This window comes from Microbacterium sp. MDV22-iso44 (genome assembly GCF_058629135.1).
The window spans coordinates 56142-166848 of the sequence record NZ_JBZVWS010000002.1 but is presented as its reverse complement, the minus strand read 5'-3'; the positions used below and the strand labels follow the sequence as shown (position 1 = coordinate 166848).

The following is a 110707-nucleotide window of genomic DNA, read 5'->3' as shown; positions in this document are numbered from 1 at the left end:
TCAGAACCCTCCGAGGATGCCGGACGGGAGGGGCATCCCGAGGGCCATGTCGAAACCGATGTAGGCGAGCGAACTGAGCGTGAAGCCCACGATCAGACTGTGGATGGGCCGGGTCGCTCCGAACGCCTTCGCGACGCACCAGAAGAGCAGGCCCGCCGCGATGATCCACCCGAGGAATTCGAGCAGGAAGGCGAAGGCGAGGAACGGGAGGACCACCCAGGCGAACGAGCGGATGTCGACGCGCACCGGTGTCGCCGCGGGCTCTTCACCCGCCGCTTCGGCCCGCGCCGCTTCGATCTCGGCCGTCAGGGCGTCGGGCGTCGCTCGGATCTCGCGGACCGCTCCGACCGCGAGCACGGCGGCGAAGGCGTAGAGGCCCCCCGCGATGATGCCGGGGAAGAACTGCGGACCGGGGAAGTCGGTGCCTTCCGGCACCCGCATCGTCAGGATGCCGACGACGAGGTACGTCGCGAATGCGGCGAGGATGAGGGGCATCGTGAGCCCCTTCAGCAGGGCGGCGGCTCCGGGGCCCGAGACCAGACGCAGGCGCTGGCCGACGACGGCGGATGCCGAGGTGGGGTTGGCGGGGAAGGTCACAGGCCCATCTCCTCGTAGAGACCGCGGATGCGCGTCTCCTCGTCTTTCAGGAACGCGTCGAGCTCGTCGCCCGTGATGATGCGTTCGTTCCAGTGGTAGCGCTCCATCGCGTCGGCCCATTCGGGGGTCGCGACGCTCTCGAGGACGAGTTCGGTCAGGGCTTCGCGCTCGCTGTCCTCGAGGCCGGACGGTGCCGAGAGGGACCGCCAGTTCGTGAGCGAGACGTCGTACCCCTGCTCGATGGCCGTGGGGATGTCGATCCCCTCGACGGGCTCGTTCGCGACGAGGGCGAGGGCGCGCAGGCGCCCGGCCTCGATCTGATCGATGTTGTCGGGGTAGCCGCCGGCGGCCGCCTTCGCGGTGCCGTTCAGGAGGGCCTGGATCGCCTCGCCGCCGCCGTCGGACGAGATGTACGTGGTGTCGACGGGGTCGATACCGGCCGAGAGTGCGAGATCGGTCACGACCAGCTGGTCGAACGATCCGCCGCCGGTCCAGGGGAGGGCCTTCGGGTCCTCCTTCCAGCCCTGCACCAGGTCGTCGAGGGTCTCGTACGGGGAGTCGGCGGGGACGACGATGACGTCGTACTCCTCGACGACCACGGCGAGAGGCGTGACGTCGTCGAGCGTCGCGGACGAGTTGAACTGGATCGTCGCGGCCAGCAGGCCCGTGCCGCCCACGAGCATGTTGTTCGGCTGACCCTCGAGGACCGAGACGTTGCCGAGGGCGATCGTGCCGCCGGCGCCCGGCATGTTGACGACCTGCACGTTGTTGACCAGGCCGTTCGCCTTCTGCGCCTGCTGCAGTTCGCGGGCGACGCCGTCCCAGCCGCCACCGGCGGCGGCCGGGGCGACGATCGTCATCGACGCGTTGATGTCGTTGCCGGTGCTCGCCGAGGCGATCGAACCGGCGGCCGCCGTGCCGATGGCCGCGGCCGCGATCACACCGCCCACGACGCGGCCGATCACGGTCCTGCGCCGGTTCGGCGGAGCCTGCGGGCTGTCTGTCTGGGTCATCATCGCTCCCTTTCGCGCGGACGTCGTCGTCTCCGCGAGATCGAAATAGGATGACAGCGCGCGGTGCGGCGGCGGCATCCTCCGGCACTTGTTCTCTTAAACGCTCACGCATCGCGCACGGACGGGAATGGTGAACGATGGCGTCTCCGCGGCGGCCCCGCGCGCTCCGGCTCGTGCTGCTCGTCCTGCCCTCGGTCGTCACCCTCGCGGCACTGTCGGCGACGCTCGCGGTCGCGATGACCGTGCAGGAACGCACGATCCGGGACGCGACCGCCGAGCGGGTCATGGGCGTCGCCCAGAGTCTCGCCGATCTCGCCGACGTTCGGACGACGCTTGCGACGGTGACGGATGCCGGGACCCCGGCCGACCTCGCCGACGCCGGCGACCTCGCCGCGGCGACGACGGCGCTGCAACCGATCGCCGAGCTCGTGGGGGAGTCCGCGGGCGTCTACTACGTCGTCATCACCGATGACGAGGGCGTCCGGATCACGCATCCGCTGGCGTCGGAGCGCGGGGTGCAGGTCGAGACGACGAACTCCTCGGTCCTCGGGGGCGAGACCTTCCTCGGCACCGAGCGCGGCGCCTCGGGACCGTCGCTGCGCGCGAAGGTGCCGGTGCTCGCGAGCGATGGGACGGTCGTGGGCATGGTCGCCGTCGGTGTGCTCGAGTCGAGCATCGCCGCCGACCGTGACGCTGCCCTCGCCGCGCTGCTGCCGTGGGGGATCGGCGCGCTCATCGTGGCCTCCCTCGCCAGCTCTGCGCTGACGGCGATGGTCGAGCGCCGCTTCCGGCGAGCGGATGCCGTCGCCGCCGAGAACGCGCAGATGCGTCGCACGACGGTGGCCCTGCGCGAACAGGCGCACGAGTTCGACACGCGGCTCCACGTGATCCACGGGCTCGTCTCGCGCGGAGACGCGGCGGAGGCCCTCGGGTACATCGAGGAGGTGACGCCGGTCCGGACGTCCGGCTCGCCTGACGGCGGCGAGCCGGTTGCGGCGGCGACGATGCATGCGGTGCGCGCGGAGCTCCTCGATCTCGGGGCGCAGGCCGAGTTCGACGTCACCCTCGATCGTGACCTGGACGACGGCGCGGTCTCGGTCGTCACGAACCTGTGTCGGAACGCCGGCGAGGCGGGGGCGCGGCGGGTGCGTTGCGTGCTCCGCGATGCGGACGGGCGCCTGTTCGGCGCCGTCGAGGACGATGGTCCCGGCATCGACCCGAAGGCGGCGGCGCGGATCTTCGCTCAGGGGTTCACCACGAAGGACGACGCGTCGGGCTTCGGTCGCGGCTACGGACTCGACACGGTGCGACGGACCGTGTCGTCGCGGGGCGGCACGATCGAGGTGGGTGCCTCCGCCCTCGGCGGCGCGCGATTCGCCTTCGAGATGGAGCGCGTGTGAGCGAGCGACCGATCCGGGTGCTGGTCGTCGACGACGACCAGGGTGCGCGCGCCCTGCACTGCCGGTTCGTCGATGCGGTGCCGGGGTTCACCGTCGCGGGCGCCGCCGGAACGGGGCGCGACGCGCTCGCGCAGAGCACGGCCGGAATCGACCTCGTCCTGCTCGACATGCGTCTTCCCGACATCAGCGGTATCGAGGTGCTGCACCGGTTGCGCACCTTCGGTGACGCCGGTCCCGACGTGCTCGTCATCAGCTCGTCGCAGGATCAGACCACGGTGCGCCAAGCGCTCGCCGCCCGGGTGGCCGGCTACCTCGTGAAGCCGTTCACGGAGGCCGCGCTCCGCGAACGGTTGGAGCGGTATCGCGAGGAGCGGCAGGCACGCACGGATGCCGGGCGTGAGCGCCCCCTTGCGCAGAGCGACATCGATCGACTGCTGGCGACCGGAGGCATCCGCACCGTGTCTGCGTCGTCGAGCGGGCCGCGTGCGCTCCCGAAGGGCCTGGCGGTGCCGACGTTGGAACGGGTCCTCACGGCGCTGGACCCCGGGACGGGCCGTTCGGTCGTCGAGGTCGCGGAGGCGTGCGAGATGTCGCGCGCGACCGCTCACCGCTATCTGACGCACCTCGCCGAGACGGGCGCGATCGTCGTGTCGCACCGGTACGGCAAACGCGGTCGGCCCGAGGTGCTGTACCGGCTCGCGCCGGGGTGAGGCGGGGAGTCGCCACGGCGAGGGGCGGGTGACACCACGACACCCGCCCCTCGCTGTTCCGTCGCGTCAGCGGATCTCGAACGAGACCGCCCGCAGCACCTCGTCGCGGGACGACGGCCCGATGAGGAGTTCGAACTCCCCGGGTTCCACGATGCGGCGGCCGGCCGCATCCACGATCGTGCAATCCGACGCCGGCAGGTCGATCTCGACCGTGGCGCTCGCACCCGCGGCGAGGTCGACGTGCCGGTAGGTCTTCAGTTCCTTGTCGGCCCAGCTCACCGAGGTCACCGTGTCGCGGACGTACACCTGGACGATCTCGTGCGCGGGGCGCTCGCCGGTGTTGCGCAGCGTGACCCGCGCGCGGACGGTCTCGCCGGCAGAGACGACGGGCGTCAGGACCTCCGCGTCGCCGTACTCGACGGTCGTGTACGACAGGCCGTCGCCGAACGCGAACGCCGGCTGCTGCGTCAGGTCGGCGTAGCGGTCGCCGTGCTGGCCGCGGATCTGGTTGTAGTACGTCGGCTGCTGGCCGGCGTGCCGTGCGAACGAGATCGGCAGGCGTCCAGCGGGTTCGATCTCGCCGAGCAGGAGCTCTGCGATCGCGCGCCCGCCCTGCATGCCGGGGTTCGCGACCCAGACGACGGATGCCTCGCGCACCGACTCCGGCAGGATCAGCGGCTTCGACGCCATCAGCACGACGACGAGCGGCGTGCCCGTCGCGGCCAGGGCGTCGAGCAGGGCGCGTTGCCCGCCGATGAGGTCGAGCGTCGCGGTGGACCGGCCCTCGCCGACGAGCTCGATGCGGTCGCCGACGACCGCGACGACGACATCGGAGCGTTCCGCGAGCGCAACGGCCTCGGCGATCTCGGCGGCGTCGGGCTCCTGCGGTGCGACGATCGGCGGCCGGGGCTGCCCGTCGGGGAAGACACCCGCGGGATCGTCGGTGAGGTTCAGGATGCCGGCGCCCCGGGCGTGCTCGACGGTGCCGCCGCTGAGCTCGCGGAGCCCGTCGAGGACCGTCGTGATCTGGGCGCGAGGGTGGCCGTCCGGCATCCAATCGACCTGCCCGGATGACCCCGCCCAGTCACCGAGCTGCGTCTGCGCGTCGTCGGCGAGCGGACCGACGACGGCGATCCGGCGTGCGGTGGGAGTCAGGGGGAGTGTGCCGTCGTTGCGGAGCAGGACCAGGGAGCGCCGCGCGACCTCGAGGTTGAGGTCGGCGTGGGCGCCCTGCGCGATGACCGTGGCGATGCGTTCCCGGTCGGGCAGGCGGGGGTTCTCGAACAGCCCGAAGCGGAATTTGAGCGACAGGATGCGCGAGACCGCCTGGTCGATGTCGGCCTCGGCCAGCATCCCGCGCTCGACGGCCTCGAGGGCGCCGGCGAAGAACCCGGGCGTCGTCATGACCATGTCGTTGCCGGCCTTCACGGCGGCGGCCGCGGCGCTGGCGTAGTCGGGCTGCACCTTCTGCTCCCACACCATGCGGCCGACGTTGTCCCAGTCGGTGATCAGCGTGCCGGTGTATCCCCACTCGCCCCGCAGTACGTCGCTGAGCAGCCATTCGTTGACCGTGATCGGCACCCCGTCGGTGGTCTGGTAGCCGAGCATGAAGGTGCGGCATCCCTCCCGCGCGACGCGCTCGAACGGCGGCAGGAACCAGGAGCGGAGCTTTCGCCGCGAGATGTCAGCCTCGCTCGCATCGCGGCCGCCCTGCGTCTCGGAGTACCCGGCGAAGTGCTTCGCGGTCGCGAGGATCGCGTCGGGGTCGTCGAGGCCGTCGCCCTGGTAGCCGCGCACCATCGCCGAGGCGAGCTCGCCGATGAGGAACGGGTCCTCACCGAACGTCTCGCCGATGCGCCCCCAGCGGAGGTCGCGCGCGATGCAGAGGACGGGGGAGAACGTCCAGTGGATGCCGGTGGCCGCCACTTCGGCGGCCGTCGCCTTCGCGACGCCCTCGATGAGGTCCGCATCCCACGACGCGGCCATCCCGAGCTGCGTCGGGAAGATCGTCGCGCCCTCCCAGAACGAATGGCCGTGGATGCAGTCCTCGGCGACGAGCAGCGGGATTTGCAGGCGCGTCTGCGAGGTCAGCTCCGCGGCGCGGAGCACCTTCTCGGGGGACGTGTGCAGGATCGAGCCGGCGTGACGCGCGAGCACGATGTGCTCGAGCTCCTCGCGGGCGTCGAACTGCATCATCTGCCCGACCTTCTCGGGCAGCGTCATGCGCTCGAGAAGGTCGGCTACGCGCTCCTCGACCGGCAGGGAGGCATCCAGGTACGCGGCGGAAGCAGTGTCGACGGTCGTCATTCGCGGGCCTCCCGGCGGCTGGTGGGGACCTCGACGGCGCGGACGGCGGTGACGGCGTCGTTGACGTTCAGGCCCTTCTTCTTCATCGCGCGGGCCCGCTCGCCGGCCGAGCGCAGGCGCGGGTTCACGTACTCGTCGATGCCGAAGTTGATGAGCGACAGCGCCACGCCGATGGCGGCGATGCAGAGGCCCGGGGGCAGATACCACCACCACTGGTTCTGGCGGAACGCGCCCTGCGCGCTCGCCCAGTTGAGGATGGTGCCCCAGTTGTAGGTGTTCACCGGGATGACGCCGATGTACGACAGGGTCGTGAGGCCGAGGATCGCGGCCGTCACGGTGCCGACGAAGCTCGCGGCGATGAGCGCCATGAGGTTCGGCAGCATCTCGACGGTGATGATGCGCCGCAGCGGCTCGCCGTTGGCGCGCGCGGCCTGGACGAAGTCGCGGTTGCGGAGCGACATCGTCTGCGCGCGCAGGACGCGCGCGCCCCAGGCCCAGCCGGTGATGCCGAGGACGGCGGCGATGAGGACGAGCGGCGGCTCCTCGAACATCGACGCGACGATGATGATGAGCGGCAGCCCCGGGATGACGAGGAAGACGTTCGTCAGCGCCGAGAGGCCCTCGCTCTTCCACCCCCGGACGTACCCCGAGACGACGCCCACGACGATCGCGATGACCGTCGCGAGGATGGCGGCGAGGAAGCCGACGACGATGACTCCGCGGGTGCCGTGGATGACCTGGCTGAGGACGTCCTCGCCGATGTGGGTGGTCCCGAGCCAGTGCTCGGGGGAGGGCGGCTGGAAGCGCGCGGTGTTGTCGACCTGCGTGGGCGAGAACGGTGCGAGCACGTCCGCGAAGATAGCGACGAGGACGAAGAAGCCGAGGATCACGAGTCCCGTGATGGACTTGGCGTTGCGGAACATCGCGAACGCCGATCCGAGGCGGGCCCAGAACGTGTTCGGCGTCGGGTCCTCGGTGCGGGCCATGCGGATGGTGGCGGTGGTGGTCATGGTCAGGCCTCCGTCTGGCGGGTGCGCGGGTCGAGGAACGCGTAGGCGATGTCGGCGAGGATGTTCGCCACCAGCACCGACAGCGTGATGACCAGGAAGACGCCCTGCATGAGTGCGTAGTCCTTGCCGTTGGTGGCATCCAGCAGCAGCTTCCCGACGCCGGGGTAGCTGAAGACCATCTCCATGACGATCGTTCCGCCGACGATGAAGCCGATCGACAGTGCGAAGCTCTGGATCTGGGGGAGGACCGCGTTGCGGGCGGCGTAGCGCCACAGCACGCGGGAGTTCGGCATGCCCTTGGCCTGCGCGACCGTGATGTAGTCCTCGTCGAGGACGGTGAGCATCATGTTGCGCATGCCGAGCATCCAGCCACCGAGGGAGGCGATGATGATCGTCACCGCGGGAAGTGTCCCGTGGTGGATCACCTGCCCGATGAACTCCGGAGTGAACTCGGGCGAGTAGCCGACGCCGTACGCCTTGCCGATCGGGAACCACTTGAGGTTGACCGAGAAGAGGGCGATGGCGAGCAGCCCCAGCCAGAAGTACGGGATGGTGCTGAGGAAGGTCGTGATCGGGATCATGATCTCGGAGCGGCTGCCGCGGCGCCACCCGATGACGGCGCCGCCGATCGTACCGACGAGGAACGAGATGATCGTGGCGAAGCCGACGAGTCCCACCGTCCACGGCAGGGCCTGGCTGATGACCTCGCCGACGGGACGGAGACCGTGCAGGAGCGAGACGCCGAGGTCGCCGCGGAGCATGAGGCCCCAGTAGTCGATGTACTGCTGCCACATCGACTTGTCGGTGTCGATGCCGAGCAGGGCGCGGAGCGCGTCGGCCGCCTCGGGCGTCACGTTGCGGTTGCGGGCCAGGTACTGGTCGACCGCGTCGCCCTTCATGAGGCGGGGCAGGAAGAAGTTGATCGTGATCGCGGCCCACAACGTGAAGAGGTAGAACAGGGCGCGACTGCCGAGGAAGCGCCACGGGATGCGGGAGCGTCCCTTGACGGTCGTGGTCGCGGTCGTGCCGACCTCGAGCGCGTCGGGCGTCTCGACGGGGAGCTGGGGTTCGACGGCGGTCATCGGGTACCTCCGGAGAGTCCCGGAGCCGACGCGAAGTGGCTCTCGGGGTCGGGGGACGCAGCGCGGAGCTCCTGCGTGTACGGGTTCTGGGGACGCAGGATCACGTCGTCGGCGGTGCCGCTCTCGACGACCTTGCCCTGGTTGAGCACGAGGATCTCGTCGCTGAAGTGGCGCGCGGTCGCGAGGTCGTGGGTGATGTAGAGCACCCCGAGTCCCTCTTCACGCTGCAGGTCGGCGAGGAGGTTGAGGACGCCCATGCGGATCGACACGTCGAGCATCGACACCGGTTCGTCGGCCACGAGCAGGCGAGGGCGGGATGCCAGGGCCCGGGCGATCGCGACGCGTTGCCGCTGCCCGCCCGAGAGCTCGTGAGGGCGTCGATCGATGACGGAGTCGGGCTCGAGGCGAACGCGGTCGAGGAGGCGACGCACCTCGTCTTCGACCTCCCTCTTCGGGACGACGTCGTCCAGGCGCAGGGGTCGCTCGATGTGGTGACGGATCGAGTGGTACGGGTTCAGGGACGCGAACGGGTCCTGGAACACCATCCGCAGCTGCTGCCGGTAGTCGCGCAGGCCCTTGCCGCGGCGGGGGATGGGCTTTCCGTCGAGGCGGATCTCGCCGCTCGTGGGCGTCTCGAGCTGGGTGAGGATCTTGGCGATCGTGGACTTGCCGCTGCCGGACTGGCCGACGAGGCCGATCGTCTGGCCGGAGGAGAGGGTGAACGAGACGTCGTCGAGGGCCTTCATCTGGCCGGCTCCCCGGACGTGGTACACCTTCGTGACGCTGTCGAACTCGAGTGTGGTCATCGGACGACGACCCCCCTTTCACCGGTCAGTCGCGGGAACGAGGACAACAGCGTGCGCGTGTACTCGTGCTGCGGGGCGGTCCAGATGCGCTCGGCGGTGTCGATCTCGACGATCTCGCCCTTGCGCATGATGGCGATGCGGTCGCTGATCTCCAGCAGCAGCGGCAGGTCGTGGGTGATGAAGATGACGGAGAAGCCGAACTCGTGTCGCAACTGCGAGATCTGCTTGAGGATCTCGCGCTGGACGAGGACGTCGAGCGCCGTGGTGGGCTCGTCCATGATCATCAGCTGCGGTCGGAGGGCGAGCGCCATGGCGATCATGACGCGCTGGCGCATGCCGCCGGAGAGTTCGTGCGGGTACGAACGGCTGCGGGCGGCGCCGACCTTGACGATCTCGAGCAGTTCGTTGACCGCGTCGCGTCGTGCGGCCCGGTTCATGTCGGGGCGGTGCACCTCGAAGACGTCGGCGAGCTGCGAGCCGATCGTGGCGACGGGGTTGAGGGCGTTCATCGCGCCCTGGAAGACCATCGAGATCTTGTCCCAGCGGAAGCGGCGCATCTCTTCCGGATCGAGTGAGTTGACGTCGATGTCTTCGCCGGAGACGTCGCGGAAGGTGACGGATCCGCTCGAGATGACGGCGGGCGCCTTGAGCAGGCGCTGCACACCGTAGGCGAGGGTGGTCTTTCCGCAGCCGCTCTCGCCGGCGAGGCCGAGGATCTCGCCGCGGCGCAGTTCGAGGCTGACGTGGGTGACGGCTTCGACCGGCGGGTCGACGTCGTAGACGACGGAGAAGTCGTCGACGGACAGTAACGAATCGCGCATCAGTGCGTGCTCGCTTTCGTGGAGGTGAGCAGGGGTGGTGGGACGGATGCCGCGGGCCATGCGGCATCCGTCCCACCGTCGGTCGGATTACTCTTTGGGCTTCAGCTTCGTCAGGATCTGAACGACGCCGACCTGGGTCGGGTCACCCGCGGCGTACTGGTCGTCCTCCGACGGCCAGCCGACGTAGTTGCGCGTGTTGAACTCGCCGAGCAGCGGGTGCGCACCCAGCGGGATGGCGGGGACGTTCTCGACGAACGCCTTCTGCAGGACGGCGCCGGCCTCGGTCCGCTCGTCGTCGGATGCCGCATTGGCGTACGTGTTCAGCGCCTCGGTGACCTTCGGGTCGTCGAAACGGCCGAAGTTGAAGGATGCCTTGCCGTCGACCACCCACTTCGGGTCCATCGTCGACGTGTACAGGCCGTACGCGTTGCCGGTGTCCTCGAGCCAGTGGATGATCGCGTCGAAGTTGCCTTCCTGCTTGCCCGCGTCCCAGCCGCCGAAGTCGGGCTGGTCGACGTTCACCTTGATGCCCAGGGCCTTGTCGAGCTCTTCGGAGATGAGCTGCTGCTCGGTGTTCCAGTCGCTCCAGCCGGCGGGGACCGACACCGAGAACTCGACGGCCTCACCGTCGGGGTCGGTCAGCTTTCCGCTGTTCCAGGTGTAACCGGCGTCGGTGAGGATCTCCTTGGCCTTGTCGACGTCGACGGAGTAGTTGTCGTCCTTATACTCGTCGATGATCTCGTTCTCGAGCACGGAGCTGAGACCGGTCTTGTTCCAGATCGCCTCACTCGCGCCTTCGCGGGCGATGTCGACGTAGGCCTCGCGGTCGATCGTCCACGCGAGCGCCTCGCGGAGGGCGGGGTCGTTGAACGGCTTCTTCTGCAGGTTCATGAACAGCGTGCCCGCGCCCGGGGTGGGCGAGACGAGGAACACGTTGTCGGGGTCTGCGTCGAGGTAGCTCTGCTGGACCTGCGGGATGAAGGCCTGGGCCCAGTCCGCATCGCCTGTCGCGAGGGCCGTCGTGAGCGCGGCGTTGTCGCCGTACGAGACGTAGTTCAGCTGCGGGACGGCGAGGTCGCCACCCCAGTAGTCGGGGTTCGCCTTCAGGGAGACGGACTCGGTCGACCAGTTCGACATGACGTACGGGCCGGTGCCGACGAGCTTGCCCTCGTCGGTGAGGGGGTCGGTGTTCGGGTCCTCGATGTCCTTCCAGATGTGCTCCGGGACGATCGGGGTGTGCAGGACGCGGCCCTGCGAGGTGAACTTCGAGCTCGAGAAGGTCAGGACGACCGTGTCGCCGTCGGCGGTGACGTCGGTGACGCCGAGGGCGCCGGTGTCGGTCAGCTTGCCGGTGAGGTACTGGTTGAAGGTGAAGACGACGTCGTCGGCGGTGAAGTCCTCACCGTCGCTCCACTTCACGCCGCTGCGAGGCGTGACGGTGAGCTGCGTGTAGTCGTCGTTCCATTCCACCTTCTCGGCGAGCCACGGGGTCGTCTTGAGGTCGCCCGTCGGGTTGACGAGGGCGAGCGGCTCGAAGATGACCTTGGCGTAGCCGTATCGCTGGCCGGCCGAGTCGCCGAGGTAGGGGTTGTGGGATTCGGTGGTGATCGCGCCGTCGGGCTTCGCGATCGTCAGGGCGGCCCCGGAGCCCTGGCTCCCGGAGTCGTTGTTTCCTCCGCCGGCGGCGCAGCCGGTGAGGATGAGTGCCGCGGTGAGACCGGCGGCGGCGAGGGAGGTCTTCAGCCTCATTGCTTCTCCTTCATCTGTGGTCCCGGCGCCGCGAAAAGACCTCCGAAGGAGTGCCACTCGGCGCTGAGTGTGATTGCATGGAAAACTTACAATCAAGTAAGTAAGTTCACAACCCTCCGATGATGCGGGCCGCGCGACCTGCGTAAGATCTGATCCGCATCCGGGGAAGAAGGCAGATCATGGTCGATAGTCGACACCAGACGAAGTCGCGCCCGGCGACTCTCGTCCGACGCCGGGAAATCCTCGACGCGGCGCAGGAGATCTTCGGCTCGAAGGGCTTCGCGAACGGCACCCTGCAGGACATCGCCGAGCAGGTCGGGATGACGCATGCCGGCATCCTCCATCACTTCGGGTCGAAGGATCAGCTGCTGCTGGACGTCCTCGAGCATCGTGATCAGACGGACGTCGTCGATCTGGACGGGGGGCGCATCCCGGGCGGGATGGAGCTGTTCCGCCACCTGGTCCACACAGCGATCATGAACATGCAGCGGGCCGGGATCGTGCAGGCGTACGCCGTGCTGTCGGCGGAGTCGGTCACCGACGACCACCCGGGGCGGGCGTACTTCGAGCACCGGTACACCGTGCTCCGGAAGGACCTGCGCGAGGCGTTCGAGCGCGTCTGCCAGGAGCGCGGGATCACCGATCCCGGGTCGATCGCGCACGGCTCGGCGGCGATCCTCGCCGTGATGGACGGGCTGCAGGTGCAGTGGCTCCTCGATCCGACGGCCGTCGACCTCGGGAGGGCGTCGGAGTTCGCGATCGAGGCGATCGTGGCCGCCGTCATCGAGCCGCGTCCGTCGGTCCTGGCGGAACCCGCCTGAGTTCTTCTGCATCGACGTCGTTGCCCGTCGCGCCCGTTCGGCGCGATAGTGGGAGGGACGGGAAACGTCCCCCGGAACTCAGGAGATGACCATGAAGCACATGCTGATCATGCGGAGCACCCCGGCCTCGGCCGAGGCCTTCGTTGAGACCGATGTCGAGGCGGTGATCAACGCCATGGGCGCGTACAACGAGTCGATGATCACCGCCGGTGTGCTGGTGGGTGGCGACGGTCTCGCGCCCGAGCCCGGGTACGTCGTGGATTTCGACGGCGAGACGCCGGTGGTCAGCGACGGACCCTACGGCGAGGTTCACGAGCTGTTCAACGGGTTCTGGATCGTCCAGACGGCGACCGCCGAAGAGGCGCTCGAGTGGGCGAAGCGCGCACCGCTGACGCCGGGCAGCAAGCTGGAGGTGCGGCGGGTGACCGACGAGACCGACTTCGCGGACTTCGCCGACAACGAGTACATCGAAAAGGAGAAGGGCTGGCGCGCAGAGTAGAGCGCGTGAGCGCGCGACCTGGTCACCTGTCCGCGGATGCGATCCGGGCGCGGCGGAGCGGTTCAGAAGGGTGCGGGGTCTCCGGGCGTTGTGGTGGCAGGGGTGAAGGCGACGGCCGGGGTGGGTGCGTCTTCGCGGTAGATCCTGCCGAGGGGTGAGGTCCATTCCAGGACTCCACCCTTCAGTTGTCGGACCCGCCAGGCGGTGAACTGCTTCATCGAATGATGCCGTTGGCACAGGTGGGCGAGATTGGACAGTTCCGTCCGCCCGCCGAGCGCATGATCGTGCGTGTGGTCGACCTCACACCGGATGGCGGCGACGCGGCATCCGGGGAATCGGCAATGCTGATCCCGGGCTTGCAGAAACCTGCGCATCCCGGACGGGACACGGTACGAGTCGGTGGCGACGGTGACTCCGGTGGTGGGGTCGTGAAACAGGCGCTCCCACACGTGCGTCGCGCCGGCGAGTGTGCGGGCGGTTGCGGGATCGATGGGGGAACGGCCCGCAAGGTCGCACGGTCCGTCATCAGTACCTGTGAGAGTCGCGGCAGGAACCAGAATCTGCACGCGTGCCCGGATCGCACCGAGCGGTCCGGCGGTGGTGTCGCGGGTGTCGTCGAGCGTCGGCGTGCCGGCGAGGAGCAGGTCGGCGAACACATCAGCCCGCACTTGATCGGTCGATCGCGCATCGGTCGCGACGGCGTCGGCGTTCTCGCCCGTGCTGCGTTCGTCCCGGGTGTCGATGATCGCCCGAGCCTGCTGGGTGAGCCGGTCCTGGATTCCCTCGGCGATCACGGTGGGGAGGGTCGCGATGAGATCGCTCATCCCATCCCGCCCGGGCATCAACCGCACGCACCGCCCCGCCGCGGCCTCTTCATGTCGTTCGGCGAACGATCGCGGGTGCATCCGGTGGGCGAGGATCTCGAGCTCACCTCGAACCCGGTTCGGTGTGTCGCCTTCGCACCGTTCGATCGCGACCTTCTCGAACTCCGCCCACATCTCTGCGGGCAGGTTCAGCCCGGTCTCGACGATCGCCTTCACATGCCCGCGCACGATCCGGCCGGCCTCCCACGCGGCCACGGCCGCCGGGAACCCTTCGATCGTCACCCGGGCTTCCCCGATGCGGCGTTGCACCGTCCGGTCGGTGATGCGCATCGCCCCAGCGACCTCGGCTGAAATGGACCGCAGCACCATGTCGTGCAGGGTGACTTTCGCGTTCGGGGGCGCGCCCTGCTCCTCCGCCAACCGGCCCGCGGCAGCGAGCACACGCAACTCCCGAATCTGTGCGCGAGCGAGCTCGAAGGCGACGTCCTCGACGTCCGCAACGATGCCCGCGATGGCCGCGAGATACGCCTCGCCACCGGGGGTTTCCGCCGCATCCGTCATACCTGAACTCTCGCACCAACCTCCGACATCGAGACCCCGAAAACCACCGAGATCACACGTCGCGAACAAGCCTGCAGATGAGAAACCTCTCACCCGCCGGAGGTCCCTAGATCCACCCCGCTCGCTCCAGCACCTCACGCGCGATCTCGGCCACCGCTCGCCCCTCCGTCGCGACCCGTACGGCATCCGGAGCCCCCTCGTCCAAGCGCCGAGCGGCCGCGACGCTTCGGGTCACGTGCTCCTCGAGCGCCGTCCCGATCTCGCGCTTCGCAAGGCGCTCCGCGGCGACGGCATCCGTCGACGTCAGCAGCACCGCCATCGACCGCACCTCGCCGCCCAGAGCCGCCGCGAGTTCGGCGACCTGCAGCACGCCGACCGTGTTGGTGAAGATGAGTCGCGAGTACCCGGCCTCGCGATAGTTGGCCCACATCGCGGCGAGGTTCCGCTCCGCGAGCGGGATGCCGCTGCGCCACGGCGGCGGATGCGCCTGGTCCAGGTTGTCGCCCTCGATCACGGCGTGCTGAACGTCAGCGAGCCCGAGCAGGTGAGAGGCCTCGGCCGCGACGGAGGACTTCCCCACCCCGGAGCGCCCGCCGATGAAGATCACGTCGGTGTGCATCCCCTCATCCTCGCGACCTAACCGCCTCGGCCGCATCCCGCAACCCCGAGCCATGTCGCGGCACCCCGACATACCGTGGCCGAAACGATGCGAACGGAGCGTGTGATGCGGACGTACGACTATCTGATCGTCGGTGGCGGAATGGTGGCGGATGCGGCGGCCCGCGGCATCCGGGAACTGGATCCCGACGGCACGATCGGCATCCTCAGCGCAGACGTCGACCCGCCGTACACGCGTCCGGCGCTGTCGAAGAAGCTGTGGACCGACCCGGACTTTACGTGGGATCAGGTTCCGCTGGGTACCGAGGAGACGGGCGCGGAGATCCGGCTCGAGACCTTCGTGACGGGTATCGACCGCGAGGCGAAGACGGTTTCGATCGGCGAGGGCAACGACCTCGGCTACCGCCGGCTGCTGCTCGCGACCGGCTCCCGGCCGCGCGAGATCCCCGTGCCCGAGGACGACCGCATCCTGTTCTTCCGCTCGGCAGACGACTATCGGCGCCTCCGGGACCTCGCTGCCGACGGCGGTCGCGCGGTCGTCATCGGCGGGGGCTACATCGGCGCCGAGATCGCCGCGGCGCTCGTGCAGAACGGTGTCGAGACCGAGCTCGTGTTCCCGTCCGACGTCCTCGGCGACGGTACGTTCCCGCCCGAGCTCGCGACGCGCTACGAGCAGCTCTTCCGTGACGCCGGCGTCGAGTTGGTTCCGGGTGCCCGCGTGGAGGAGGTCCGTACTGCCGGCAACCGCCTGCACGTCGCCCTCGAGGGCGGCGAGGAGCGCCCCGCCGACATCGTCGTGCTCGGACTCGGCGTCGACCCTGTGACCGACCTCGCCGAACAGGCGGGGCTGGAGGTCGACGAGGGTGTCGTCGTCGACGAGCACCTCGTCACGAGCGACGACGCGATCTGGGCAGCGGGCGACATCGCGTCCTACCCCGACCCGATCCTCGGACGCACGCGCGTCGAGCACGTCGACAACGCGAACGAGCAGGGCGCGGCCGTTGGCCGGTCGATGGCGGGGGAGCGGCTGCCGTACACCCACACGCCGTACTTCTACTCGGCTGTCTTCGGCGTGCGATGGGAGGCGGTCGGTTCGCTCGATCCCGAGAAGAATCCGCTCGTCGTGGACCTCGACGAGGATCGCACCGTCGTCTACTACCGCGATGAGTCCGGCGCGCCCGTCGGCGTGCTGCTGTGGAACGTCGAGGATGCCCGTGACCTCGCGCGCGCCGTCCTCGTCGACGGTGAGACGGATGCCGAGGTCCTCCGCACCCGCATCGGCTGACCCTGTGCCAGGGTGGGCGCATGACGCACCGTCGCCTCGTCGTTCCTGCGCTGCTCCTACTCGTCCTCGGTCTGTCGGCCTGCGCGGGTGGGCCGCCGCTTTCGCTGGGCGGGGGATACGAGTCCTGCAGCTCCGAAATCGATGAGCCGGTGACGTTCGGTGACGTGGCGCGGGCATCCGCAGCCGGCACGGTCGTCATGGAGTCCATCGAGCTGGAGGGCGCCGAGGGGCTCGCGTTGCGCGAGGTCTACCTCGTGCCGATTCAGAACCAGGTCAGCCTGGGTGCGGACGCCTTCCCGCCGGCGGCGGAATTCTGGGATCGGCGAGTCGCCGTCCCCGGGACCGCAATCTCGCCCGGAGAGGAGGTGACCGTGCTGGTCGTCGTCGAGGCCGTCGGTGGGGGCGACACCCATGGCTCCGAGGGATACACCGCGCGGTATTCGATCGACGGACGGCCCTACGAGACGACGAGTTCAGCCCGGTTCCGGCTCGCCCCGGACTGTGGGGCGGAGGATGAGGAGGGGCCCTAGCCTGCCAGCGGAAGCGTGATGGTGATGGTCGTCCCGACGCCTATGGCGCTGTCGATCTCGAGTGCGCCGTGGTGCTCGGCGACGGCGGCCGCGACGCTGGCGAGCCCGAGCCCGGTGCCGCCGTCCTCGGGCTCAGCGAGACGTCCGCGTTCGCCGGGCGCCGCGATGGTGTCGATGTCATCCGGGTGGATGCCGCGGCCCGCATCCCGCACCGTCACGGAGACCGTGTCGTCGCCGCGGACGACCTCGACGTGGATGTCCTCGTCGGAGTATCGGGCCGCGTTCTCGAGGACGTTCGCGAACGCGCGGCGCAGAGCGAGGACGTCGCCGCGCACTGTCGCCGTGTCCAGTCGGTCGAAGTGGATGCGCTCCTCCGCGCCGGCGCGGAGGACGACGGTCGCCGATCCGCGCACGACGAGCGACACGTCGAACGTGCGCTCGTCGTCGCGCATGCCGCTTACGGCATCCGCCATCAAAGCGCCCGCCATCGCCGCAAGGTGCTCACTGGTCTCGAGGGCGAGTCGCAGGTAGCGGTTGTCCGTACCGATCTCGTCCTCGAGCAGGTCGAGGTAGCCGCGGAGGGCGGTGACGGGGGAGATGAGGTCGTGGGCGAAGGTGCGCTGCAGGGACACCTGCTCGTCCTGGGCCTGCTTCTCCGCTGTAATGTCGCGCACGATCTTCACGAACCCGCCGACGCCCGTGTCGTCGTGGATCGCGGTGATCGTCACGTGAGCCCAGAACTGCGAGCCGTCCTTGCGCACCCGCCACCCGTGATCCTCGACGCTCCCATCCGAACGCGCCCTGTCGAGCAGCGTGTCGGGGAGCCGGTTCTCGCGGTCGACGGCGCGGTAGAACAGCGAGAAGTGCTGTCCGATGATCTCGTCGGCGGAGTAGCCCTTCAGGTCCTCGGCCCCGACGTTCCATCCCCGCACGAAGCCGCTCGAGTCCAGCTTCACGATCGCGAACAGGGCTACGTGCTGCTCCCACGCCTCGATCGCGTCTGTTCGCACCTTCATGGTCCCCCGCCGGTCGGTGTCAGTCGTATCCGTCAGCATAGAAGCATTCCCGAGGCCCGCCCCGCGCTCCGGTGTGCCCTGACGCCCGTCAGAAGGCGCGGACCTCGCCCGGGCTCGCCGGCGGCAGCGGGGCGTGGGTGTCGAGATCCTCCATGAGGTGGATCGACGCATACGGATGAGGGGTGATGCGACCCGCGTCGTCGAAGACGCGGAGCGCGCGCCGCAGGAGGCCACCGGGAAGAAGCGGATGCCGGAACGTCACCTCGACACGGGTGTCGGGCCATTCCCCCACGATGTCGATGCGGGGCTCGCTCAGCCCCGGAGTCAGCGGTTGACGTTCCCCATCCGGTCCCCGCCAGTACTGGGCGAGGTCGCCGAACTCGTCGACGAGCGCGGTGATCGCGGCATCCCGTCGCTCCATCGGCAGATGGATGCGCCGCCAGGGCACGTCCGGCGTGGTGTCGACGACCTCGTCGGGCTGTCTCCAGTGGAGGATGTCCATGAACTCCTCTTCGGACAGCGGTACCGCATCGCTCATCGGTAAGAGTCGTTCCGGGAGCGGACCGGTGGGCAGCAGAGCGGTCGCGTACCGGTAGTGGTAGGAGGTTCCGCCGTGTTCCGCGCGCACATCGGGCGCGTCGGGCGAGAAGACCATGCGCGGCGCGTCGCCAGCGTCCTCGACGATGAGGACGCGTCGATCGATCGTGTGCGTCGTCCGCGTACCGTCAGCGATCACGATGAGCTCCGTGTCCGTCGACCACGCTGCTCGGTCGTCGGGATCCGGGTCGTGGCGCTCGCGCAGCCAGAGCCCGTGGCGGGTCGCTCCGACGGCGTACCTGCTGGCGTCCGCGTGCGTCTGGGCGACCGCGCCGGCCCAGCGAACTTGGACGGCGGTGATCGGCCGGTGCAGATCGCCCTCATCGTTCTCGCTGGGCGCGTACACGACCCACGCACCGTCCGGAGCGGCGTACACGGTCACACCGACCGCGACGTCGCCGACGTCCAGATCCGGCCAGGCGACGACCCGGTCATCCTCGCCGGCCGCCCGGATCACCGCGACCGGCTGCGTCATGCTGACGAGGATCTCAGCGTCCTGACCCACGGCGACGCGCCGGGCGCGGGAATCGGTGCTCACGTGGTGATTCTGCCCCACGGTGGATCAGTCCGCCTGAGCTCGGCGCGCCGCCCGATCCGATGCGCGGTCGGCGACGAACACCCTCCGTGACGATCACCTGGCAACCCGAATCCGCGCACGCTCGGACGCGACTGGAGACGGATGCCGCAGCCCTCGGCCTGCGTCGGGTCGAGATCCCGACGACCATCGGCACGGTCGTCGCACGCGTGGGGGTCGCCGCCAGCCCCGTGGCGACCGTCCTGCTGCACGGCGCCGCCGGATCGTGGACGAGCTGGACCCCGCTGCTGCGAGCCGCTGCTCGATGCGACGATCCGGTGGGCAACGTCGTCGCGCTCGACCTGCCCGGCTGGGGCGAGAGCCCCTTCCCGTCCGACGGGATCGACATCGGGCGTTTCAGCGAGGCGATCCGCGAGGTCGTCATGGGCCTGGGATACGAGCGATGGGATGTCGTCGGTCACTCGCTCGGCGGCGCGTTGGCCCTCGACCTGGCTGCCCGTTTTCCCGAGAGGACTGATTCCGTCTTCCTCGTCTCGCCGTCGGGACCGGCCGTGTTCGACGCCGTGCGACGGCCGCTCCGAGGCGGGCTCGGGCTGCCCGCCTTCGCGGGGATGCTCCTGGCCATGCGCATCCTCCGCGGTTTCGGCGACGCGTCCGCTCCGCTGCTCCGCACCCTCGACCGCGGCGGTCTCCTGCGACCCCTGAGCGCACCCCTCTTCGCGCTGTCCCGCCGGATCGACCCCTCCGTCGTGCACGCGCTCGCCGACGAGATCCGGCCGCGGGCTTTCGTCGCCGCGTCCCGTGCCGCCGCAGCCTACGACGAGTCGTCGTGGCGCGGCATCCGCTGCTCGGTGAGGTCGGTCCGCGGTGCCCGTGACGTGTTCGTGGGCACGGATGACGGTGCCGGGCTCGCGGCGCTGATCGAGGACTTCGACGAGGTGGTGCTGCCGGACGCCGGCCACTTCGCAGCGGTCGAGCATCCGGCCGAGGTCCTTCGGCTGATGCGCCGCGCGACGAACTAGGAGTCGATGCGGACGGCGTGGCCGGTGACGACGATGCCGCCCGATGCCGGGATGTCCACGATCAGCTCGCCGGCCCGGCCGACGTGCGCGCCCTGCTCGATGACGATCTGCGCGGGTGGAGCCACGGCAGCGAGTGACCGCAAGTAGGCGCCGAACGATGCCGCGGCCGATCCGGTGGCAGGGTCCTCGGTGATGCGCCCGACGGGGAAGAGATTGCGCGCGGCGAAGCGGTCCGGCCCGAGACGGTGGGCGACCGTGATCGTCGCGGGCCATGCGCGGTCGTCCATGAGAGAGCGCACGCGCGCCGCATCGAACGTGAAGCCGTCGAACGCCGCACGGTCGGCGATGACGAGGACCGGATGCGGGTTGCCGGCGTGCGCGATCCGCGGTGGGAAATCCGCATCGAGGTCCGACGCCTCTAGCCCGATCTCGTCGAGGACCGCCGTGAGATCGTCTGCGGTGATCGGCGACACCGACGGTTCGACGCTCGTGAACGAGGCGCGTGTGCCCGCGGCATCCGTGCTCACCCGGATCTCGACGGCACCCACCGGCGTCGCGAACCGGATCGCGCCCGCCCCCACGCGGTCGGCATCGGCGAGAGCGACGGCGGTGGCGACGGTCGCGTGACCGCAGAACGGCACCTCGGCGATGGGGGAGAAGTAGCGGATCGTCAGGGCGCCGTCGCTGTCGGTCCCTGTGACGAACGCCGTCTCGGAGAAGTCGATGTCCGCAGCGATGCGCTGCATCGACGCCTCGTCGAGGGCGGACGCGTCGAGCACGACGCCGGCGGGGTTGCCTCCATCGGAGTGCGTGGTGAAGGCGGCGTATCGGAGGATCTCGAGGTCGGGCACCGTTCGAGGCTATGCCCGTCCGCAGGGTCAGCGGCGGACGAGGTCGGCGACGATGGGGCGGTGGTCCGTCGCGATGCCGGCGACATCGAGTGTGGCGACCCGCGCGGCATCCCACTCTGGCGTCGCGAGGACGTTATCGATCGCGGCGCCGAACAACGGTGGAACCATCGAGGGCCATGACGGAGCGAAGGCGCCGACGGTGCGGCACGAGCCGAGTCGTCTTCCGGGCATGTTCGCGGGGACGGCGTTGAGGTCGCCCGCGACGATCGTGTCGGGGGAGCCGCAGTGCGACGAGATCCAGTCGAGGCCGAAGTCGCGTCCCGACGAATCGCCACGGAAGCTGAGGGCGACGAGGTGCGCGGCGACGATGCGCGGCGCAGCACCGTCGACCTCGGGAGCGAGGACGAAACCGGACGTGCGGCCAGATTCGTCCGCGTCCACGACCCGGTAGCGCGGCAGGTCGTCCGCGACGAGCACGGTCACCGCGATGCCGCGCACGCCATAGCTCACGTACCCCGCCGGTACATCACCGTCCCGGAGGAGGTTGCCCTGATAAAGCTCGCTGAGGACGACGATGTCGGGTTGGAGCGCGCCGATGAGAGCGGCGCGGGATGCCGCATCCTCCGCGCCCTGCAGGACGTTCCAGCCCAGGACTCGCAGCTGACCGTCCTGACGAGCCGGGACGGCGTCGGGGGTGACGGTGGCGGGCATCGCGAACGCCGTCACGAGCAGGGCGACGAGCAGGCCGGTGCTCACGACACCGGTGCCGAGCAGCGCGATCTTCCTGTTTCGCCGGAGGATCAGTGCGAGGAAGGTCAGGATGAGGGATCCGGCGAGCATCCCGGCGAACACGAAGCCGGGGAAGGCGAGCGCTCCGCTGAACAACCACCATCGCGCGAGCAGGCCGAACTCCCGGCCTGCGAGATAGACGATGGCGACGACAGCGATCATCGCCGCCCCGACGAGGAGGAGCGGCGTGAACCGATCCTTACGGACACGCCGTGCGCCTGTGTTCATGTCCTACGCCCCCCGCGCGGTACCGGTCGGCGAGTTCGCCGCGGCCCACGCTACCCGTGCCGGTCAGCCGCTCGCTGTGCCATGGCCCAATCGCACCGATGGTCAAGAGGTGCTTGACCTCGCCCCTGGGGCCGGGTCGATGCTGAACTCGTGACTGCACAAGACGAAGAGTGGATGACCGCCGGCCGGTTCGGCGCGTCGACCCTGCTGTCGGCGAAGGCGCTCCGGATCTACGCGGATCGCGGACTGCTCGTACCGCGCCGGGTGGATGCCGAGACCGGGTACCGCTACTACTCGGCCGATCAGGTGCCGACGGGTTGGCTCATCGCGCTCCTGCGCTCGGCCGACCTCTCACTGGATCAGATCGCGTCGATCGTCGACCTGTCCGACACGGATCCGGATGCCGCTGTCGCCCTGCTCGATGAAGCGACAACAGCGATGGACCGTCGAACGCAGGCTCACCATGTCGTGCTCGCTCGAGCGCGGCTTCATCTCACGAAGGAGACCCTGATGTCCGCTGTCGAAACCGCGATCGAGGGCGATCGCCCCGTCCTGAGCGTCATGCGCCGCATGGCGCCGCACGAGATGGACCAGATCATCCACGACGAGGTCCACCACCTGCGACAGATCGCAGAGGGCGCGGGACTGGAAGTGACCGGGGACGCCTTCGGGGTCTTCCATGCGCCGGTCACCGATGATTCCGACGGCCCGCTCGAGATCGTCGTGCCCGTCGACGGCCTGATCGACGGCGTCGACGAGGTGCGCAGCTACCGGATGACCGGCGGCCAGGTCGCCCTCCGTCACGCGGAAGGACACGAGACGGACTTCCCCGAGATCCTCGCGCTGTATGACGAGGTGCACGCCTGGATCACGGATGCCGGTCGCACCCCCATCGGCCCGCCGCGGGAGATCTGGCACAACTCGCCGCGCGACGACGAGCCGCTACGGCTGACGGTGGCGTGGCCGTTCGCGGGGTGAGCTGACCGATCCGCCCCGCATCCGCAAGAGGGAGATTCCACCCCCGCCATGCGCCAGAGTGGGACACGCAAGCCCGTCACGCATGTCATCGCCGCAGCCTCGGTGCATCCGATTCGGTGTTCGCTACGAACAAGCTCGGAAGGGATGACATGAGCACTCACACCACAGGCAAGCGGTTCTTCTTCTGGGCGGCCGTCTCGGGCCTGGTCGGGGGCGCCGTCTTCCTCGCGATCGCCGAGCTGGCTGCGCTGCTGTTTTCGAGCACTTCGAGTCCGATCCTCGCGGTCGGGTCGTTCGTGATCGACATCGTCCCGCGTCCGCTGAAGGAATTCGCGATCAGCACGTTCGGCGAGTACGACAAGATCGCGCTCCTCGCCGGTCTCGGTCTCGCTGTCGTCATCGCGTCGGCGATCGCCGGCATCCTCGAGTACATCCGGCCGCCCCTGGGCGTCATCGCGCTGGTGCTCGCCGGCATCCTGTCGGGTGCGGCGATCCTCACGCGCGCCGAAGCAACGGCGCTCGCGTTCCTGCCGCCGCTCCTCGGCACACTGGCCGGCGCGGCGATTCTCTTCTTCCTCGGTCGCCGGCTGCGGGCCTGGCGCGACGCGCACCTCTCAGACGCCGACGCGCGCGAGGACGGCCTCGACCGTAGACGCTTCCTGCTGATGACGGGCATCGCGGGCGTCTCCGCTCTCGTCGTGGGGGTCGCAGCGCGCACGGTCAGCGCGGCAACCGCCTCCGCCGACGCGATCCGCCGTGCACTCAAGCTGCCCGCTCCGAAGTCGAAGGTCACGATCCCCTCGGGCGCGGAGCTCGACGTGAAGGGCATCAGCCCGCTCATCACACCGAATGCCGACTTCTACCGGGTCGACACCGCTCTCACCGTTCCGAACATCGACCCGTCGACCTGGCGCCTGGTCATCGACGGCATGGTCGACAAGCGCGTCGAACTGTCGTTCCAGGACTTGCTCGACATGGGCCTCGACGAGTACGCCATCACGCTCACCTGCGTCTCGAACGAGGTCGGCGGCAACCTCGTCGGCAATGCGATCTGGCAGGGCGTGCCGCTGCGCGACGTCCTCAAGATGGCAGGGCCGAAGGCGGGCGCCGACATGATCCTCTCGACCAGCATCGACGGTTACACCGCGAGCACGCCCCTCTCGGCGGGCACCGACGAGAACATCGATGCGATCCTCGCCGTCGCGATGAACGGCGAGCCCCTCCCTCCCGAGCACGGCTTCCCCGTCCGCATGGTCATCCCGGGTCTCTACGGGTACGTCTCGGCGACCAAATGGGTCACCGAGCTGAAGATCACGACGTTCGCCGACGACCAGGCCTACTGGACGCCGCGTGGCTACAGCGCCGAGGCGCCGATCAAGTTCTCGTCGCGCGTCGACACCCCCAAGAGCGGCTCGCCCGTCAAGGCGGGCACCGTCCCCATCGCCGGAGTGGCGTGGGCGCAGACCGTGGGCATCGAGCGCGTCGAGGTCAGTATCGACAACGGCGAGTGGATGCCGGCGAAGCTGTCCAACCCCATCAACAAGGACACCTGGGTGCAGTGGGTCCTCGAATGGGATGCCACGCCCGGCACCCACTACGTGGCGGTCCGCGCGATCAACAAGAACGGCGACATGCAGGTCGAGGAGCGCGCCGCGATCGCCCCGAACGGTTCGTCGGGCTGGCAGCGTTCCCTCGTCACCGTTTCGTGACGCACGGCCTAGGGTGAGCACGTGACATCCCTTCGCGCTGTCGTGATCACGGTCTCCGACCGCTCCGCCTCGGGCGAGCGCGAGGACCGCGGCGGTCCGCTCGCGGTGCAGCTGCTCGAAGACGCGGGCATCGAGGTCATCGGACTCGAGGTCGTTCCCGACGGCGCAGACTCCGTCGAATCGGCGCTGCGCCGTGCCCTCGCGACCGGCGCCGGTCTCGTCGTCACGACAGGTGGCACCGGTGTCGGCCCTCGCGATCAGACGCCGGAGGGTACCGAGCGCGTCGTGACCCGGCCGCTGGCGGGCATCGCCGAGGAGCTCCGCCGCGTCGGCCTCGCCGACACCCCGCTGTCGGTCATCTCCCGCGGCGTCGCGGGTGTCGCCGATCCCGAGGGAGCTCTGATCGTCAATCTGCCGGGGTCACCGCGTGCGGTGAGCTCCGGCATCCCTGTGATCGTGTCGGTCGCCGCACACGTGGTCGACCAGGTGAGAGGCGGAGACCACTCGTGAACGCTGTTCGGATCGCCCGGCTCGAAGAGACCGCCCTCGACCTCGACGCGCACCTGCGCGCGGTGGAGGACCCGAAATACGGTGCGGTGACCACGTTCGTCGGTCGGGTGCGCGACAACGATCCGGATGCCGCGACCACCGTCGTCGGCCTCGAGTACAGCGCTCACCCCGACGCAGAGTCGACCCTGCACCGGATCGCCGCCGAAGCGGGTGATGCGTCGGGCGCCGTCGTGGCCGTCAGCCACCGTGTCGGCAATCTCGCCGTCGGCGATGCCGCGGTCGTCATCGCCGTCGCGTCGGAGCACCGGGCCGAGGCGTTCGAGGTCTGCCGCGCCATCATCGAGACGATCAAGACCGACCTGCCGGTGTGGAAGCGTCAGCTCGAAGTCGACGGCACGACGGCGTGGAAGGGCATCGGCGGCTGAGGCTCAGCCTCGGATCAGCCGCCGGCGAAGGGCGGCAGCACGTCGATCATGCGTGCATCTGCGAGGGGGGTGTCGCCGTCGGTACGCACGCCGTCGACGAGCACGGCGCAGTCCGGCAGCACGAACCACAGCTGGGGATGCTCGTCGAGGATCGCTGTGCGGAGCTCGGCGAGGGTCGCCTCGGGGCGTTCCTCGCTCTCGGTCCCGGCCGCCTCGGCAGCGGCTGCGAAGTAGCGGACGAGTGTCATGAGCGGTCCTCTTCTCCGGGACGTACCCAGTCGCCCGAGCGTCCGCCCGACTTCGCGACGATGCGGACGTTCTCGATCACCACGGCCCGGTCGAGGCCCTTGATCATGTCGACGACGGCGAGTGCGGTGACCGACACCGCGGTGATCGCCTCCATCTCGACGCCGGTGCGGTCCGCGGTTCCCACGGTGGCCTCGATCTCGACGCCGTCATCGGTGATGTCGAGCTCGACGGATGCCCGGTGCACACCGATCACGTGGGCGAGCGGCAGGAGCGTCGCCGTCGACTTCGCCGCCTGGATGCCGGCGATGCGCGCGACAGCCAGCACGTCACCCTTCGGGGCGGTGCCGTCGCGGAGTGCGGCGACGACCTCGGCGCTGCACCGGACGAAGCCCCGTGCGGTGGCCGTGCGGACCGTCGGGGCCTTCGCCGTGACGTCGACCATGTGCGCCCGGCCGGCCGAGTCGAGGTGGGGGAAGCTCATCAGACCAGCATGACATCTACGACGTCGCCGACGGCCACGCTCGCGACCTCGCCCGGCACGATCGCGAACGCGGATGCCTGTGCGAGCCCGCCGGCCAGATGCGAGCCCGAGCCGCCCGCCGTCGCGGGGCGCACGGTCCCCGCGGCGAGGTCGACGACGGCCGGCAGGTATTGCCGTCGTCCGGGCGGAGTGGTCCACGCCTCCGCCGCGGTCATGGTCACGTGGGCGCGGTGGATGACCGACCGGCCCTGCAGGGCGAGAAGAGCGGGGCGCACGAACACCTCGAACGATACGGCGACGCTGACCGGGTTGCCGGGGAGGCCGAAGACGAGGCATCCGTCACCCACGGTGCCGAAGGCCTGCGGCTTGCCGGGCTGCATCGAGACCTTGGCGAACTCGACCTCGCCGTGGCCGTCGAAGGCGGCGCGCACGGGCTCGTAGGCTCCGGCGCTGACACCGCCGGTGAAGATGATGACGTCCGCCCCTGCGGCGCGCGCAGCGGCGGTGGCCTCTGCGACCCTGTCGCCGTCGTCCGGGACGCGGGCGACCATCACGACCTCGGCATCGGACGCGGGGACGAGATGCTCGAGGAGCGGTCCGTTCGAGTCGGGGATGAGTCCGCGGCGCACGGGCTCGCCCGGGCCGGTCAGCTCGCTGCCGGTCGAGACGATCGCGACGCGAGGCGCGCGGACGACCGTCACCTGGTCGATGCCGGCGGCGACGGCGGCAGCGACCTGGAACGGTCCCATGCGCTCGCCGGCGGTGATGACGACGTCACCGGCGTGCAGGTCTGCGCCGCGGCGACGGATGAACGCGCCCGCGGCGGGAGCCTCGAGCACCTCGACGATGTCGAGCGAGTCGGCGAGCCCGCCGGCGGTGTTCTCGAACGGCACGATCGCGTCCGCGTCGGTGGGCGTGGGCGATCCCGTCATGATCCGGGCCGCCTCGCCCTCCGAGAGCGCCGGGTCGTCTGACACCCCGGCAGGAAGGTCCGCGACGACTCGCAGCGAGACGGGATGCCCCGGCCCGGCCGGCGCCACGTCCGCGGCGCGCACGGCGAAGCCATCCATGGCGGAGTTGTCGAAGAGGGGGATGTCGTGCGCGGCGACGGCCGGTGCCGCAAGCGTGCGACCGGCAGATGTCCCGACGGGGACGACCTCGGTGGGAAGCGTTCGGACCGCGGCCAGGACGCGCGCGAGCTGTTCCTCGACGCTGCGGAGCCCGCTCATGCGCTCGCCGCCGCAGCCGTTGCGGCCGACCGCAGCGGGATCTCGTGCTGACGGCTCGAGAGCGCGTCGAGGACGAGCATGCGACCGAGCAGCGGCGTGCCGACGCCGATCGCGAGCTTCACCACTTCGGTGGCGAGGATGCCGCCGACCTGCACGCACAGGGCACCGAGCACGCCGACCTGCGCGCAGGTGGGCGGGTCGCCCTCGGTGCCGACGGCGAAGAGATCGTTGAGAACGACCGGATCGCCCTCCGGCGGCCGCGACCAGAAGACCGTGATCTGCGCGTGCCACTCGCGGACGGCTCCCCATACGAGGGGGAGCCCCATCGCCTCGGTGGCGGCCGCGACGGCGCGACGCGTGGCGAACGAGTCGCTCGTGTCGATCACGATGTCGGCACCCGCGAAGAACTCCTGCGCGTTGTCGTCATCGAGGCGAGCGGTGACCGGAGTGACGACGGTGACGGGTGACAGTGCCGCGACGGCGCGCACGGTGCTCTCGGTCTTGTGGACGCCGATGTCCTCGATGCGGTGCGCGATCTGGCGCTGCAGGTTGTGGAGCTCGACGGTGTCGTCGTCGATGACGGTGATGGCACCGACGCCCGCGGCGGCGAGGGCCAGGATCGCGGGCGACCCGATGCCGCCGGCGCCGACGACGGCGACGCGCGTGTTCGCGAGACGCCGCTGCCCCTCGTCGCCGATGCCCTTGAGAACGGTGTGGCGAGCGGTCCGCCTGCGCTCGTCGGGATCCAACTCGGACACGGGATCGACCAGGGGGCGCATGTCCCGAGTTTACGGGGGTCCGGATGCCGCGGGATCGGATTCGCTGCAGGTTAAGAAACCGCAGATACGGACCTTTACGCCTTTGACAACCGCGCATGCGGCATGATTGACGCATGACGACCTACCGTGTGGCGCGAGCCGCCCGCCTTCTGGGCGTGAGCGACGATTCGGTGCGGCGGTGGATCGACCAGGGGCTCCTCCCGGTGACCGACGCCGTGCCCGCCGAGATCCCGGGCGAGGCGCTCGCCGCCTTCGCCGTCTCGATGGCGAACGACCCGGGTGACGGCTACGAGCACCGCTCCAGCGCCCGCAACAGCTTCGTCGGGATCGTGACGCGGGTGCAGGTCGACGGCGTCATGGCGCAGGTCGACATCCAGTCCGGCCCGCACCGTGTCGTCTCGCTCCTGTCCGCCGAGGCGGTGCGCGAGCTGGAGCTCGAGGTCGGCACCCTCGCCCGGGCCTCGGTCAAGGCGACCAATGTCGTCGTCGAGTTGGCGGGGGAGTGACATGCGGCGTTCCCTGCTCCGGCCGCTCGCCCTCGGGGCACTCGCGCTCCTGCTGACGGGGTGCGCGGCACCGGCACCCCCCACGTTGGGCGATCAGCTCGGCGGGTCGCTGACGGTCTACGCCGCGGCATCCCTTAAGGGTTCGTTCGACGAGATCGACGAGGCGTTCACGGCGAAGCATCCCGGGGTCGTCATCAGTCCGGTCTACGACGGATCGTCGACGCTCGCGACCCAGATCTCCGAGGGGGCGCCGGCGGACGTGTTCGCGTCGGCCGACGAGGCCACGATGGCGAAGGTGTCGGAGTTCGCGCTCGAGCCCGCGGTGTTCGCCTCCAACACGCTCGTGATCGTCGTCCCGGCGGGCAACCCGAAGAAGGTCTCGAGGCTGGCCGACCTGGCGGATGTCGTGACGGTGCTGTGCGCCCCCGAGGTGCCGTGCGGTGCGGCATCCGGAAAGCTGCTCACTGCGGCGGACGTGACCGTCGACGCCGCGAGCCTTGAGCAGAACGTCACGGCGGTGCTGACGAAGGTCGCGGCCGGTGAAGCCGATGCGGGTCTCGTGTACGCGACCGATGTGGTCGGGCGGAGCGACGTCGCGTCTGTGGTGCCCGACCGGGCAGACGAGGTCGTCAACAGATATCCGATCGCCGCGCTGAAGGATGCGGCGAATCCCGACGCGGCTGCGGCGTTCATCGCGTTCGTGCGGTCCGAGGCCGGGCGGAAGATCCTCGCCGGCCACGGCTTCGGGGCGCCGTGAGCTCTGCTCGCGGGTACGTTCCGCGGAGCCTCGCGTTCCCCGCGTTCGTCGGTCTCGCCTTCCTGATCCTGCCGCTGCTGGCTCTCATCGCCCGGGTGGAGTGGTCGACGTTCGTCGCCGATGTGACCTCACCCACGGCACTCGAAGCCCTCGGGCTGTCGTTCGGCACCGGGGCGGCGGCGACCGTTGCGTGCATCGTGATCGGTGTGCCGTTGGCGCTGCTGATCGCCCGCTCGGGCCCGCGCCTGGCGGCAGTGCTGCGTGCCGCGGTGACCGTTCCGCTCGTGCTTCCACCGATGGTCGGCGGGATCGCACTGCTGTACCTGTTCGGCCGTCAGGGCTGGCTGGGCGGGTGGGGGCTGTCGTTCACCACGCCGGCGGTCGTCGTCGCGCAGACATTCGTCGCGCTGCCTTTCCTCGTCCTCGCCGTCGAGGGCGCGGTGCGGTCGACCGGGGTGGACTTCGAGCGGACCGCCGCCGCGCTGGGAGCCGGTCGGTGGACGATCCTCCGGCGCATCACGCTGCCGCTCGCTGCCCCCGGCATCGTCGCGGGTGTCGTGCTGTGCTTCGCCCGGGCGATCGGCGAGTTCGGTGCGACCGCCCTGTTCGCCGGCAACCGCCCCGGTGTCACGCAGACGATGCCGCTCGCGATCTACACGGCGTTCAACGGAGCCGGCGTGACGCAGGGCACCGCGGTGGCCCTCGCACTCCTGTTGCTGGCGACCGCCGTCCTCGTCCTGATGCTGGTGCGCGGCTGGCGACCCGGGGCGGCCCGATGAGCGGGCTGCAGGCACGTGTCGTCGTCGACCGGGCGCGCTTCCGGGTGGACGTCGCGCTCGACGCGGCCGCGGGGGAGACCGTCGCGATCATGGGTCCGAGCGGAGCCGGCAAGTCGACGCTGCTCGACGCGCTCGCCGGACTCGTGCCGCTGAACGGCGGCGAGGTCGTCGTGGCAGGACGGACCGTGGAGCGCGTGGCCGCACCCCGGGTGCACACGCCGCCGATGCAGCGCGGAGTCGTGCTGCTCGGTCAGGACCCGCGCCTCTTCCCGCACCTGAACGCGCGCGAGAACGTCGCCTTCGGGCCGCGTGCCGCCGGCACACCCGCCGCGCAGGCCCGTGCCGACGCCGACGCCTGGCTCGACCGGGTCGGCCTGGGCGGGCTGGGGTCACGCATGCCGCGCGAACTGTCGGGGGGAGAGCAGCAGCGCGTCGCGATCGCGCGGGCTCTGGCGGCGTCGCCGCGGGTGGTGTTGCTCGACGAGCCGCTGGTCGCGCTCGATCCCGTGACCGCCTCCGAGATCCGCGGGACGCTGCGGGAGCAGCTCGTCGGGGTGACGACGGTCGCTGTGACGCACGACGCCGGCGACGCGGTCGCGCTGGCCGAGAGGCTGTTCGTGATCGAGGCGGGCGCCGTGGTGCAGAGCGGTCCCGTGCGCGAGGTGCTGGCGGCTCCGGCATCCGCCTTCGTCGCATCGGTTGCCGACATGAATCGGATGCCGGGCGTCTCGGCGGGCGGTGGGTTGACGGATGCCGCGGGCCGCATGCTGACGAGCGCGGATACCGCGCTCGCCGTGGCCGACGGCGTCGCGCTGGCCGCGGTGTTCCGGCCGCGCGACGTGCGGATCGTAGACGGGCCCGGGGCCAACGCGTGGCCCGCAGAGGTGGTCCGCGTCGAGCCGACGCTTCTCGGGATCCGGGTGCATACGACGGCCGGTGTGATCGATGCCGCCGAGCCCGGTGCGGCGTGGTCGTCGGGCGACACGGTGTGGCTGCACGTCGACCCGTCGCGGGTGCGGTTCGTGCCGCTGGGCTGAGGTGCGCGGCGCGGGCGCGGGCCTGCCACGATGAGTCCATGCCCGTCATCGAATCCCGCTGCGTCGTGCCGGTCGAGGTGGAGGTCGCGTTTGCTGTCTCGCAGACCACGGGCGAGACGCGCAAGCGATGGGACCCGTTCATCCGGCGTCAGTACTTCCTCGGTGGCGCGGACGTTCCGGCGAAGGGCGTGCGAACCTACACCGTGCAGCGCTTCGGCTTCCGGATGGAAAGCGAGTACGTCTCGTTCAACCCGCCGTCCAACGTCGGCATGAAGATGACGAAGGGGTCGTGGTTCTTCGAGCGTCTCGCCGGCGGATGGAAGTTCACCCCCGTCGCGGGCGACCCCGGCAGCACCCTCGCCGTCTGGCGGTACAACTTCGCGTGTCGCCCCCGGTGGCTGGCTCCGCTCGCCGAGCGGATCGGTGCCATCGTCCTGAAGCGCGACATGGACCGGCGCATCCAGGGCTTCGCAAGAGGGTGCGAGGACCCGATCGTCCTCGCGGCAGTCAGCTGATCGGTCGTCGCGGCTCGTTCCGGCAGGATGGGGTCGTGCGCATCGTCGGGAGTGTCTCGCTCGTTCTCGCTGGCGTCGTCCTCGGCCTCTTCGGTGTTCTCATGCTCGGTGCGACGGGCATTCATTGGGAGGGTGGCCTCGTCGTCCCGCAGCTCTCGGATTCCGACGACACCGAACGGGCCATCGGCATCGGGATGGGGATTGCGGGCCTCGGGGGTTGGGCGGTGCTCGCGACAGCGGGAGGATTCGTCGGTCTGCGTGGTCCGCGACCATCTCGTGCACGATCGGTCAGCGTCTGGGTGGCGCTCGCCCTCAGCGTCGCGATCCTGGTCGGAGCGATGACGTTCGTTCTTCTTGTCAACGATCGGTAGTCGTCAGGCCGGTTGCGGACGTCGGAAGGTCAGCGACGGCGACGCAACCCGCATATTGGCGCCGCTAACCAGCCCTGTCCCAGCCCCCGCCGATTAGGCTCGGAAGATGAGACGGCGATGGGGGACGCAGCGGTGACCGCCGTCCCGATTTCGCTGGGTCGAGCGCCGCAGATGCCGTCCGATTCCGCCGCCCTTCCCGATCCGGCCGTCGGCCTCGTCGACACCCACGGACGCGTCCACCGCGACCTGCGGATCTCGCTCACCGACCGCTGCTCCCTGCGCTGTACGTACTGCATGCCCGAGCAGGGTAACGAGTGGCTGGCGCGCACGAGCATCCTCACGACCGACGAGATCGTCGAGATCGCGGAGGTCGCGGCGAGCCTCGGCATCCGCACGTTCCGGCTCACCGGTGGCGAGCCGCTGCTGCGTACCGACATCGTCGACGTCGTGCGGCGGGTCGCCGCGATCTCGGGCCCCGACGGCCCGGTCGAGGTCGCGATGACGACCAACGGCATCCGTCTCGCCGAGGTGCTGCCCGACCTGATCGCCGCGGGCCTCACGCGGCTGAACATCAGCATCGACACGATCGATCGCGAGCGTTTCGCTGCACTCACCCGGCGCGATCGGCTCGATGACGTACTCGAGGGGATCGCCGCAGCCGCGGCATCCGATCTGAAGCCCTTGAAGCTCAACGCCGTCGCGATGCGGGGTGTGAACGACGACCAGCTTGCCGACCTCGTCGCCTTCGCGATGGACGTGGGCGCTCAGCTGCGGTTCATCGAGCAGATGCCGCTGGATTCCGGGCACACGTGGGACCGTAGTGCGATGGTCACCCGCGAGGAGATCCTCGAGGCGCTGTCGGAGCGGTGGACGCTCGAGCCGGTTCCCGGCCGCGGCGGCGCCCCCGCGGAGAAGTGGCGGATCGACGGCGGCCCGCACGAGGTCGGCGTCATCGCCTCGGTGACCGCACCCTTCTGCGGAGCGTGCGACCGACTGCGCCTGACCGCCGACGGTCAGTTCCGCAACTGCCTCTTTTCGCTGACCGAGTACGACGTCACGAGCGCTGTGCGCGGGATGCCGGTGGCCGCTACGCGTGAGGACCGTCAGCGCGTCATCGCCGAGACCCTGCACGCGTGCGTGCTCGGAAAGCTGCCCGGCCACGCGATCAACGACCCGTCGTTCCTGCAGCCCGCGCGCGGGATGAACGCCATCGGGGGCTGAGCTCTTACTTGACCTGCGGCAACTCGGCGCCCCACCGACCGAGCGTCGTGATCGCGTCGGCGAGCTGCAGTCCCCGGTCGGTGAGGACGTAGGCCCGGGTGTTGTGCTTGAGCGGCAGTCTCCGCAGCACTCCGGCCGCCTCCAGTTCCTTCAGCCGCGTCGCAAGCATGTTCGTCGGAACCCCGAGCTGGCGCTGCAGGTCGCCGTATCGCTGCGGCCCCTCGAGCAGCTGCTCCACGATGAGCAGAGCCCAGCGCGCCCCGACGACCTCCAGGGCTGCGGCGAGCTCGCTCACGAGGCCTGGTCGGCGTCCGGCTTCATCCAGAACGGCGAGTAGTGATAGCCATCGAGGTCGTCGAACTGCCGTTGGTACATGAAGGGGTAGTCGTCGGTGTCGCCGATCCGCGCCCCCGCGGCTTTCGCCCGCTCGAGAAGTGCGTCTACCTCCTCACGGCTGTTCATATCGAACGAGACCGTGACTTTCGAGGGGGTGTCGGGGCCGCCGATGAGTTCCTCCACGCCGCCGACGCTCGCGTACATCTCGCGACTTCCGAGCATGACGTACTGGTCGGGGGAGATGGCGAAGCACGAGACGTTGTCGTCGGACATCTCGGCGTTGAGGGTCCACCCGATGGCGGTGTAGAAGGCGGTGGCCCGGGTGACGTCCGCGACCGGGCAGGTGATGAAGAGGGTCATGTCGCGATACTTGCAAAATACAAGTGCGGCGTCAATGGGACGCGACGTTGCCGCGTGCGCCGCTCACACGGGTGCCGAGATCGGCAGGCCCACGTCAGCACCCGGGGGATCGGCGACCACAGCAGCAGCCTCCGCCCTGGTGAGGTTGTTGGGGTAGAGCTGTCGTGAGAATCTGCCGCGCGGGTCATCTTTGTCGTGGGGCAGGTCGATGGCCGAGGCGTCGATGATGCGCGCCAGCAGGTTCGTCTCGTCGTCGCTGAGCTCGAGACCGCCCTTCCGGCGGAGGACGACGCGTCCGCGATGGGGCGAGTCGCCCCCGATGCTGAGGATCAGCGTGCGCGGAGCTCCCTTCCACGGTGGGTCTGCGGACAACTCCGCTCGAGTCACCTCGGTCCATCGCAGAGTGCGCCCGCGGAAGCGGATCTGCTCTTGGGCCGGAAGGACCTCGAGCGGCCGACGCTGACGGCGGACGAACAGCAGCCAGCAGATGAGGCCGATCGCGACCACTGATGCCCAGAAGACCCCACCCCAGGGGAACTCGTCTGCGATGCGCAGCAGCTGGAACGACGCGATCACCGCCATCACGACGATCGGGACCGTGGCCGTGCTCGGAAACGTCCCCTTCAGTGGCCCGCCGACGACCTGCCACTCGTCGTCGCTGCGCTGCGGGCCGATCCGCGTCGGTCGTCGATCGGCGGTGCCCGACGAGCCTGCGTAGGCCGCGTCGAATCGAGAACGTCGGAGGACCCACACGCCCATCGCCGCGTAGCCGGCAGCGGGGAGGGCGAGCAGGAGCATCTCGTTCCACGTCGTCGATCCCTCGACGATCATCCACACGAGCAGGGCCACGATGACCGGGCTCGGCGTCAGAAGGATGATGCCGAGGATCCGGAAGGCCCGCCGGAGTCGGACGTCGGGCGGGAGGTCGCGGCCGGTCGGTGGCCACGTCTTGTCGTCCCAGTTCGGCCGCATCGTCCACAGCACACCGATGGCCATGGCGATCGTCGAGAGGGTGAGGAGTGCAGCCGCGAGGAGCGACCACGGCGCACGCGCGATAAGCCAGCCCGAACCGATTCCTCCGCCGACACCGACGACGATGAGCACTGCACCGCTCACGCGAGGGCCGGGGACGCGGAGGGATGAGGTCACGACGTCTGTCTACCGGGTCGACGTCATGGGGCGCCAGATTCCGGGCTGCGGTTACGGGGTGCTATCCGAGAGATTAGGGAGTAGCAAGCCTCTGCCTGTTGGCGTGGGTTGAGGGGACACTCCGAGGGTGACCGACGTGCGGAGAGACTTATCGACAGTGTCCATAGGCGACGGGCGGATCGGTGGCGCGGCCGCCGCCTCACTCGAGGAGGCCGACCGGATCGATGGATTCGGGGCGGACGTTGCCGCGACCCTCGCGTGGACTGTTCGCGTCGGTGACACACGCGGCGACCAGCGATCGCTCATCGACGACTGGTCGTTCCTCGCCGCGGCCGCCTGCCGGGATGTGGGTGCCGCCCGCATCCTCGAACCCCACCTCGATGCGATCGACATCCTCGATCAGGCGGGTCGCGACGGCTACGCCCTCGACCTCGCCTCGATCCAGGCGGGCCCAGAATCCTCGTGGGGCGTGTTCGCCGCCGAAGGCGCGGGGATGCGGCTCGAGGCCCGGGACGATGGAACGGGGTGGCGACTGACGGGAACGAAACCATGGTGTTCGCTCGCACAGCACCTGAGTCATGCGCTCGTCACTGCGTGGGTCGGCGACGAGCGTCGCCTGTTCGCCGTCGCTCTGCGGACCCTCGACGTCACGCCGCACACCGGACCGTGGCACGCGCGCGGACTTCAGCAGGTCGTGAGCGCGCCGGTGGACTTCGCCGCAGCTCCAGCCGTGCCTGTCGGCGAGCCCGGCTGGTACTTGCGCCGCCCCGGGTTCGCGACGGGCGGCATCGGGGTGGCCGCGTGCTGGTGGGGTGGCGCCGTTCCGCTGAGGGATGCTCTGGTCGATGCCGCCCGACGCGACGGCGCTGACCAGCTTTCGCGCGTGCACCTCGGACGGGTGGATGCCGCGCTCTGGGCAGCCAGGCTCGCCCTCCGCTCCGCGGCACGAGAGATGAACGCGCTGCCCCAGGCATCCCACCCCGCCACCCTTGCCGCGCGCGTCCGGGCGATCGTCGCCGACGCGGTCGAGACGACGCTCGCCGAATCCGCTCGCGCTCTCGGACCGCTGCCCCTTGTGGCCGACGAGGCTCACGCCCGGCGCGTGTCCGACCTCGAGATCTATCTGCGTCAGCACCACGGCGAACGAGACCTGGCTCGGATCGGCGCCGACGTCGCAGAGGGGAGAGGAGCATGGTGAGTTTCAGTCACCGCGACCCGGGAACGGACGAAGCGCTGTGGCGCGCGGCGTTCGCTGACCGCGCGCTGCGGACGTTGGATGAGACGTTCGAGCATCTCGTCGTCGTCGCGGCCCACCCCGATGACGAGACGCTCGGTGCTGCAGGGCTCATGGCTCGCACAGCTCGGCGCGGTGCGAGGGTCACGGTTCTCATCGCGACCGACGGTGAGGGCTCTCATCCTGAGTCCCCGACGCATACGCCTGTCGAACTCGCCGCGATGCGACGGCAGGAGGTGGCCCAAGCGCTCCACCAACTCGGCCCGTCGATCGATCTTCACTTCCTCGGCCTTCCGGACGGCGGGACGGATGACCATCGCGAGGCGATCGCGACCGCGCTCGGCGCGGTTCTCGGCGGAAGCGGCACGCACCTCGTCGTCGTCCCGTGGGTGGGCGACGGGCACCGCGATCATCGTGTCACGGCCGAGGTGACCGCGGCGGTGTGCGCTGACCTCGGTGTCTCGTGGCGCGAGTATCCCATCTGGCTGTGGCACTGGGGTTCACCGGACGAGGCGCCCTGGGGAGACCTCGAGGTCGTGCTCCTCGACGAGCCCACGGCGGATCTCAAGCGCGCCGCCATGCACCACCATCGCAGTCAGATCGCCCCGCTCTCAGCGGCACCGGGTGACGAGGTGATGCTCCACGAGGGGATGCAGGCGCATTTCGACCGGCCGTTCGAGGTCTTCGTCCGACCGGCCGGAACCAGCCTCGCGGAGGGCTTCTTCGACGACTTCTACCGCCGCAACGGCGATGACCCGTGGGGTTTCGAGTCGCGCTGGTACGAGCAGCGCAAGCGCAGCATCGCCCTGACGAGCCTGCCTCGCGCCCGGTATGCGTCGGCGCTCGAACTGGGGTGCTCGACGGGCGTGTTGACCGAACTTCTCGCTGACCGATGCGACGCGGTGCATGCCGTCGACATCGCGGATGCTCCGCTCGAGATCGCACGCCGTCGCCTCGGCGATCGTGAGGGTGTTCGCCTCGACCGTCTCGCGCTGCCGGGGGAGTGGCCCGCCGGCACGTTCGACCTCGTCGTCCTCTCGGAGGTCGGCTACTACTGGAGCCCCGCCGACCTAGCCGTCGCCATCGACCGGATCCGGCGTGCAATGGATGCCGGTGGCCACCTCATCGCGTGCCACTGGCGGCATCCGGTCACGGAGTACCCGCAGTCCGGAGACGACGTGCACGCGGCGCTTCGCGCAGCCGAGGGCCTCGTCCGACTCGTGCTCCACGAGGAGGAGGACTTCGTACTCGAGGTCTACGGGCTCGAGGGCGCCCGGTCGGTCGCCGCGGAAACGGGGCTCGTCGAATGACGGCGGACGGTGTTCCGGCAGTGGCGATCGTTGTTCCCGTGCACAACGAAGCCAAGCTCCTCGACGGCTGCCTCGCCGCGCTCACCGCGGCCATCGAGCACACCCGGCGGACGCACCCGGGAGTGCGGATCTCGACGGTCGTCGTCCTCGATGCGTGCACGGATGCCTCGGCCCGCATCGCGCTGTCGTGGCCGGTGCGCACGATCAGCATCGACGCGCGGAACGTGGGGACGGCTCGCCGCCGTGGTGTGGCGGCAGCCGTCGCGGAGCTGGTTTCACCGCCCGCCGACGTCTGGATCAGCACGACGGATGGGGACTCTGTCGTCCCTGTCACGTGGCTCACTCACCAGCTGGCTCTGCGCACCGCGGGTGCGGATGTCGTTCTCGGCACCGTCCGCCCGGACTTCGCCGACCTCACCGCCGAGCACGCGGAGCACTGGCTCGAGACGCATCCGCGTGGCCGTCCGGTGGGCAACGTCCACGGCGCGAACCTCGGGTTGCGTGCCGACGTGTACCTCGCGGCGGGACAGTTCGGTGACCTCGACCAGCACGAAGACGTCGAGCTCGTCCGCGCGGCGCGAGCGCTCGGGGCACGGGTGGTCGCGACGGACGAGAACGAGGTGGTCACCTCGGGCCGCTTCTGGGGGCGGACGCCAGGCGGGTACGCCGCGTTCGTCCGCGCGACGCACGAGCGTATCGCCGGTGTCGGCTGACCCTTTTCCCACAAGGCCGGAAGGTAGCTGGTGCCATCCACGTCGGCAAGGGGCGCGGTGAGGCGAGGGGACAGGCGGATCGTCGGGCTCCCCAACCCCCGGAGGAACCATGTACTTCCACGTTCAAGAGTTCATCAATGAAATCGCACAGGACGAGCCGGATCCCGCAGCCGCCAACGCGCTGCAGGAGGGTCTCGGCGGACAGTTCGGCGAGATGCGCACGATGATGCAGTACCTGTTCCAGAGCATCAACTTCCGCGGCCCGGCGGGCAAACCGTACAAAGACCTCATTCAGGGCATCGGCACCGAGGAGATCAGCCACGTCGAGCTCATCGGCACGACGATCTCGCGCCTGCTGGATGGGTCGCCCCGATACAACGGAAAGCCGACCGACCCGGTCGACGAACCCGGCGCGGGCGGTGCGACACCGCTCAGCATCGCCGTCGACCACGGCAACATCCATCACTATCTGGTCGGGGCGCAGGGTGCACTTCCCGTCGACGCTGCCGGCAATCCCTGGATGGGCAGCTACGTCTACAACTCTGGCAACCTCGTGCTCGACCTGCTGTACAACCTGATGCTGGAGTCGACGGGGCGGCTGCAGAAGTGCCGCCTCTACGAGATGACGGACAACAAGATGGCGCGCAGCACGATCTCGTACCTCATCGTGCGAGACCAGGCGCACGAGAACGCCTACGCGAAGGCCCTCGAGACCCTCGGAGTCAACTGGCGCACCTCGCTCCCGATCCCGAAGACGAACGCCGAACAGTTCCCCGAGGTCAAGCGTCTCGTCGACCTGGGGCTGCAGAGCAAGCAGTACTCGTTCGATCTGGGTAACCAGTCCGAAGCCGGTCGCATCTTCCAGGGGGCGTCGCCGTCGAACGATGGGACGCAATTGGATGCCAGTGAGCAGGCACCGGCAGGTTCGCCCATGACCATCTCACCGGAACGTCCGGAGGAATTCTCGCCCGGAGCCGACAAAGAGCTTCGAGCGCTCATCGAGGCCACCGCCGCCATGGAGATGGCCGACATCGATGCGACGTTCGGACGCATGCAGTAATCCGACGATGTGCGACCCCGGCCCCGTACTGCGGGGCCGGGGTTCAGCCGGTGCGGCACTCGATCCCGGGCGTCACGCGTGCGTTGATGATCCGTGGCGCGCGATGGTGCACCTTGCGCTCGTCGCAAGCGTCGGCGAGCCTGAGGGCATGTGGGATCGCGAGGCAGCGGCTGCAGCCGCCGACGACTGGATCGGCCGATACGTCCGCGCGTGGGAGACCAACGACCCGGGCGACATCCTGTCCCTGTTCACGCCGGACGCGGAGTACCGCGACGGCCCTTCGACCGCGCCATGGATCGGCCACGACGCCATCCTCACGGGCTGGCTCGGTCAGATGGATGACCCCGGCACATGGTCGTTCGAACACGAGCTCACCGCGGTCGACGGCGACATCGCGATCATCCGCGGTCGAACCAGCTACCCGAGCGCGACGACGAAGAGTCGGCAGTACGACAACCTCATGGTCATCCGTCTGGCGGACGACGGCCGCGCGAGGTCGTTCACCGATTGGTACGTGACGTCGGACGCTGCGGAGACAGCCGAGTAGGAGGTCCGGTCGCTGAGTGCGGCTGCGCCTAAGCCGATGTTGCCGGCCGCGGATCGCCCTCTTCGCGCAAGCGAGGCTCGACGCGCAGCTCGGGACGCAGCCCCGACTTGTCGGCGTAGAACGTGCGAATGGCATCCATGTCCCCGCGGACGTCGCCGGTGAGCGTGAGCGTGGGTCCCAGCCCGGTCGTCATGGTGGTGCGATCCACGTACCCGAGCGTGACGGCGAGGCCGGCCTCACGAGCGATGCGGTAGAAGCCCGACTTCCAGTTTTCGACGCCGCCGCGCGTGCCTTCCGGCGTCACCACGAGGCCGAAGACCTCGCCGTCACGGATGCGGCGGACGAGGGCATCGACCACCCCGGCCGGGTTCGCTCTGTCGACGGGGATGCCGCCGATCGAGCGCATCATGGGGCCCCGCCAGCCGCGGAAGAGACTTTCCTTGCCCAGCCAGCGGAAGCGCATCTTCAGGCGCCACGCGATCGCCAGCATGAGCACGAAGTCCCAGTTGGAGGTGTGCGGCGCCCCGAGGACGACGGTGGGTCGGGTCGGCGCGGGCTCGGTTGCGAGCGTCCATCTGCTGAACGTCCAATAGACCCGGGCGACGAGGCGGAGCATTCCGCAACCGTAACGCTCCCTCGTGTTCCGCGGACTCGAGGGGCGCCGGGTCAGCTCTCAGGTTCCCGGGGTATCCTGATATCGATAGGCGGACTTCTCATTCGTCTCGCCCCGGCTGTGTGGTAACAGTCGGGGCTTTTTCATGCTCCAGCAGAGACTGCCGCTCAGCCCTCGATACCGGGTGGCGCCTCGCCGGTCGCGCCGTCGATGACCGCGCGGTCTCCGAGAGGCCGATCCAGCGGGACTTGAAGTGCGTCGAGGCACGAATCGCCGGGCGAGCGCTTCGTCGACGTCACGGTGATGGTCACCGTCCGGTCGTTTTCGTCCACGGTCGCGATGGGATCTCCGTGACACGTGCCGACCGTGACCGACTGGATGTCGCCGCCATTGGCCCATCCGACGATCGGCTGCACCCCACGCTCTTCGCTTGGGTCGGTCTGCGTGCATCCGGCGAGAAGTGCGATCAGGACGATGCCCGTTGCAACCGTTGCGCCTCGACCGGGAGTCTTCTTTCGCCACGCCATGACGATCAATGTCCCACAGAGGTGGGCCCCGTGGGGCTCGAACCCACGACCCGCGGATTAAAAGTCCGATGCTCTACCGACTGAGCTAGAGGCCCTCACCGCTCCAGCCTAATAGGCGAGGGCGGCGGCATCCGTCATCCGCCGTATGAGGAGACAGAAAGAGGCGGCGCCGCCGAAGCCCGCAGAGCTTCGACGACGCCGCCGGTCAGGAGACCGTGAATTACATCGGGGGCATCAGCACCGAGTCGATGAGGTACACGGTTGCGTTCGCGGTCTCGACGCCACCGCAGATGACCTTGGCGTCGTTGACCATGAGCTCGTCGCCCGAGCCGGTGACCTTCAGGTCCTGGCCCTCGACGGTCTTGTGGGTGCCGTCGATGTCAGCCGGAGCGATCTCACCGGGGACCACGTGGTAGGTGAGGATCTTGGTCAGCGCGGCCGAGTCGGTCTTCAGACCATCGATCGTGTCGGCCGGGATCTTTGCGAACGCGTCGTCAACGGGAGCGAAGACGGTGAACTTGTCGCCGTTCAGCGTGTCGACGAGGTTGACGTCGGGGTTCAGCTGGCCGCTGACAGCAGCGGTGAGCGTCTTGAGGAGCGGGTTGTTGGATGCCGCGGTCGCAACCGGGTCCTTCGACATGCCCTCGACCGAGCCTGCGCCGTCCGGAACAGCCTTGGCGTAGTCCGCGCAACCGGGGCCGACCAGGGTCGACGCGGTGTCCATGCCGCCGTCGGTGGCCTCGGGCGATGCCGACTCCATGGGAGCCTGCGACTGCATGCCGTCGTCGGTGTTCCCGGCCTCGGGCGTCGCGCTCGACGAGCAACCGGCCAGGGCGAAAGCGCCGGCCAGCGTCAGAGAGAGTGCTGCGGTCATCTTCTTCTTCGTGCTGAGCATGATTTCCTCCATGTGTTGGGACCGCCCTCTGCGGCGGCGATAACAGGTCTTCGGAACCACTAGGCAAACGGATTGCACATCTGCCGAGATTTTTTCCCGAGCGGTCGTTCCGGGCATCCGGGGGGCCACGGAACGACCTCGATCTGCTCCTCTCACCAGGACTTCCCACTCGCGCCTGCGCGTCTGGGTGCGCGCGTGATGGCATGCTTGTCGGAATGGTTATCGACGGTGTTGAAGTCCCCGACGACGGGCAGACGGCAGATCATGCCGGCGAGCTTCTCGTTCGCATCGCCGGTGGCGACCAGGCGGCCTTCGCAGAGCTCTACGACATGCTGTCCTCCCGCGTCTTCGGTCTGATCCGACGGGTCCTCGTCGACCCCTCCCAGAGCGAGGAAGTCCTGCAGGAGGTGTTCCTCGAGATCTGGCAATCCGCTTCGGCCTTCGCTCCGAACAAGGGTCAAGGAAGAAGCTGGATCCTGACGATGGCACATCGTCGGGCCGTGGATCGGGTTCGCGCTTCGCAGTCCAGTTCGGACCGTGATGCGCGTATCGGAGCCCGTGACGCGTACACACAAGAAGAGAGCATCGCCGAGCAAGTCGAGCTGAGGATCGAAGGACGTCGCGTCGTGCGCGCACTCCGGACTCTGCCCGATGCCCAGCGTGAAGCACTGACCCTCGCGTACTTCGGGGGGTACAGCCAAAGCGAGATCGCAGCGCTCCTCGGAGCACCGCTCGGAACGATCAAGACGCGGATGCGCGATGGATTGAACCGCCTACGACAGGAGATGGGGGTGACACTGTGAACGAGAAGGAGTTCGCCGAACTCTCGGCAGGGCACGCGCTCGATGCGCTGTCTGCTGAGGACGAGCAGGCGTACGAGCAGGCGCTGGCCGCTCACCCCGAGTGGGAGGCCCTCGCCGACTCCGATGCGCAGGTCGCCGGTTTCCTGGCTGAAGGCATGGGTGAAGAAGCCCCGCCGCTCGAGCTGCGGGCACGTCTCCTCGATCAGATCAGCGCGATGCCGCAGCGGATGCCGGTGGCCCCTGCAGAGGCATCCGTACCCGAGCGCGAGCCGGAGCGCGAGACCGTTCCAGCCGGACCCCCCACCGAGGCCGTCCAAACCGTGGAACGACGCAACTGGACCCGTGGGTTGTTCGCCCTCGTCGCCTCTGCCGCTCTCCTCGTCGGGATCGGCTGGGGAGTGGGCTCGCTCGTCGAGCAGGCCCGTACTCCGCTCGAGGTCCAGGCTCTCGAGCAGATCGAGTCTGCTCCCGACGGTCAGACCGTCACCGGACAGTTCGCCGATGGCGGCGAGGCTGAGCTCCACTGGTCGGCTGAGCTCGGCAAGGTCGTGCTGACCACCGACGACGCCCCCAAGATCGCCGACGACCGCACGTTCGAGCTGTGGTTCGTCCGTGGTGAGGAACCGATCGCCGCTGGCACCTTCGACCCGTCCGAAGATGTCACCGCACTTCTCGACGGCGACTTCAAGCCGGGTGACGTGATCGCCGTCACCGTCGAGCAGGCAGGCGGATCGCCCGACGGCAAGCCGACGACGAAGCCGATCATCGCCATCCCCACCGCTTGATCGCCCCCGCGCATCACGAACCCCGCCTCGGCTCCGCCCGGGCGGGGTTCGTCGTTGCGGGGGTAGCCTGGAACGATGTCCGACGCGTCCCGCGACTTCCACAAGCCGGTCCGCCGCTCACCCGATTCGTTCGACCGGAACTTCGCTGCCGACGATCCCGCTGAAGCCAGCCGCGTGGCTCACGCCACGGCATCCGCTCTGCTGTCGCGGGTGCGGGAGCAGCCGCACGATGAGGTCATCGACCGGCTCGTCACCTTCACCGATGCGCACGGCATCGCGACGATCGCGGAGCTCTGGGCGCATTCGCCCGCACGGTCTCTGCCTGGCGCGCTGTGGCGGCTGTACCTGCTGCAGCTGATGATCCACGACGACCCGACGACGGCGGCGCTGCTCTATGAGCGCGGGCGCACGCGGCTGTCGTCGGCGGATGTCGTCATCGCGGGGGCGCCCGCTCCGGCGAGCCCCGACGAGCTCGTCTCGCTCATCGACCTGATCCTGCGGGGAGTGTTCGCGGGTGACTTCGCGCTCGCGCTCGAGCGGGCGGCATCCTTCGCGCGCGTCGTGTCGGCGGGGGCGACCGATCTCGCCGACGACTACGACGAGAGCGAGCCGGTGCGGGCGTCGGCGTTCACGACGCGGGCCCTGCGCCTCGACACGTATGCGAGTGATCTGGCGGCGGCCGCGGCGCTCTGGCGCCGGGACGGCCTCACTTAGGCATGAAAGTGCCGGGCCGCAGAACGCCTCTCGGCGCGTGGCCGCTCGCAGCGGCTGAAGATGGAGCCCGGGGTTACTGCGGCCCGGCTAGAAAAGTGTAACGGAGGGGCTCCCGAGGTATTCCGGTCGGCCGAGGATTTTCGTGCGGCCGGGCGTGTCGCCACCGATCCCCTTGCATCCGCTGACGGGGACGAGGACGGATGCCGCCGCGTAGGCTTCGTGGCATGGCTTGGCGCTTCGCTCTCATGATCGACCCCGCGGCATCCGACGATGCACGCACAGACTTCGCCGACACGTTCAGCGAGATCGACCCCTCGGCTCCCGCACTCACCGTGGGGGAGTTGAGCACGCAGCGCGGCGACGGGATCTTCGAGTCGATCGGCGTCGTCGACGGTCATGCGCAGGAGGTCGAGCCGCACCTCGCGCGGCTGGCTCATTCCGCGGAGATCTGCGAGCTGCCCGCGCCGAACCTCGGGCAGTGGCGCGAGGCGATCATCCGCGCGCAGGCGGCGTCGGGGGAGGGCGAGGCGGTCATCAAGCTGATCCTGAGCCGCGGTGTGGAGCACGGCCCCACCCCGACTGCGTGGGTGACGGTCGCGCCGGCGGCGGACTTCACGAAGCCGCGCACCGAGGGGATCGCCGTGGCGGTCCTCGATCGCGGATACAGCATCGACCTGCCCGGGCGGGCGCCCTGGCTCCTGCTCGGCGCGAAGACGCTGTCGTACGCCGTGAACATGGCGGCGATCCGCGAGGCGAAGCTCCGCGGTGCCGATGACGCGGTGTTCGTGAGTTCCGATGGCTTCGTGCTCGAGGCGCCGACCGCCTCCCTCATCATCCGGCGAGGCGACACGTTCGTCACGCCGGCGCCGAACGGCGGCATCCTTCACGGGACCACCCAGCTGAGCCTGTTCGACCACCTCGCCGAGCGCGGCTTCGAGACCGCGTACGAAACCCTGCCCGTGTCGGCGCTCCACGATGCGGATGCCGCTTGGCTCGTCTCGAGCGTCCGCCTCGCCGCGCCCATCACGGCCGTCGACGAGCGGTCCCTGCCCGTGGACGCCGAACTCACGGCATCCTTCAACCAGTACCTGCTCAGCCCGCGCGACTGACCCGTCGGCCCCGTCAGCGGGTTCGCGGATGCAATAGTCCCGCCCGACACGCCGCGCGGCGGGCCCCGGATGCCGCGTGTCGCCGCCGATCCATTGCATCCGCACACGGCGGCCCGGTCGCTCACAACCCCGCGAGCGCCCCGAGGATCGCGCGCTCGACAATGTCCCAGTCGTGCACGATCAGCGCGTAGTCGAACCGCAGGGTCATGTACCCCCACATCGCCGCGTTGGCGTCGCGCACGAGGTCCTTGTGGCGCAGCGACGGCCCGTCGTGGTTGTCGCGACCGTCGACTTCGATGATCAGTCGGTCGCCGATCAGTGCGTCGACCACGCCGACGCCGGCGATGCGTACCTGGGTCTGCACGCGCAGCCCGAGCTCCCGCAGCCGCCAGCGCAGCATCGATTCGAGTCCGCTGTCGGCGTCGTCCCGGCTGAGCGCCAGCGCATCCCGCCCGTCCTGATTCACGTTCCGGCTCAGCCAGCGCATGTCGTCGCCGTCGAGTAGATCCTGCCGTCGCGCGGATTCCAGCGCGACGAAGAACGCCTCACCGCCCCGGCACGTCAGGATCTGCCGCAGGATCCTCGCCAACGACGGTTCCCGCCGGTCCTCCCCAGGGCCGGCGGCATCCCAATGCTCGGTGCAGTCCAAGAAGTGGCCGTACGTGCGCTGCCCGGGCCGCATCCAGACATGCGGCATCCGATCGTCGTCCAGCACCCAGAGCCCGCGGTGCCGCGCCGCCGTCACGCACGCCAGCGCCCCGCCGTGCTTCCCAGCCAGGCGGGCTTCCGCGCACGTCTCGGGCCAGGCGTACACGCCGATCCGCACCCGCACGAGCTCGCCGGAACGCAGCGCTCGCTGCACTCGCCGTTGCGACCACCCGGCATCCAGCAGCTGCCGCAGACGGACGATCGGATGCCGGAGCTCGCACATACCCGCGAGCCTCGCCCGCTCCGGGCCCACCCGTGCCTCACCCAGCGCTGGTCGGGGAGAACCGGCATCCCACCCCCGCGGGGGAGGAGTCCGCGGATGCAATAGTCCCGCCGCGACACCCCGCCGTTCAGGCTCGGGATGCCGCGTGTCGCCCGCGATCCATTGCATCTGCTCACGCCACACGGCACACGGCCACAAACCACAACGAGGGACACCACGCTCCCGCGCAGCATCCCTCGTCCCCGAACTACGGGATCACCCGAAGCGGCCCGAGACGTAGTCCTCGGTGGCCTGCACGGACGGCTTGGTGAAGATGGTGCCGGTCTCGTCGTACTCGATGAGCTTGCCGGGCTTGCCGGTGCCCGCGATGTTGAAGAACGCCGTCTTGTCCGAGACGCGCGACGCCTGCTGCATGTTGTGCGTGACGATCACGATCGTGTACTCGCTCTTGAGCTCCTGGATGAGCTCCTCGATCGCGAAGGTCGAGATGGGGTCGAGGGCCGAGCACGGCTCGTCCATCAGCAGCACGTCGGGGGAGACGGCGATCGCACGCGCGATGCACAGGCGCTGCTGCTGACCGCCCGACAGGCCCGAGCCGGGCTTCTCGAGCCGGTCCTTGACCTCGTTCCAGAGGTTCGCACCCCGCAGCGACTTCTCGACGAGGGCGTCGGCGTCGGACTTCGAGATGCGCGAGTTGTTGAGCTTCACACCGGCGAGCACGTTGTCGCGGATCGACATCGTGGGGAACGGGTTCGGACGCTGGAAGACCATGCCGATCTGACGGCGCACGAGCACGGGGTCGACGCCGGGACCGTACAGGTCCTCGCCGTCGAGCAGCACCTCGCCCTCGACGCGGGCGCCGGGGATGACCTCGTGCATGCGGTTGAGCGTCCGCAGGAACGTGGACTTGCCGCATCCGGACGGCCCGATGAAGGCGGTGACGCTGCGGGGCTCGATGTCGAGGGACACGCCCTCCACGGCGAGGAACTCGCTGTAGTAGACGTTGAGGTCGTTGACTTCGATGCTCTTGGACACTTCGGGGTGCTTTCTGTCGGATGCCGCGGGTCAGCGGCCGAACTTGGGGGCGAACTTCTTCGCGACGAAGCGTGCGATGAGGTTGAGCGCCATGACGATGATGATGAGCGTGAGCGCTCCGGCCCAGGCCCGCTCGAGCGCGGCGGGAATGTTCGTGCCGGGGTTCTGGAACTGGTCGTAGACGAACACCGGGAGCGTCATCATGGGGCCGTCGAACGCGTCCATGTTCAGCGACTGGGTGAACCCGGCCGTCAGCAGCAGGGGCGCGGTCTCACCGATCACGCGCGAGATCGACAGCATGATGCCCGTCGTGATGCCGGCGATCGAAGTGGGGAGGACGACTTTCACGATCGTCAGCCACTTCGGCACACCGAGGGCGTAGCTCGCCTCGCGCAGCTCGTTCGGGACGAGGCGCAGCATCTCCTCGCTGGAGCGCACGACGACGGGGATCATCAGCACCGACAGGGCGAGCGAGCCCATGAAGCCCGTGTTGAGGCCCGGCCCGAACAGCAGCGCGCAGACGGCGACGATGAACAGACCCGCGACGATCGACGGGATGCCGGTCATCACATCCACGAAGAAGGTGATGAGCTTCGCGACCCGGCCGCGCCCGTACTCGACGAGGTAGATCGAGGTCATGAGACCGATCGGCACCGAGATGACGGTGGCCCAGCCGGTCACGATGAGCGTGCCCCAGATCGCGTGCACGGCGCCGCCGCCTTCACCCACGATGTTGCGCATCGAGTAGGAGAAGAAGGTCGGGTCGAACCGGGCGATGCCGTTGACCACGACGGTGAACAGCAGTGAGATGAGCGGGAGCAGCGCGATCGTGAAGGCGATCGACACCAGCACGGTCGCGAGCCGGTCGGCTGCGCGGCGCCGCGTCTCGACGACGCTCGACAGGATGACGAGGACGATCGCGAACAGCACGACACCCACGAAGGTGGCACCCGCGATGTTGAACTCGGCCACGTCGCCGCTGCTGTTCATGATGGCGAACAGGATGCCGGAGAGCACGAGCGCGCCGGCGAGCAGCACCCACGGCATCCACTTCGGCAGCTGTCCCGCGGTGAGCGAGTTGCCCACGGGCGTGCGGGTCTCGGAGCGGGTGAGGGTGGTCATCAGTTCGCTCCAGAGAACTCGGCACGGCGGTTGACGACCCACCGGGCGATCGCGTTGACCGCGAAGGTCACGATGAAGAGGATGAGGCCCGTCGCGATGAGGACGTTGACGCCGTCGCCGTACGCCTCACCGAAGTTCAGGGCGATGTTCGCGGGGATGGGCGTCGGGTTGCTCGAGTTGAGCACCTGGAAAGTGACCGCGCCCGTGGCCGAGAGGACCATCGTGACGGCCATCGTCTCGCCGAGGGCACGGCCGAGGCCGAGCATCGCGCCCGAGACCATGCCGCCGCGGGCGAAGGGGAACACGGCCATCCGGATCATCTCCCAGCGCGTCGCGCCGAGGGCGAGTGCCGCCTCTTCGTGGAGGACGGGAGTCTGCAGGAAGACCTCGCGCGTGATGGCGGTCATGATCGGGAGGATCATCACCGCGAGGACGAGGGATGCGGTCAGGATCGTGCGGCCGCCGGGGGAGACCGCGCCGGCGAAGAACGGGATCCAGCCGAAGTTCTCGTTCAGCCAGACGTAGAACGGCTGCAGGAGCTGCGAGAACACCAGCGCACCCCAGAGTCCGTACACGACGGAGGGGATGGCGGCGAGCAGGTCGATGACGTAGCCGAGCACCGAGGCGAGCCGCCGCGGTGCGTAGTGCGAGATGAAGAGGGCGATCCCGATCGCCAGCGGCGTCGCGACGACGAGCGCGATGACCGAGGCCCAGAGGGTGCCGAAGACGAACGGCCAGACGTACTGCCAGAACGGTTCCCCGTTCAGGAACTGCGTCTCATCGGGTTTCGCGGTGAAGGCCGGGATGCTCTCGACGATGAGGAAGAGCGTGACGGCGGCGAGGACGATGAGGATGATGATGCCCGCGCCCAGCGCGGTGCTCGAGAAGACGAGATCGCCGCGTCGGCGCACCGGTCGCCGGGCGGTGTCCTGGTCGGCGACCAGATCGGTGGTGGGGGGCATCGCAGTCCTCGGGTCGGAAGCGGGGCGGACGTGAGTGCTGCTGGTGGCTCCCGACGAGCGGGAGCCACCAGCAGCGAGGGTCTTACTTCTTGGCGCTGATCATGTCGATCGCGGTCTGGGCCTTCTCGGCGACCTCGGTCGACAGCGGAGCGGAACCGGCGGCCTCGTTGGCGACCTTCTGGCCCTCTTCGCTGACGATGTAGGAGAAGTACGCCTTGACGATGTCGGCGGTCTCGGGCTTCTCGTACTGCGCGCAGCCGATGAGGTAGCTCACCAGAGCGATCGGGTACGAGCCGGCGGGAGCCTTCGCGGGGTCGACCTGGAAGACGAGGTCACCGCCGTTACGGCCCTCCTCGAGGGGCGACGATGCGACGAGCTCGGCGGCGGCCTCCGAGGAGAACGGCACGAAGTCGTCGCCGACCTTGATGGCGGCGGAGCCCAGCTCGCCGACGCGCGAGGCGTCGATGTAGCCGATGGTGCCCTTGCCGCCGTTGACGGTCGCTTCGACGCCCGAGGTCTGCTGTGCGGCCTCGGAGCGCGTGGTCTTGACGGGCCAGGCGTCGTCGTCCTCGTACGGCCACTCCGTCGGGGCGACCGAGGCGAGGTACGAGGTGAAGGTGCCGGTGGTGCCCGACTCGTCACCGCGGAAGACGGGCGTGATGGCGAGGTCCGGGAGCGTGACGTCCTTGTTCAGGTCGGCGATCGCCGGGTCGTTCCACTTCTCGATCTTCTCGTTGAAGATGTCGGCGATGACCTCGGGGGTGAGGTTGAGCTTCTTCACGCCGTCCAGGTTGAAGACGACCGCGACGGGCGAGATGTACGCGGGGACCTCGATGATGTCGGGGGTCGCGCAGGCGCCGAACTTGCCGGCGGCGATCTCGTCGGCCGTGTACGCGCGGTCCGAGCCGATGAAGTTGCTGGAGCCGGCGATGAAGTTGTCGCGGCCCGTTCCCGATCCGGTCGGCTGGTAGTTGATCGTGACGTCCGGGTTCGCCTTCTGGAAGGCGGCGGTCCATGCCTGCTGGGCGGCGCCCTGCGAGGAGGCGCCGGTGGCCTTGACGGTGCCCGACAGAGCGGTTCCGCCGTCGGAGGGCTGGCTGCCGCCAGCGGGGGTGCCCTCGTTCGCCGCGCAAGCGGAGAGCGACAGAACGGCGACTGCTGCGACAGCGCCCACGCGGGCGATGCGGTTGAGCTTCACGTGTGATTTCCTTCGGGTGATCGGGACACCCCGGGTGCGGGGCTGGCTCGACGCTAAGAGCCGCCGGTGACCAGGTTCCGCTCCAGAGGTGAACGACAGGTGAACGAACCCGGTCCGAACGGATTCGTCTGCCCGATCACACCTGGGGAGCGTGTGTCTCGATCGCCACGATCCCCGATCCGGGGTTGGTGGCCGAGAGATGGACCACGGAGAACCCACCCGGTTCGAGGGCGGAGGAGTCACCCAGATACGAGCCCTTCACCGTGCCCGTCGCGAGAGCGATCTCGTGCATCAGCTCGGGCAGGACGGGCCGGTGCGAGCACAGCACGGCGGACTTGCGCGCACGCACCCGCTTGCCGACCAGCGTCCGCGGATCCGCATCGCCGGCATCCCAGGCGTCCTGCGAGATCGTCGAGGTGCGGTGGATGTCGCGGCCCAGCGCTTCTGCGAGGGGGGCAACGGTGTCGACGCACCGCACCGCATCGCTCGAGTACACGCGCCGCACGCCGAACGCGCGGAGCGGCCCGACGATCGACTGCGCCTGCTTCCTGCCGCGAGCGGCGAGGGGACGCTCGGCATCCGCCCCCGACCATTCCTCCCGCGGCGTCGCCTTCGCGTGACGGAGGACGACGAGGGGGAAGGTCTCGAGCACGCCGTCGTCGACGAGGCGCAGGAAGTTCTCCAGGATCTCCACGTCGACCGGGTAGCTCATCTTCGCGAGGGCTTTGCGCGCCGGCATCCATTCGATCGCGGCGATCTCGCGGTTCGGGACGAACGCCGATTCGCGGATGGCCTTCTCGGTGGCCTGCGCGCTCCAGTAGTGCACGATCTTCGTCCGCTTGCTGGGCATGCGGTACGTCGAGACGCCGACGGGGACCCCGAGGTTGACGCGGATGCCGGTCTCCTCGTGGATCTCGCGCACGGCAGTCTCGGCGAGCGTCTCGCCGGGATCGACCTTGCCCTTCGGCAACGTCACATCGCGGTACTTCGTGCGGTGGATGGCGAGGACGAGGAGCTTGCCGTCGAGCATCCGCCACACCACGCCGCCTGCGGCGTAGACCGCGGTTTCCGTCATCGCACCGCCCGCTGGCGTCGCCGACGGAGCACCGCCGCCATGGTCTTCTCCTGCAGGTCCACCAGCGGCGTGCCGTCGGCGGCCAGGTGATGACGCGTCCACTCGCCCTCGGAGCCGAGGTGCCACGAGCTGGTCGAGTCGTCCATCGCGAGGTCGAACAGCTCGATGAGCTCGTTCACGTGGGCGGGCGCGGTCACTCGTACGAGCGCCTCGACGCGGCGGTCGAGGTTGCGGTGCATCATGTCGGCGCTGCCGATGAAGACCTGCGGCTCGCCGCCGTGGCCGAACGCGAAGATCCGGGAGTGCTCGAGGTAGCGACCGAGGATCGAGCGGACCGTGATGTTATCGCTCACCCCGGGCAGATCGGTGCGCAGCGAGCAGATGCCGCGCACCCACACGTCGACCTTCACCCCCGCCTGGCTGGCGCGGTACAGGGCGTCGATGATCTGCTCGTCGACCATCGAGTTGACCTTGATGCGCACGTACGCGGGCTTGCCGTCGAGCGCATTGCGACGCTCGGCGTCGATGAGACGCAGCAGCCCCTTGCGCAGGTGGAGGGGAGCGACGAGGAGCCGCTTGAACTTCTTCTCGATCGCGTACCCGCTGAGCTCGTTGAACAGACGGGTGAGGTCGCGACCGACCTGCTCGTTCGCGGTGAACAGGCCGTAGTCCTCGTAGATGCGACTCGTCTTCGGGTTGTAGTTGCCCGTGCCGATGTGGCTGTAGCTGCGGAGCGCGCCGTCTTCTTCTCGGATGACGTGCAGCAGCTTGCAGTGGGTCTTCAGGCCCACGAGGCCGTAGACCACGTGAACGCCGGCCTTCTCGAGCGTGCGCGCCCAGCCGATGTTCGCCGCCTCGTCGAAGCGCGCCTTCACCTCGACCAGGGCCAGCACCTGCTTGCCGTTCTCGGCCGCGTTGATGAGCGCCTCGACGATGGGGCTGTCGCCCGAGGTCCGGTAGAGGGTCTGCTTGATCGCCAGCACGTGCGGATCGCGCGCGGCCTGCTGCAGGAACGAGACGACGCTCGTCGTGAACGACTCGTACGGGTGGTGGACGAGGATGTCCTCCTTGCGGATGGCCGCGAACAGATCCGCCCGGCCGTTCTGCTCCGCGGGCTGGAACGGCGTCGCCGTCTTCGGCACGTGCGCCGGGTAGCGCAGGTCGGGCCGTTCGATCTGCGACAGCGAGAACAGGCCGCGGAGGTCGAGCGGGGCGGGCAGACGGTAGACGTCGTTGTCGGTGATGTCGAGCTCGTCGAGCAGCAGCGACAGCGTCACGTCGTCCATGTCCTCGGTGATCTCGAGGCGGATCGGCGGGCCGAACCGGCGACGCAGCAGCTCGGCCTCGAGCGCCTGGATGAGGTTCTCGGTCTCATCCTCCTCGATGACGACGTCCTCGTTGCGGGTGAGGCGGAACGTGTGGTGCTCGAGGATCTCCATGCCGGGGAAGAGGTCGCCGAGGTTCTCGGAGATCAGCTCTTCGAGGGGGAGGTACCGGACGGTGTTGCCGTCCTTCCGGACCTCGACGAGTCGCGGCATCATCGGGGGCACCTTCAGACGCGCGAATTCCTGGCGGCCGGTGCGCGCGTTGCGGATGCGGATCGCGAGGTTGAGCGAGAGTCCCGAGATGTACGGGAACGGGTGCGCCGGGTCGACCGCAAGCGGCATGAGGACCGGGAACACCTGCGAGGAGAAGTAGTCGTAGAGGATCTCGCGCTCCTCGTCCGAGAGGTCGGCCCACGAGACGACCTCGATGCCGGACTCGGCGAGCGCGGGACGCACCTGCTCCGACCAGACCGCGGCGTGTCGCTCCTGGAGGGCGTGTGCGGCGGTCGCGAGGTCGGTGAGCACGTCGAGCGGTGCGCGCCCCACGTTGGTGGGGATCGCGAGTCCGGTGAGGATGCGGCGCTTCAGTCCGGCGACCCGCACCATGAAGAACTCGTCGAGGTTGCTGGCGAAGATCGCCAGGAAGTTCGCGCGCTCGAGGGTCGGCAGGTTCGGATCCTCCGCCAACTCCAGAACCCGCTGGTTGAAGGCGAGCCAGCTGAGCTCGCGGTCGAGATAGCGGTTGTCGGGGAGCTGCGAGTCGTACGCTTCGACGACGTCATCGAAGTCGTCGTCGTCCGCGTCGCCCAGTCCGGAGTCGTGAACCTGGGTGTCGATCATCCCCACATCATTGCAGGGGGACGTGTCCCGTGCGTGAACACGACGAGCGGATGCCGCTGTGTCGCGCTCAGGCGGGGGAGCCTGGCAGCTGCTCGTCCTCGTACACGTTGAAGCGGTAGCCGACGTTGCGGACCGTCCCGATGAGCTGTTCGAGGTCGCCGAGCTTGGCGCGCAGCCGCCGCACGTGGACGTCCACGGTCCGGGTGCCGCCGAAGTAGTCGTAGCCCCAGACTTCGCTCAGGAGCTGTTCGCGGGTGAAGACGCGGGACGGATGCGTCGCGAAGAAGTGCAGGAGCTGGAATTCCTTGTACGTGAGGTCGAGCGGTCGGCCGTGGACCTTCGCGGAATAGGAGGACTCGTCGATCGTGATGCCGGAGGTCTGGATGCGGGTCGAGACCTGCTCCTTGGACACGCGCCCCACGGCGAGGCGGATCCGGGCATCGACCTCAGCGGGGCCGGCGGCCACGAGGATGACGTCGTCGATGCCCCAGTCGGGCGAGACGGCGGTCAATCCGCCCTCGGTCACGACGAGGATGAGCGGTGCGTCGTGCCCGGTGGTCGTGAGGATCTTGCAGAGCGACTTCGCTCCGACGAGGTCTCGGCGCGCGTCGACGAAGACGACGTCTGCGTGAGGGGCGTTGACCAGCTGCGCCGCTTCCGCGGGGATCTGCCGGACGCGGTGGCTCAGCAGTTCGAGAGCGGGCAGGACGGAGTCGCCGCCGGCGGCGGAGCTCAGGACGAGCAACTGTGCCAAGGGGGACCCTCCGGTGCGGACTCGGAACCGCGTCTCATCTTAGGGGTAGCCCCGGTGCCGCCTGCGCCGCGTCCCTGCGCACCGCCGGGACGTGCGCAACAATGGGGGGATGACCTCGCCCGAGATCCTTCCCCGCTCGCGGGCCGCCGGTGTCATCGCCGTCTGGGTGGCGGCGGCTCTCATCGCCCTGGCCATCGGGATCTTCGTCGAACCGGACTGGCGCGGGGCATGGCTCCTCGTGGGCCTCGGACTCTCTTTCTTCCTGGCCTTCGCCGTCCAATTGGCGACGGGGCGCTCGCAGGGCTTCATCCTCAGGATCTCGGCCAGTGTGCTCGGCGCGCTGGTGGTCATGGGGCTGCTGGGCGCGGGCTTCGCGCTGGCCGAACTCCTCGCCTCGGCGTGACCGCGTCGTCCGCCGACCGTGGGGCCGCATCCGGCCGCTAAAGTGGACGGCATGGATCTCGTCGCACTCGAACTCTTCTTCGTCGGGCTGCTCGGCCTCGCATCGCTCGCGATCGCGTTCGTGTCCGGCGTCGTCGTCTGGAACCTCTACCGCGGTCAGCGCTGAGCTCGTGATCGATCTGCCGACGGACCTTCCGGCTGATCTGGTCCCGCTCTCCTGGTTGCTGGGTGTCTGGGAAGGCACCGGCGTTCTCGAGTACGACGCGCAGGGCCGGACGATGTCGGGTGAGTTCTCGCACCGCGTGAGCTTCAGCCACGACGGCGGCGACGCCCTGAACTACTCGGCGACTGCCTGGTTCGAGGATGCCGACGGTAACCGCACCGACCTCGTCGCCGAGACCGGCTACTGGCGCCTCTCGCGTCCTGCGACCGATGCGGACGCCGGTCCCGCGCTCCTTCCGGCCCTCGCCCCTCGCTCCGAGCCGCGCTCCGTCCATGACGTCGAGGAGCTTCGCACCGAGGCAGGCGGCTTCGAGATCACGGTGGCCCTCGTCCACTCCGACGGGATCAGCGAGCTCTACCTCGGTCAGGTCCGCGGACCTCGGATCGACATCGCGACGGACGCCATCGTGCGCCCCGCCGGCGCCAAGGAGTACGCGTCGGCGACCCGGATGTACGGGCTCGTCGACGGGCACCTGCTCTGGGCGTGGGACGTCGCCGCCCTCGGGTCCGCACTGTCGTCGCACGCCTCCGCTCGGCTCGCGAAGGTCCAGTGATGAGCGACGCCTTCGCGGCAGTCCCCGGCGCCGTCGTCGATGACCGGGGCCTCGCCCACCTCGGGAACCCGGTCCGCGAGCAGCGCGAGCTCGCCGCCGGTGCGGCGATCGTGCCCCTTGAGGACCGGGTCGTCCTGACCGTCGCCGGTGAGGATCGGCTCACGTGGCTGGATTCGATCACCTCGCAGGCGCTGACCTCGCTGGCCCCCGCCGTCGGCACCGAGCTGCTCGTGCTCGACCCGCAGGGGCACGTGGAGCACGCGGCATCCGTCGTCGATGACGGGGAGCGGACGTGGCTCATCGTCGACCGGGACCGCGCCCAGGGGCTGCTGACCTGGCTGACGCGCATGCGGTTCCGGCTGCGCGTGGATCCGCAGGATGCGTCGGCCGACTTCGGCGTCGTGGCGGGTACCGGTGCAGCGGTCGGCGTGCTCGGTGCCGCGGTCGTCTGGCGTGACCCATGGCCGAACGTCGGCGTCGGCGGGTGGGGGTACGCGGCGACGCAGCCGCATCCCGGGGCGGACCGAGACTGGGCCGAAGCCGTCGTCCCGCGCGCCGCCTGGGACGATCTCGCTGCGGCGGCCGTCCGCGGCGATGTCCGGCTGGCCGGCTACCTGGCGGCAGACGCGCTGCGCGTCGCGGCCTGGCGCCCGAGCGCGAGCGCCGAAGCCGACGGACGTACCCTTCCGCACGAGGTCGACTGGCTGCGCACCGCCGTCCACCTCGACAAGGGCTGCTATCGCGGGCAGGAGACGGTTGCGAAGGTCCACAACCTCGGGCATCCGCCGCGTCGCATGGTTTTCCTCCAGCTCGACGGATCGGATGCCGAGCTCCCGACCGCCGGCAGCGCCGTCCGCCTCGGCGGCGCCGACGTCGGCGCGGTCACCTCGGTCGCCCGTCACCACGAAGAAGGTCCCATCGCGCTGGCGATCGTGAAGCGCTCGGTGCCCGTCGACGCCGCACTGACCGTCGAGGTCGGCGACGGCGAGGTCGCTGCCGCGCAGGAGGTCGTCGTGCCACCGGATGCGGGGCGCGCGGCATCCGTCCCTCGTCTGCCCCGACTCTCCCAGCGCCGCTGACGATGACGGGGGAACCGACCGCCACGGCTCCGGTGCCCACCGTCCGGAAGTATCCGCGGGAGGGCTGGGCGCGCCTGCGCGGGTCGGCCGTCGCGATCGTGCAGTTGGTCGTCGCCGCGAGCGCTGCGTTCTCGATCGCGCATTACGGGCTGGGGCATCCTGCCCCGCTGATCGCGGCGACCGTCACGATCTCGAGCCTCGGCCTGGTCCGCGACGCCCGGCCGTGGCGGGTGCTTGAGACCGTCATCGGGATGGTGCTCGGCGTGTTCGTCGCGGAGCTCGTCGTCGTCACCGCCGGGAGCGGCTGGTGGCAGCTGGCACTGACGCTCGCGGTGAGTCTCTCGATCGCCCGGTTCGTGTCTCCGCAGGCGGGGTTCGCGATCGCGGCGGCGATCCAGTCGATCATCGTCGTCGTCGTACCGGCGCAGGTGCCGTTCCTCCGCCTTCTCGACGCTCTCATCGGCGGGGCGATGGCCCTTCTGGTGACCGCCCTCATTCCGCGGAGCCCTCTCCGCACCGCGCTGACCGACGCGGCCCGGCTGTTCGACGCGTTCCAGGGCGCGGCGGGCACCGTCGCGCAGGGACTGCGCCGCGGCAGCCGTGTGCGCGCGGAGCGCGGGCTCGAGAAGGCGCGGAGTCTGCAGACCCTCGTCGACGACTGGCGGACGTCCGTCGAATCCGGCATCGCCATCGCGCGCATCTCGCCGTTCCTGCGGCGGCAGCGGTTCGAACTCGCCCGCTACGAGCGGATGCGGATCAGCATGGACCTCGCAGTGCGGAACCTCCGCGTCGTCGCCCGTCGTTCGGTGTACCTCGTCGACGACGGTCGCACGCGCGACGTCGCAGCGGATCTGCTCCTCGACCTCACGCGTGGCGCCGATCTCCTGCAGTCCTCCCTGACCGACATCACCTTCGAGCCCGCCGCGCGCGAGCTGCTCACCGCCGTCGCCGCCCGCCTCGACCCGGTGGCGCTCGTGCCCGACGGTTCGCTGGGCGATCAGACTCTCGTCACCGCGCTTCGCCCTCTCGCGACCGACCTCCTGTGCGCGACCGGGCTGAGCCCGGCCGACGCGAGGGCGCTGCTCCCGCGAGTGTGACACGCACACCGCGTCACCGCGGTGCGACGGCCTCCCAGGGCACGGTGAACTCACCCAGCCGCCAGCGCGAGCGCGAGCCGATCGGCCAGCCGGCGCCGGCCAACGCCTCGAGAGTCGAGCGCCATCGCTGGACGGGACCGAACGACGAGGCCGCGACGGCGCGCGTCCACTCCCGCTCGAGCGCATCGATCACCTCGTGCACGCGCTCGCCGGGGACGTTCCGATGGATCAGCGCCTTCGGCAGACGCTCGGCGGCGATCGCGGGGGAGTCGAGCTCCGCGAGTCGCAACGAGATCGTGAGGCTGCGGGGTGCGGCATCCGGTCCCACTTCGATCCACGTCGAGATGCGCCCCAGCTCGTCGCACGTCCCCTCGACGAGCATGCCGTCGGGACGCAGTCGCGCCGCCATTCGTGCCCACGCCCCGGGGACGTCCTGCTCGTCGTACTGCCGCAGCACGTTGAACGCTCGGATGACGGCGGGCCGACGGTCTCCCGGCACCGGCACCTCGAAGCCGCCGCGCGCGAACGACACCCGCGCGTCCGGGGCGAACACCCCGTCGCCGGCACGCACGCGCGCGAGCTGCCCCCGCGCCCGAGCGACGCGCGCCGGTTCGATCTCGAGCCCCAGCACCTCGACGTCGGGCCGAGCGTGGCGGAGCCTCGCCTCGAGCTCGAACGCGGTCACGCCGCTCGCCCCGTAGCCGAGGTCGACCACGAGCGGATCCGCCGTCCGTCGCAGGATCGGATGCCGCGCGATCCAGCGGTCCACACGGCGAAGCCGGTTGGTGTTCGTCGTCCCTCGGGTCACCTGCCCCACGACCGGCTCGGAACGCGTCATGACCCCATGATCGCATCGCCCGCGCCGGTAGGATTGCGAGCATGACAGCCCCCTACACGTTGATCCTTCTTCGGCACGGTCAGAGCGAGTGGAACAAGTCCAACCAGTTCACCGGCTGGGTGGACGTCCGCCTCACCGACCAGGGCAAAGCGGAGGCCCAGCGCGGCGGCGAGCTGCTGAAGGAGTCGGGCCTGCTCCCCGACATCCTCCACACGTCGGTGCTGTCGCGAGCCATTCAGACCGCCAACATCGCGCTCGACGCGGCCGACCGTCTCTGGGTCCCGGTCAAGCGCTCGTGGCGTCTCAACGAGCGTCACTACGGCGCGCTGCAGGGCAAGGACAAGGCCCAGACCCTCGACGAATTCGGCGAGGAGCAGTTCATGCTGTGGCGCCGGTCGTTCGACGTGCCGCCGCCGGACATCTCCGACGACGACCCCTACACGCAGGTGGGCGACGTCCGGTACGCCGGCATCGACGGCGAGGTCCCGCGCACCGAGTCGCTCAAGATCGTCATCGATCGTCTGCTCCCCTACTGGGAGAGCGAGATCGTCCCCGACCTGAAGGCCGGGAAGACCGTCATGGTCACCGCCCACGGCAACTCGCTGCGCGCACTGGTGAAGCACCTCGACGGCATCAGCGACGACGACATCGCCGAGCTGAACATCCCCACCGGCATCCCGCTGGTGTACCGCCTCGACGAGAACCTCGAGCCCCTCGGGCCGGGCGAATACCTCGACCCCGAGGCCGCCGCCGCCGGCGCCGCCGCGGTCGCTTCGCAGGGCAAGAAGTAAGCCGCACACCTCGGAAGACACGAAGAGCGGATGCCTCGCGGCATCCGCTCTTCGTCGTCCGGGCGGACCCGGAGCGAGATCAGACCTCGGCGTCGACACCTTCAGGGTCGGCCGCCCACGTGCCGGTCGCCAGGTATGAGACCTTCTTGGCGACGGAGAGGGCGTGGTCGCCGAAGCGCTCGTGGTAGCGCGAGGCCAGGGTGGCGTCGACCGTCGCGGAGGCCTCGCCCTGCCAGTTGTCGCTCAGCACCTTCTCGAAGACGGCGAGGTGCAGGGCGTCGAGCTGGTCGTCGAGTTCGTGGAGGCGGTTCACGAGCGAGAGGTCCTCGGTGCGGAGGAGATCGGCCAGTGTGCGGGCCACCTCGGTGTCGATCTCGCCCATCTTCGTGAACGTGTTCTTGAGCCCCTTGGGGACGGCGCGCTCTGGGAAGCGCATGCGCGTCAGCTGGGCGATGTGCTCCGCGATGTCGCCCATCCGCTCGAGCGACGCGCTGACGCGGAGCGCGGCGACGACGATGCGCAGGTCGCGCGCGACCGGCTGCTGGCGGGCGAGGATCTCGATGGCGAGCTCATCGAGCTCGATGGCCCGGTCGTCGATCACCTTGTCGTTGTCGATGACCTCTTCGGCCAGGGCGACGTCGCTCGTCGCGAAGGCGCGGGTCGCCTGCTCGATCGCGACGGTGACGAGGTCGGAGATCTCGACGAGACGGGTCTGCACGTCCTCGAGGGACTGGTGGAAAACTTCGCGCATGGAGCACCTTCTCTTCGTGCGGGCGGGTGAGGGGCGCGACCTGTCGCGCGGAGACCTCGGCGATCCTCCCGCGCTCAGGTTAACGGTCGGTGCCGACACGGTGAACAGTCGGCGGTGCGGGGCGCACGGCCCGATATCCGTCCGATTGCGGGGGTGCGACCACCTTACGCTGGGGGCATGGATTCGACGCAGCTCGAGCTGCTGGCGCTCGTCGTGGGGCTCCTGGTCGGCGCCGGCGCCGTGGGCCTCGTCGTCTACGCCGTACGGGCGCGAGAGCGCACCCGACTGGTGACGTCGACGGATCTGCCGGAGGGCACGGCCTCGGTCCTGCAGGGGATGGATGACGCGGCCGTCGTCGTCGATCCGTCGATGCTCGTCCTCGCCGCGTCGGCGACCGCCGAGGTCTTCTCTCTGCGCGTGAACGACAGCCTGGACTCGGATCGACTGCGCCTGCTGGTCCGGAACGCCCGTCAGACGGGTCTTCCGGCCTCCGAGAACATGACGCTCAAGCGTGGCGTCGAGCCGCGTGTCGTGGCTGCCCGCGCCAGTGTCATCACCCCGCGGCTCACCCTCATCGTCATCCGCGACATCACCGAGCGCGAACGTGTGGAGCAGATGCGGCGCGACTTCGTCTCGAACACGTCCCACGAGCTGAAGACGCCGGTCGGCGCGGTGACGCTGCTGGCCGAGGCGATCGAGTCGGCCTCGGACGACCCGGAGCAGGTGCGTCATTTCGCGCGCCGTCTCAGCGCCGAGGCGAATCGCCTCGGACAGCTCACCTCCCGCATCATGAACCTGTCCCGCCTGCAGTCCGCCGACGAGATCGCCGAGATGCGCGACGTCTCGGTCGACGAGGTGGTGCGGTCGGCCATCGAGTCGCAGGCGGTCACCGCCGAATCCGCCGGCATCACTGTCGCGCGCGGCGGCGACAAGGGCTTGTTCGTCCGCGGCGATCCGCAGATCCTCACCGAGGCCGTCAGCAATCTCCTCGCCAACGCGATCGCCTACTCGCCGGCGGGAGCGCAGGTGGGCGTCGGGGTCCGCACGGCGGACGGAGCGGTCGAGATCGCCGTGGCGGACCACGGCATCGGCATCCCCGAAAGCGATCAGCAGCGCATCTTCGAGCGGTTCTACCGCGCCGACCAGGCACGATCCCGCCGCACGGGCGGGACGGGCCTCGGTCTCTCGATCGTGAAGCACGCCGTGCAGCGACACGGCGGCTCCGTCGAACTGTGGTCCCGCCCCGGACGGGGGTCGACCTTCACCATCCGCCTGCCTCTCGTCGCCACCTCCGAGCTCACCATCCCCCGCAAGCACAAGAAACCGAAGAAGACCGGCGCGAAGGCGCCCGCCAGAAGGAACGCACCATGACCCGAGTCCTGATCGTCGAAGACGAACCCGACCTCGCCGACCCGTTGGCCTACCTCCTCCGTCGGGAGGGTTTCGAGGTGGAGATCGCCGAGGACGGCGGCCTGGCCCTCGACGCCTTCACGTCTCGGGGCGCCGACATCGTCCTCCTCGATCTGATGCTCCCCGGGATGCCGGGGACCGAGGTGTGCCGCGTCATCCGATCCACCTCGAAGGTGCCGATCATCATGCTGACGGCCAAGGACAGCGAGGTCGACATCGTCGTCGGTCTCGAGCTGGGGGCGGACGACTACATCACGAAGCCCTACTCCTCGAGGGAGCTGCTGGCGCGCATGCGAGCGGTCCTCCGCCGCAGCGAGAGCGACGACCTCGACGTCGACGATCGGGTCATCGAGGGGGGTCGGGTGAGCCTCGACATCGACCGTCACACGGTCTCCGTCGCCGGCAAGGAGATCTCCATGCCGCTGAAGGAGTTCGAGCTCCTCGAGCTCCTCATGCGCAACGCCGGCCGTGTCCTCACCCGCGGGCAGCTCATCGACCGAGTGTGGGGGAGCGACTACTTCGGCGACACGAAGACGCTCGACGTGCACATCAAGCGCATCCGATCGCGGATCGAGGAGAACCCGAGCGAGCCGGTCATGCTTCTGACGGTACGCGGCCTCGGATACCGATTCGAGTCCTGATCGCCCGACACGAAGTAGGCCCCCACCGCTGCGGTGGGGGCCTACTTCGTGTGCGCGCGGGTCAGCTCGCGGGCGTCGCCGTCGCGGCCGGGGTCGGAACGAACTGCGTGTAGTAGGGGAGCGTGCCGTCCAGGATCGGCACGCTGATGCGGACGCCTTCACCCTCGCCGGACTGGAAGGACACGTCGACATCCGCGCCGGGCTTGCCCACGTCGTCGAAGAGCATGGCGGCCGAGTCGACGCCGAGCGAGACGGACGAGTTCGCACCGACCTCGAGCTTCTGCGCCTGGCCGTCGATCGAGACGTTCAGCGTCAGGTCGTCCTCGGTGCTGTTGACGACGGCGGCGACCAGGTTGCCGAGCGTGCCGTCCTCGTTCGCGATGATCAGAGCGTTGCGCACCTTGAGCGGGCCGGAGTCGGGGACGTTGACGCCGTCGGACGCGGAGTACTGGATGGTCGTCGCCTGCGGTGCCAGCATGTTGCAGCCGGTGGTGCCCAGAACGACAGCAGCGCCCAGGGCGAGGGACGCGATGAGACGCGATTTCACGGATCCTCCAGATGACACGAACGGCGACCCTCTCATCCTATGGGGTCGCGGCGAGGGCGTCGGGCAGGAGGGCGGCGAACTCTAGCGTATGTCGCCTGTGGTATTCTGGAGGTTGCCGAAAGGACACAACTGCATGCTTTTTGAGGTTGGCGAAACCGTCGTCTATCCGCACCATGGCGCTGCGACCATCATCGAGGTCAAGGATCGCGTCATCAAGGGCGAGACGAAGAAATACCTGAAGCTCAACGTCACCCAGGGAGACCTCATCATCGAGGTCCCCGCGGACAACGTGGATCTCGTGGGCGTCCGTGACGTGATCGGGAAGGACGGGCTCGAGAAGGTCTTCGACGTCCTTCGCGCTCCCTTCACCGAGGAGCCGACCAACTGGTCGCGTCGCTACAAGGCGAACCTCGAGAAGCTCGCGTCGGGTGATGTCATCAAGGTGAGCGAGGTCGTGCGCGACCTCTGGCGCCGTGATCAGGACCGCGGTCTCTCCGCGGGTGAGAAGCGGATGCTCGCGAAGGCGCGGCAGATCCTCATCTCCGAGATCGCCCTGGCTCTGAAGGCCGACGAGGAGAAGGCATCCGCCGTCCTCGACGAGGTCCTCGCCTCCTGAGACGTCGACAGAACGGCCGGCCCACCAGCCGGCCGTTCTTCGTTGTCCGGGCGCATTCCGATGCGGAGTGAGCAGGGGACCGGCATGATGAGGCGGTGACCACCCGCGCCGCGCCCGCCGCCGTCGACCTCTCACGCCGCGATCTCACGCTCGATCTCGCGCGGGTCGTGTGCGTCCTGTTCGTCATCGTCGTCCACCTCGTGCAGGTGGGGATCGGCCCCGGACCGGACGGCGGCCTCGTGGCATCCCGTCCCGCCGAGGAACAGCCCTGGTTCAACGCCGCGACCTGGGTCGGGCAGATCATGCCGCTGTTCTTCGTCGTCGGGGGTTTCGCCGCCGCGACCGGATGGCGGTCGTGGACGACGAAGGGCGGGGATGCCGCGGGCTTCATCCGCACCCGCACGCTCCGACTCGCTCAGCCGGCCCTGCCGCTGTTCCTCTTCTTCGCGATCGTCCTCGGCGTCGCGACCGCTGCCGGTCTGCCGCCGCAGTTGGTGGCCGACGCCGCGATCGGCGCGGGATCGCCCCTCTGGTTCCTCGCGGCGTATCTGCTGTGCCAGGCCGCGGTGCCTTTCCTTGCCGCGTGCCACGCGCATCGTCCCGTCCTCACCCTCGCGGTCCTCGCCGCCGGGGTCGTCCTCGTCGATGCGGCCCGTTTCTCGATCGGCATCCCCGAGATCGGGCTCCTCAACCTGCTCTTCGTGTGGCCGCTCGTCCAGCAACTCGGGTTCTGGTACGCGGACGGATGGTTCGACCGTCGGCATCCGCTCGTCCTGGTCGGCGTCGCGGCCGCGTGCTACGCGGCGCTCTGGCCGCTCACCGCGATCGGGCCGTACTCGGCGAGCATGCTCGGCAACCTGAACCCTCCCGCCGTGCCGCTGGTCGTGCTGGGCGTCGCGCAGGCATGCCTGCTCAGGCTGCTCAAACCGCTCCTCACCCGCCTCATGTCGCTCCGGCCGATGCAGGGTGTCGTCTTCGTGCTGGGGTCGCGCCTCATGACGATCTACCTGTGGCACCTGCCCGTCATGCTCGCTCTGACCGGTCTCAGTCTGCTGATCCCGGGCGCGGCTCCGACTCCGGCCTCCGCGGAGTGGTGGTGGTCGCGACCGGTCCTGTTCGTCGCGGTGCTCGGGGTGCTCCTGGCGTTGTCGCTCGCGATCGCGAAGTGGGAGGCTCTCGGCACGCTCGGTCCCACCCCGCATCCGATCGTCGTCGGCCTCGCGTGGGTGTGCGCCTTCCTTCCGCCGTTCGCGGTCATGGAGTGGTTCCTCGATCTGCCGATCGCCGCGGTCGGCGCACTCCTCCTGGGCGTCGCCGTCCTGCTCCTGCGCCGCCGTCCGTCGCCCGATCGCTCGGTACGCTCGAAGGCATGAGCATCATCCCCGTTCCGCGTGTGGCCGTCATCGTCGTCGCGGCGGGATCGGGGACGCGTCTCGGAGCAGGGTCGCCGAAGGCCTTCGTCGGCATCGACGCGCACACGATCCTCCGTCACGCCCTGCGCGGCGTCTTCGACGCTCCCGAGGCGCAGGTGATCGTCGTCGCCCCGGACGACCGCGTCGGCGACGCCACGACGGAGGCCCTGGGCGCGGCCGGTGGGCGCCGTGATCTGGTGTCGGTGGTGGCAGGCGGGGCGACGCGTCAGGAATCGGTCGCGGCGGGCCTCGCCGCGGTCTGGGCGGATGTCGAGATCGTGCTGGTCCACGATGCGGCGCGGGCGCTCACCCCGCCGGACGTCTTCGCGCGCGTGATCGACGCCGTCGCGGAGGGTTCGGACGCGGTCATCCCGGTCCTCCCTGTCGTGGACACGCTCAAGCGCGTCGCGGACGATGTCGTCGTGGAGACGGCCGACCGCTCCGTCCTCGCCGCGGCGCAGACGCCCCAAGGGTTCCGACGCGCGGTCCTCGACGGCGCGTATCGGGATGCCGCAGCCGACCACACCGACGATGCGGCCCTCCTGCAGTCCGCCGGCACGCAGGTGCGTACGGTGCCGGGAGACGAGCGAGCGTTCAAGATCACGACGACCGCCGACCTGGACCGCGCCCGCGCGCTCGTCGAGCCGGTCCCTCGCGCCGCGTCGCCGGCCTCGCCCTCGATCCCGCGCGTCGGGATGGGGACGGACGTGCACGCGTTCGGCGGTGACGACACGCTCTGGCTGGCCGGTCTGGAGTGGCCGGGCGAGCCCGGGCTCAAGGGGCACTCCGACGGGGATGCCGTGGCCCACGCCATCGTGGACGCGGTTCTCGCCGCGGCCGGGCTCGGCGACATCGGCACGCATTTCGGGACGGCTCAGCCCGAGTACGCCGGGGCGCACGCGGCGGCGTTCCTCGCGCGGACGCGCGCTCTCGCGGCCGAGGCGGGGTGGGTGGTCGGCAACGTCAGTGTGCAGGTGCAGGCCAATCGTCCGCGCTTCGCCGCCCGCCGGGTCGAAGCCGAGCGAGTGCTCTCCGAAGCCCTCGGGGCACCGGTCTCGGTGTCGGCGACCACGACTGACGGGCTCGGTTTCACCGGCACCGGCGATGGTGTGGCGGCCTTCGCGGTGGCTGTCGTCTTCCCCGCCTGAGCGGACGGATCAGAGCGCCCGCGTCATGAACGTCGACGCCGGATCGGGCAGGTAGTCGCCGAACGCAGGGCACTCGATGAACCCCTCGCTGGCGTACAGCGTGCGCGCGGCCAGGAAACCGGCATCCGATCCCGTTTCGAGCCACACCCGGGTGAGCCCGCGCGCCCGAGCATCGGTGAGGATGTGGCGGAGGATCGCGCGACCCACACCGGTGCCGAGGTGGGCGGCGGCGACGCGCATCGACTTCAGTTCGCCGTCGGTCTCGCCGAGGAGTGCGAGGGCACCGATCCCGGCGAGTTCTTCGCCGCGCCAGGCGGACCACACCGTGACGGACGGCTCCTGCAGCTGCGCGACACCGAGCGCGTGGACGCTCTCGGCGGGGCTGAGTTCGTGCATGCCCGCCAGGTGGTGCCGGACGAGTGCGACGGATGCCTCCCCGGTGAGATCGTCCACGCGGATGTCGAGATCCTCGCGCGCGGACACCTCAGGCCTCCACGGCGTACGGTCGAGGGTCGCGAGGGCGGCGGGACCCCCACGCGAGCGCCGCGAGTCCGACGGCGAGGACCGCGAGGCCTGCAACGGCGAGCGGCGAGAGGGTCTCGCCGAGCGCGGTCACGCCCAGCACGGTCGCCGTGAGCGGTTCGGCGAGGGTCAGGGTGGCTGCGGTCGCCGCCGTCAGGCCCTGCAGTCCCCAGGTGAAGAGCGCGTAGGCGACGGCGATCGTCGCGAGGCCGAGCCACAGCGCCATCGCGATGCCGGGGGGCGTGAGGGCCCACGACAGATCCACGAACGGGATGACGGCCGCGCACACGAGCGCAGAGCCGACGCCCATGGCTCCGACGACGGTGAAGGCGTCCCAGCCGGCGTCGAGCAGACGACGCTGGGCGTTCGCGATCACCGCGAAGCACGCGCCCGCGCCGACGGCGGCGGCGAGGCCGAGCGCGTCGACACCGCCCGTGCCGCCTCCGCCTCCGAGGCCGAGCAGGACCACCCCGATCGCGGCGAGGGCGGTCGCGGCCATCCACAGGGGCGACGGCACACGGCGCGAGAGGATCCATTCGAGGATGCCGGCCAGCACGGGCGCGGAGCCGAGCGCGATGACCGTGCTCACGGCGACACCGTTCGTTTGCGTCCCGAGGAAGAAGAGGGGCTGGTAGAGGCTGAGAGCCACTCCGGTGACGGCCATCAGAGTGAGCGGTCGCCAGGACGGGGCGGGCCGCGGCCCGTGTGGCGCCCGGCGGCGATGGGCGGCGGCGAGCCCGAAGGCCAGGACGGCCAGGGCCGTCCCGCCGACCACCGAGCGCGCGACGCCGACGGAGAGCGCGGACGCCCCGTCGGGGCCGAGTGCTCGGGCGGTTCCCGTCGTCCCGAACAGGAGGGCGGCGGCCAAGACGGCGAACACGTGCAGCACCCGTCCTTTCTATCGCCTCGGAGCGGGCTCGGATGCCACCCCCCGGTAGCATGGACCGGTGACGGTTCGGCTCTACGACTCCCAGGCTCAGGCGCTGCGCGACTTCGCGCCCGCCGACCCCGAGAACGTCACGATGTACGTCTGCGGGCCGACGGTGCAATCCGGCCCGCACATCGGCCACGTCCGCGCGGCGCTGAGCTTCGACATCCTGCGCCGGTGGCTCGCGCACCGGTTCGGCCGGGTCACCTTCGTGCGGAACGTCACCGACATCGATGACAAGGTCCTCGTGAACGCGAGCGACGCCGAGCCGTGGTGGGCACTGGCTTACCGGATGGAGCTCGAGTTCTCGCGCGCGTATGCCGCGGTCGGCATCCTGCCCCCGACGTACGAGCCGCGGGCGACGGCATCCATCCCGCAGATGCAGGAGCTCATCGAGCGCCTCATCCAGGCGGGGCACGCGTACGCCGCAGCCGGCGACGTGTACTTCGATGTGCGCTCCTGGCCGCAGTACGGGGCCCTCACGCACCAGTCGGTCGACGCCATGGAGTCGGCCGCCGACGCCGATCCGCGCGGCAAGCGGGACCCGCGAGACTTCGCGCTCTGGAAGGGGACGAAGGCCGACGAGCCCGCGGATGCCGCATGGGACTCTCCCTGGGGCTCAGGACGACCGGGCTGGCACATCGAGTGCTCGGCGATGAGCCGCCGTTACCTCGGCCCGGAGTTCGACATCCACGGCGGTGGCCTGGACCTCCGCTTCCCGCACCATGAGAACGAGCTCGCACAATCGACCGCGGCCGGTGACGCTTTCGCCCGTTACTGGGTGCACAACGGTCTCGTCACCGTCGGCGACCAGAAGATGTCGAAGTCGCTCGGCAACTTCCTCCTCGCCGACGACGTCCTCCGCGACACCGACCCGCTCGTGGTCCGTTATGCGCTCATCTCGGCGCACTACCGCTCGAACCTCGACATCACCGAGTCGACGTTCGCCGAAGCGGATGCCGCGCTCGGCCGCATCCGCTCGTTCCTGCAGCGCGCCATCCGCGCCGGTGACGGATCCGTCGGGTGGTTCGCGGGAGCGGACCTTCCGGCCGAATTCGCGGCCGCGTTGGACGACGACCTCGGCGTGCCGCAGGCTCTCGCGGTCCTCCATGAGACGGTGCGCCGCGGCAACGCGGCCCTCGACGCGGAGGATTCCGCCGCCGCGGACGACGCGCTCCGTCAGGTGGCGGCGATGACCCGCCTCCTCGACATCGACCCCATGGATGCGAAGTGGTCGGGGGCAACGGCGCAGTCCATGGCCACCGCCCTGCACCGCCTCGTCACCACCATGATCCACCAGCGCGCGGACGCCCGCGCGACGAAAGACTGGGCGGCAGCCGACCGCATCCGCGACGCGATCGCGGCGGCCGGCGTCGTCCTCGAAGACGGTCCCTCGGGGACCCATTGGAGTCTGAACAATGGCTAAGCCTGGAAACCCCTCCGCGGGACGCGGCAAGAAGGGCCCCACGAAGGGGACCGGCGGCAAGAACAAGCGCTCGCTCGAGGGGCGCGGCCCGACCCCCAAGGCCGAGGACCGCGCCTGGCACCCCGCCGGCAAGCGCAGGGCCGCCAAGGAGCGCTTCGTCGCGGCGGGCGGCAAGCCGCAGATCCGCCAGACCACGGGCGGCCGCGCGCCCAAGGCGAAGTCCGGGGACGACACCGAGACCGTGACCGGGCGCAACAGCGTCCTCGAGGCCCTCCGCGCCAAGATCCCGGCGACCGCGTTCTACATCGCGCAGCGCGTCGAGATGGATGACCGCGTCAAGGAGATGCTCTCCATCGCGACGAACCGCGAGATCCCCGTCCTCGAGGTCACCCGACAGGAGCTCGACCGCATGGCCGGCTTCGACGGCGTCCACCAGGGCGTCGCGCTCAAGGTCCCGCCCTACGAGTACGCGCACCCGCAGGACCTGCTCGAGCAGGTCATCGAGCGCGGCCAGCTTCCGCTGTTCGTCGCCCTCGACGGCATCACCGACCCCCGCAACCTCGGGGCGATCATCCGCTCGACGGCCGCGTTCGGCGGACAGGCGATCATCCTGCCGCAGCGGCGTTCGGCGGGCGTCAATTCCGCCGCGTGGAAGACCAGCGCCGGTGCTGCCGCCCGCATCCCGGTGTCGATCGCCCCGAACCTGACGACGACGCTCAAGGAGTTCAAGAAGCAGGGCGTCTTCATCCTCGGTCTCGACGGCGGCGGCGACGTGTCGCTGCCCGCCCTCGAGCTGGCCGACCGTCCGGTCGTCATCGTCGTCGGCTCCGAGGGCAAGGGGCTCTCGCGCCTGGTCACCGAGACGTGCGACCAGATCGTGTCGATCCCCATCAACGCGGCGACCGAATCGCTGAACGCCGGGATCGCGGCATCCGTCGCGCTCTACCAGGTGTCCACCCTCCGGGCCGCGAGCGAGTGACGCATCTCCGCCGCCGGAGGGCGGACGGATAGCGCGACCACAGGGAGACGGGTAAGACTGGCACTCGACTGTCCAACCGCAGGAGAGGGACCATCATGACCCGTATCGCCGTCATCGGAGGCACCGGCTACGCCGGCAGCAACATCGTCGCCGAGGGTGTCCGTCGAGGACACACCGTCGTCTCCGTCGCGCGCAAGGTCCCCGCCGATCGGATCGAGGGGGCGACCTACATCGAGGGCACGATGCTCGACGCCCCGGCCCTCGCGGCCGAGCTCGACGGAGTCGACGTCGTCGTCTTCGCGACCTCGCCCCGTGGTGACATGGTCGGCAAGATGCGCGAGGCCGTCGACGGCGTCATCGCGGCCCTGCCGCTGTCCGTGCGCGTCGGTGTCATCGGCGGAGCCGGCGGCAGCCTCGTCGCCCCGGGCGGGCCGCGCGTCATCGACAGCGGTTTCCCCGAAGAGATCAAGCCCGAGGCCATGGAAGCCATCGGCATCCTCGAGGACCTCCAGGCCGACACGAGCGGCCGCGACTGGTTCTACATCCACCCGGCCGGCGGCTTCGGCGCCTGGGCACCGGGGGAGCGCACCGGCTCGTACCGCACCGGGGGCGACGTGATCGTCACCGACGACAAGGGAGAGTCCTTCATCTCCGGCGCCGACTTCGCCGTCGCCGTCCTCGACGAGATCGAGTCGCCCGCGCACGTACGGGAGCGGTTCACCGTCGGGTACTGACGCCGGTCAGACGAGATCGCGCCAGTCGACCTCGTCCTCGTCGTCGTCGCTGACGGGCACGTCGGACGTGATGACCGGGAGTGCCGTCGTCTCGGTCGGCGGGCCCATCACAGTCGCCTCGTCACGGCGGTGCCGCAGCACGCCGTCGATGTAGGAGGACAGGACCTCCGCGATCGGGATCGAGCGCCCTCGCGCCTGCGACATGTACCACCGGTGCTCGAGCACCTGATGGAACACCTCGGCAGGCTCGAGCTTGCTGCGCAGCTCCCAGGGGATCGCCTTGACGACGGGCTCGAAGACGCGGGTCAGCCATTCGTGGGCGACCATCTCCTCGTCGCTGCCGAGACGTGAGACGCGCGCCGCGAACTCGTCGAGGTCGTTCAGCAGCCGCCGGGCCTGGTTCTCTTCGACATCGAGTCCGGTGAGTCGCAGCAGCCGACGCTGGTGGTGGCCGGCATCCACGACCTTCGGCTGGATGAGGACCTTCGTGCCGTCGGCGGTCTCGTCGATCGACATCTCGCCGATGTCGAAGCCGAGGCCGTTCAGGCGCTGCACGCGTTCGGTGATGCGCCAGGTCTCGTTCGCCGCGAACGTCTCGGTCTCGGTCAGGGCACTCCACAGCGACCGATAGGACGACATGATGCCGTCGGCGATCGCGACGGCATCGACGCCGCCCTCGAGTCGGCCGCCGGCCTCGAGATCCATGATCTCGCCGGCGATGTTCGTGCGCGCGACGTCGAGGTCGTGCTCGCGCTGACCGCGAGTCAGCCCGCCCTCGTGCAGCTCACCCGTCTCGGCGTCGACGAGGTACGCCGCGAAGGCCCCGGCATCCCGTCGGAACAACGTGTTCGACAGCGACACGTCGCCCCAGAAGAAGCCGACGTTGTGAAGACGGACGAGGAGCGCTGCGAGCGCGTCGACGAGACGCGTCGCGGTGTCGGGGCGCAGCGTCTGGGTGAAGAGGGCTCGGTAGGGGAGGGAGAAGCGCAGGTGCGCTGTCACGAGGGCAGCCGGGAGCGGCTCGCCCTTGGAGGTCCGCCGACCGTCGATCACGGCGACGCGACTCACGCAGGGGACATCGAGACGCCCGAGCGACCCGAGCATCTCGTACTCGCGTCGAGCCATCTCGGCGGTGGTCTCCTTCACCGCGACGACGCGGCCCGACAGGCTCGCGAAGCGCACGAGGTGACGGGAGAGTCCCTTGGGGAGTGAGACGATCGCGTCGCTCGGCCACTCGCCGAGGGGCGTCGACCATGGCAGGGCGAGAAGCCCGGCGTCGACGCTGCTGGCGGTGATGCTCAGGGAATGGACCACGCGGGAACCTCCGACTCACGCACCGCGGCGCGGGAGGTCCGGAGACCCACCCGCGCCGCGGTCCTGCTGATGATGACGATCAGGCCGAGACGACCGGCTTGTCGTTGAGGCGTTCGCCCGACTCGATGTCGAACGCGTGCACGTGGCCCGGCTTGGCGGCCAGGGTGACCGTCTCGCCCGCGTTCGGGTGGTTGCGGCCGTCGACGCGAGCGACGATGTCGGTGCGCTTGCCGTTGATGTCGACGTGGCCGTAGAGGTAGCCGTCGGCGCCGAGCTCCTCGACGAGGTCGACCTGGACCGCGAGGCCCTTGCCGTCGGCGGGACCGACCTCGATGTCCTCGGGGCGCACACCGACCGTGACCTGGCTGCCGTTGGCGCGGCCGACCGTGTCGCGGTCGAGGGGAACGACCTCGGAACCGAAGCGGATGCCGCCCTCGGCGAGGTCCGCCGGGAACAGGTTCATGGCGGGCGAGCCGATGAAGCCGGCGACGAACACGTTGTTCGGCTTCTCGTACAGGTCACGCGGGGTGCCGACCTGCTGCAGGAGGCCGTCCTTCAGGACCGCGATGCGGTCACCCATCGTGAGGGCCTCGGTCTGGTCGTGGGTGACGTAGACCGTGGTGACGCCGAGGCGACGCTGGAGCGACGCGATCTGCGTACGGGTCTGGACGCGGAGCTTCGCGTCGAGGTTCGACAGCGGCTCGTCCATGAGGAACACCTGGGGCTGACGCACGATCGCGCGACCCATGGCGACACGCTGACGCTGACCACCCGAGAGTGCCTTCGGCTTGCGGGTCAGGTACTCCTCGAGGTCGAGAAGCTTGGCGGCCTCGAGGACACGCGATGCACGCTCCTCCTTGCCGACACCGGCGATCTTGAGCGCGAAGCCCATGTTCTCGGCGACGGTCATGTGCGGGTAGAGCGCGTAGTTCTGGAACACCATCGCGATGTCGCGGTCCTTCGGCGGGACGTCGGTGACGTCGCGGTCGCCGATCCGGATCGAGCCGGAGTTGACCTCTTCGAGGCCCGCGAGCATGCGGAGCGAGGTGGACTTACCGCAACCGGAAGGGCCGACCAGGACGAGGAACTCGCCATCGGCGACCTCGAGGTTGAGCTTGTCGACCGCCGGGCGGGTGCCACCGGGGTACAGACGGGTTGCGTTGTCGAATGTGACGGACGCCATCGTTTCTTCTCCTTCACCGGCAGGTACGTGCCGGACGATCCGTAGTGAAGCGAGCGGGGGGACTCCCCGCACACCCATCATCGGGTGCGTGTTCAGTATGCCACGGTCGCGGCCAGGGGAGGGATGCGGTCTCGTCAGCCTTTTTCCAGCGCGTCTGACTAACATCGGAGCGTGCGCCACCCCCGGGCGCCGGGCCCGTTGGCCGCACCACAGAACTTTCCCGAGGTTTCATGTCCACCGATTCCGGCGACACTCCGTCATCCGCGACCGACCGTCGCGAAGCCGTGCGCGAGAAGGCGAAGCGCGTTCACGTCCGACAGTCGCGAGCACGCCTGGCTCGCCGCATCTCGCTCGGCGTCCTCGCCACGGGTGCTGTCGCCGCTGTCGCCGCCGTCGTCGTGTGGTCGGTCACGTCGACGATGGGCGGGCGCGACCTGACGCCCGAGACGGCCAGCTCGGACGGGTTCGCCGTGAGCGACGTCACCGGCGTGGCATCCGACCAGGGCGCCATCGACGACAGCGCCGTCGAAGCCACGCCGGGTTCGGACAAGGCGGCCACGCCGGCACCGACGGCATCCGCTACGGCGCCCGTCGACATCCGCGTCTACGTCGACTACCTCTCGCCGGGCGCCCGTGAATGGCAGCTCGCGAACGTCGATCAGCTGACGACGTGGGTCGACGAGGGAGCCGCGACGCTGAGCTACCACCCCGTCTCGATGCTGACGGCCAAGTCGAACGGCACGAAGTACTCGTTGCGTGCCGCTGCGGCCGCCGCCTGCGTCGCGACCCACGACGAGAGCGTGTTCTTCGCTTACAACACCGAGCTGCTCACGCGGCAGCCCGCCATGGACACCGACGGCTTCTCGGACGTCGAGCTCGCCGATCTCGCGCAGGCCGTGGGCGCGGGCGACCCCGACACCCTCCGCTCGTGCATCGAGGACGGCGACTACGTCCAGTGGGCGAAGGACGCCACCGAGCGCGCCATCGCCGGGATCCCCGACACCGACGGACTGCAGCTCACCGGGACCCCGATGATCCTCGTCAACGGCCAGCCGTACATGGGCGCGTTGAAGGATGCCGCGGAGTTCTCGCAGTTCGTGCTGACGAGCGCCAGCGACGCGTTCTACACGGACCAGACCCCGACCCCGACGCCCACCGCTCCGGCAACCCCCGCCGCACCCGCCACGCCCGAAGGCTGACCCCGCGGCCCGGTTAGACTGGGCCCTCTGCCGGCTTGGCGCAATTGGTAGCGCACCGTACTTGTAATACGGGGGTTGCAGGTTCAAGTCCTGTAGCCGGCACCGTCGACACGTCACGCGAGAGAGCCCCCGCTCCTGTTCAGGATGCGGGGGCTCTCTTCGTGCGACGGCTCAGTAGATCTGCGCGTCCGGGACATGCTCACCTCGTCGCGGGTGGCACAGCCGCTCGGTCAGTCCTGGTCGGGGTCGGCGCTTTCGCGCGTCGTGACCCGGACCTCGGCGATCCGTCGACGATCGAGCGCCGTGACCTCGATGGTCGCGCCGTCGACCTCGATCGCGTCGCCGACGACGGCGAGGCGGCCGAGCCGCTCCATGACGAATCCGGCGACCGTGTCGGACGCTCCGCGGGGAAGCACGATGCCCGTCGCCTCCGAGAAGTCCTGCAGGTTCAGACGTCCGTCGATGATCTCGCGGTCCGCGTCGGGCGCGACCGCGGTGTCGTATTCGTCGAAGATCTCGCCCACGACCTCCTCTACGAGGTCCTCGAGGGTGACGATTCCGTCCGTCCCGCCGTACTCGTCGACCACCACCGCGATCTGGTGCCCTTCGGCGCGCATCTTGGTGAGTGTCGGCAGGACGCGCGCCGTCGACGGGAAGTAGGGGATCGGTCGCACGATGCCCGACAAGGGGGCATCCCGACCCTCGGCGACCGCCTCGAAGAGGTCACGGACGTGCACGAACCCGACGATGTCGTCGATCGAGGTGTCCGCGACGGGGTAGCGCGAGAACGGCAGCGCTCGGGCGTGCGCGACCGCCTCGCCGATGGTCGCGGTGTCGTCGAGCGCGGTGACCTCGGGGCGGGGGCGCATGACCTCGCTGAGCTGACGGCCACGCAGCGACAGGACGTCCTCGAGGATGCGGCGCTCGTCGTCGGGCAGCCCTTCGTGACTGGCGACGATGTCTCGGACCTCCTCGTCGGTCATCTCCTCACCCGTCTTGTGCGGGTCGCCGCCCAGCAGACGGACGAGCGCGTTCGTCGAGACGGAGAGCAGCCAGATCACCGGCCGCATGACCTTGGCGAACCCGTCGAGGATGGGAGCGACGGCGTAGGCGAACTGTGCGTTGCGCTGGATCGCGAGCCGCTTCGGCACGAGCTCGCCGAGCACGAGCGAGAGGTAGGCGATCAGCAGCGTGAGGAGGAGCGTCGCCAGCGTCAGGGCGAGTCCCGGATCGGCCCCCAGCGACTCGATGAGGGGGGCGACCGATGGGGCGATCGAGGTGGCGCCGTACGCGGCGGACGCGAAGCCCGCCACGGTCACGCCGATCTGTACGGCGGAGAGGAAGGTGTTCGGGTTGCGGGCCAGACCCGCCACCTTCGCTCCTCGCTTGCCCCGTGCGGCGATCGCGTTGATCTGGCTCTCGCGGAGCGTCACGAGCGCCATCTCGGTGGCTGCGAAGACGCCCCCCACCAGGACGAACACCACGACGAGGGCGATGTTCAGGGCGAGGTCGTTCATCGGGTCTCCTCGATGTCTGCGGCCTCAGTGAGGGGCGTCCGCGTATGGTCGCTGTCCATCGGTCAGCTGTGCTCCTTCTTCTGCTCCGGGGTCGACGTGGGCGTTCCGCTCGCGAGAGCCTTCGCGTCGTCGCGACGCGTCTTGGCGAGGCTCGCGACGGTCGCCACGACGATCGTGGCCGCGATGAACAGCAGCGAGAGCCAGATCGGGATCTCGGGTACCCACAGCAGCGGCTCGCCGCCGTTGATGAAGGGAAGCTCGTTGACGTGCAGAGCGTGGAAGAGCAGCTTGACGCCGATGAAGGCGAGGATGACCGCCAGGCCCTGAGCCAGGTAAACGAGACGCTCCAGCAGACCGCCGATGAGGAAGTAGAGCTGACGCAGACCCATGAGGGCGAAGGCGTTGGCGGTGAAGACGATGTACGCCTCGTTCGTGAGGCCGTAGATGGCGGGGATCGAGTCGACCGCGAAGATCAGGTCGACGAATCCGATGGCGACGATGACGAGCAGCATCGGGGTGACGAAGCGCTTGCCGCCCTTCTTCACCGTGAGCTTGTCGCCGTTGTACTCGTCGCTGACGGGCAGGATGCGGCGGACGAACTGCATGAACTTGCCGTTGGCCGGGTCGGAGTCGCCGTGGGCGAACGCCTGACGGTAGGCCAGGAACAGCAGCAACGCCCCGAAGATGTAGAAGATCCACGAGAAGTTCTCGATGAGGGCGGCGCCCACCGCGATGAATCCACCGCGCATGATCAGGGCGATCACGATGCCGATCATCAGCACCTTCTGCTGATAGATCTTCGGCACGGCGAACCCGGCCATCACGATGAGGAAGACGAAGAGGTTGTCGATCGACAGCGCCTTCTCCGTCAGGTACCCGGCGAAGTACTCGCCGGAGTACACCCATCCCCAGCCGGGCACGAAACCGATGACGACGCCGAACAACAGGGCGAGCCCGATGTAGAAGGCCGACCAGCGGGCGGACTCACCGACCGACGGCTCGTGCGGCTTGCGCACGTGCGCGAAGAATTCATAGACGAAGAATGCGATCGTGACAGCGATCGTGATGCCCCAGACAAGGGGGGTGATTTCCACAGGAGTCTCCTCGATGGCGTGAACGAATGACGCCAGAGTCTTCTCCATCTCGAACTTTCGAGACCGGTGGTCCGGGATGCGCCTTCACATCCGTAATGACGAACCGACCGTAGCGGAGTACTCCCCCTGGGGATTCCGATTTTATGGGATGCCGGACGCGGAAACTGACAATTGCCTCGACGCGGTCCGTCGTGCTAGCGGCCGGCGGGCTCTTTGAGGTCGTCGCTGGCGTAGGGAGCCGGAGCGGGGGCGTGAGCGTAGGGGATGAACCAGCTCGCGAAATCCAGGGGAGGCGTGGCGGCCGCGGCATCCCGCTTCGTGGTCTCGTCCTGGTCGGCGAAGAGCGATTCCACGTCGAGGTCCTGGAAGAGGACCGTGTCGAGGTGCTCACGCCAGCCCGAGGGCAGGTCGCTGCCGAGGCGGTCGGCGTTGCGCTGTGCTTCGTCGAGCACGAGCTTGAGCGCGAGTTCGTGGGCGACGGTCGGCGGGTAGACGGGCGAGGCGCTCAAGCGGGACGTCACCTCGATCGTCGCGGCGAGGAACTTCTGAGCGAACATCCGGTCGTAGTGGGTCGCGTACTGGGGCGGCAGCTGCGAGATCACGTGGGTCTCGCGCCACGCGGAGCGGTCGTCCGCGGCATCCGCCAACTGCATCACGTCGTCGAACAGGCAGTCCACCACCATGACGGACGCGTTCCAGACGAGACCCTTGATGATGGTGCGCTGACGCAGCTCGGATGCCGAGGCGTCGCCGGTCGCGCCGCCGAAGAGCTCGTTCAGGGCCCAGTCGATGCCCGCCAGTCGTGCGCCGGCCCGGGCGACCTTCGCCGTGTCGGAGGACCCGGCCGGCACGCTGCCCGACGTCCCCTGCCACTGCGAGTCGACGATCGCGACGTTCGACGATTCGATCCGGACGAGGTCGTCGGCGCCCGGTGCGATGGAGACCCCGATCATCGACAGCAGCGCGTCCTCGGCCGTCAGAGCCGACGCCGACATCCGGGATGCGTCGTCCGGACCGTTCACCAGGTCGTCGGGATGAGCGCAGACGAGGTCGAGATCGATTCTCACCGACGCGCGGTAATGAGGATCAGTGGGCATGGCGGCATCGTACCCAGCGGGCCGCCGGAATCGCGACGATCAGTCGTTCTCCGCGAGTCCCATCACGTCCAGGAGCCAGGCGAGCTCGAAGGCGCGCTCGCGCCACGAGTTGTACCGACCGCTCACTCCGCCGTGTCCGGCGACCATCTCGCACTTGAGGAGCGCGTCCGCACCGACCTCGCGCAGACGCGCCACCCACTTCGCCGGTTCGACGTACAGAACACGGGTGTCGTTGAGGGATGTCACCGCGAGGATGCGGGGATAGCGGACCCCCTCCTGCACGTTCTCGTACGGCGTATACGACTTCATGTAGGCGTACACGTCCGCGTTGTGCAGCGGGTCGCCCCACTCGTCCCACTCGATGACGGTGAGGGGGAGGGACGGGTCGAGGATCGTCGTGAGGGCGTCGACGAAGGGCACCCCGGCAAGGATGCCCGCGAAGAGGTCCGGGGCCAGGTTCGCGACGGCGCCCATGAGGAGTCCGCCGGCGGAGCCGCCCTCGGCGACCAGCCGGTCGGGCGACGTGTAGCCCTCTGCGACGAGATGGCGCCCGACGGCGACGAAGTCGGTGAAGGTGTTGCGCTTGTGGAGGAGCTTGCCCTCCTCGTACCACTGCCGGCCCATCTCCCCGCCGCCGCGGACGTGGGCGATCGCGAAGATCACACCGCGGTCGAGCATCGACAGGCGCGCCACCGAGAATCCGGGCTCGATGGAGTGCTCGTACGACCCGTAGCCGTACAGGTGGAGCGGTCGGGGTGAGCCGCCGGGCTCTCCGAACGAGCGCTTCCAGACGAGGGACACGGGGATGCGGGTGCCGTCGTCGGCGACGGCCCACACGCGTTCCTGGCCGTAATCCGCGGGATCGTAGCCGCCCAGCACGGGCTGGCTCTTGCGCAGCAGCAGCTCGCCCGTGGCGACCTCGAGGTCGTAGACCGTGCCGGGGGTGGTGAACGAGGCGTAGCCCAGTCGGATGACCGGCGGTGCCCACTCCGACGACCCGCTCGCGCCGACCGCGTACAGCGGCTCGTCGAAGCCGATCTCACGCACCTCGTCGGTGGCGTAATCCAGGATGCCGACCCGCGCCAGGCCCTCACGCCGGTACTCGACGACCGCCCAGTCCCGGTAGGCCGAGGCGTCGAGCAGGCGCCGGCCCGGCAGGTGGGGCAGGACGACGTGACGGTCGCCGGTGGGGTCGGATGCCGCGACGCGGACGAGTTCGAAGTCGAGCGCGCCGTCGTTGTGGAGGATGTAGAGGACGTCCTCGCCGTCGACGACCGCGTGGGTCAGCGAGTACTCGACGCCCTCGCGCCGCGGCCATACCGAGCGCGGCTCGGAGGTGAGGTCGTCGGCGGGAACCAGGAACTCCTCGGACGTGATCGACGAGCCGACCCCGATCACCAGGTAGCGGTCGCTTCGCGTGAAGCCCGCTCCGACCCAGTAGCGCTCATCGGGCTCGGTGAAGATCGCCTGATCGGATGCGGCATCCGTGCCCACTTCGTGCAGCCAGACCGTGTCGGGACGCCACGCGTCGTCGACCGTCGTGTAGACGACGTGACGACCGTCGGGGGAGAACACGGCGCCGGAGGAGGTGTTCTCCACGACGTCCGGGAGGTCGACGCCGGTCGCGAGGTCGCGGATGCGGAGGGTGTAGCGCTCGTCGCCCGCGACGTCGACGCCGTAGAGCAGGCGCGTGCCGTCGTTGGAGACGTCGAGGCTGCCGAGGGAGAAGAAGTCGTGCCCGTCCGCTTCGACGTTGCCGTCGAGGAGGACCTGCTCGCCGGGGACCTCGGTCTCGGGGGAGAGGACCGGCGGGGTCCAGTCGTCCGGGTCGCTGATCGGCGCTCGGCAGTTGATCCCGTACTGTTTGCCCTCGACCGTCCGGCCGTAGTACCACCAGTGGCCGCGCCGCGAGGGGACCGAGAGATCCGTCTCGAGGGTGCGTCCCTTGATCTCGTCGAAGAGGCGACCCCGGAGTTCCTCGAGGTGAGCGGTTCGTTCGTCGGTGTAGGCGTTCTCGGCCTCGAGGTGGCCGATGACGTCCTCGTCGTCCTTCGCGCGCAGCCATTCGTAGGGATCTGAGACGGCGTCGCCGTGGTGGGTCCGGGTGAGGGGGCGGCGGTCGGCGACGGGCGGCGTCACGGCTTCGGAAGTCACCCGACCACGCTAACTGACCCTCGCGGGCGCGCGCGGGTTATGCCGTGGCGGAACCTGTGCGAGGATTTTCCAGGCCCGACTGAACTGCTGATGACGTCTGGGTGAACTTTTCGTTCGCAACGCCGATCGCCGCGGCACCCCGTTCCCCCGATTCCCGACGGAAAGCGAACTGTGGAAACCGCAGCACTCATCGTCGTCCTGGTCATCGCACTGGCACTGTTCTTCGACTTCACCAACGGCTTCCACGACACCGCGAACGCGATGGCCACGCCCATCGCGACGGGTGCCCTGAAGCCCAAGGTCGCCGTGCTCCTGGCCGCGTGTCTGAACCTCGTGGGCGCCTTCTTGTCCACCGAGGTCGCCAAGACGATCTCGGGCGGCATGATCCGCGAAGATCAGCTCTCGCAGTCGATCTTCCCGGCCATCATTTTCGCGGGCCTCATCGGTGCCATCACCTGGAACATGCTGACGTGGCTCCTGGGTCTCCCCTCCAGCTCGTCGCACGCCCTGTTCGGCGGCCTCATCGGAGCGACGATCGTCGGCGCCTCGATCAGTGCGATCGACACGGGGGTCGTGCTCTCGAAGGTCGTCCTGCCGGCTCTCATCGCACCCCTCACCGCGGGGATCATCGCGTTCGTGGCGACCAAGATCGCCTACGTCGTGACCCGCCGCTACGACAACAAGCCCGACGGACGCGACGGCTTCCGCTGGGGGCAGATCTTCACGTCCTCGCTGGTCGCGCTGGCCCACGGCACGAACGACGCGCAGAAGACGATGGGTGTCATCACCCTCGCCCTCATCACGGTCGGCTGGCAGACCCAGTCGGACCCGCAGCTCTGGGTCATCTTCGCCTGCGCGCTCACGATCGCCCTCGGCACCTACATGGGCGGCTGGCGCATCATCCGCACGCTCGGCAAGGGCCTCACCGACGTGAAGCCGGCGCAGGGCTTCTCGGCGGAGGCATCCACCGCCTCGACGATCCTCGCATCGAGCGCCTTGGGCTTCGCACTGTCCACGACCCAGGTCGCCTCGGGCTCCGTCATCGGCTCGGGTCTCGGACGCCGCGGCGCGATCGTCCGCTGGGGGACGGTCGGGCGCATCACCGTGGGCTGGGTGCTGACCCTCCCCGCTGCCGGCATCGTCGGGGCGCTCGCCGCGTTCCTCATCGTCGGGTTCGAGAACCTGTTCGGCCAGGGCGTCGGCGAACTCATCGGCGTCATCATCGGCGCGGTCATCGCCGTCGCGATCGTCCTCGCGATCTTCCTGCGCTCGCGGCGCAACGAGATCACCGCGGCGAACGCGATGAGCGAGGTCGCCGACTCCGGTGCCGCCGTGGACCTCACCGAGGAACCGCCGCCCACCCGCCGCCAGCAGCGCGTCGCCCAGGCGGCCGCCGCATCCGATGAGGAGAACGCCCGATGAACCTCACCATCGACTGGCTCGCCTTCGTCCAGGTCTTCGTCGCCGCGCTCCTCGCGGCGTCGGTCGTCGTGTCGTTCTACGCCGTCGGGCTGCGCCTGCTCGTGCGCGCCGGACGGGTTCCGGTGGTCATCCCGGCGACCTTCACGGACGCGCTGACGGTGATGACGCCGAAGGAGCAGAAGCGCGCCGCGAAGGCCGCGAAGAAGGCGGCCAAGAAGAACCCGCTCAGCGTCGCGCAGAAGCGTGTCGCCCTGATCGGCGCCTACGCGTCCTTCGCCGTGTGCGGCCTCGTCGTGCTGGGCGGCCTCCTCCTCATCCTCTTCAACCACTGATCGCGTGCCGTCCGCGGCGGTCAATAGGCTGACGGCATGCAGTCCGTCTCCTTCGGCCGGCACGCGCCCGCCCTCCGCTCGATCGTCCATCTGAGCGACACGCACCTGTTGGCCGGCGACCGTCGGCTCGGCGGCGCGTACGACTCGACCGGAGGAGCGGCGGCCGCCCTCGCGGCGATCGAGCGCACCGGCATCCGCCCCGATGCCCTCGTCGTGACGGGTGACCTCACGGACCTCGGCGAGCCCGACGCGTATCGACGGCTGCGCGAGCTCGTGGAGCCCGTGGCGGAACGGCTCGGCACGCCCGTCGTCTGGGTCGCAGGCAACCACGACGAACGGCCGGCAATGCGAGAGGGACTCTTCGACGAACCCGGATCGCTCGAGCCGATCACCGCCGTGCACGACCTCGACGGGCTGCGGCTCATCGTCTTGGACTCGACGGTGCCCGGATGGCACCACGGCGAGATCGATGCGGCGCAGCGCGAGTGGCTCCGCGGCGTCCTCGCCGAGCCCGCCCCGCTCGGCACGCTCCTCGCGCTGCACCACCCGCCACTGCCGAGCCATATCCCGTTCTTCGACATCCTCGAGCTCCACGATCAGGACGCCCTCGCCGAGGTCATAGAGGGAACGGACGTGCGCGGCATCCTCGCCGGCCACCTCCACTACTCGACGAACGGCACCTTCGCCGGCATCCCCGTCAGCGTGGCATCGGCGACCTGCTACACGATGAACCTGCAGCGTCCCGCGACGGAGGTCAACGGAATGGATGCCGCGCAGTCCTTCCACCTCGTCCACGTGTACGACGACACGATCACCCACACGGTCGTGCCCGTCGTCGATGCCCCGACCGGCGACTACTTCTCCGCCGAGTGGGTCGAGAAGATGGCCGCTCTGAGCCCCCAGGAGCGGCTCGAGGCGTTCTCGCGCAAACCTTCCTGAGCGCCCGCTTGACTTCGAGCGCGCTCGAAGTTCTACCGTGAAGGCATGACCCTCCTCTCCGGCTCCGCCGGCGCATCGATCGCCGAGGCTGCGGAAGCCACCGGCGTGAGCGCACACACCCTGCGCTATTACGAACGCGCCGGGTTGATGCTCCAGCCCGTCGACCGGGCCTCGTCATCCCACCGGCGCTACTCCGACGCGGATCTCGCCTGGATCCGCTTCCTCGCGCGGCTGCGGTGGACAGGGATGCCGATCGCCACCATGCGCCGCTACACCGAGCTCGTGCGCGATGGGGAATCGACCGTCGCCGAGCGGCGACGACTGCTGGTGGAGCATCGCGAGGTCGTTCGCCGCCAGCTCGACGAGGTGACCCTGAGCCTCGCCGCCATCGACCACAAGATCGACATCTACGACAAGGAGATCAGCCCCTCATGAAGACCACCATTCTCGGAGCCCACGGACCGCAGGTCGGCCGCATCGGCCTCGGCCTCATGGGCATCAGCGCGTTCTACACCGGTGCCGGCCAGGATGACGCCGGGGGCGAGCGGACCATCCTCGGCGCCCTCGACCGCGGTGTGACCCTGCTCGACACCGCGGAGATGTACGGACCTCACACGAACGAGGAGCTCCTCGGGAAGACGCTCGCCCAGTCGGGCCGCCGGGATGAGGTCGTGCTCGCCACGAAGTTCGGGATCGTGCGTCACCCGGACGGCCGCTCCGGGGTCGACGGCAGCGTCGAGAACGTCCGGCGCTCGGTCGAGGGATCGCTGCAGCGTCTGCAGACCGACCGCATCGACCTGTACTACCAGCACCGCATGGACCCCGCCGTCCCCATCGAGGAGACCGTGGGCGCGCTCGCCGAGCTGGTGCAGGAGGGCAAGATCCGCGGGTACGGGCTGTCGGAGGCATCCATCGCCACGATCCGTCGCGCGCACGCGGTCCACCCCGTGACAGCGGTGCAGACCGAGTACTCCCTGTGGACCCGCGATCCCGAGGCCGAGCTGCTGCCGGCATTGCGCGAACTCGGCATCGGCTTCGTCCCGTACTCGCCGCTCGGACGCGGCTTCCTCACCGGCGCCATCCGGTCGGCCGATCAGCTCGACGACGACGACTTCCGTCGCAGCAACCCGCGGTTCGAGGACGAGGCGCTCGCCGCCAACCTGCGGATCGTCGACGTGATCGAGGGCATCGCCGCCGAGGTCGAGGCGACACCCGCACAGGTCGCCCTCGCGTGGCTGCTCGCCCAGGGGGAGGACATCGTCCCCATCCCCGGTACGCGCAAGCTCGAGCGGCTCGAGGAGAACATCGGCGCCGCCGATCTGACACTGAGCGATGACCAGCTCCGCCGTCTCGGCGACGTCGCGCCGGCGGTCGGGGATCGTTATGCCGACATGTCCAGCGTGAACCGCTGAGGTTCAGGGGTGCGGGGATAGGCTCGATCCATCCCTGCACCCCTGTGACCCACGAGGACACCGCACATGGCATCTGACGCGACGACGCGCACCGAATCCGACTCCCTGGGATCGATGGAGATCCCCGCCGACGCCTACTGGGGCATCCACACGGCGAGAGCGCTGGAGAACTTCCCCATCTCGATGCGACCGATCTCGGTCTACCGCGACCTCGTCGTCGCCCTCGCGATGGTCAAGCAGGCCTCCGCGCGCGCCAACAAGGAGATCGGGGCGCTCGACGCATCCCGCGCCGATCTCATCGACCAGGCGGCCCAGCGCGTCATCGACGGCGAGTTCCACGACCAGTTCGTCGTGGGCGTCATCCAGGGCGGCGCCGGAACCTCGACCAACATGAACGCGAACGAGGTCATCACCAATATCGCGCTCGAGATGGCGGGCCGCGAGAAGGGCGATTACGCGTTCCTCTCGCCCATCGATCACACCAACCGCAGTCAATCGACCAACGACGTCTATCCGACGGCGATCAAGGTGGGGCTCGGGCTCGACCTGCAGTCGCTCCTCGAGGAGCTGGACCTGCTGCGGCAGTCCTTCCTGAAGAAGGCCGACGAGTTCCACGACGTCCTCAAGGTGGGACGCACGCAGTTGCAGGATGCCGTCCCCATGACCCTCGGGCAGGAGTTCCACGGCTTCGCCACGACGCTGGGGGAGGACCACCACCGTCTCCGCGAGAACGCGCACCTCCTCTACGAGATCAACATGGGTGCGACGGCCATCGGCACCGGGATCACGACGCACCCGGATTACTCGCGTGCCGTGCTCCGGCACTTGCGCGAGATCAGCGAGCTCGACCTCGAGACGGCCGAAGACCTCGTCGAGTCCACCAGTGACACCGGCGCCTTCATGTCGTTCTCGTCGTCGCTCAAGCGCAATGCGATCAAGCTGTCGAAGATCAGCAACGACCTGCGCCTGCTCTCAAGCGGACCGCAGGCGGGCTTCGGTGAGATCAACCTGCCGCCTCGGCAGGCGGGGTCGAGCATCATGCCCGGCAAGGTGAATCCCGTCATCCCCGAGGTCGTCAACCAGGTCGCGTTCGCCGTCGCCGGTGCGGACCTCACGGTGACGATGGCCGTCGAGGGCGGACAGCTGCAGCTCAACGCGTTCGAACCGGTCATCGCGCATTCGATCTTCCAGTCGATCACATGGATGCGGCGCGGCATGCGCACCCTTCGCGTCAATTGCGTCGACGGCATCACCGCCAACCGCGAACGCCTCGGCACGATGGTCGGGTCGTCGGTGGGCGTCATCACGGCGCTGACGCCGTTCATCGGCTACACCGCCGCGGCCGCGCTCGCCAAGACCGCGCTCTTGACGAAGCGGAACGTGGGCGACCTGGTCGTGGAGGCCGGGCTCATGTCGCGTGACGAGGTCGACAAGCAGCTCTCGCCGGCACGGTTGTCGGGGCTTCAGGCGGTCACCCGAGCGATTCCGATTATCACAAAACCGGGTGCCGTGGAGGGTCCGTGATTGCGGGTTGTCTGAGAGAACGCCGGACGCTAGCGTCGGGGTCGTATCCCGGCCCATCAGCGACCTGAAGGACTTCACATGACCGACCCCAACCAGCCGAACTCGCAGAACATCCCGCCCGCGCCGCCGGCATATGAGGCGCCGGCCTACGGCAACGCACCGCAGTACAACGCCGGCGCTCCGGCTGCCGGCCCCGTCCCGGGGCGCACGATGGCGATCGTCGCCCTGATCCTCGCGATCATCCCCGGAACCCAGCTCATCGGTCTGATCCTCGGCATCGTGGCGCTGGTGCAGAGCCGCAAGGCCGGCACGAAGAATGGTCTCGCGATCGCCGCGATCATCGTGAGCATCGTCCTCATGATCATCGCGATCATCATCATCGTGGTCGGCGTCGCGAGTTTCGCGAACTCCACCGCGGATCTGTACCAGCAGTACCAGACCAACTGTGTCGCTGGTGGATCTGGTGTCGTCGAGTACCTCGGCCGGACCATCCCCTGCGACCAGCTCGACCAGTCGCAGCTCAACAACTGACCTGCGCGACAAGAAGCGGCGGCCACCCTAGGGTGACCGCCGCTTCTTGCTGTCTCGCGTTGTCTCAGTCGGTGATGCGACAGAAGGTCGTCAGTTCGCCGATCCCGTCCACTCCGACGGTCACGGTGGAACGGTCGCGGAGGAAGATCTGCGGGTCGCGCGAATAGCCCGCGCCACCGGGGGAGCCGGTCGAGATCAGGGTTCCCGGCAGAAGGGTCGCGGACTGCGACAGGAACGCAACGAGCTTCGCCACGGGGTGGATCATCTGGTCGGTCGAGGCGTCCTGCACCATCTTCCCGTCGACGATCGCCCAGATGTGCAGATCCTGCGGGTCGGGGATCTCGTCCGCGGTGACGACGAACGGTCCCGTCGGGGTGAAGCCGTCGAACGACTTGCAGCGCGACCACTGCGCCTCGGAGAACTGGATGTCGCGGGCCGTGATGTCGTTGACCACGGTGTAGCCCCAGACGTGGTCGAGGGCATCCTCGAGGGCGACGTCGCGGGCAGGCGCCCCGATGATGACGCCGAGCTCCGCCTCGTAGTCGACGGACTGGCTGAGCGAGCGCGGCCAGGTCGTCGTCTGACGGTGACCCGAGAGCGAGCCCGGCCACAGGATGAAGACCGTGGGCGCCGCGTCGGCCTTGAGGCCGAGTTCGCTCGAGTGGGCCGAGTAGTTCAGCCCGATCGCGATGGTGATGGGGGTGTCGAGTACCGCCGAGGCGAAGACGGGGTCGCCGAGCGGCATCCACTCGGCGGTCGCAGCGCTCTCCCGAACGCGGTCGAGGAGGGCGTCGCCTCCTTCGATGAGCGGCTGAAGACGCGACGGTGCTCCGTCGAAGAGCTGCGACACCAGGGCGGCACGGTCCTTTTCGACCAGGACCAGCTGCGGCTCGTCTACTCCGTCAGGGACAACGTGGGCGAAGCGCATTGGTCCAGGGTATCGCCCTCGACTGCGGCGGGGCACGATCGGGGGCCGCCCCTAGGCTGAGCGCATGTCGTTCCCGTCGCCCCTCGCACAACCGGCGCGTGCGACGCCCGCCGCTCCGCCGCCGGCCCCACCGCGGCCCCACCTCCCCGTCCCCGCACCGACGGGCGGCCGCGTGATCCTCTGGATCGTGGCTGCCGTCCTCGCCGTCGCGTCGCTTGGCCTGGCGGCTTACTTCTTGGCGTTCCTCGGTGCGGCGGCCTCCATCGTCTCCGGGCTCCTCGCCCTCATCCCCTTGGTCCTCGTCCTCGTCGCCATCAGGATGATCGACCGGTGGGAGCCGGAACCCCGCGGCCTCGTCGTCCTCGCGCTCGCATGGGGAGCAGTGGCATCCGTCGTCCTCGCGCTCGGGGTCGACCTCGTCATCACGCTGGTCGCGCCGGGCCTTCCCGACACCGTCTCCGCCGTCCTCCAGGCGCCGATCGTCGAAGAGGTGGCCAAGGGCGCGGGAGTCCTGCTCATCTTCGTCGCCGCGAGGCGTGCCTTCGACGGCCCTGTCGACGGTGTCGTCTACGGGGCGCTCGTCGGTGCGGGCTTCGCGTTCACGGAGAACATCCTCTATTTCGCCGACAGCCTCGTCACGGGTGGGGCCGAGAGTGCGGCCTACACGTTCTTCCTCCGCGGCATCCTCTCGCCGTTCGCGCACGTGATGTTCACGGCCGTCACGGGGTACGCGCTGGGGCGCGCCGCACGCCGGGGCGTGTGGGGCGCAGCGGCGCTCGGACCGTGGGCGGTGGGTCTCGGGGGAGCCATCGGACTGCACGCGCTCTGGAACGGATCGGCGGTGTTCGCCGACTTCTTCGTGCTCTACGCGACCTTCCAGATGCCTCTGTTCATCCTCTTCATCGTCGGCGTCGTGCTGCTCCGGCGCGAAGAGGCGCGGCTCACCCGCACGTGCCTCGCCGACTACGCGGCCGCGGGATGGTTCTCACCGGCGGAGGTCGACATGCTCGCGACCGGACGTGGACGCTCGCGAGCCGTCACGTGGGCGCGCTCCCTGCCCGGCGACCGGTCAGCAGCGATGCGGCGTTTCATCGTCGAGGCGACAGCGCTCGCGGCCGCCCGCCACCGTGTGATCGGCGGACGCGATCCGCGCGCCGCGGCGGACGAGAGGGTCTACCTCGAACGCGCCACCCGGGCACGGAGCGATCTGCTCGTCGGCTGAAACACCGACAGAGGGCCCGCGGCCGGGCGAAGACTCAGCGCCCGGTGCCGCGGCGATGCCTGCGAGTCTTCCGGGCGCTGAGTTGGCGTACAGAAATGATCCCGCCGCCTCCTCGCGGTGTCAAGAGGGTCCGCGCACCGGCGAATCTTCATTCACGGGAATAGGATCGGATGCGGCGACGTTTCGCCCTCTTGACCGCCGGCGTGTGCCGGAACCCCTCCACGAAGGACGATCATGACCGACTCCACCGCCACCCTCGACATCCCCGGCTACAAGGCCGGTACCTGGATCCTCGACGCGTCGCACAGCGAGGTGGGCTTCAGCGTCCGCCACATGATGATCTCCAAGGTCCGCGGCCACTTCAACGTCAAGGAGGCGACCCTGATCGCCCCCGAGAACCCGCTCGAGGCCAAGCTCGACGCCAAGGTCGACGCGGCGTCGCTGGACACGAAGGACGAGGGCCGTGACGGTCACCTCCGCAGCGCCGACTTCTTCGATGTCGAGACCTACCCCGAGATCACTTTCGCCTCGACCGGTGTGCGCATCGAGAACGGCGACTTCCTCGTCGACGGCAACCTGACCATCAAGGACGTCACGAAGCCCGTCACGTTCGAGGTCGACTTCGGCGGCTTCGGCACCGACCCGTGGGGCAACTACAAGGCGGGCGCGACGGCCAAGACCGTCATCAACCGCGAGGACTTCGGTCTCACCTGGAACGCCGCGCTCGAGACCGGCGGCGTGCTCGTCGGCAAGGACGTCACGATCGAGCTCGACCTCCAGGGCTCGATCCAGGCCTGAGTGCGTTTGACCACCGGATGCCGCTCGGTTTGGATGGACTCATGACTGCAGACCGCACCAAGCCCGAGATCGACGCTCCTCAGGGAGCCGCACCCTCCGACCTCGTCGTCCGCGACCTGATCGAGGGCGACGGCACCGAGGCGAAGCCCGGTGACACCGTCACCGTCCACTACGTCGGCGTCGAATACGTCTCGGGCGAGGAGTTCGACTCGTCCTGGAACCGCGGCGAGAGCATCCAGTTCCCGCTCCGCGGCCTCATTCAGGGCTGGCAGGACGGCATCCCGGGCATGAAGGTCGGTGGACGTCGTGAGCTCGTCATCCCGCCGCACCTGGCCTACGGTCCCGCCGGTGGCCACTTCCTCGGCGGCAAGACGCTGATCTTCATCATCGATCTGCTCGCCGTCGGCTGAGACGCATCGCACACAAGGGCCCGGTCGCTTCGGCGGCCGGGCCCTCGGTCGTCTGCGGGGCGCCTCGTCCTGTAGACTCCTGTGGTTGCCGTTCGATCGGCCGCGGATAAAGAGAGCCCTCGCATCAGGCGTCGGGCGCCGCGCAACGAAGAGGAAGGGGATCACCTATGGCACTGGAAGCAGACGTCAAGAAGGCGATCATCGAAGAGTACGCGACGCACCCCGGTGACACCGGATCCCCCGAGGTGCAGGTCGCGATGCTGACGCAGCGCATCAAGGACCTCACCGAGCACCTCAAGGAGCACAAGCACGACCACCACTCGCGTCGTGGGCTGTTCCTGCTCGTCGGTCAGCGCCGCCGTCTCCTGGGCTACCTCCAGGACGTCGACATCAACCGTTACCGCTCGCTCATCGAGCGCCTCGGCCTCCGTCGATAAGGCATCGCTGCCAGCGTTCAATCGCGCAGAACATTCTTGAGAAGGCCGCCCCACGGTGTGGGGCGGCCTTCATCGTTCCCGGACGGTCTCTGCCGGTCAGACGCGCGCGCTGACGAGGTGGGGGTGCCAGATCTCTGCGACGTCCGGGTGCGCCCGCAGCCGCGACTTCAGGGCGTTCTCGCCGTGAAGACCGTGGATCGGGTTGCGGGGGTCATTGGAGATCCCGCGGGCCTGCGCCGCGAGCTCGGCGGGCAGCTCGATCGCGGGGAGCTCCGCGTCGAGCGACGGGTTGAAGAAGAACGGCACCGAGATGCGATCCTCGGGGGCGCGCGGTGAGACGACCCGGTGGTTCGTCGCCGTGAGGTAGCCGCCGGTCGCATGCTCGAGGAGTTCGCCGATGTTCACGACGAACGATCCGGGCACCGCGGGAGCGTCGATCCAGTCGCCGTCCTTCTCGACCTGCAGGCCGCCCTTCCCCGGCTCGACCCACAGCAGGGTGAGGACGCCGGCATCCTTGTGCGCTCCGACGCCCTGCTGAGGCTCCGGGGCGCTGGAGCCCGGGTAGCGGACGATCTTCAGCAGGGTCTGCGCCTCGCCGAAGTGGTCGTCGAAGTACGTCTCCGGTGCGCCGAGGGCCTCTGCCCAGGCGCGGAGCAGCTTCCGCCCCACCGCCGACAGGATCGCGGTCCACTCCTCGGCGATCTCACGGAGCTCGGGCTGGGCGCTCGGCCACAAGTTGGGTCCGACGAGGGCGGTGTAGGGGGGAGCGTCGGGGTCCTCGACCGCCGGGCGCTCGGGTCCGATGTCGATCTGCTCGCGCCAGTCCACGAGCCCCTGCGTCCGCTCGCCGCCGATGCGCGTGTAGCCGCGGAAGTGCGGGCTCTTGATGTTCTCGATCTCGAGCTTCGCCTCGTCGGGGAGTTCGAAGAAGGTGCGCGCGGCGCGGTGGAGGCGATCCTCCAGCTCGGGCGAGACCCCGGTGCCGGTCAGATAGAAGAAGCCGACCTCGTGGGTCGCGCGGCGCAGATCGGCTCGGAATTCTTCCGCAGCATCCGGCCCCTCATCGAGGCGGGACAGGTCGAGGACGGGGAGGCTCTGGACAGACATGGTCCGAGGATAAGCAGAGGTTTCAGGGGGTCGGCGCATTGTTTCAAGCGGTTACCGACTCAGTGGAACGGAGCCGCGACCCGGTTGCGGTGGTAGTCGAAGATGATGCTCGTGCGCGTGTTCGCGACGCTGCGCTGCGCTGAGAGGTGCTCGACGACGAAGGCGCGCACATCGCTGGAATCGGCGACGGCGATGTGGATGAGGAAGTCGTCGGATCCGCCGAGGAAGAACATCTGGATCACCTGGGGGAGACCGCGCACCTCGTGTGCGAACTCGGTGATGCTCTCGTGACGGGAGCCCGGGCGCAGCGTCACGTGCACCATCGCCTGCAGGCCCGCGCCCGCGACCCGCTGGTCCACGCTCGCGTGGAAGCCGGTGATCACGCCGCGCTCCACGAGCGCGCGGGTGCGCGCATGGGCGGTGGATGCCGCGACTCCGACTCGCGCGGCGACCTCGGCGTTCGTGAGCCGCGCATCTGCCGCGAGCTCGTCGACGATGGCGAGGTCCACATCATCCAGGTCGGCGGGAGGCCGATGATTCTTCGTCGGGTCAGACGTGCTCACGGGGGTTCATCCTCATTTCGGGGGCTCGGAAGCATTCTCACCGAAGGATCTTCGACTGTCACCTGCTCGTAACGAATCTTCTGCAGGATGTGTCGCACATCACTCGCTGACGAGGAGCGTGACGCCATGCGTATCGGCATCCCTACGGAAATCAAGAACAACGAGAACCGCGTGGCCATCACCCCCGCGGGGGTCGACGCGCTCGTGGCGCGCGGTCACGAGGTGCTCGTGCAGTCGGGCGCCGGCGCCGGGTCGCGGATCGCGGACGAGGCGTTCGCCGCCGCCGGTGCGGTCATCACCCCGGATGCGGCCTCGACGTGGGGGCGAGCGGAGCTCGTCGTCAAGGTGAAGGAGCCCATCGCGGCGGAGTACCCGCACCTGCGCGACGACCTCACCCTGTTCGCCTACCTCCACCTGGCCGCGGATCGGCCCCTGACCGACGCCCTCATCGCCGCGGGGACCACGGCCGTCGCCTACGAGACCGTCCAGACGGCGGACCGGGCACTCCCACTGCTCTCCCCGATGAGCGAGGTCGCGGGTCGCATCTCGATCACGGTCGGTGCGCACACCCTCATGAGCGCGGCCGGCGGCCGCGGCACGCTCCTCGGCGGTGTCGCCGGGACACCGAAGGCGAAGGTCGTCGTCATCGGCGGCGGTGTCGCCGGCGAGCATGCGGCGGCCAACGCTCTCGGCATGGGAGCCGACGTCACCGTCCTGGACGTGTCGCTGCCGCGTCTACGTGAACTGGAGAAGCGCTACGCGGGCCTCCACACCCGCGCCTCCACCCGCTTCGAGGTCGCCGAGCAGGTGGCATCCGCCGATCTCGTCATCGGATCCGTCCTCATCCCGGGGGCGGCGGCGCCCAAGCTCGTGACGCTCGACATGGTCGCCGGTATGAAGGCGGGCGCGGTGCTCGTCGACATCGCCATCGATCAGGGCGGGTGCTTCGAGGGCTCGCGGCCCACGACGCACGACGACCCGACGTTCGCGGTGCACGACGCGGTCTACTACTGCGTCGCCAACATGCCCGGGGCGGTGCCGGAGACGTCGACGCGCGCACTCACCAACGCGACCCTGCCCTACCTGACCGCGCTCGCGGACCGCGGCTGGGATGCCGCTGCTGCCGCCGACCCCGCTCTGGCCAAAGGTCTCAACGTCCGAAGCGGTCGCGTGACCAACAAGGGCGTCGCGGCGGCGTTCGGGCTCGACTACGAGCCGGCGGTCGTCGCGGTCTGAGGGCGGCGCGATCCTGTCGGGTCGCGCCGGCTGCCCTCGGACCCCACGAGGCCGGGATCGGCGAAGAGCCATCCTGGCCGCGGTTCGACGAGCGGCCGGAAGATGCGGCGCACCGGCGTCGAGGCGAGGGCTGCCGTGATCGCCACCGACAGGACGGCGACGAGGGGCAGCCACAGCCACGTGGGGTCGAGGCCGCGGAGGATCCCCGATTCGCGCAGCGGATACAGCGCGAAGGAGTGCAGCAGGTACACGTACATGGTGGCGCGCCCGATGGCCGTCCAGCGGTACTCCCGACGCGGCATGAGGACGAAGAACGCCACGCTCAGCACGAGTGCGGCCGCCATCAGCAGCAGGCGGATGCCGCCCGCCCACCACTGCGTGCCGCCGAGGTCGGCGTAGTCCTCCTCATAGAAGAGCCATCGGCCGAGTCCCATGGTCCTCAAATCGTCGACGAAGAGCCACGCGCAGACGCCGGCCGCCACCAGGACGGCGCTGGCAGCGAGGCGGAGCGACGTGCGCCGTCGCTCGAGGAGTCGGTGCCGCTCGAGGAATCCGTGCTGGTGCAGCCACCAGCCGAGGGTGAAGAAGGGCAGGAGGCCGAGGGTCCGCGAGAGGGACAGCGTGGAATCGACGTTCGGGAGGTACCCCACCGAGATCGAGACGACGAGGGTCCAGAGCAGCGGCATCCGGAGGAGTGCGAGGTAGGGGAGCACGAGGCGGAAGATCGCGAGGGCGAGCAGGAACCAGAGCGTCCACGACGGCTGCGTGAGGTTCGGGTCGGTGCGTCCCTCGACGACGAGCTTCGCGAGGGTCCAGAGCCCGTCGAAGATGACGTAGGGGAGGACGATGTCGGTGAGGATGCGGACCATCCGACGCTGGCTCGGCGGATCGGACCGGGAGAAGTACCCGGAGATCAGCGCGAAGGCCGGCATGTGGAACGCGTAGATCAGGTAGTAGATGCTCTGTGCGATGTCGGAGTCGTAGGTCAGTCGTTGGATCGCGTGACCGAGGACGACGAGGAGGATGCAGGCGGCCCGGGCGTTGTCCCAGATGGGCACGCGGCGGGTGCGGCCGGGGGTGCTCATTCGGGCCAGCGTACCGGCGGGAATAACGTGGACACTGAGACGTTGACTCCGGTACATTCACTTGCATGAATCGGGCGCGAACCGTCCGGGAATCGAGAGAGACATCGTGAGCGACACCAGCAGCACCGCCAGCTGGCCCGGGGTGCAGTTCGGCATCTTCACCGTCACCGACATCACGCAGGACCCGACCACGGGTCACACGCCCAGCGAGCGTGAGCGCATCTCGGCGACCGTCGAGATCGCCAAGCACGCTGAAGAGGTCGGCCTCGACGTGTTCGCGATCGGCGAGCACCACAATCCGCCGTTCTGGTCGTCCTCGCCGACCACGACGCTCGCGTACATCGCCGCGCAGACCGAGCGTCTGATCCTCTCGACCTCCACGACGCTCATCACCACGAACGACCCGGTGAAGATCGCCGAGGACTACGCGATGCTGCAGCACCTCTCGGGCGGCCGCATGGACCTCATGCTGGGCCGCGGCAACACCGGCCCGGTCTACCCCTGGTTCGGCAAGGACATCCGTCAGGGCGTCCCCCTCGCGATCGAGAACTACGCTCTGCTGCACAAGCTGTGGCGCGAGGACGTCGTCGATTTCGAAGGCAAGTTCCGCACCCCCCTCCAGGGCTTCACCTCCACACCCCGTCCCCTCGACGGAGTGGCGCCGTTCGTCTGGCACGGCTCGATCCGCACGCCCGAGATCGCAGAGCAGGCGGCCTACTACGGCGACGGATTCTTCGCGAACAACATCTTCTGGCCCGCCGAGCACTATCAGCGCCTCATCGGTCTGTACCGCCAGCGCTGGGAGCACTACGGTCACGGCGCCCCCGAGACGGCGATCGTCGGCATCGGTGGACAGGCGTTCATGGCGAAGAACTCGCAGGACGCCAAGGCGCAGTTCCGCCCGTACTTCGACAACGCCCCCGTGTACGGCCACGGTCCGTCGATGGAGGACTTCTCCGAGATGACGCCGCTGACCGTCGGCTCGCCGCAGCAGGTCATCGACCGCTATGCGGGGATGCGCGACCTGTTCGGCGACTTCCAGCGGCAGCTGTTCCTCGTCGACCACGCCGGACTCCCGCTCAAGATGGTCCTCGAGCAGCTCGACTTCCTCGGCGGCGAGGTCGTCCCCGTCCTCCGGAAGGAGCTCGCGAAGGATCGCCCGGCGATCGTGCCCGACGCGCCGACGCACGCCGCGCGCGTCGCGGCCACGTACGGCGACGGTCCCGCACGCGACGCACGTCCCCGCGCCAACCGCGGCGACAACCTGTCGGGCCCGAGCCCCTACCAGGACACCCCGACGCCCGTCGGTGCCGCGTTCGGTCTGGGTGGTGCGCGATGACCGCCCGTCGCATCGCCGTCGTGTCGGCGGGGCTCTCGAACCCCTCGTCGACGCGCATGCTGGCCGACAAGCTCTCGGCCGCCGTGCTGGCGGACCTGCGCGAGCGGGGGGTGGAGGCATCCGTCGACACGTTCGAGCTGCGCGAGTACGCGCACGACATCACGAACAACCTGCTGACCGGCTTCGCGCCGCCCGCGCTCGAGACCATGATCAACACGGTGGTCTCGGCGGACGCGCTCATCGTCGTGACGCCGATCTTCTCTACGAGCTACTCGGGGCTGTTCAAGTCGTTCGTCGACGTGCTCGATCCCGACGCGCTGCAGGGGAAGCCCGTACTGATCGGCGCGAACGCCGGCACGGCCCGTCACTCGCTCGCCATCGACTACGCGATCCGGCCGCTGTTCGCCTATCTGCATGCCGAGGCCGTCTCCACCGGTGTCTTCGCCGCGTCGTCGGACTGGGGCGCGCGCGCGGACGATGTGTCGCCGCTGTCGGCGCGCATCGAGCGCGGCGCCCGGGAACTGGCGGATGCCGTGACCCGGCGCCCGGCGGAGGACGCTCTCGACCCCTTCGATCCCGAGTCCTACCTCGGCAAGGGCGGATCGTTCGGACACCTGCTGGGCGGTCTGTCCGGCGAGTGACCTCACCGACGCGCGCGGCGGCCCGACAGGCGGGCCGCCGCGGCGTCGATGACCATCCCGAGGGCGATCGCGACGACGATCGATACGATGACGGCGATCACCGGGTCTCCGGGCAGGAGCGCGCCGATCGCGGCGCCCACGACGGCCTGGTAGAGCGCCCACGCGGTGGCAGCCACTGCGACCGCCGCGAAGTAACGGCCCATCGGCACCCGGGTGGCGCCGGCCGTGAGGTTGACGGCCAGGCGCGCGAACGGGATGAACCGGGCCGTGAACACCACGGTCGCCGTGCTTCTCGCGAGACGCGACCCCGCCCAGGCGAACGCCGATCGGATGCGGGGGTGCCGCATCCACCGCCACCGTTCCACTCCCGCGACACGGCCCACGGCGTAGCACAGCGCATCCCCACAGAAGGCGGCGAGGGCGGCGACGGCCACGACGGCGGCGAGCGGGGGAGTGCCGGTCGCCGCGGCGAGCGCTCCGGTCGCCGTGACGGCCACCTCACCGGGGATCACGACGAGCACCGCGTCCGCCAGGACGAGGGCGAACAGCGCCGGGAGGGCCCACGGGCTCGAGGCCAGACTCGTCAGGAGATCGCCGATCACAGGCCTCTGCGTACCAGCGTCCGGTGAACGCCGCGCGAACGGGGGACGGATGGCGACGCGGCGGTGACCGTACCGGGAGGGGCGGATGAACACTCCGCGATCGGGCCCTTCGAAGCCCCGGTGGAGTCCTCCGCACCGGCACCCTGGTCGTGTGAGAGTCGCGGTCATCACCGAGTCCTTCCTCCCGCACATGAACGGGGTCACCGGATCCGTCCTGCAGATCCGGGAGCACCTCCAGCGTCGCGGGCACGACGTGTTCGTCGTCGCTCCCGGGGTCCGGCGCCACGAGCTCGGGATGCCGGGCCGCGCCGTCGCCTCCTTCCCCCTGCCCCGCTACCCGGCGGTCCGCGTCGCCGTGCCGCCCGCGGCGTCGATCGCCCGCGACCTGGCGCGGTTCGGCGCCGACGTGGTCCACCTCGCCTCGCCGTTCCTCCTCGGGTGGCAGGGGGTGCTCGCTGCAGAGTCCCGGCGGCTGCCGAGCATCGCCGTGTACCAGACCGACGTGATCGCCTACGCCGCGAGATACGGTCTGCCCCAGGCGACCGCGCTCGCCGAGGCGCAGGTGCGACGGCTCCACCGGCGGGCGACGCTGACCCTCGCGCCCTCTGCGGCGGCGCACTCCCAGCTCCACGCGCTCGGGATCGACCGCGTCGCGCTGTGGGGCCGCGGGGTCGACGGGCAGCGCTTCACCCCGGAGCGCCGTGACGACGCATGGCGTGCGCGCATCGCCCCCGGCGAGGTGATCGTGGGGTACGTCGGCCGACTCGCTCCCGAGAAGCAGGTCGAGGATCTCGTCGCCTTGCGGGGGACTCCCGGCATCCGCCTCGTCATCGTCGGCGACGGCCCCGCTCGACCGGCGCTGGAACAGCTCCTGCCGGATGCGGTGTTCCTCGGGCATCTCGACGGGGAAGCGCTGGCGACGGCCCTCGCCTCGTTCGACGTGTTCGTCCACCCCGGCGAGAGCGAGACGTTCGGGCAGACCATCCAGGAGGCCCAGGCCAGCGGCGTCCCCGTGGTCGCGACCGGGATCGGCGGGCCGGTCGACCTGGTCCGCAGCAGCGTGGACGGCTGGCTGTACCGCCCGGGTGACGCCGACGACCTCCGTGCCCGCGTCGTGGACCTCGTCGGCGACGATGCGAAGCGGCGCGCGTTCGCGCAGGCGGCGCGGTCGGCGGTCTCGGGACGCACCTGGGACGCGCTGGCCGATCGCCTGCTCGAGCACTACGACCGGGCCGCCGTCCTCAACCGACGGGATGCCGGGCGTCGAGTCGTGGCGTGGCCCCGCCCGGACGCGGCGGTTCCCGTCCCGCGACGCAGGTGGTCCCGGTACGTCGCGCTGGGCGACTCCATCACCGAGGGCCTCTGCGACACGTCGCGGATGCCGGTGGGTGCGTTCCGGGGATGGGCGGACCGGCTGGCGCACCTGCTGGCCCTCAGCGGCGGCGATGCCCGCCCGTTCCGCTACGCCAATCTCGCCGTCCGGAGCCGCTGTGTGGCGCACCTCGTCGACGAGCAGTTGCCGCGGTGCCTCGGGATGCGCCCCGACCTGGTGTCGGTCCTGATCGGCGCGAACGACCTCGTGCGGATCACCTGCGACCCGGTCGCGCTCGCCGCCCGGGTGGAGGATGCCGTGACCCGGCTGCGCGACGCCGGGTCCGACGTCCTGCTGGCCACCGTCTTCCTGCCCGACCGGGTCGCCGCACGCGTGTTCACGCGGCGCTTCGCGATGTACAACGCCCGCCTCCGTCAGGTCGCCGCGCGCACCGGCGCGATCCTCCTCGACCTCGCCGACGAGACCGAGCTCGCGCGCGTCGACCTGTGGGCCGACGACAAGGTGCACCTGCGCTCCCGTGGGCACCGCTACGTCGCGTACCGCGCGGCGGAAGCGCTCGGCGTGCCGCACGCGGACGCGCTCGCCGACCTCGACGAGGCCTTCCACGTCGACGAGGACCCGACGTCGCCGGGCTCGTGGCTGCGTCGCGACGCACTCCCGTGGATGTGGCGGCGGTTGCGGGGCCGCACGGCCGGGGATGGTCTCACCGCGAAGGTGCCGGACTACGTGCTGGTCGGTCGAGCGTCAGGGCGGGCCGGTCTGCCGAGGTCGTGACCGCTCATCGGGCCCAGCGGTACTCGGTCTCGGGACGCCCCGGCGTCCCGTAGCGCTGCGCCCGCTCGGCGCGTCCGGCGTCGGCCAGGTGCTCGAGGTAACGCCGCGCGGCGACCCGCGACATCCCGAGCCGATCAGCTGTCTCCCGTGCGGAGACGGGTCCGGTCCGCAGCATGGCGCTCACGCGGTCGAACGTGTCAGCCGAGAGCCCCTTGGGCAGGGTGGGGGCGGGCGAGGTGCGCAGAGCCCCCAGCATCGCGTCGATCTCGGCCTGCGTCGCCGCGCCGGCGGACTGCATCACCTGCTCGCGGAAGCGGAGGTACTGCCGCATCCGCTCCTGGAAGTCGCCGAAGGTGAAGGGCTTCACGAGGTACTGCGCGGCGCCGAGAGCGATCACCTGCCGTACGACGTCCGCCTCCCGCACCGAGGTGATGGCGATCACGTCGACGGTCCCTGTATGCGCGCGCAGGTGGCGGAGGACGTCGAGGCCAGACCCGTCCGGCATCGTCATGTCCAGGAGCACGAGGTCGATCTCCGGCGCCCTCGGGCTGTCGAGCAGGGCAGCGACCGCCGCGCGCGCCCCGGTGGCTTCGGCGACGACCTCGAAGCCGTCCAGCCGCTCGACGTACCGGCGGTGGAGCTCGAGGGTGAGGGCGTCGTCGTCGACGATCAGGACACCGATCATGCGTCCCGCCGAGGAAGGATCACGCGGAAGGTGGTGGGGTCGGACCGCAGGGAGATCGTCCCCTCGGCCTCGTCGACGATGGCACGGACCAGGGCGAGCCCGACGCCGCGCCCCGCGGCGCCCGCGGGTTTCGTCGAGAACCCGTGCTCGAAGATGCGGTCGACGATCTCGGCCGGGATCCCGGCTCCGCTGTCGGCGACCTCCAGGGCCAGTTCGTCCTCGGTCGTCCGCGTCATCTTCACGTCGACCCACCGAGGAGCGGGACCGGATGCCGCGGCATCCAGTGCGTTGTCGATCAGGTTGCCGACGACCGAGACGGCGTCGACGGGGGAGAGGACCGAGCGTGGGGCATCGGCGTCGATGCGGGCCCGCCATTCGACGCCGCGCTCGCCCGCCTGCGACGCCTTGCCGAGCAGGAGCGCGCCGACGGTGGGATCGCCCTCGCGGCGGGCGGCGACCTGGTCGACGAGGAGCTGACTCTGCCGTGCGTCCTCCGAGAGGATGCCGATCGCCTCGCGCGTGCGCCCGAGCTCGAGCAGCGCGATCGCGGTGTGCAGCCGGTTGCCGTGCTCGTGCGTCTGCGACCGGAGCGCCTCGCCGAGGGTCCGCATCGATTCGTACGACGAGACAGCATCGCGGACGGCCCCCGCCGGCAGGTCGCCGGCGACCCGCCGCGTCGCGCGTCGGGCGAGGAGAGCCCCCGCGAGTCCCGCCGCTGCCAGGACGACTGCGATCGCGACGGCGACGAGGACGCGGGGCCCGAGGGCCTCGGTGATCGAGCCGATCGTGACGCCGACCGATACCCGTCCGACGACCCCGCCCTCGGACAGGACGGGCACGATCGTTCGGACCGAGGGTCCGAGCGTGCCGGTGAACTCCTCGGTGAGCGATGCGGTGCCGGTCGGGATCGTCCCGATGTAGGCCTCACCGATGCGCGCCGGGTCCGGGTGGGTGATGCGGATGCCGGCCGGGTCCATGATCGTGACGAAATCGACGTCGGCATCCGCCGTGACCGCCTGGATCTCGGGCTGCAGGAGGCGCGTCGCGGCGGCGCGGTCGCCGCGCGCGAGGGCATCGGCGACCCCGGTGCTGTCGGCGATCGTCTCGGCGACGGCACGGGTGACGCGCTCCGCCTCGGCCCGGGCGGCACGCTGCCCCTCCCAGAGGAGGATGCCCGCGATCGCCAGAGACAGGACGACGACGGCCGCCGCGACGGCCAGGAACACGCGGGATGCCGCGCTCGCGGCGCCGGAACGGGCCACATCGCCTCCTCTCGCCGCTCTGCGACCAATACGACCACAACTGCCGGGGCGCGTGCACACCCGGCACGCTGATCCTCGTCGACACCGCCGTCGACTCCGACAACGACTGTCACCCAGGAGAGATCATGGCCCTCACATCCTCGTTCCGGCTTCCCGGATACAACCCGCGCAGGGGCAAGCAGGCGTGGGACAAGCACACGTGGCTCTACATCTCGGTCATCATCGCCGTGGTCCTCGGCTGCGTCGTCGGCCTCATCTGGCCCGCTTTCGGGGAGTCCCTCGAGCCGGTCGGCAAGGCGTTCGTGAACCTGATCAAGATGATGATCGCGCCGATCATCTTCTGCACGATCGTCGTGGGCGTCGGATCGATCGCGAAGGCGGCGACGGTCGGTCGCATCGGCGGCCTCGCCCTGCTGTACTTCATGGCGATGTCGACGTTCGCACTCGCCATCGGTCTCATCGTGGGCAACATCATCCACCCGGGTGAGGGCCTGAACATGCAGAACGCCCAGTACGACGCGGGCGACGCGACCGAGGCGAAGACCACGACCGAGTTCATCCTCGGGATCATCCCGACGACGTTCTTCTCCGCCTTCACCGGCGAGAGCGTGCTGCAGGTGCTCTTCATCGCGCTGCTGGTCGGCTTCGCCCTGCAGAAGATGGGCGCGAAGGCCGAGCCCATCATGACCGCGGTCAAGCACCTCCAGGCCCTCGTGTTCCGCATCCTCGGCATGATCCTTTGGCTCGCCCCGATCGGCGCCTTCGGGGCCATCGCCGCCGTCGTCGGCAAGACCGGGTTCGCGGCGATCGTGAGCCTCGGCATCCTGATGATCGCGTTCTACATCACGTGCATCGTGTTCATCGTGGGCGTGCTCGGCACGATCCTGTACGCCGTCGCCCGGGTCAACATCTTCCAGGTCATGAAGTACCTCGGGCGCGAGTACCTCCTCATCGTCGGCACGTCCTCGAGCGAGTCGGCCCTGCCGCGCCTCATCGCCAAGATGGAGCACCTCGGCGTCTCCAAGCCCGTCGTCGGCATCACGGTGCCCACCGGCTACTCGTTCAACCTCGACGGCACCGCGATCTACCTGACGATGGCCTCGCTGTTCATCGCGACCGGTCTCGGCGCCCCCATGTCGATCCCCGAGCAGATCGGCCTCCTCGTCTTCATGATCATCGCCTCGAAGGGTGCGGCGGGCGTCACCGGAGCTGGTCTCGCGACCCTCGCCGGCGGCCTGCAGGCCTACCGTCCCGACCTGGTCGACGGCGTCGGCGTCATCGTCGGGATCGACCGGTTCATGTCCGAGGGTCGTGCGCTGACCAACTTCACCGGGAACGCCGTCGCCACGCTCCTCATCGGCACGTGGACGAAGCAGATCGACCGCGAGCAGGTGGCGGCGGTCCTCGCCGGTCGTCGCCCGTTCGACGAGGCGACGCTGACGGCCCACGGGGTCTCCGACGACACCGGTGCCGTCGACACCTCGGGTCTGAACGACGCGGCGCTCGCCGAGGCGGAGGCCAAGGAGGACCGGGCGCGCGCACGTCGCGCCGAGCTCGGCAGCTGATACGCGACCGTACGACGAAGGCCCGGACGCCACTCGGCATCCGGGCCTTCGTCCGTTCGGGGTCAGCCGCTCTTGCGTCGGAACTCGCGCTTGGTGACGGCGCCGTGCGTCCCGTGCACCGAGGAGTCTCCGTCGAGGTGGGCTTCACCCTGACGGCTCCGCGAGTTCTTCTTCTCGAGCGCCTCGCGGAACTTCCGCTTCATGTCATCGGATGCCGCGTCCGCGGTCTTCTCGTCGTCGCTCATCCCGCCACGATACGCACAGAAGGGGGTCCGCTGTTAGGCTGGGTCGGGTTGCCCGCGGTTCTCATCGCGGCATCCGCTCAACTTCACAGTGAGCTCATGGAGCAGGCCCGGCAGGAAGCTGGTCCCCTGTGGTGGATTCCCATCCCGTTTCCGGCGGATGGTGGTCTTCGACTGGTGGCCAGCGCAGGCGGACTTCGCGGATGTCTCCGCGCGCCCATATCTGCCTGTTCCTGTTCCTTCGCATGATCTCGTGCGCGAAACGCGCGTGCGAGTCTAAACAAAGAAGGAGAGACCTCTTGGAAGGTCCAGAAATCACCGCCGCCGAAGCCGTTCTCGACAACGGCCGTTTCGGCACCCGCATCGTCCGGTTCGAGACCGGACGACTGGCACAGCAGGCGCAGGGCGCCGTTGCCGCTTACCTCGACGAAGAAACCATGCTCCTGTCGGCCACCAGCGCCGGCAAGCACCCCCGTGAGGGCTTCGACTTCTTCCCGCTGACCGTCGACGTCGAAGAGCGTTCGTACGCAGCAGGCAAGATCCCCGGTTCGTTCTTCCGTCGCGAGGGACGTCCCTCCACCGAGGCGATCCTCGTCTGCCGCCTCATCGACCGGCCGCTGCGTCCGTCGTTCGTCGACGGCCTCCGCAACGAGGTCCAGATCGTCGTCACGGTTCTCTCGATCGCACCCGGCGAGTACTACGACGCCCTCGCGATCAACGCGGCGTCCGCGTCGACGCAGATCTCCGGTCTGCCGTTCTCGGGCCCGATCGCCGGCGTGCGCCTCGCGCTCATCCCCGGCCATGGCGAGCACGCCGACCAGTGGGTCGCGTTCCCGAACCAGGCCCAGGTCGAGGAAGCCGTCTTCGACCTCATGGTCGCCGGTCGCGTCCTCCCTGACGGCGACGTCGCGATCATGATGGTCGAGGCCGAAGCCACCGAGAACAGCTGGAACCTCATCAAGGGCGGCGCCGTCAAGCCGAGCGAAGAGATCGTCGCCGGTGGCCTCGAGGCCGCCAAGCCGTTCCTCAAGCAGCTCGTCGAGGCGCAGGCTCAGATGGCCGCGTCCTCGTCGCGCGAGCCCGGCGTCTACCCGGTCTTCGCGCCGTACAGCTCCGAGGTCTACGACTTCGTCGCCGGCCGCGCGTACGACGACCTGGTGAACGTGTACCAGATCGCCGACAAGCAGGAGCGTCAGGCTGCCGACGACAAGGTCAAGGACCGCGTCAAGGCCGAGCTGATCGCCGCCGTCGAGGCGGACGAGCTCCCCGCCGGTGCGCCGCTCGAGTTCTCGGCCGCGTACAAGTCGGTCACCAAGATCGTCGTCCGCGGTCGCATCCTCGCCGAGGGCGTCCGCATGGACGGTCGTGGCCTCGCCGACATCCGTCCGCTCGACGCCGAGGTGCAGGTCATCCCGCGCGTCCACGGCTCGGCGGTCTTCCAGCGCGGCGAGACCCAGATCATGGGTGTCACCACGCTGAACATGCTCAAGATGGAGCAGCAGATCGACTCGCTGTCGCCCACGACGAGCAAGCGCTACATGCACCACTACAACTTCCCGCCCTACTCGACCGGTGAGACCGGCCGTGTCGGCAGCCCCAAGCGTCGCGAGATCGGGCACGGCTTCCTCGCCGAGCGCGCCCTCGTGCCGGTGCTGCCCAGCCGCGAGGAGTTCCCGTACGCGATCCGTCAGGTCTCCGAGGCGCTGAGCTCGAACGGCTCGACCTCGATGGGCTCGGTCTGCGCCTCGACCCTCTCGCTGCTGAACGCGGGTGTGCCGCTGCGCGCCCCCGTCGCCGGTATCGCGATGGGTCTCGTCTCCGACGAGGTCGACGGCCAGACGCGCTACGCCGCGCTGACCGACATCCTCGGTGCCGAAGACGCGCTCGGCGACATGGACTTCAAGGTCGCCGGAACGAGCGAGTTCATCACGGCGATTCAGCTCGACACGAAGCTCGACGGCATCCCGTCGTCGGTGCTCGCCGCCGCGCTGACCCAGGCCAAAGAGGCTCGCCTCACGATCCTGAACGTCCTGAACTCGGCGATCGACGCACCCGACGAGATGGCGCCCACCGCGCCCCGCGTCATCAGCGTCCAGATCCCCGTCGACAAGATCGGTGAGCTGATCGGCCCCAAGGGCAAGACGATCAACGCGATCCAGGACGAGACCGGCGCTCAGATCTCGATCGAGGACGACGGCACCGTGTACATCGGCGCTGTCGACGGACCCTCGGCCGAGGCCGCCCGCGCACAGGTCAACGCGATCGCCAACCCGACCAACCCCGAGGTGGGCGAGCAGTTCCTGGGCACGGTCGTCAAGATCGCGACCTTCGGTGCGTTCGTCTCGCTCCTTCCCGGCAAGGACGGCCTGCTGCACGTCAGCGAGGTCCGCAAGCTCGCCGGTGGCAAGCGCGTCGAGAACGTCGAAGACGTCCTCGGTGTCGGCCAGAAGATCCTCGTGCGCATCACGAAGATCGATGACCGCGGAAAGCTCTCGCTCGAGCCCGTCGTCGAGGAGTCGGCTCCGGCCGGCGACGCGCCGGCAGAGGCACCCGCCGAGGCCTGAGCCACGCTCTGACGAACGCCCGTCCTCTTCGGAGGGCGGGCGTTCGCCGTTGCCCGGGCATTCGCCGGCCGCACGTGCGCGAACCGTTATGGAAACGTCACCCGCCGTCGTGCCTGCAGACGCGCCGTGTCGGAGGGCTGTTCTACCCTCGGAGTGAGCGCATCCGAGGGTGCGTGGGCACGTGAAACCCCCGAGCGCTCCGCGAGGAGACGGGTATGGCAGCGTACGAGACGGCGGATCAGACGTCGCCGACGGTGACGCCCGGTACCCACCCCTCCGGTCCGCTCCCGGTCCACGGGGCACCCGTGGGGCGCGCGATCCGCGTGCCGTTGGGGGAGACAGGCTTCTCCGTGTTCCCGCTCATCCTCGGCGGCGCCGAGTTCGGCTGGCGCGTCGACATCGCCGCCGCCCACGCGATCCTCGATCGCTACGTCGAGCGCGGCGGCAACGCGGTCCACACCTCCGACAGCTACGCCGCCGGTCGTAGCGAGCACGTCATCGGGCGATGGATGGCCGGGCGGCGCAACCGCGACGACGTCGTCCTCTCGGTCCGCGTCGGACGCGGCGCCGACAACCCCGGGCTCGGACCCGTCAACCTCGTGCGCGCCGTCGAGTCGTCCCTCATCCGGCTCGGGACGGATCGGATCGACGTCCTGTCGCTCGACGGCACCGCCGATCGCACGACGCTGCTCGAGGACACCTTGGCGACGGCCGAGTGGCTCGTCGAGTCCGGCAAGGTGCGGGCCATCGGAGCGGCCGGGTACCGCGCGACCCAGCTCGTGGAGGCTCGGATCCTCTCGGCTGCCGGCTACCCCCGGTTCACCGTGCTCGACGTTCCCTACAACGTGCTCCGGCGCGACGAGTTCGACGGTGACCTCCGCCTCGTCGCCGGAGCCCAGGGCATCGCGGTGACGCCCTCGCAGGCACTCGAGCACGGGTACCTCTCGGGCGTGCACCGCGAGCGCGACCGCGTCGGAGGGTCGGTGCGCGGGCGTCAACTCGCCGCCAGCATGAACCGGCGCGGCGCGCGCACGCTCCGCGCGCTGGATCGGATCGCGGGGGAGTTGACCGTCCCCCCGGCCGCCGTCGCGATCGCCTGGCTTCTCGCGCAGCGCATCGTCGCCGCCCCGATCGTGAACGCCTACGCCGTCTCGCACGTCGACGAACTCGTCCAAGGCGTCGGAGTGCACCTCAGTCGCGCACACCTCGCCGAGATCGCACGGGCGACGGATTGAGGCTGGTTTAGGGTGGATGTGAGCCCGGGGAGCCCGCGGTGCACCCCGACGAAGCGAGCAATCACGTGACGCACTATCTGTATCTGGTGCGGCACGGCGAACACCTCGACGCCGAACACGGCCTCGCTGACGGACCGCTGTCCCCGCGAGGACGTCGTCAAGCGGAGCTCCTCGCCGACCGCCTCTCGGGGGTCCCCCTCACGGCGGTCTGGCACTCGCCGTTGCTGCGCGCCGCCGAGACCGCGCGAGCGGTCGCCGAGCGGCTACCGGCCGTCGACCCCGAGCCCACGGCCCTCCTCTTCGACTGCGTGCCGAGCGGCATGACGCCCGACACCCCGCACGTCTACGAGCCGTTCTTCGGCGGCGTCACCGAGGCCGAGGCCGACGCGGGATCCGCGCAGATGGCGGATGCCGGGGCGGAGTTCCTCGCGCACCGTCCCCATGCGCACGAGTTGCTCATCACCCACAACTTCGTGATCGCCTGGTTCGTCCGCGAGGTCCTGCAGGCGCCCGAGTGGCGCTGGCTGACGATCAACCAGGCCCACTGCGGCTTGACCGTTCTCGCGCAGCGGCCGGGGCGCCCCTGGTCGCTCGTGTCCCACAACGACCTGGCACACCTCCCCGTGGAGCTGCGGACGGGCCTTCCCGACATCCTCTCGGTGTGAGGTGCTGACCGGTCCTCTGCTCGCCGACTGGCTCCCCGTCTCCGCGAGCGCGCTACTGTTCCTCGTGGTCGCTGCCGGAGTCGCCGGCTGGGTCGACGCCGTCGTGGGCGGCGGCGGCCTCATCCAGTTGCCGGCGCTGGTCATCGGCGTACCGAAGGACGTCGCGACCCCCTTCATCCTCGGAACGAACAAGCTGAGCTCGTTCTTCGGGACGCTGTCGGCCAGCTGGGTCTATCTGCGGCGGGTGAAGGTCCACCTCGTCCTCCTGATCCCGCTCGTCGTCGGCGCCTTCGCGGGGTCCGCCGTCGGCGCCGCGCTGTCGAGGTACGTCCCGCGCGAGGTCCTGACCCCGGTCGTCCTCGTCGCCGTCGTGGCGGTCGGCGTCTACACGCTCCTGCGTCCCCGGATGGGCCTGCATCACGAGCCTCGGCATGCCGAGCGTCGTGCGATCGTCTGGCGCTCGGGAGTCATCGGACTCGGCGTGGGGTTCTACGACGGCATCCTGGGACCCGGAACCGGCTCGTTCTTCGTGATCCTCCTCGTCGGGGTGCTCGGCTTCGGCTTCCTGCAGGCGAGTGTCAACGCGAAGATCGCGAACCTCACGACGAACCTCGCCGCGCTGATCGTCTACGGAGTCCACGGCGAGATCATCCTGGCGCTCGGTCTCGTCATGGCGTGCGCGAACATCACGGGCGGGTTCATCGGTGCGAGGATGGCGACCCGCGGCGGCAACGGATTCGTCAGGATCGTCTTCCTCGTCGTCCTGGGTCTGCTGGTCGTGAAGCTCGCGTGGGACACGGTCGCCGCCGTCCTCCCCGCCTAGGCTGGACGCATGACGACGCGCGTGGCCCTGGTGGGCGGGACCGGCAAGCTCGGCAGCATCATCGCCGGGGTCATCGCGGCGACGGAGGGTTTCGAGACGGTCGCCGTGCTCGGCTCCGCCAGTGACCTGGCCGAGTTGGACGCCGCCGACCTCGTCGTCGACGCGTCGACCCCCGCCGTGTCGATCGACGTCGTCCGCGCCGCGATCGAGCGGGGCAAGAACGTCCTCGTCGGGACCTCCGGCTGGTCGGCCGAGCGCATCGCCCCCGTCCGTCCCCTGGTGGATGCCGCGGGCACCGGCGCGGTCTTCATCCCCAACTTCTCGCTCGGCTCCGTCATCGGGTCGGCTCTCGCCGCGGCATCCGCCCCGTTCTTCCCCTCGATCGAGATCGTCGAGACCCACCGCGAGACGAAGGTGGACTCCCCGAGCGGCACCGCCGTCCGCACCGCGGAGCTGATCGCCGCCGCCCGCTCCGAGGCCGGCCCCGTCGAGGCACCGCACGTCGACCAGCGCGCCCGCGGCCAGCAGATCGCGAGCATCCCCGTGCACTCCCTGCGCCGTCCGGGGGTCGTCGCTCGGCAGGAGACGATTCTGTCGGGACCGGGGGAGTCCCTCATGATCGTCCACGACACGATCGACCCCGCCGCGGCCTATGCCCCCGGCATCCGTGTCGCCCTCGCGGCGGCGCGGGACGCGTCCGGCGTCGTCGTGGGGCTCGACTCGATGATCGACATCGGCATCCGGATGCCGCAGCCCGCCCGCACCGCGCCCGTCGCCGACGGCGACGCCTCTGACCAGGCCGCAGCGGCGACCGCCCGATGAGGACCCGGATCGGCGTCGCGATCGTCGCCGTCACCCTCGCCCTCTACATCTACCTGGTCGGTCAGCGCGCGGTGCTCCTCGTGGCCAGCGGTGATCCGGTCGGCATCGCCATGGGTGTCGCTCTCGTGCTGCTGCCCGTCGTCGCCATCTGGGCCCTGTGGCGAGAGCTGAGTTTCGGTGCCGGAGCGGAGCGCCTGGGGCGGCGACTCGAAGCCGAGGGCGCCCTGCCCGCGGAGGAGCTCACGCTCCGCCCCAGCGGCAGGCCCGTCCAGGCCGAGGTCGACGCCCTCTTCCCCGCCTACCGCGACGCCGTCGAGGCCGACCCGGCTGACTGGCGTGCCTGGTACCGGCTCGGGCTCCTCTACGACGGAGCCGGCGACCGTCGGCGCGCCCGCGGCGCGATCCGTACCGCGATCTCGCACGAGCGCGCCGAGCGCCGCCGCTGACGAAGCGCCGTGCGGCCTCAGACGGCCGCGGCCACGGCGTCCTCGACGGTCGGGTGGTGGAACTCGAACCCTGATTCGAGGAGGACCGCAGGCACGACGTGCGAGTCCGTCGCGAGCAGCGCGTCGACGGCGTCCCTGCCCAGGACGAGCCGGATCGCCCACAGGGGTGCGCGCAGCAGGTAGGGCCGGTTCAGGCGACGGGCGAGCGCGAACCCGAGGTCGTTCGCCGTGGCACGCTCGGGCCCGGTCAGGTTCACGGGTCCCGTGATGCCGTGGTCCATGACGTGACGGATGCCGCGGATCTCGTCATCGAGCGAGATCCACGGCCACACCTGGGTCCCGCGGCCGAGCGGCCCCGACAACCCGAGCTTGGTGAGCAGCATGAGCGGCTTCAGCACACCCTCGCGGTGCACGACCGGAGCGGTGCGCAGGAGCGCCGTGCGCGCACCCGACGCGACGGCGGCAGCCTCCCACTCGCCGCAGAGTTCGGACAGGAACGCGTCGCCCCGCGGACCGGACTCGTCGAACGTGCGCCCATGGCCGTCGGGCGGGTAGTACCCCGACGCCGATGAGCTGACGAACAGCGGCGCGTCGTCTCCGAGCTCCCGCAGTGCGCGGGCGAGCGTCTGCGTCGGGCGCAGACGCGACCAGACCAGCTGCTTCTTGTACGAGGCCGTCCACGGGAAGCGTCCGATGGTCGCCCCGTTGAAGTTGACGACGGCCTCCGCACCGGCGAGCACGGCGGGATCGAGCGGCTTCTCGCCGGGCGCCCAGGTCACCTCATCCGGTCCCTGCGCGGGGTGCCGGACGAGCCGCGTGACGGTGTAGCCGTCGGCGACGAGGGAGTCGATGAGGGCGCGTCCGATCAGGCCGGACGCGCCCGAGACGACGACGCGGCGCTCAGGCAAGCGTCGCCTCGAGCGTGATCTCGATGCCCGACAGAGCGGCCGAGACGGGGCATCCCGTCTTCGCCTCGTTCGCGATGCGGTCGAAGTCCTCCGCCGACAGGCCGGGGACGGTGGCGCTGACGTTCAGGTGCGAGCCGGTGATGCCGGTCCCGGGGATGAAGGTCACGGATGCCGTCGTCTCGACGCTCTCGGGAGGGGTGCCGTTCTCGGCCAGGGCATTCGAGAGGGCCATGCTGAAGCACGACGAATGGGCCGCTGCGATCAGTTCCTCGGGGGTCGTCACCGAGGTCGATCCCTCGCTGCGCGCTTTCCAGTTCACGGGAAGCGGTCCCTGGTTGGAGCTCTCCAGGGCGACCTCGCCCGACCCTTCGAACAGGGTGCCCTTCCAGCTGGTGGTGGCTTCGCTCGTGACGCTCATGGTGTCTCCTCTGTCGTGGTCGTGACCGATCGCTGCCGAGCATATGCCTCGCGGTTCAGAGCGGGATATGACTTGACGCGGAGCGAGCCGACCGTCAGGCGGTGCGGCCGACGAGACCGACTCGCTGCAAGAGGAGCCACAACTGGCATCCGAGGCACAGGCCGAACG

General features: G+C 69.4%; 117 protein-coding genes and 2 tRNA genes (1 of these 119 running past the window's edge). 64 read left to right on the top strand and 55 right to left on the bottom strand.

The genetic code is table 11. The annotated features are described in order from the left end of the window. Window positions 1–597: a tripartite tricarboxylate transporter TctB family protein gene (locus AC4NN1_RS07570; protein WP_020098209.1), complete on the bottom strand. Its 597-nt coding sequence runs from the start codon at window positions 595–597 to the stop codon at window positions 1–3. Then, a complete protein-coding gene (locus tag AC4NN1_RS07565; protein WP_020098210.1) occupies window positions 594–1688 on the bottom strand; it encodes a tripartite tricarboxylate transporter substrate binding protein in 1095 nt (364 codons plus the stop codon). The genes AC4NN1_RS07570 and AC4NN1_RS07565 overlap by 4 nt, the downstream gene beginning before the upstream one ends. A 59-nt stretch (window positions 1689–1747) precedes the next feature. Between AC4NN1_RS07565 and AC4NN1_RS07560 the strand changes: the two genes are divergently transcribed. Together AC4NN1_RS07560 and AC4NN1_RS07555 are read left to right on the top strand one after the other, a co-directional pair. Beyond that, window positions 1748–3010 carry a sensor histidine kinase gene (locus AC4NN1_RS07560; protein ID WP_491954945.1) on the top strand — a complete coding sequence of 421 codons (1263 nt, stop codon included), beginning with the start codon at window positions 1748–1750 and terminating at the stop codon, window positions 3008–3010. After that, complete coding sequence (locus AC4NN1_RS07555) at window positions 3007–3720, top strand: response regulator (protein ID WP_491954944.1); 714 nt, start codon at window positions 3007–3009, stop codon at window positions 3718–3720. Before AC4NN1_RS07560 ends, AC4NN1_RS07555 begins: the two co-directional genes overlap by 4 nt. Window positions 3721–3786: 66 nt before the next feature. On the opposite strand, the gene AC4NN1_RS07550 is transcribed toward AC4NN1_RS07555, so the two are convergent. The 6 genes from AC4NN1_RS07550 to AC4NN1_RS07525 form a co-directional block, all read right to left on the bottom strand. Beyond that, window positions 3787–6027 (bottom strand): exo-beta-d-1,3/1,6-glucosidase, encoded by a 2241-nt coding sequence (locus tag AC4NN1_RS07550; protein WP_491954943.1) that lies wholly within the window; start codon window positions 6025–6027, stop codon window positions 3787–3789. Then, on the bottom strand, window positions 6024–7037 hold the full coding sequence (locus AC4NN1_RS07545; protein ID WP_018187077.1) for an ABC transporter permease: 1014 nt from the start codon (window positions 7035–7037) through the stop codon (window positions 6024–6026). The genes AC4NN1_RS07550 and AC4NN1_RS07545 overlap by 4 nt, the downstream gene beginning before the upstream one ends. A gap of 2 nt (window positions 7038–7039) precedes the next feature. Continuing rightward, on the bottom strand, window positions 7040–8119 hold the full coding sequence (locus tag AC4NN1_RS07540) for an ABC transporter permease (protein ID WP_311859335.1): 1080 nt from the start codon (window positions 8117–8119) through the stop codon (window positions 7040–7042). Continuing rightward, on the bottom strand, window positions 8116–8925 hold the full coding sequence (locus AC4NN1_RS07535; RefSeq protein WP_018187079.1) for an ABC transporter ATP-binding protein: 810 nt from the start codon (window positions 8923–8925) through the stop codon (window positions 8116–8118). Before AC4NN1_RS07535 ends, AC4NN1_RS07540 begins: the two co-directional genes overlap by 4 nt. Next, complete coding sequence (locus AC4NN1_RS07530) at window positions 8922–9746, bottom strand: ABC transporter ATP-binding protein (protein ID WP_018187080.1); 825 nt, start codon at window positions 9744–9746, stop codon at window positions 8922–8924. The genes AC4NN1_RS07535 and AC4NN1_RS07530 overlap by 4 nt, the downstream gene beginning before the upstream one ends. An 87-nt stretch (window positions 9747–9833) precedes the next feature. Further along, window positions 9834–11495: an ABC transporter substrate-binding protein gene (locus AC4NN1_RS07525; RefSeq protein ID WP_491954942.1), complete on the bottom strand. Its 1662-nt coding sequence runs from the start codon at window positions 11493–11495 to the stop codon at window positions 9834–9836. Window positions 11496–11674: 179 nt separating this feature from the next. Between AC4NN1_RS07525 and AC4NN1_RS07520 the strand changes: the two genes are divergently transcribed. Beyond that, window positions 11675–12316: a TetR/AcrR family transcriptional regulator gene (locus tag AC4NN1_RS07520; protein WP_020098218.1), complete on the top strand. Its 642-nt coding sequence runs from the start codon at window positions 11675–11677 to the stop codon at window positions 12314–12316. 91 nt (window positions 12317–12407) lie between these two features. After that, a complete protein-coding gene (locus AC4NN1_RS07515; RefSeq protein WP_018187083.1) occupies window positions 12408–12815 on the top strand; it encodes a YciI family protein in 408 nt (135 codons plus the stop codon). Between the two features lie 62 nt (window positions 12816–12877). Here AC4NN1_RS07515 and AC4NN1_RS07510 read toward each other — a convergent pair whose 3' ends face one another. After that, window positions 12878–14200 (bottom strand): HNH endonuclease signature motif containing protein, encoded by a 1323-nt coding sequence (locus tag AC4NN1_RS07510; protein WP_491954941.1) that lies wholly within the window; start codon window positions 14198–14200, stop codon window positions 12878–12880. A 106-nt stretch (window positions 14201–14306) separates the two neighbouring features. Next, window positions 14307–14819, bottom strand: coding sequence for a nucleoside/nucleotide kinase family protein (locus AC4NN1_RS07505; protein ID WP_336123304.1), 513 nt, complete (start codon window positions 14817–14819; stop codon window positions 14307–14309). Between the two features lie 105 nt (window positions 14820–14924). Here AC4NN1_RS07505 and AC4NN1_RS07500 point away from each other — a divergent pair, with 105 nt between their 5' ends. Further along, window positions 14925–16103, top strand: a complete 1179-nt coding sequence (locus AC4NN1_RS07500; protein ID WP_336123305.1) for an NAD(P)/FAD-dependent oxidoreductase — start codon at window positions 14925–14927, stop codon at window positions 16101–16103. A gap of 20 nt (window positions 16104–16123) precedes the next feature. Further along, entirely contained in the window at window positions 16124–16633 is a 510-nt protein-coding gene (locus tag AC4NN1_RS07495) for a hypothetical protein (protein ID WP_491954940.1), read from the top strand. On the opposite strand, the gene AC4NN1_RS07490 is transcribed toward AC4NN1_RS07495, so the two are convergent. Next, window positions 16630–17649, bottom strand: a complete 1020-nt coding sequence (locus tag AC4NN1_RS07490; protein WP_336123306.1) for an ATP-binding protein — start codon at window positions 17647–17649, stop codon at window positions 16630–16632. The genes AC4NN1_RS07495 and AC4NN1_RS07490 overlap by 4 nt on opposite strands. An 88-nt stretch (window positions 17650–17737) precedes the next feature. After that, entirely contained in the window at window positions 17738–18784 is a 1047-nt protein-coding gene (locus AC4NN1_RS07485; RefSeq protein ID WP_491954939.1) for a hypothetical protein, read from the bottom strand. Between the two features lie 86 nt (window positions 18785–18870). Here AC4NN1_RS07485 and AC4NN1_RS07480 point away from each other — a divergent pair, with 86 nt between their 5' ends. Then, entirely contained in the window at window positions 18871–19803 is a 933-nt protein-coding gene (locus AC4NN1_RS07480; protein ID WP_336123307.1) for an alpha/beta fold hydrolase, read from the top strand. On the opposite strand, the gene AC4NN1_RS07475 is transcribed toward AC4NN1_RS07480, so the two are convergent. Next, window positions 19800–20654 carry a PhzF family phenazine biosynthesis protein gene (locus AC4NN1_RS07475; protein WP_491954938.1) on the bottom strand — a complete coding sequence of 285 codons (855 nt, stop codon included), beginning with the start codon at window positions 20652–20654 and terminating at the stop codon, window positions 19800–19802. The two genes, AC4NN1_RS07480 and AC4NN1_RS07475, sit on opposite strands and share 4 nt — an antisense overlap. A gap of 27 nt (window positions 20655–20681) precedes the next feature. Continuing rightward, window positions 20682–21671: an endonuclease/exonuclease/phosphatase family protein gene (locus tag AC4NN1_RS07470; protein ID WP_020098226.1), complete on the bottom strand. Its 990-nt coding sequence runs from the start codon at window positions 21669–21671 to the stop codon at window positions 20682–20684. Window positions 21672–21821: 150 nt separating this feature from the next. Here AC4NN1_RS07470 and AC4NN1_RS07465 point away from each other — a divergent pair, with 150 nt between their 5' ends. The 4 genes from AC4NN1_RS07465 to AC4NN1_RS07450 all read left to right on the top strand — a co-directional run bounded on the left by AC4NN1_RS07465 (window position 21822) and on the right by AC4NN1_RS07450 (window position 25293). Continuing rightward, window positions 21822–22649, top strand: a complete 828-nt coding sequence (locus tag AC4NN1_RS07465) for a MerR family transcriptional regulator (protein WP_491954937.1) — start codon at window positions 21822–21824, stop codon at window positions 22647–22649. Window positions 22650–22798: 149 nt separating this feature from the next. Next, window positions 22799–24358 carry a molybdopterin-dependent oxidoreductase gene (locus AC4NN1_RS07460; RefSeq protein WP_491954936.1) on the top strand — a complete coding sequence of 520 codons (1560 nt, stop codon included), beginning with the start codon at window positions 22799–22801 and terminating at the stop codon, window positions 24356–24358. A 21-nt stretch (window positions 24359–24379) separates the two neighbouring features. Next, window positions 24380–24868: a MogA/MoaB family molybdenum cofactor biosynthesis protein gene (locus AC4NN1_RS07455; protein ID WP_491954935.1), complete on the top strand. Its 489-nt coding sequence runs from the start codon at window positions 24380–24382 to the stop codon at window positions 24866–24868. Beyond that, a complete protein-coding gene (locus AC4NN1_RS07450) occupies window positions 24865–25293 on the top strand; it encodes a molybdenum cofactor biosynthesis protein MoaE (RefSeq protein WP_018187095.1) in 429 nt (142 codons plus the stop codon). Before AC4NN1_RS07455 ends, AC4NN1_RS07450 begins: the two co-directional genes overlap by 4 nt. Window positions 25294–25307: 14 nt before the next feature. Here AC4NN1_RS07450 and AC4NN1_RS07445 read toward each other — a convergent pair whose 3' ends face one another. The 4 genes from AC4NN1_RS07445 to AC4NN1_RS07430 are packed head-to-tail and all read right to left on the bottom strand — an operon-like array spanning window position 25308 to window position 28031. Continuing rightward, on the bottom strand, window positions 25308–25541 hold the full coding sequence (locus AC4NN1_RS07445) for a MoaD/ThiS family protein (RefSeq protein WP_020098231.1): 234 nt from the start codon (window positions 25539–25541) through the stop codon (window positions 25308–25310). Next, a complete protein-coding gene (gene moaC, locus AC4NN1_RS07440) occupies window positions 25538–26023 on the bottom strand; it encodes a cyclic pyranopterin monophosphate synthase MoaC (RefSeq protein ID WP_018187097.1) in 486 nt (161 codons plus the stop codon). Before moaC ends, AC4NN1_RS07445 begins: the two co-directional genes overlap by 4 nt. Beyond that, window positions 26023–27252 carry a molybdopterin molybdotransferase MoeA gene (locus AC4NN1_RS07435; protein ID WP_491954934.1) on the bottom strand — a complete coding sequence of 410 codons (1230 nt, stop codon included), beginning with the start codon at window positions 27250–27252 and terminating at the stop codon, window positions 26023–26025. Before AC4NN1_RS07435 ends, moaC begins: the two co-directional genes overlap by 1 nt. Continuing rightward, window positions 27249–28031 (bottom strand): HesA/MoeB/ThiF family protein, encoded by a 783-nt coding sequence (locus AC4NN1_RS07430; protein WP_020098234.1) that lies wholly within the window; start codon window positions 28029–28031, stop codon window positions 27249–27251. Before AC4NN1_RS07430 ends, AC4NN1_RS07435 begins: the two co-directional genes overlap by 4 nt. A gap of 113 nt (window positions 28032–28144) precedes the next feature. Here AC4NN1_RS07430 and AC4NN1_RS07425 point away from each other — a divergent pair, with 113 nt between their 5' ends. The 7 genes from AC4NN1_RS07425 to moaA all read left to right on the top strand — a co-directional run bounded on the left by AC4NN1_RS07425 (window position 28145) and on the right by moaA (window position 33217). Continuing rightward, window positions 28145–28537, top strand: coding sequence for a TOBE domain-containing protein (locus AC4NN1_RS07425; protein WP_018187100.1), 393 nt, complete (start codon window positions 28145–28147; stop codon window positions 28535–28537). A 1-nt stretch (window position 28538) separates the two neighbouring features. Beyond that, window positions 28539–29294: a molybdate ABC transporter substrate-binding protein gene (modA, locus tag AC4NN1_RS07420; RefSeq protein WP_491954933.1), complete on the top strand. Its 756-nt coding sequence runs from the start codon at window positions 28539–28541 to the stop codon at window positions 29292–29294. Continuing rightward, window positions 29291–30073: a molybdate ABC transporter permease subunit gene (locus tag AC4NN1_RS07415; RefSeq protein ID WP_491954932.1), complete on the top strand. Its 783-nt coding sequence runs from the start codon at window positions 29291–29293 to the stop codon at window positions 30071–30073. Before modA ends, AC4NN1_RS07415 begins: the two co-directional genes overlap by 4 nt. Beyond that, window positions 30070–31110: an ABC transporter ATP-binding protein gene (locus tag AC4NN1_RS07410; RefSeq protein ID WP_491954931.1), complete on the top strand. Its 1041-nt coding sequence runs from the start codon at window positions 30070–30072 to the stop codon at window positions 31108–31110. The genes AC4NN1_RS07415 and AC4NN1_RS07410 overlap by 4 nt, the downstream gene beginning before the upstream one ends. 38 nt (window positions 31111–31148) lie before the next feature. Beyond that, on the top strand, window positions 31149–31625 hold the full coding sequence (locus tag AC4NN1_RS07405) for an SRPBCC family protein (protein WP_018187104.1): 477 nt from the start codon (window positions 31149–31151) through the stop codon (window positions 31623–31625). A 35-nt stretch (window positions 31626–31660) separates the two neighbouring features. Beyond that, a complete protein-coding gene (locus tag AC4NN1_RS07400) occupies window positions 31661–31996 on the top strand; it encodes a hypothetical protein (RefSeq protein WP_018187105.1) in 336 nt (111 codons plus the stop codon). A 117-nt stretch (window positions 31997–32113) separates the two neighbouring features. After that, window positions 32114–33217, top strand: coding sequence for a GTP 3',8-cyclase MoaA (gene moaA, locus AC4NN1_RS07395; protein WP_491954930.1), 1104 nt, complete (start codon window positions 32114–32116; stop codon window positions 33215–33217). A gap of 4 nt (window positions 33218–33221) precedes the next feature. Here moaA and AC4NN1_RS07390 read toward each other — a convergent pair whose 3' ends face one another. The 3 genes from AC4NN1_RS07390 to AC4NN1_RS07380 form a co-directional block, all read right to left on the bottom strand. Then, on the bottom strand, window positions 33222–33512 hold the full coding sequence (locus AC4NN1_RS07390; protein WP_018187107.1) for a winged helix-turn-helix transcriptional regulator: 291 nt from the start codon (window positions 33510–33512) through the stop codon (window positions 33222–33224). After that, a complete protein-coding gene (locus AC4NN1_RS07385) occupies window positions 33509–33913 on the bottom strand; it encodes a VOC family protein (RefSeq protein WP_018187108.1) in 405 nt (134 codons plus the stop codon). Before AC4NN1_RS07385 ends, AC4NN1_RS07390 begins: the two co-directional genes overlap by 4 nt. Window positions 33914–33976: 63 nt before the next feature. Beyond that, window positions 33977–35062: a hypothetical protein gene (locus tag AC4NN1_RS07380; protein ID WP_491954929.1), complete on the bottom strand. Its 1086-nt coding sequence runs from the start codon at window positions 35060–35062 to the stop codon at window positions 33977–33979. A 157-nt stretch (window positions 35063–35219) separates the two neighbouring features. Between AC4NN1_RS07380 and AC4NN1_RS07375 the strand changes: the two genes are divergently transcribed. The 5 genes from AC4NN1_RS07375 (at window position 35220) to AC4NN1_RS07355 (ending at window position 39926) form a co-directional block, all read left to right on the top strand. Next, complete coding sequence (locus AC4NN1_RS07375; RefSeq protein WP_491954928.1) at window positions 35220–36260, top strand: acyl-CoA dehydrogenase; 1041 nt, start codon at window positions 35220–35222, stop codon at window positions 36258–36260. Further along, window positions 36254–37606 carry a PIG-L family deacetylase gene (locus AC4NN1_RS07370; RefSeq protein WP_491954927.1) on the top strand — a complete coding sequence of 451 codons (1353 nt, stop codon included), beginning with the start codon at window positions 36254–36256 and terminating at the stop codon, window positions 37604–37606. The genes AC4NN1_RS07375 and AC4NN1_RS07370 overlap by 7 nt, the downstream gene beginning before the upstream one ends. Before the next feature lie 38 nt (window positions 37607–37644). After that, window positions 37645–38319, top strand: coding sequence for a glycosyltransferase family 2 protein (locus AC4NN1_RS07365; protein ID WP_491954926.1), 675 nt, complete (start codon window positions 37645–37647; stop codon window positions 38317–38319). Window positions 38320–38428: 109 nt separating this feature from the next. Continuing rightward, entirely contained in the window at window positions 38429–39379 is a 951-nt protein-coding gene (locus AC4NN1_RS07360; RefSeq protein ID WP_491954925.1) for a manganese catalase family protein, read from the top strand. Between the two features lie 148 nt (window positions 39380–39527). After that, window positions 39528–39926 (top strand): nuclear transport factor 2 family protein, encoded by a 399-nt coding sequence (locus AC4NN1_RS07355; RefSeq protein WP_491954924.1) that lies wholly within the window; start codon window positions 39528–39530, stop codon window positions 39924–39926. 28 nt (window positions 39927–39954) lie between these two features. On the opposite strand, the gene AC4NN1_RS07350 is transcribed toward AC4NN1_RS07355, so the two are convergent. The 4 genes from AC4NN1_RS07350 to AC4NN1_RS07335 all read right to left on the bottom strand — a co-directional run bounded on the left by AC4NN1_RS07350 (window position 39955) and on the right by AC4NN1_RS07335 (window position 41961). Next, window positions 39955–40542, bottom strand: coding sequence for a 1-acyl-sn-glycerol-3-phosphate acyltransferase (locus tag AC4NN1_RS07350; RefSeq protein ID WP_336123324.1), 588 nt, complete (start codon window positions 40540–40542; stop codon window positions 39955–39957). A gap of 164 nt (window positions 40543–40706) precedes the next feature. Continuing rightward, window positions 40707–41066, bottom strand: a complete 360-nt coding sequence (locus AC4NN1_RS07345; RefSeq protein ID WP_336123325.1) for a hypothetical protein — start codon at window positions 41064–41066, stop codon at window positions 40707–40709. 22 nt (window positions 41067–41088) lie between these two features. After that, window positions 41089–41161 (bottom strand) — tRNA-Lys (locus AC4NN1_RS07340). Between the two features lie 125 nt (window positions 41162–41286). Beyond that, window positions 41287–41961: a fasciclin domain-containing protein gene (locus AC4NN1_RS07335; protein ID WP_336123326.1), complete on the bottom strand. Its 675-nt coding sequence runs from the start codon at window positions 41959–41961 to the stop codon at window positions 41287–41289. 215 nt (window positions 41962–42176) lie between these two features. Between AC4NN1_RS07335 and sigK the strand changes: the two genes are divergently transcribed. The 4 genes from sigK (at window position 42177) to AC4NN1_RS07315 (ending at window position 45372) form a co-directional block, all read left to right on the top strand. After that, on the top strand, window positions 42177–42764 hold the full coding sequence (sigK, locus tag AC4NN1_RS07330; RefSeq protein ID WP_336123327.1) for an ECF RNA polymerase sigma factor SigK: 588 nt from the start codon (window positions 42177–42179) through the stop codon (window positions 42762–42764). Continuing rightward, complete coding sequence (locus tag AC4NN1_RS07325; protein WP_336123328.1) at window positions 42761–43549, top strand: anti-sigma factor; 789 nt, start codon at window positions 42761–42763, stop codon at window positions 43547–43549. Before sigK ends, AC4NN1_RS07325 begins: the two co-directional genes overlap by 4 nt. A gap of 75 nt (window positions 43550–43624) precedes the next feature. After that, on the top strand, window positions 43625–44263 hold the full coding sequence (locus AC4NN1_RS07320; RefSeq protein ID WP_491954923.1) for a DNA-directed RNA polymerase subunit beta: 639 nt from the start codon (window positions 43625–43627) through the stop codon (window positions 44261–44263). A gap of 224 nt (window positions 44264–44487) precedes the next feature. Further along, window positions 44488–45372, top strand: coding sequence for an aminodeoxychorismate lyase (locus tag AC4NN1_RS07315; protein WP_491954922.1), 885 nt, complete (start codon window positions 44488–44490; stop codon window positions 45370–45372). Between the two features lie 121 nt (window positions 45373–45493). Here AC4NN1_RS07315 and AC4NN1_RS07310 read toward each other — a convergent pair whose 3' ends face one another. The 8 genes from AC4NN1_RS07310 to AC4NN1_RS07275 all read right to left on the bottom strand — a co-directional run bounded on the left by AC4NN1_RS07310 (window position 45494) and on the right by AC4NN1_RS07275 (window position 54614). Beyond that, window positions 45494–46303, bottom strand: a complete 810-nt coding sequence (locus tag AC4NN1_RS07310; RefSeq protein WP_491954921.1) for a type IV toxin-antitoxin system AbiEi family antitoxin domain-containing protein — start codon at window positions 46301–46303, stop codon at window positions 45494–45496. 255 nt (window positions 46304–46558) lie between these two features. Then, window positions 46559–47338 (bottom strand): phosphate ABC transporter ATP-binding protein PstB, encoded by a 780-nt coding sequence (gene pstB / locus AC4NN1_RS07305; protein WP_018187130.1) that lies wholly within the window; start codon window positions 47336–47338, stop codon window positions 46559–46561. 30 nt (window positions 47339–47368) lie between these two features. Further along, the gene (gene pstA / locus AC4NN1_RS07300) at window positions 47369–48460 is read right to left on the bottom strand and encodes a phosphate ABC transporter permease PstA (protein WP_116228363.1); all 1092 of its coding nucleotides are present in this window, start codon (window positions 48458–48460) and stop codon (window positions 47369–47371) included. Next, a complete protein-coding gene (pstC, locus tag AC4NN1_RS07295; protein ID WP_018187132.1) occupies window positions 48460–49422 on the bottom strand; it encodes a phosphate ABC transporter permease subunit PstC in 963 nt (320 codons plus the stop codon). Before pstC ends, pstA begins: the two co-directional genes overlap by 1 nt. Before the next feature lie 82 nt (window positions 49423–49504). Next, window positions 49505–50620, bottom strand: coding sequence for a phosphate ABC transporter substrate-binding protein PstS (locus AC4NN1_RS07290; RefSeq protein WP_018187133.1), 1116 nt, complete (start codon window positions 50618–50620; stop codon window positions 49505–49507). A gap of 136 nt (window positions 50621–50756) precedes the next feature. Continuing rightward, a complete protein-coding gene (locus AC4NN1_RS07285) occupies window positions 50757–51695 on the bottom strand; it encodes an NUDIX hydrolase (protein WP_336123333.1) in 939 nt (312 codons plus the stop codon). After that, on the bottom strand, window positions 51692–53860 hold the full coding sequence (locus AC4NN1_RS07280) for an RNA degradosome polyphosphate kinase (RefSeq protein WP_018187135.1): 2169 nt from the start codon (window positions 53858–53860) through the stop codon (window positions 51692–51694). The genes AC4NN1_RS07285 and AC4NN1_RS07280 overlap by 4 nt, the downstream gene beginning before the upstream one ends. 67 nt (window positions 53861–53927) lie before the next feature. Beyond that, window positions 53928–54614 carry a response regulator transcription factor gene (locus AC4NN1_RS07275; RefSeq protein WP_116228368.1) on the bottom strand — a complete coding sequence of 229 codons (687 nt, stop codon included), beginning with the start codon at window positions 54612–54614 and terminating at the stop codon, window positions 53928–53930. Window positions 54615–54723: 109 nt separating this feature from the next. Between AC4NN1_RS07275 and AC4NN1_RS07270 the strand changes: the two genes are divergently transcribed. The 4 genes from AC4NN1_RS07270 to AC4NN1_RS07255 all read left to right on the top strand — a co-directional run bounded on the left by AC4NN1_RS07270 (window position 54724) and on the right by AC4NN1_RS07255 (window position 57968). Beyond that, entirely contained in the window at window positions 54724–55017 is a 294-nt protein-coding gene (locus AC4NN1_RS07270; RefSeq protein WP_116228369.1) for a hypothetical protein, read from the top strand. A 169-nt stretch (window positions 55018–55186) separates the two neighbouring features. Continuing rightward, entirely contained in the window at window positions 55187–55792 is a 606-nt protein-coding gene (locus tag AC4NN1_RS07265) for a nitrobindin family protein (RefSeq protein WP_491954920.1), read from the top strand. Then, on the top strand, window positions 55792–56871 hold the full coding sequence (gene ygfZ / locus AC4NN1_RS07260) for a CAF17-like 4Fe-4S cluster assembly/insertion protein YgfZ (protein ID WP_116228371.1): 1080 nt from the start codon (window positions 55792–55794) through the stop codon (window positions 56869–56871). The genes AC4NN1_RS07265 and ygfZ overlap by 1 nt, the downstream gene beginning before the upstream one ends. Window positions 56872–56873: 2 nt before the next feature. Further along, window positions 56874–57968 (top strand): FUSC family protein, encoded by a 1095-nt coding sequence (locus tag AC4NN1_RS07255; RefSeq protein ID WP_491954919.1) that lies wholly within the window; start codon window positions 56874–56876, stop codon window positions 57966–57968. Between the two features lie 13 nt (window positions 57969–57981). Here the strand turns inward: AC4NN1_RS07255 and AC4NN1_RS07250 are convergent, their stop codons facing one another. After that, entirely contained in the window at window positions 57982–58806 is an 825-nt protein-coding gene (locus tag AC4NN1_RS07250; RefSeq protein WP_491954918.1) for a class I SAM-dependent methyltransferase, read from the bottom strand. 41 nt (window positions 58807–58847) lie between these two features. Here AC4NN1_RS07250 and AC4NN1_RS07245 point away from each other — a divergent pair, with 41 nt between their 5' ends. Next, window positions 58848–59597, top strand: a complete 750-nt coding sequence (locus AC4NN1_RS07245) for a phosphoglyceromutase (protein WP_116228374.1) — start codon at window positions 58848–58850, stop codon at window positions 59595–59597. 79 nt (window positions 59598–59676) lie between these two features. On the opposite strand, the gene phoU is transcribed toward AC4NN1_RS07245, so the two are convergent. Beyond that, a complete protein-coding gene (gene phoU, locus AC4NN1_RS07240) occupies window positions 59677–60348 on the bottom strand; it encodes a phosphate signaling complex protein PhoU (RefSeq protein WP_018187144.1) in 672 nt (223 codons plus the stop codon). A gap of 177 nt (window positions 60349–60525) precedes the next feature. Between phoU and AC4NN1_RS07235 the strand changes: the two genes are divergently transcribed. Both AC4NN1_RS07235 and AC4NN1_RS07230 read left to right on the top strand, forming a co-directional pair. Then, window positions 60526–61719, top strand: coding sequence for a sensor histidine kinase (locus tag AC4NN1_RS07235; RefSeq protein WP_116228375.1), 1194 nt, complete (start codon window positions 60526–60528; stop codon window positions 61717–61719). After that, the gene (locus AC4NN1_RS07230; protein ID WP_311859434.1) at window positions 61716–62399 is read left to right on the top strand and encodes a winged helix-turn-helix domain-containing protein; all 684 of its coding nucleotides are present in this window, start codon (window positions 61716–61718) and stop codon (window positions 62397–62399) included. Before AC4NN1_RS07235 ends, AC4NN1_RS07230 begins: the two co-directional genes overlap by 4 nt. A 61-nt stretch (window positions 62400–62460) precedes the next feature. On the opposite strand, the gene AC4NN1_RS07225 is transcribed toward AC4NN1_RS07230, so the two are convergent. Continuing rightward, complete coding sequence (locus tag AC4NN1_RS07225; RefSeq protein ID WP_020098260.1) at window positions 62461–62946, bottom strand: hypothetical protein; 486 nt, start codon at window positions 62944–62946, stop codon at window positions 62461–62463. A 133-nt stretch (window positions 62947–63079) separates the two neighbouring features. On the opposite strand from AC4NN1_RS07225, the gene AC4NN1_RS07220 reads away from it, so the two are divergent. From AC4NN1_RS07220 to ispD, 3 genes are all read left to right on the top strand, one after another. Then, window positions 63080–63562: a CarD family transcriptional regulator gene (locus AC4NN1_RS07220; RefSeq protein ID WP_018187148.1), complete on the top strand. Its 483-nt coding sequence runs from the start codon at window positions 63080–63082 to the stop codon at window positions 63560–63562. Between the two features lie 95 nt (window positions 63563–63657). Continuing rightward, window positions 63658–64935 carry an acyltransferase family protein gene (locus tag AC4NN1_RS07215; RefSeq protein ID WP_491954917.1) on the top strand — a complete coding sequence of 426 codons (1278 nt, stop codon included), beginning with the start codon at window positions 63658–63660 and terminating at the stop codon, window positions 64933–64935. Continuing rightward, window positions 64932–66122: a 2-C-methyl-D-erythritol 4-phosphate cytidylyltransferase gene (gene ispD / locus AC4NN1_RS07210; protein ID WP_491954916.1), complete on the top strand. Its 1191-nt coding sequence runs from the start codon at window positions 64932–64934 to the stop codon at window positions 66120–66122. Before AC4NN1_RS07215 ends, ispD begins: the two co-directional genes overlap by 4 nt. A 9-nt stretch (window positions 66123–66131) precedes the next feature. Here the strand turns inward: ispD and AC4NN1_RS07205 are convergent, their stop codons facing one another. After that, window positions 66132–66605, bottom strand: coding sequence for a GNAT family N-acetyltransferase (locus AC4NN1_RS07205; RefSeq protein WP_491954915.1), 474 nt, complete (start codon window positions 66603–66605; stop codon window positions 66132–66134). A 1-nt stretch (window position 66606) separates the two neighbouring features. After that, window positions 66607–67533 (bottom strand): DMT family transporter, encoded by a 927-nt coding sequence (locus AC4NN1_RS07200; protein WP_491954914.1) that lies wholly within the window; start codon window positions 67531–67533, stop codon window positions 66607–66609. 58 nt (window positions 67534–67591) lie between these two features. On the opposite strand from AC4NN1_RS07200, the gene cysS reads away from it, so the two are divergent. The 3 genes from cysS (at window position 67592) to AC4NN1_RS07185 (ending at window position 70711) form a co-directional block, all read left to right on the top strand. Continuing rightward, window positions 67592–68998, top strand: a complete 1407-nt coding sequence (gene cysS, locus AC4NN1_RS07195; RefSeq protein WP_491954913.1) for a cysteine--tRNA ligase — start codon at window positions 67592–67594, stop codon at window positions 68996–68998. Continuing rightward, a complete protein-coding gene (gene rlmB, locus AC4NN1_RS07190) occupies window positions 68991–69977 on the top strand; it encodes a 23S rRNA (guanosine(2251)-2'-O)-methyltransferase RlmB (RefSeq protein WP_491954912.1) in 987 nt (328 codons plus the stop codon). The genes cysS and rlmB overlap by 8 nt, the downstream gene beginning before the upstream one ends. Window positions 69978–70072: 95 nt before the next feature. After that, on the top strand, window positions 70073–70711 hold the full coding sequence (locus AC4NN1_RS07185) for an NAD(P)-dependent oxidoreductase (RefSeq protein ID WP_336123345.1): 639 nt from the start codon (window positions 70073–70075) through the stop codon (window positions 70709–70711). A gap of 6 nt (window positions 70712–70717) precedes the next feature. Here AC4NN1_RS07185 and AC4NN1_RS07180 read toward each other — a convergent pair whose 3' ends face one another. Next, a complete protein-coding gene (locus tag AC4NN1_RS07180; RefSeq protein ID WP_018187156.1) occupies window positions 70718–72025 on the bottom strand; it encodes a DUF4032 domain-containing protein in 1308 nt (435 codons plus the stop codon). A gap of 79 nt (window positions 72026–72104) precedes the next feature. Beyond that, window positions 72105–73208, bottom strand: coding sequence for an ABC transporter ATP-binding protein (locus tag AC4NN1_RS07175; RefSeq protein WP_018187157.1), 1104 nt, complete (start codon window positions 73206–73208; stop codon window positions 72105–72107). Window positions 73209–73438: 230 nt separating this feature from the next. On the opposite strand from AC4NN1_RS07175, the gene AC4NN1_RS07170 reads away from it, so the two are divergent. Beyond that, complete coding sequence (locus AC4NN1_RS07170; RefSeq protein ID WP_020098267.1) at window positions 73439–74407, top strand: DsbA family protein; 969 nt, start codon at window positions 73439–73441, stop codon at window positions 74405–74407. Between the two features lie 29 nt (window positions 74408–74436). Beyond that, window positions 74437–74509: transfer RNA gene (locus AC4NN1_RS07165), tRNA-Thr, on the top strand. Window positions 74510–74637: 128 nt separating this feature from the next. Here AC4NN1_RS07165 and AC4NN1_RS07160 read toward each other — a convergent pair. From AC4NN1_RS07160 to AC4NN1_RS07145, 4 genes are all read right to left on the bottom strand, one after another. Beyond that, complete coding sequence (locus AC4NN1_RS07160; RefSeq protein WP_491954911.1) at window positions 74638–75924, bottom strand: hemolysin family protein; 1287 nt, start codon at window positions 75922–75924, stop codon at window positions 74638–74640. 62 nt (window positions 75925–75986) lie between these two features. Further along, window positions 75987–77018 carry a TerC family protein gene (locus tag AC4NN1_RS07155; RefSeq protein WP_026302892.1) on the bottom strand — a complete coding sequence of 344 codons (1032 nt, stop codon included), beginning with the start codon at window positions 77016–77018 and terminating at the stop codon, window positions 75987–75989. A gap of 194 nt (window positions 77019–77212) precedes the next feature. Next, on the bottom strand, window positions 77213–78115 hold the full coding sequence (locus AC4NN1_RS07150; RefSeq protein WP_363457607.1) for a hypothetical protein: 903 nt from the start codon (window positions 78113–78115) through the stop codon (window positions 77213–77215). Window positions 78116–78154: 39 nt separating this feature from the next. Continuing rightward, the gene (locus AC4NN1_RS07145) at window positions 78155–80254 is read right to left on the bottom strand and encodes a S9 family peptidase (protein WP_491955207.1); all 2100 of its coding nucleotides are present in this window, start codon (window positions 80252–80254) and stop codon (window positions 78155–78157) included. A 186-nt stretch (window positions 80255–80440) separates the two neighbouring features. On the opposite strand from AC4NN1_RS07145, the gene AC4NN1_RS07140 reads away from it, so the two are divergent. From AC4NN1_RS07140 to AC4NN1_RS07110, 7 genes are all read left to right on the top strand, one after another. Beyond that, window positions 80441–81691 (top strand): inorganic phosphate transporter, encoded by a 1251-nt coding sequence (locus AC4NN1_RS07140; protein WP_018187163.1) that lies wholly within the window; start codon window positions 80441–80443, stop codon window positions 81689–81691. Continuing rightward, window positions 81688–82023 (top strand): hypothetical protein, encoded by a 336-nt coding sequence (locus tag AC4NN1_RS07135; RefSeq protein WP_018187164.1) that lies wholly within the window; start codon window positions 81688–81690, stop codon window positions 82021–82023. Before AC4NN1_RS07140 ends, AC4NN1_RS07135 begins: the two co-directional genes overlap by 4 nt. Before the next feature lie 36 nt (window positions 82024–82059). Further along, window positions 82060–82962: a phosphodiesterase gene (locus AC4NN1_RS07130; RefSeq protein WP_336123351.1), complete on the top strand. Its 903-nt coding sequence runs from the start codon at window positions 82060–82062 to the stop codon at window positions 82960–82962. Between the two features lie 45 nt (window positions 82963–83007). Continuing rightward, window positions 83008–83397: a MerR family transcriptional regulator gene (locus AC4NN1_RS07125; RefSeq protein ID WP_116228388.1), complete on the top strand. Its 390-nt coding sequence runs from the start codon at window positions 83008–83010 to the stop codon at window positions 83395–83397. Beyond that, window positions 83394–84374, top strand: coding sequence for an aldo/keto reductase (locus tag AC4NN1_RS07120; RefSeq protein ID WP_491954910.1), 981 nt, complete (start codon window positions 83394–83396; stop codon window positions 84372–84374). Before AC4NN1_RS07125 ends, AC4NN1_RS07120 begins: the two co-directional genes overlap by 4 nt. Window positions 84375–84440: 66 nt before the next feature. Beyond that, on the top strand, window positions 84441–85898 hold the full coding sequence (locus tag AC4NN1_RS07115) for an aspartate ammonia-lyase (RefSeq protein WP_018187168.1): 1458 nt from the start codon (window positions 84441–84443) through the stop codon (window positions 85896–85898). Window positions 85899–85976: 78 nt separating this feature from the next. Further along, entirely contained in the window at window positions 85977–86429 is a 453-nt protein-coding gene (locus AC4NN1_RS07110) for a DUF4190 domain-containing protein (protein WP_491954909.1), read from the top strand. Window positions 86430–86493: 64 nt separating this feature from the next. On the opposite strand, the gene AC4NN1_RS07105 is transcribed toward AC4NN1_RS07110, so the two are convergent. Further along, window positions 86494–87357, bottom strand: coding sequence for a fumarylacetoacetate hydrolase family protein (locus AC4NN1_RS07105; protein ID WP_018187170.1), 864 nt, complete (start codon window positions 87355–87357; stop codon window positions 86494–86496). Between the two features lie 64 nt (window positions 87358–87421). Between AC4NN1_RS07105 and AC4NN1_RS07100 the strand changes: the two genes are divergently transcribed. From AC4NN1_RS07100 to rpsO, 4 genes are all read left to right on the top strand, one after another. Continuing rightward, window positions 87422–88579, top strand: coding sequence for a PrsW family intramembrane metalloprotease (locus AC4NN1_RS07100; protein ID WP_491954908.1), 1158 nt, complete (start codon window positions 87422–87424; stop codon window positions 88577–88579). A 234-nt stretch (window positions 88580–88813) separates the two neighbouring features. Beyond that, a complete protein-coding gene (locus AC4NN1_RS07095; RefSeq protein ID WP_018187172.1) occupies window positions 88814–89377 on the top strand; it encodes a YceI family protein in 564 nt (187 codons plus the stop codon). Window positions 89378–89418: 41 nt separating this feature from the next. Continuing rightward, complete coding sequence (locus AC4NN1_RS07090) at window positions 89419–89787, top strand: FKBP-type peptidyl-prolyl cis-trans isomerase (protein WP_018187173.1); 369 nt, start codon at window positions 89419–89421, stop codon at window positions 89785–89787. A gap of 167 nt (window positions 89788–89954) precedes the next feature. Beyond that, window positions 89955–90224 carry a 30S ribosomal protein S15 gene (gene rpsO / locus AC4NN1_RS07085; RefSeq protein WP_018187174.1) on the top strand — a complete coding sequence of 90 codons (270 nt, stop codon included), beginning with the start codon at window positions 89955–89957 and terminating at the stop codon, window positions 90222–90224. 96 nt (window positions 90225–90320) lie between these two features. Here rpsO and AC4NN1_RS07080 read toward each other — a convergent pair whose 3' ends face one another. Next, entirely contained in the window at window positions 90321–91331 is a 1011-nt protein-coding gene (locus AC4NN1_RS07080; RefSeq protein ID WP_020098278.1) for an isopenicillin N synthase family dioxygenase, read from the bottom strand. Window positions 91332–91390: 59 nt separating this feature from the next. Next, window positions 91391–91894 carry an Lrp/AsnC family transcriptional regulator gene (locus tag AC4NN1_RS07075; RefSeq protein WP_018187176.1) on the bottom strand — a complete coding sequence of 168 codons (504 nt, stop codon included), beginning with the start codon at window positions 91892–91894 and terminating at the stop codon, window positions 91391–91393. Between the two features lie 126 nt (window positions 91895–92020). On the opposite strand from AC4NN1_RS07075, the gene ald reads away from it, so the two are divergent. Then, window positions 92021–93130, top strand: coding sequence for an alanine dehydrogenase (gene ald / locus AC4NN1_RS07070; protein ID WP_336123359.1), 1110 nt, complete (start codon window positions 92021–92023; stop codon window positions 93128–93130). On the opposite strand, the gene AC4NN1_RS07065 is transcribed toward ald, so the two are convergent. Next, entirely contained in the window at window positions 93103–94215 is a 1113-nt protein-coding gene (locus AC4NN1_RS07065; protein ID WP_336123361.1) for an acyltransferase family protein, read from the bottom strand. The genes ald and AC4NN1_RS07065 overlap by 28 nt on opposite strands. Window positions 94216–94357: 142 nt before the next feature. Between AC4NN1_RS07065 and AC4NN1_RS07060 the strand changes: the two genes are divergently transcribed. Further along, the gene (locus AC4NN1_RS07060) at window positions 94358–95554 is read left to right on the top strand and encodes an LLM class flavin-dependent oxidoreductase (RefSeq protein WP_028497501.1); all 1197 of its coding nucleotides are present in this window, start codon (window positions 94358–94360) and stop codon (window positions 95552–95554) included. Continuing rightward, window positions 95551–96195, top strand: a complete 645-nt coding sequence (locus AC4NN1_RS07055) for an FMN reductase (protein WP_491954907.1) — start codon at window positions 95551–95553, stop codon at window positions 96193–96195. The genes AC4NN1_RS07060 and AC4NN1_RS07055 overlap by 4 nt, the downstream gene beginning before the upstream one ends. 2 nt (window positions 96196–96197) lie before the next feature. Here AC4NN1_RS07055 and AC4NN1_RS07050 read toward each other — a convergent pair whose 3' ends face one another. After that, window positions 96198–96797, bottom strand: a complete 600-nt coding sequence (locus tag AC4NN1_RS07050; protein ID WP_491954906.1) for a DedA family protein — start codon at window positions 96795–96797, stop codon at window positions 96198–96200. 151 nt (window positions 96798–96948) lie between these two features. On the opposite strand from AC4NN1_RS07050, the gene AC4NN1_RS07045 reads away from it, so the two are divergent. After that, complete coding sequence (locus AC4NN1_RS07045) at window positions 96949–98904, top strand: GDSL-type esterase/lipase family protein (protein ID WP_491954905.1); 1956 nt, start codon at window positions 96949–96951, stop codon at window positions 98902–98904. 4 nt (window positions 98905–98908) lie between these two features. On the opposite strand, the gene AC4NN1_RS07040 is transcribed toward AC4NN1_RS07045, so the two are convergent. Beyond that, window positions 98909–99589, bottom strand: a complete 681-nt coding sequence (locus AC4NN1_RS07040) for a response regulator (RefSeq protein WP_491954904.1) — start codon at window positions 99587–99589, stop codon at window positions 98909–98911. Next, on the bottom strand, window positions 99586–100851 hold the full coding sequence (locus tag AC4NN1_RS07035) for a sensor histidine kinase (protein WP_018187184.1): 1266 nt from the start codon (window positions 100849–100851) through the stop codon (window positions 99586–99588). The genes AC4NN1_RS07040 and AC4NN1_RS07035 overlap by 4 nt, the downstream gene beginning before the upstream one ends. Before the next feature lie 125 nt (window positions 100852–100976). Here AC4NN1_RS07035 and AC4NN1_RS07030 point away from each other — a divergent pair, with 125 nt between their 5' ends. Continuing rightward, window positions 100977–102416 carry a C4-dicarboxylate transporter DctA gene (locus AC4NN1_RS07030; RefSeq protein WP_020098285.1) on the top strand — a complete coding sequence of 480 codons (1440 nt, stop codon included), beginning with the start codon at window positions 100977–100979 and terminating at the stop codon, window positions 102414–102416. 62 nt (window positions 102417–102478) lie between these two features. Here AC4NN1_RS07030 and AC4NN1_RS07025 read toward each other — a convergent pair whose 3' ends face one another. Continuing rightward, the gene (locus tag AC4NN1_RS07025) at window positions 102479–102661 is read right to left on the bottom strand and encodes a DUF5302 domain-containing protein (protein ID WP_018187186.1); all 183 of its coding nucleotides are present in this window, start codon (window positions 102659–102661) and stop codon (window positions 102479–102481) included. Between the two features lie 296 nt (window positions 102662–102957). Here AC4NN1_RS07025 and AC4NN1_RS07020 point away from each other — a divergent pair, with 296 nt between their 5' ends. The 6 genes from AC4NN1_RS07020 to AC4NN1_RS06995 all read left to right on the top strand — a co-directional run bounded on the left by AC4NN1_RS07020 (window position 102958) and on the right by AC4NN1_RS06995 (window position 109213). Then, on the top strand, window positions 102958–105222 hold the full coding sequence (locus AC4NN1_RS07020; RefSeq protein WP_491954903.1) for a polyribonucleotide nucleotidyltransferase: 2265 nt from the start codon (window positions 102958–102960) through the stop codon (window positions 105220–105222). Between the two features lie 215 nt (window positions 105223–105437). After that, window positions 105438–106457 carry an aldo/keto reductase gene (locus tag AC4NN1_RS07015; protein ID WP_491954902.1) on the top strand — a complete coding sequence of 340 codons (1020 nt, stop codon included), beginning with the start codon at window positions 105438–105440 and terminating at the stop codon, window positions 106455–106457. Window positions 106458–106522: 65 nt separating this feature from the next. Further along, window positions 106523–107122 (top strand): histidine phosphatase family protein, encoded by a 600-nt coding sequence (locus tag AC4NN1_RS07010; RefSeq protein ID WP_026302894.1) that lies wholly within the window; start codon window positions 106523–106525, stop codon window positions 107120–107122. 1 nt (window position 107123) lies between these two features. Beyond that, window positions 107124–107945 (top strand): sulfite exporter TauE/SafE family protein, encoded by an 822-nt coding sequence (locus tag AC4NN1_RS07005; RefSeq protein WP_311859472.1) that lies wholly within the window; start codon window positions 107124–107126, stop codon window positions 107943–107945. A gap of 9 nt (window positions 107946–107954) precedes the next feature. Further along, the gene (dapB, locus tag AC4NN1_RS07000) at window positions 107955–108767 is read left to right on the top strand and encodes a 4-hydroxy-tetrahydrodipicolinate reductase (RefSeq protein ID WP_491954901.1); all 813 of its coding nucleotides are present in this window, start codon (window positions 107955–107957) and stop codon (window positions 108765–108767) included. Beyond that, the gene (locus tag AC4NN1_RS06995; protein WP_018187192.1) at window positions 108764–109213 is read left to right on the top strand and encodes a tetratricopeptide repeat protein; all 450 of its coding nucleotides are present in this window, start codon (window positions 108764–108766) and stop codon (window positions 109211–109213) included. The genes dapB and AC4NN1_RS06995 overlap by 4 nt, the downstream gene beginning before the upstream one ends. 17 nt (window positions 109214–109230) lie before the next feature. Here the strand turns inward: AC4NN1_RS06995 and AC4NN1_RS06990 are convergent, their stop codons facing one another. The 3 genes from AC4NN1_RS06990 to AC4NN1_RS06980 form a co-directional block, all read right to left on the bottom strand. Beyond that, window positions 109231–110121 carry a TIGR01777 family oxidoreductase gene (locus tag AC4NN1_RS06990; RefSeq protein ID WP_491954900.1) on the bottom strand — a complete coding sequence of 297 codons (891 nt, stop codon included), beginning with the start codon at window positions 110119–110121 and terminating at the stop codon, window positions 109231–109233. Then, window positions 110114–110539 carry an OsmC family peroxiredoxin gene (locus AC4NN1_RS06985; RefSeq protein WP_018187194.1) on the bottom strand — a complete coding sequence of 142 codons (426 nt, stop codon included), beginning with the start codon at window positions 110537–110539 and terminating at the stop codon, window positions 110114–110116. The genes AC4NN1_RS06990 and AC4NN1_RS06985 overlap by 8 nt, the downstream gene beginning before the upstream one ends. Window positions 110540–110633: 94 nt before the next feature. After that, window positions 110634–110707: the final stretch of a DUF4395 domain-containing protein gene (locus tag AC4NN1_RS06980; protein WP_018187195.1), read on the bottom strand. The gene runs 493 nt beyond the window's last position; only the last 74 of its 567 coding nucleotides appear in the window; its start codon lies beyond the right edge, outside the window; the stop codon is at window positions 110634–110636.

Excerpts from the sequence above, each read along its gene's own strand:
- AC4NN1_RS07565 (WP_020098210.1), bottom strand. The coding sequence starts at position 1,688 with ATGCCGCCGCCGCACCGCGCGCTGTCATCCTATTTCGATCTCGCGGAG.
- AC4NN1_RS07560 (WP_491954945.1), top strand. The coding sequence starts at position 1,748 with ATGGCGTCTCCGCGGCGGCCCCGCGCGCTCCGGCTCGTGCTGCTCGTC.
- AC4NN1_RS07550 (WP_491954943.1), bottom strand. The coding sequence starts at position 6,027 with ATGACGACCGTCGACACTGCTTCCGCCGCGTACCTGGATGCCTCCCTG.
- AC4NN1_RS07545 (WP_018187077.1), bottom strand. The coding sequence starts at position 7,037 with ATGACCACCACCGCCACCATCCGCATGGCCCGCACCGAGGACCCGACG.
- AC4NN1_RS07540 (WP_311859335.1), bottom strand. The coding sequence starts at position 8,119 with ATGACCGCCGTCGAACCCCAGCTCCCCGTCGAGACGCCCGACGCGCTC.
- AC4NN1_RS07535 (WP_018187079.1), bottom strand. The coding sequence starts at position 8,925 with ATGACCACACTCGAGTTCGACAGCGTCACGAAGGTGTACCACGTCCGG.
- AC4NN1_RS07530 (WP_018187080.1), bottom strand. The coding sequence starts at position 9,746 with ATGCGCGATTCGTTACTGTCCGTCGACGACTTCTCCGTCGTCTACGAC.
- AC4NN1_RS07525 (WP_491954942.1), bottom strand. The coding sequence starts at position 11,495 with ATGAGGCTGAAGACCTCCCTCGCCGCCGCCGGTCTCACCGCGGCACTC.
- AC4NN1_RS07520 (WP_020098218.1), top strand. The coding sequence starts at position 11,675 with ATGGTCGATAGTCGACACCAGACGAAGTCGCGCCCGGCGACTCTCGTC.
- AC4NN1_RS07515 (WP_018187083.1), top strand. The coding sequence starts at position 12,408 with ATGAAGCACATGCTGATCATGCGGAGCACCCCGGCCTCGGCCGAGGCC.
- AC4NN1_RS07510 (WP_491954941.1), bottom strand. The coding sequence starts at position 14,200 with ATGACGGATGCGGCGGAAACCCCCGGTGGCGAGGCGTATCTCGCGGCC.
- AC4NN1_RS07505 (WP_336123304.1), bottom strand. The coding sequence starts at position 14,819 with ATGCACACCGACGTGATCTTCATCGGCGGGCGCTCCGGGGTGGGGAAG.
- AC4NN1_RS07500 (WP_336123305.1), top strand. The coding sequence starts at position 14,925 with ATGCGGACGTACGACTATCTGATCGTCGGTGGCGGAATGGTGGCGGAT.
- AC4NN1_RS07495 (WP_491954940.1), top strand. The coding sequence starts at position 16,124 with ATGACGCACCGTCGCCTCGTCGTTCCTGCGCTGCTCCTACTCGTCCTC.
- AC4NN1_RS07490 (WP_336123306.1), bottom strand. The coding sequence starts at position 17,649 with ATGAAGGTGCGAACAGACGCGATCGAGGCGTGGGAGCAGCACGTAGCC.
- AC4NN1_RS07470 (WP_020098226.1), bottom strand. The coding sequence starts at position 21,671 with ATGAACACAGGCGCACGGCGTGTCCGTAAGGATCGGTTCACGCCGCTC.
- AC4NN1_RS07460 (WP_491954936.1), top strand. The coding sequence starts at position 22,799 with ATGAGCACTCACACCACAGGCAAGCGGTTCTTCTTCTGGGCGGCCGTC.
- AC4NN1_RS07445 (WP_020098231.1), bottom strand. The coding sequence starts at position 25,541 with ATGACACTCGTCCGCTACTTCGCAGCCGCTGCCGAGGCGGCCGGGACC.
- moaC (WP_018187097.1), bottom strand. The coding sequence starts at position 26,023 with ATGAGCTTCCCCCACCTCGACTCGGCCGGCCGGGCGCACATGGTCGAC.
- AC4NN1_RS07435 (WP_491954934.1), bottom strand. The coding sequence starts at position 27,252 with ATGAGCGGGCTCCGCAGCGTCGAGGAACAGCTCGCGCGCGTCCTGGCC.
- AC4NN1_RS07430 (WP_020098234.1), bottom strand. The coding sequence starts at position 28,031 with ATGCGCCCCCTGGTCGATCCCGTGTCCGAGTTGGATCCCGACGAGCGC.
- AC4NN1_RS07425 (WP_018187100.1), top strand. The coding sequence starts at position 28,145 with ATGACGACCTACCGTGTGGCGCGAGCCGCCCGCCTTCTGGGCGTGAGC.
- modA (WP_491954933.1), top strand. The coding sequence starts at position 28,539 with ATGCGGCGTTCCCTGCTCCGGCCGCTCGCCCTCGGGGCACTCGCGCTC.
- AC4NN1_RS07410 (WP_491954931.1), top strand. The coding sequence starts at position 30,070 with ATGAGCGGGCTGCAGGCACGTGTCGTCGTCGACCGGGCGCGCTTCCGG.
- AC4NN1_RS07405 (WP_018187104.1), top strand. The coding sequence starts at position 31,149 with ATGCCCGTCATCGAATCCCGCTGCGTCGTGCCGGTCGAGGTGGAGGTC.
- moaA (WP_491954930.1), top strand. The coding sequence starts at position 32,114 with ATGGGGGACGCAGCGGTGACCGCCGTCCCGATTTCGCTGGGTCGAGCG.
- AC4NN1_RS07385 (WP_018187108.1), bottom strand. The coding sequence starts at position 33,913 with ATGACCCTCTTCATCACCTGCCCGGTCGCGGACGTCACCCGGGCCACC.
- AC4NN1_RS07370 (WP_491954927.1), top strand. The coding sequence starts at position 36,254 with ATGGTGAGTTTCAGTCACCGCGACCCGGGAACGGACGAAGCGCTGTGG.
- AC4NN1_RS07360 (WP_491954925.1), top strand. The coding sequence starts at position 38,429 with ATGTACTTCCACGTTCAAGAGTTCATCAATGAAATCGCACAGGACGAG.
- AC4NN1_RS07355 (WP_491954924.1), top strand. The coding sequence starts at position 39,528 with ATGTGGGATCGCGAGGCAGCGGCTGCAGCCGCCGACGACTGGATCGGC.
- AC4NN1_RS07350 (WP_336123324.1), bottom strand. The coding sequence starts at position 40,542 with ATGCTCCGCCTCGTCGCCCGGGTCTATTGGACGTTCAGCAGATGGACG.
- AC4NN1_RS07345 (WP_336123325.1), bottom strand. The coding sequence starts at position 41,066 with ATGGCGTGGCGAAAGAAGACTCCCGGTCGAGGCGCAACGGTTGCAACG.
- AC4NN1_RS07335 (WP_336123326.1), bottom strand. The coding sequence starts at position 41,961 with ATGCTCAGCACGAAGAAGAAGATGACCGCAGCACTCTCTCTGACGCTG.
- sigK (WP_336123327.1), top strand. The coding sequence starts at position 42,177 with ATGGTTATCGACGGTGTTGAAGTCCCCGACGACGGGCAGACGGCAGAT.
- AC4NN1_RS07320 (WP_491954923.1), top strand. The coding sequence starts at position 43,625 with ATGTCCGACGCGTCCCGCGACTTCCACAAGCCGGTCCGCCGCTCACCC.
- AC4NN1_RS07315 (WP_491954922.1), top strand. The coding sequence starts at position 44,488 with ATGGCTTGGCGCTTCGCTCTCATGATCGACCCCGCGGCATCCGACGAT.
- AC4NN1_RS07310 (WP_491954921.1), bottom strand. The coding sequence starts at position 46,303 with ATGTGCGAGCTCCGGCATCCGATCGTCCGTCTGCGGCAGCTGCTGGAT.
- pstA (WP_116228363.1), bottom strand. The coding sequence starts at position 48,460 with ATGACCACCCTCACCCGCTCCGAGACCCGCACGCCCGTGGGCAACTCG.
- pstC (WP_018187132.1), bottom strand. The coding sequence starts at position 49,422 with ATGCCCCCCACCACCGATCTGGTCGCCGACCAGGACACCGCCCGGCGA.
- AC4NN1_RS07285 (WP_336123333.1), bottom strand. The coding sequence starts at position 51,695 with ATGACGGAAACCGCGGTCTACGCCGCAGGCGGCGTGGTGTGGCGGATG.
- AC4NN1_RS07280 (WP_018187135.1), bottom strand. The coding sequence starts at position 53,860 with ATGATCGACACCCAGGTTCACGACTCCGGACTGGGCGACGCGGACGAC.
- AC4NN1_RS07270 (WP_116228369.1), top strand. The coding sequence starts at position 54,724 with ATGACCTCGCCCGAGATCCTTCCCCGCTCGCGGGCCGCCGGTGTCATC.
- ygfZ (WP_116228371.1), top strand. The coding sequence starts at position 55,792 with ATGAGCGACGCCTTCGCGGCAGTCCCCGGCGCCGTCGTCGATGACCGG.
- AC4NN1_RS07255 (WP_491954919.1), top strand. The coding sequence starts at position 56,874 with ATGACGGGGGAACCGACCGCCACGGCTCCGGTGCCCACCGTCCGGAAG.
- AC4NN1_RS07250 (WP_491954918.1), bottom strand. The coding sequence starts at position 58,806 with ATGACGCGTTCCGAGCCGGTCGTGGGGCAGGTGACCCGAGGGACGACG.
- AC4NN1_RS07245 (WP_116228374.1), top strand. The coding sequence starts at position 58,848 with ATGACAGCCCCCTACACGTTGATCCTTCTTCGGCACGGTCAGAGCGAG.
- phoU (WP_018187144.1), bottom strand. The coding sequence starts at position 60,348 with ATGCGCGAAGTTTTCCACCAGTCCCTCGAGGACGTGCAGACCCGTCTC.
- AC4NN1_RS07235 (WP_116228375.1), top strand. The coding sequence starts at position 60,526 with ATGGATTCGACGCAGCTCGAGCTGCTGGCGCTCGTCGTGGGGCTCCTG.
- AC4NN1_RS07230 (WP_311859434.1), top strand. The coding sequence starts at position 61,716 with ATGACCCGAGTCCTGATCGTCGAAGACGAACCCGACCTCGCCGACCCG.
- AC4NN1_RS07220 (WP_018187148.1), top strand. The coding sequence starts at position 63,080 with ATGCTTTTTGAGGTTGGCGAAACCGTCGTCTATCCGCACCATGGCGCT.
- ispD (WP_491954916.1), top strand. The coding sequence starts at position 64,932 with ATGAGCATCATCCCCGTTCCGCGTGTGGCCGTCATCGTCGTCGCGGCG.
- rlmB (WP_491954912.1), top strand. The coding sequence starts at position 68,991 with ATGGCTAAGCCTGGAAACCCCTCCGCGGGACGCGGCAAGAAGGGCCCC.
- AC4NN1_RS07185 (WP_336123345.1), top strand. The coding sequence starts at position 70,073 with ATGACCCGTATCGCCGTCATCGGAGGCACCGGCTACGCCGGCAGCAAC.
- AC4NN1_RS07175 (WP_018187157.1), bottom strand. The coding sequence starts at position 73,208 with ATGGCGTCCGTCACATTCGACAACGCAACCCGTCTGTACCCCGGTGGC.
- AC4NN1_RS07170 (WP_020098267.1), top strand. The coding sequence starts at position 73,439 with ATGTCCACCGATTCCGGCGACACTCCGTCATCCGCGACCGACCGTCGC.
- AC4NN1_RS07160 (WP_491954911.1), bottom strand. The coding sequence starts at position 75,924 with ATGAACGACCTCGCCCTGAACATCGCCCTCGTCGTGGTGTTCGTCCTG.
- AC4NN1_RS07150 (WP_363457607.1), bottom strand. The coding sequence starts at position 78,115 with ATGCCCACTGATCCTCATTACCGCGCGTCGGTGAGAATCGATCTCGAC.
- AC4NN1_RS07135 (WP_018187164.1), top strand. The coding sequence starts at position 81,688 with ATGAACCTCACCATCGACTGGCTCGCCTTCGTCCAGGTCTTCGTCGCC.
- AC4NN1_RS07130 (WP_336123351.1), top strand. The coding sequence starts at position 82,060 with ATGCAGTCCGTCTCCTTCGGCCGGCACGCGCCCGCCCTCCGCTCGATC.
- AC4NN1_RS07125 (WP_116228388.1), top strand. The coding sequence starts at position 83,008 with ATGACCCTCCTCTCCGGCTCCGCCGGCGCATCGATCGCCGAGGCTGCG.
- AC4NN1_RS07120 (WP_491954910.1), top strand. The coding sequence starts at position 83,394 with ATGAAGACCACCATTCTCGGAGCCCACGGACCGCAGGTCGGCCGCATC.
- AC4NN1_RS07115 (WP_018187168.1), top strand. The coding sequence starts at position 84,441 with ATGGCATCTGACGCGACGACGCGCACCGAATCCGACTCCCTGGGATCG.
- AC4NN1_RS07110 (WP_491954909.1), top strand. The coding sequence starts at position 85,977 with ATGACCGACCCCAACCAGCCGAACTCGCAGAACATCCCGCCCGCGCCG.
- AC4NN1_RS07105 (WP_018187170.1), bottom strand. The coding sequence starts at position 87,357 with ATGCGCTTCGCCCACGTTGTCCCTGACGGAGTAGACGAGCCGCAGCTG.
- AC4NN1_RS07100 (WP_491954908.1), top strand. The coding sequence starts at position 87,422 with ATGTCGTTCCCGTCGCCCCTCGCACAACCGGCGCGTGCGACGCCCGCC.
- AC4NN1_RS07095 (WP_018187172.1), top strand. The coding sequence starts at position 88,814 with ATGACCGACTCCACCGCCACCCTCGACATCCCCGGCTACAAGGCCGGT.
- AC4NN1_RS07090 (WP_018187173.1), top strand. The coding sequence starts at position 89,419 with ATGACTGCAGACCGCACCAAGCCCGAGATCGACGCTCCTCAGGGAGCC.
- rpsO (WP_018187174.1), top strand. The coding sequence starts at position 89,955 with ATGGCACTGGAAGCAGACGTCAAGAAGGCGATCATCGAAGAGTACGCG.
- AC4NN1_RS07080 (WP_020098278.1), bottom strand. The coding sequence starts at position 91,331 with ATGTCTGTCCAGAGCCTCCCCGTCCTCGACCTGTCCCGCCTCGATGAG.
- ald (WP_336123359.1), top strand. The coding sequence starts at position 92,021 with ATGCGTATCGGCATCCCTACGGAAATCAAGAACAACGAGAACCGCGTG.
- AC4NN1_RS07065 (WP_336123361.1), bottom strand. The coding sequence starts at position 94,215 with ATGAGCACCCCCGGCCGCACCCGCCGCGTGCCCATCTGGGACAACGCC.
- AC4NN1_RS07055 (WP_491954907.1), top strand. The coding sequence starts at position 95,551 with ATGACCGCCCGTCGCATCGCCGTCGTGTCGGCGGGGCTCTCGAACCCC.
- AC4NN1_RS07040 (WP_491954904.1), bottom strand. The coding sequence starts at position 99,589 with ATGATCGGTGTCCTGATCGTCGACGACGACGCCCTCACCCTCGAGCTC.
- AC4NN1_RS07030 (WP_020098285.1), top strand. The coding sequence starts at position 100,977 with ATGGCCCTCACATCCTCGTTCCGGCTTCCCGGATACAACCCGCGCAGG.
- AC4NN1_RS07025 (WP_018187186.1), bottom strand. The coding sequence starts at position 102,661 with ATGAGCGACGACGAGAAGACCGCGGACGCGGCATCCGATGACATGAAG.
- AC4NN1_RS07015 (WP_491954902.1), top strand. The coding sequence starts at position 105,438 with ATGGCAGCGTACGAGACGGCGGATCAGACGTCGCCGACGGTGACGCCC.
- dapB (WP_491954901.1), top strand. The coding sequence starts at position 107,955 with ATGACGACGCGCGTGGCCCTGGTGGGCGGGACCGGCAAGCTCGGCAGC.
- AC4NN1_RS06995 (WP_018187192.1), top strand. The coding sequence starts at position 108,764 with ATGAGGACCCGGATCGGCGTCGCGATCGTCGCCGTCACCCTCGCCCTC.
- AC4NN1_RS06985 (WP_018187194.1), bottom strand. The coding sequence starts at position 110,539 with ATGAGCGTCACGAGCGAAGCCACCACCAGCTGGAAGGGCACCCTGTTC.